This is a genomic window from Nannocystis pusilla (assembly GCF_020073745.1).
In the GTDB taxonomy this organism is placed as follows: domain Bacteria; phylum Myxococcota_A; class Polyangia; order Nannocystales; family Nannocystaceae; genus Nannocystis; species Nannocystis radixulma.
Map to the genome: position 1 here is coordinate 1 of NZ_JAIRAU010000056.1, position 115,343 is coordinate 115,343.

Annotated in this window: 88 protein-coding genes and 1 pseudogene (1 of these 89 running past the window's edge); 38 read left to right on the forward strand and 51 right to left on the reverse strand. The window is 72.0% G+C overall.

Annotated elements, in window-relative coordinates:
* Both K7C98_RS37800 and K7C98_RS37805 read right to left on the reverse strand, forming a co-directional pair.
* Positions 1 to 2,010, reverse strand: a 2,010-nt coding sequence (locus K7C98_RS37800; protein WP_224196757.1) for a DUF4215 domain-containing protein, incomplete at its 3' end; no start/stop codon positions are given.
* A gap of 40 nt (positions 2,011 to 2,050) precedes the next feature.
* Positions 2,051 to 4,399, reverse strand: a complete 2,349-nt coding sequence (locus K7C98_RS37805; protein WP_224196758.1) for a DUF4215 domain-containing protein — start codon at positions 4,397 to 4,399, stop codon at positions 2,051 to 2,053.
* Between the two features lie 1,137 nt (positions 4,400 to 5,536).
* On the opposite strand from K7C98_RS37805, the gene K7C98_RS37810 reads away from it, so the two are divergent.
* The 5 genes and pseudogenes from K7C98_RS37810 to K7C98_RS37830 all read left to right on the forward strand — a co-directional run.
* On the forward strand, positions 5,537 to 6,337 hold the full coding sequence (locus K7C98_RS37810) for a M57 family metalloprotease (RefSeq protein ID WP_224196759.1): 801 nt from the start codon (positions 5,537 to 5,539) through the stop codon (positions 6,335 to 6,337).
* A 252-nt stretch (positions 6,338 to 6,589) separates the two neighbouring features.
* On the forward strand, positions 6,590 to 7,978 hold the full coding sequence (locus K7C98_RS37815; protein WP_224196760.1) for a hypothetical protein: 1,389 nt from the start codon (positions 6,590 to 6,592) through the stop codon (positions 7,976 to 7,978).
* Positions 7,979 to 7,998: 20 nt separating this feature from the next.
* The gene (locus tag K7C98_RS37820) at positions 7,999 to 9,366 is read left to right on the forward strand and encodes a DUF2403 domain-containing lipoprotein (protein ID WP_431312849.1); all 1,368 of its coding nucleotides are present in this window, start codon (positions 7,999 to 8,001) and stop codon (positions 9,364 to 9,366) included.
* The gene (locus K7C98_RS37825) at positions 9,363 to 9,725 is read left to right on the forward strand and encodes a hypothetical protein (RefSeq protein ID WP_224196761.1); all 363 of its coding nucleotides are present in this window, start codon (positions 9,363 to 9,365) and stop codon (positions 9,723 to 9,725) included. Before K7C98_RS37820 ends, K7C98_RS37825 begins: the two co-directional genes overlap by 4 nt.
* A gap of 154 nt (positions 9,726 to 9,879) precedes the next feature.
* Positions 9,880 to 10,053 (forward strand): annotated as a pseudogene (locus K7C98_RS37830) (phage tail protein); the annotation flags it as partial.
* A 123-nt stretch (positions 10,054 to 10,176) separates the two neighbouring features.
* On the opposite strand, the gene K7C98_RS37835 reads toward K7C98_RS37830, so the two are convergent.
* The 10 genes from K7C98_RS37835 to K7C98_RS37880 form a co-directional block, all read right to left on the reverse strand.
* On the reverse strand, positions 10,177 to 11,271 hold the full coding sequence (locus K7C98_RS37835) for a methanobactin export MATE transporter MbnM (protein ID WP_224196763.1): 1,095 nt from the start codon (positions 11,269 to 11,271) through the stop codon (positions 10,177 to 10,179).
* Positions 11,272 to 11,299: 28 nt separating this feature from the next.
* Positions 11,300 to 11,800 carry a hypothetical protein gene (locus K7C98_RS37840; RefSeq protein WP_224196764.1) on the reverse strand — a complete coding sequence of 167 codons (501 nt, stop codon included), beginning with the start codon at positions 11,798 to 11,800 and terminating at the stop codon, positions 11,300 to 11,302.
* Between the two features lie 11 nt (positions 11,801 to 11,811).
* The gene (locus K7C98_RS37845; protein ID WP_224196765.1) at positions 11,812 to 12,645 is read right to left on the reverse strand and encodes an MbnP family copper-binding protein; all 834 of its coding nucleotides are present in this window, start codon (positions 12,643 to 12,645) and stop codon (positions 11,812 to 11,814) included.
* A gap of 402 nt (positions 12,646 to 13,047) precedes the next feature.
* Positions 13,048 to 17,445, reverse strand: a complete 4,398-nt coding sequence (locus K7C98_RS37850) for a DEAD/DEAH box helicase (protein WP_224196766.1) — start codon at positions 17,443 to 17,445, stop codon at positions 13,048 to 13,050.
* Between the two features lie 141 nt (positions 17,446 to 17,586).
* A complete protein-coding gene (locus K7C98_RS37855) occupies positions 17,587 to 19,098 on the reverse strand; it encodes a hypothetical protein (protein ID WP_224196767.1) in 1,512 nt (503 codons plus the stop codon).
* A gap of 327 nt (positions 19,099 to 19,425) precedes the next feature.
* Entirely contained in the window at positions 19,426 to 20,265 is an 840-nt protein-coding gene (locus K7C98_RS37860) for an SRPBCC domain-containing protein (RefSeq protein WP_224196768.1), read from the reverse strand.
* Between the two features lie 7 nt (positions 20,266 to 20,272).
* Positions 20,273 to 21,124: a hypothetical protein gene (locus K7C98_RS37865; protein ID WP_224196769.1), complete on the reverse strand. Its 852-nt coding sequence runs from the start codon at positions 21,122 to 21,124 to the stop codon at positions 20,273 to 20,275.
* A 136-nt stretch (positions 21,125 to 21,260) separates the two neighbouring features.
* Positions 21,261 to 21,815, reverse strand: a complete 555-nt coding sequence (locus K7C98_RS37870; protein ID WP_224196770.1) for a hypothetical protein — start codon at positions 21,813 to 21,815, stop codon at positions 21,261 to 21,263.
* 498 nt (positions 21,816 to 22,313) lie between these two features.
* Entirely contained in the window at positions 22,314 to 23,711 is a 1,398-nt protein-coding gene (locus tag K7C98_RS37875; RefSeq protein ID WP_224196771.1) for a hypothetical protein, read from the reverse strand.
* Positions 23,712 to 24,173: 462 nt separating this feature from the next.
* Positions 24,174 to 25,484, reverse strand: coding sequence for a UDP-glucose dehydrogenase family protein (locus K7C98_RS37880; RefSeq protein ID WP_224196772.1), 1,311 nt, complete (start codon positions 25,482 to 25,484; stop codon positions 24,174 to 24,176).
* 56 nt (positions 25,485 to 25,540) lie between these two features.
* Here K7C98_RS37880 and K7C98_RS37885 point away from each other — a divergent pair, with 56 nt between their 5' ends.
* Entirely contained in the window at positions 25,541 to 27,523 is a 1,983-nt protein-coding gene (locus tag K7C98_RS37885; protein WP_224196773.1) for a hypothetical protein, read from the forward strand.
* Between the two features lie 107 nt (positions 27,524 to 27,630).
* Here the strand turns inward: K7C98_RS37885 and K7C98_RS37890 are convergent, their stop codons facing one another.
* Positions 27,631 to 27,981 carry an Hpt domain-containing protein gene (locus K7C98_RS37890; protein ID WP_224196774.1) on the reverse strand — a complete coding sequence of 117 codons (351 nt, stop codon included), beginning with the start codon at positions 27,979 to 27,981 and terminating at the stop codon, positions 27,631 to 27,633.
* Between the two features lie 237 nt (positions 27,982 to 28,218).
* Between K7C98_RS37890 and K7C98_RS37895 the strand changes: the two genes are divergently transcribed.
* Both K7C98_RS37895 and K7C98_RS37900 read left to right on the forward strand, forming a co-directional pair.
* The gene (locus tag K7C98_RS37895) at positions 28,219 to 29,211 is read left to right on the forward strand and encodes a nucleotidyltransferase family protein (protein WP_224196775.1); all 993 of its coding nucleotides are present in this window, start codon (positions 28,219 to 28,221) and stop codon (positions 29,209 to 29,211) included.
* Between the two features lie 91 nt (positions 29,212 to 29,302).
* Positions 29,303 to 29,845, forward strand: a complete 543-nt coding sequence (locus K7C98_RS37900; RefSeq protein WP_224196776.1) for a hypothetical protein — start codon at positions 29,303 to 29,305, stop codon at positions 29,843 to 29,845.
* A 66-nt stretch (positions 29,846 to 29,911) separates the two neighbouring features.
* Here the strand turns inward: K7C98_RS37900 and K7C98_RS37905 are convergent, their stop codons facing one another.
* From K7C98_RS37905 to K7C98_RS37915, 3 genes are all read right to left on the reverse strand, one after another.
* Complete coding sequence (locus K7C98_RS37905) at positions 29,912 to 31,126, reverse strand: FHA domain-containing protein (RefSeq protein ID WP_224196777.1); 1,215 nt, start codon at positions 31,124 to 31,126, stop codon at positions 29,912 to 29,914.
* Between the two features lie 114 nt (positions 31,127 to 31,240).
* Positions 31,241 to 31,657, reverse strand: coding sequence for a tetratricopeptide repeat protein (locus K7C98_RS45560; protein WP_431312850.1), 417 nt, complete (start codon positions 31,655 to 31,657; stop codon positions 31,241 to 31,243).
* A gap of 66 nt (positions 31,658 to 31,723) precedes the next feature.
* Entirely contained in the window at positions 31,724 to 32,137 is a 414-nt protein-coding gene (locus K7C98_RS37915; protein WP_224196778.1) for a CBS domain-containing protein, read from the reverse strand.
* Positions 32,138 to 32,239: 102 nt separating this feature from the next.
* Between K7C98_RS37915 and K7C98_RS37920 the strand changes: the two genes are divergently transcribed.
* Together K7C98_RS37920 and K7C98_RS37925 are read left to right on the forward strand one after the other, a co-directional pair.
* The gene (locus tag K7C98_RS37920) at positions 32,240 to 33,232 is read left to right on the forward strand and encodes a hypothetical protein (RefSeq protein ID WP_224196779.1); all 993 of its coding nucleotides are present in this window, start codon (positions 32,240 to 32,242) and stop codon (positions 33,230 to 33,232) included.
* A 402-nt stretch (positions 33,233 to 33,634) separates the two neighbouring features.
* Positions 33,635 to 35,014: an IS1182 family transposase gene (locus K7C98_RS37925; protein WP_224190927.1), complete on the forward strand. Its 1,380-nt coding sequence runs from the start codon at positions 33,635 to 33,637 to the stop codon at positions 35,012 to 35,014.
* 294 nt (positions 35,015 to 35,308) lie between these two features.
* Here K7C98_RS37925 and K7C98_RS37930 read toward each other — a convergent pair whose 3' ends face one another.
* Positions 35,309 to 36,715: a cytochrome P450 gene (locus K7C98_RS37930; protein WP_224196780.1), complete on the reverse strand. Its 1,407-nt coding sequence runs from the start codon at positions 36,713 to 36,715 to the stop codon at positions 35,309 to 35,311.
* Positions 36,716 to 37,128: 413 nt separating this feature from the next.
* Between K7C98_RS37930 and K7C98_RS37935 the strand changes: the two genes are divergently transcribed.
* The 4 genes from K7C98_RS37935 (at position 37,129) to K7C98_RS37950 (ending at position 43,426) form a co-directional block, all read left to right on the forward strand.
* Positions 37,129 to 37,326 (forward strand): hypothetical protein, encoded by a 198-nt coding sequence (locus K7C98_RS37935; protein WP_224196781.1) that lies wholly within the window; start codon positions 37,129 to 37,131, stop codon positions 37,324 to 37,326.
* Positions 37,327 to 37,466: 140 nt separating this feature from the next.
* Complete coding sequence (locus K7C98_RS37940) at positions 37,467 to 38,828, forward strand: efflux RND transporter periplasmic adaptor subunit (protein WP_224196782.1); 1,362 nt, start codon at positions 37,467 to 37,469, stop codon at positions 38,826 to 38,828.
* Positions 38,825 to 41,941 (forward strand): efflux RND transporter permease subunit, encoded by a 3,117-nt coding sequence (locus tag K7C98_RS37945; protein ID WP_224196783.1) that lies wholly within the window; start codon positions 38,825 to 38,827, stop codon positions 41,939 to 41,941. Before K7C98_RS37940 ends, K7C98_RS37945 begins: the two co-directional genes overlap by 4 nt.
* Positions 41,942 to 42,178: 237 nt before the next feature.
* Positions 42,179 to 43,426, forward strand: a complete 1,248-nt coding sequence (locus K7C98_RS37950; RefSeq protein WP_224196784.1) for an FG-GAP repeat protein — start codon at positions 42,179 to 42,181, stop codon at positions 43,424 to 43,426.
* 220 nt (positions 43,427 to 43,646) lie between these two features.
* Here the strand turns inward: K7C98_RS37950 and K7C98_RS37955 are convergent, their stop codons facing one another.
* The 3 genes from K7C98_RS37955 to K7C98_RS45255 all read right to left on the reverse strand — a co-directional run bounded on the left by K7C98_RS37955 (position 43,647) and on the right by K7C98_RS45255 (position 47,512).
* Complete coding sequence (locus tag K7C98_RS37955; protein ID WP_224196785.1) at positions 43,647 to 43,901, reverse strand: hypothetical protein; 255 nt, start codon at positions 43,899 to 43,901, stop codon at positions 43,647 to 43,649.
* Between the two features lie 711 nt (positions 43,902 to 44,612).
* Positions 44,613 to 45,389, reverse strand: a complete 777-nt coding sequence (locus K7C98_RS37960) for a hypothetical protein (RefSeq protein WP_224196786.1) — start codon at positions 45,387 to 45,389, stop codon at positions 44,613 to 44,615.
* On the reverse strand, positions 45,386 to 47,512 hold the full coding sequence (locus tag K7C98_RS45255; RefSeq protein WP_224196787.1) for a M1 family metallopeptidase: 2,127 nt from the start codon (positions 47,510 to 47,512) through the stop codon (positions 45,386 to 45,388). The genes K7C98_RS37960 and K7C98_RS45255 overlap by 4 nt, the downstream gene beginning before the upstream one ends.
* 174 nt (positions 47,513 to 47,686) lie before the next feature.
* Here K7C98_RS45255 and K7C98_RS37970 point away from each other — a divergent pair, with 174 nt between their 5' ends.
* The gene (locus K7C98_RS37970; protein WP_263430209.1) at positions 47,687 to 48,208 is read left to right on the forward strand and encodes a tRNA (adenosine(37)-N6)-threonylcarbamoyltransferase complex ATPase subunit type 1 TsaE; all 522 of its coding nucleotides are present in this window, start codon (positions 47,687 to 47,689) and stop codon (positions 48,206 to 48,208) included.
* 475 nt (positions 48,209 to 48,683) lie between these two features.
* A complete protein-coding gene (locus tag K7C98_RS37975) occupies positions 48,684 to 48,881 on the forward strand; it encodes a hypothetical protein (protein WP_096326703.1) in 198 nt (65 codons plus the stop codon).
* 197 nt (positions 48,882 to 49,078) lie between these two features.
* On the opposite strand, the gene K7C98_RS37980 is transcribed toward K7C98_RS37975, so the two are convergent.
* Positions 49,079 to 51,094, reverse strand: a complete 2,016-nt coding sequence (locus K7C98_RS37980) for an ATP-dependent helicase (RefSeq protein WP_224196789.1) — start codon at positions 51,092 to 51,094, stop codon at positions 49,079 to 49,081.
* Positions 51,091 to 53,418 carry a S9 family peptidase gene (locus K7C98_RS37985; RefSeq protein ID WP_224196790.1) on the reverse strand — a complete coding sequence of 776 codons (2,328 nt, stop codon included), beginning with the start codon at positions 53,416 to 53,418 and terminating at the stop codon, positions 51,091 to 51,093. The genes K7C98_RS37980 and K7C98_RS37985 overlap by 4 nt, the downstream gene beginning before the upstream one ends.
* 277 nt (positions 53,419 to 53,695) lie before the next feature.
* Here K7C98_RS37985 and K7C98_RS37990 point away from each other — a divergent pair, with 277 nt between their 5' ends.
* The 7 genes from K7C98_RS37990 (at position 53,696) to K7C98_RS38020 (ending at position 61,904) form a co-directional block, all read left to right on the forward strand.
* Complete coding sequence (locus K7C98_RS37990) at positions 53,696 to 54,157, forward strand: DUF6918 family protein (protein WP_224196791.1); 462 nt, start codon at positions 53,696 to 53,698, stop codon at positions 54,155 to 54,157.
* A gap of 252 nt (positions 54,158 to 54,409) precedes the next feature.
* Positions 54,410 to 55,732 (forward strand): sensor histidine kinase, encoded by a 1,323-nt coding sequence (locus tag K7C98_RS45260; RefSeq protein ID WP_224196792.1) that lies wholly within the window; start codon positions 54,410 to 54,412, stop codon positions 55,730 to 55,732.
* A complete protein-coding gene (locus tag K7C98_RS38000; protein ID WP_224196793.1) occupies positions 55,729 to 56,100 on the forward strand; it encodes a response regulator in 372 nt (123 codons plus the stop codon). Before K7C98_RS45260 ends, K7C98_RS38000 begins: the two co-directional genes overlap by 4 nt.
* A gap of 154 nt (positions 56,101 to 56,254) precedes the next feature.
* Positions 56,255 to 58,333 carry a serine/threonine-protein kinase gene (locus K7C98_RS38005; RefSeq protein WP_224196794.1) on the forward strand — a complete coding sequence of 693 codons (2,079 nt, stop codon included), beginning with the start codon at positions 56,255 to 56,257 and terminating at the stop codon, positions 58,331 to 58,333.
* Between the two features lie 50 nt (positions 58,334 to 58,383).
* Complete coding sequence (locus tag K7C98_RS38010; protein ID WP_224196795.1) at positions 58,384 to 59,571, forward strand: LBF_2804 family protein; 1,188 nt, start codon at positions 58,384 to 58,386, stop codon at positions 59,569 to 59,571.
* A 143-nt stretch (positions 59,572 to 59,714) separates the two neighbouring features.
* A complete protein-coding gene (locus K7C98_RS38015; RefSeq protein ID WP_224196796.1) occupies positions 59,715 to 60,785 on the forward strand; it encodes a DNA ligase in 1,071 nt (356 codons plus the stop codon).
* 210 nt (positions 60,786 to 60,995) lie between these two features.
* Entirely contained in the window at positions 60,996 to 61,904 is a 909-nt protein-coding gene (locus K7C98_RS38020; protein WP_224196797.1) for a hypothetical protein, read from the forward strand.
* 140 nt (positions 61,905 to 62,044) lie between these two features.
* On the opposite strand, the gene K7C98_RS38025 is transcribed toward K7C98_RS38020, so the two are convergent.
* Positions 62,045 to 63,184, reverse strand: a complete 1,140-nt coding sequence (locus K7C98_RS38025; RefSeq protein ID WP_224196798.1) for a hypothetical protein — start codon at positions 63,182 to 63,184, stop codon at positions 62,045 to 62,047.
* Between the two features lie 276 nt (positions 63,185 to 63,460).
* Here K7C98_RS38025 and K7C98_RS38030 point away from each other — a divergent pair, with 276 nt between their 5' ends.
* Positions 63,461 to 64,837: an MFS transporter gene (locus K7C98_RS38030; protein ID WP_224196799.1), complete on the forward strand. Its 1,377-nt coding sequence runs from the start codon at positions 63,461 to 63,463 to the stop codon at positions 64,835 to 64,837.
* A gap of 58 nt (positions 64,838 to 64,895) precedes the next feature.
* Here K7C98_RS38030 and K7C98_RS38035 read toward each other — a convergent pair whose 3' ends face one another.
* On the reverse strand, positions 64,896 to 65,681 hold the full coding sequence (locus tag K7C98_RS38035; RefSeq protein ID WP_224196800.1) for an SDR family NAD(P)-dependent oxidoreductase: 786 nt from the start codon (positions 65,679 to 65,681) through the stop codon (positions 64,896 to 64,898).
* 349 nt (positions 65,682 to 66,030) lie between these two features.
* The gene (locus K7C98_RS38040; protein ID WP_224196801.1) at positions 66,031 to 66,747 is read right to left on the reverse strand and encodes a hypothetical protein; all 717 of its coding nucleotides are present in this window, start codon (positions 66,745 to 66,747) and stop codon (positions 66,031 to 66,033) included.
* Positions 66,748 to 67,085: 338 nt separating this feature from the next.
* Here K7C98_RS38040 and K7C98_RS38045 point away from each other — a divergent pair, with 338 nt between their 5' ends.
* A complete protein-coding gene (locus K7C98_RS38045) occupies positions 67,086 to 67,736 on the forward strand; it encodes a peptidoglycan-binding protein (RefSeq protein ID WP_224196802.1) in 651 nt (216 codons plus the stop codon).
* A complete protein-coding gene (locus K7C98_RS38050) occupies positions 67,727 to 70,516 on the forward strand; it encodes a hypothetical protein (RefSeq protein WP_224196803.1) in 2,790 nt (929 codons plus the stop codon). The genes K7C98_RS38045 and K7C98_RS38050 overlap by 10 nt, the downstream gene beginning before the upstream one ends.
* 353 nt (positions 70,517 to 70,869) lie before the next feature.
* Here K7C98_RS38050 and K7C98_RS38055 read toward each other — a convergent pair whose 3' ends face one another.
* On the reverse strand, positions 70,870 to 72,903 hold the full coding sequence (locus K7C98_RS38055; RefSeq protein ID WP_224196804.1) for a carotenoid oxygenase family protein: 2,034 nt from the start codon (positions 72,901 to 72,903) through the stop codon (positions 70,870 to 70,872).
* Positions 72,904 to 72,910: 7 nt separating this feature from the next.
* Entirely contained in the window at positions 72,911 to 74,620 is a 1,710-nt protein-coding gene (locus tag K7C98_RS38060; protein ID WP_224196805.1) for a serine/threonine-protein kinase, read from the reverse strand.
* Between the two features lie 244 nt (positions 74,621 to 74,864).
* Between K7C98_RS38060 and K7C98_RS38065 the strand changes: the two genes are divergently transcribed.
* Together K7C98_RS38065 and K7C98_RS38070 are read left to right on the forward strand one after the other, a co-directional pair.
* The gene (locus K7C98_RS38065) at positions 74,865 to 76,112 is read left to right on the forward strand and encodes an efflux RND transporter periplasmic adaptor subunit (RefSeq protein ID WP_224196806.1); all 1,248 of its coding nucleotides are present in this window, start codon (positions 74,865 to 74,867) and stop codon (positions 76,110 to 76,112) included.
* Between the two features lie 85 nt (positions 76,113 to 76,197).
* Positions 76,198 to 79,374, forward strand: coding sequence for an efflux RND transporter permease subunit (locus K7C98_RS38070; RefSeq protein WP_224196807.1), 3,177 nt, complete (start codon positions 76,198 to 76,200; stop codon positions 79,372 to 79,374).
* A gap of 30 nt (positions 79,375 to 79,404) precedes the next feature.
* Here K7C98_RS38070 and K7C98_RS38075 read toward each other — a convergent pair whose 3' ends face one another.
* Positions 79,405 to 80,070 carry a 2-hydroxychromene-2-carboxylate isomerase gene (locus tag K7C98_RS38075; protein WP_224196808.1) on the reverse strand — a complete coding sequence of 222 codons (666 nt, stop codon included), beginning with the start codon at positions 80,068 to 80,070 and terminating at the stop codon, positions 79,405 to 79,407.
* A 158-nt stretch (positions 80,071 to 80,228) separates the two neighbouring features.
* On the opposite strand from K7C98_RS38075, the gene K7C98_RS38080 reads away from it, so the two are divergent.
* Both K7C98_RS38080 and K7C98_RS38085 read left to right on the forward strand, forming a co-directional pair.
* Entirely contained in the window at positions 80,229 to 81,110 is an 882-nt protein-coding gene (locus tag K7C98_RS38080; protein WP_224196809.1) for a hypothetical protein, read from the forward strand.
* 136 nt (positions 81,111 to 81,246) lie between these two features.
* Positions 81,247 to 82,131: a hypothetical protein gene (locus K7C98_RS38085; protein ID WP_224196812.1), complete on the forward strand. Its 885-nt coding sequence runs from the start codon at positions 81,247 to 81,249 to the stop codon at positions 82,129 to 82,131.
* A gap of 57 nt (positions 82,132 to 82,188) precedes the next feature.
* Here the strand turns inward: K7C98_RS38085 and K7C98_RS38090 are convergent, their stop codons facing one another.
* From K7C98_RS38090 to K7C98_RS38115, 6 genes are all read right to left on the reverse strand, one after another.
* Positions 82,189 to 83,913: an N-acetylmuramoyl-L-alanine amidase gene (locus tag K7C98_RS38090; protein WP_224196816.1), complete on the reverse strand. Its 1,725-nt coding sequence runs from the start codon at positions 83,911 to 83,913 to the stop codon at positions 82,189 to 82,191.
* A 207-nt stretch (positions 83,914 to 84,120) separates the two neighbouring features.
* Complete coding sequence (locus K7C98_RS38095; protein WP_224196817.1) at positions 84,121 to 85,305, reverse strand: hypothetical protein; 1,185 nt, start codon at positions 85,303 to 85,305, stop codon at positions 84,121 to 84,123.
* Between the two features lie 32 nt (positions 85,306 to 85,337).
* Positions 85,338 to 86,660 carry a hypothetical protein gene (locus K7C98_RS38100; RefSeq protein WP_224196818.1) on the reverse strand — a complete coding sequence of 441 codons (1,323 nt, stop codon included), beginning with the start codon at positions 86,658 to 86,660 and terminating at the stop codon, positions 85,338 to 85,340.
* A gap of 65 nt (positions 86,661 to 86,725) precedes the next feature.
* Entirely contained in the window at positions 86,726 to 87,589 is an 864-nt protein-coding gene (locus K7C98_RS38105; RefSeq protein WP_224196819.1) for a hypothetical protein, read from the reverse strand.
* Positions 87,586 to 88,476 carry a hypothetical protein gene (locus K7C98_RS38110; RefSeq protein WP_224196820.1) on the reverse strand — a complete coding sequence of 297 codons (891 nt, stop codon included), beginning with the start codon at positions 88,474 to 88,476 and terminating at the stop codon, positions 87,586 to 87,588. Before K7C98_RS38110 ends, K7C98_RS38105 begins: the two co-directional genes overlap by 4 nt.
* A 347-nt stretch (positions 88,477 to 88,823) precedes the next feature.
* Positions 88,824 to 89,471 (reverse strand): RNA polymerase sigma factor, encoded by a 648-nt coding sequence (locus K7C98_RS38115; RefSeq protein WP_224196821.1) that lies wholly within the window; start codon positions 89,469 to 89,471, stop codon positions 88,824 to 88,826.
* A 304-nt stretch (positions 89,472 to 89,775) separates the two neighbouring features.
* On the opposite strand from K7C98_RS38115, the gene K7C98_RS38120 reads away from it, so the two are divergent.
* The gene (locus K7C98_RS38120) at positions 89,776 to 90,276 is read left to right on the forward strand and encodes a hypothetical protein (protein WP_224196822.1); all 501 of its coding nucleotides are present in this window, start codon (positions 89,776 to 89,778) and stop codon (positions 90,274 to 90,276) included.
* A gap of 17 nt (positions 90,277 to 90,293) precedes the next feature.
* On the opposite strand, the gene msrA is transcribed toward K7C98_RS38120, so the two are convergent.
* Positions 90,294 to 90,902: a peptide-methionine (S)-S-oxide reductase MsrA gene (gene msrA / locus K7C98_RS38125; protein WP_224196823.1), complete on the reverse strand. Its 609-nt coding sequence runs from the start codon at positions 90,900 to 90,902 to the stop codon at positions 90,294 to 90,296.
* Positions 90,903 to 91,073: 171 nt separating this feature from the next.
* Here msrA and K7C98_RS38130 point away from each other — a divergent pair, with 171 nt between their 5' ends.
* Positions 91,074 to 91,937 carry an ATP-grasp domain-containing protein gene (locus K7C98_RS38130; protein ID WP_224196824.1) on the forward strand — a complete coding sequence of 288 codons (864 nt, stop codon included), beginning with the start codon at positions 91,074 to 91,076 and terminating at the stop codon, positions 91,935 to 91,937.
* Between the two features lie 187 nt (positions 91,938 to 92,124).
* Here K7C98_RS38130 and K7C98_RS38135 read toward each other — a convergent pair whose 3' ends face one another.
* The 6 genes from K7C98_RS38135 to K7C98_RS38160 form a co-directional block, all read right to left on the reverse strand.
* The gene (locus tag K7C98_RS38135) at positions 92,125 to 93,348 is read right to left on the reverse strand and encodes a hypothetical protein (protein WP_224196825.1); all 1,224 of its coding nucleotides are present in this window, start codon (positions 93,346 to 93,348) and stop codon (positions 92,125 to 92,127) included.
* A gap of 84 nt (positions 93,349 to 93,432) precedes the next feature.
* On the reverse strand, positions 93,433 to 94,299 hold the full coding sequence (locus K7C98_RS38140; RefSeq protein WP_224196826.1) for a M48 family metallopeptidase: 867 nt from the start codon (positions 94,297 to 94,299) through the stop codon (positions 93,433 to 93,435).
* On the reverse strand, positions 94,296 to 95,120 hold the full coding sequence (locus K7C98_RS38145) for an alpha/beta hydrolase (RefSeq protein ID WP_224196827.1): 825 nt from the start codon (positions 95,118 to 95,120) through the stop codon (positions 94,296 to 94,298). The genes K7C98_RS38140 and K7C98_RS38145 overlap by 4 nt, the downstream gene beginning before the upstream one ends.
* 413 nt (positions 95,121 to 95,533) lie before the next feature.
* Complete coding sequence (locus tag K7C98_RS38150) at positions 95,534 to 96,484, reverse strand: HTTM domain-containing protein (RefSeq protein WP_224196828.1); 951 nt, start codon at positions 96,482 to 96,484, stop codon at positions 95,534 to 95,536.
* Positions 96,485 to 96,489: 5 nt separating this feature from the next.
* Positions 96,490 to 97,095, reverse strand: coding sequence for a hypothetical protein (locus K7C98_RS38155; RefSeq protein WP_224196829.1), 606 nt, complete (start codon positions 97,093 to 97,095; stop codon positions 96,490 to 96,492).
* Positions 97,088 to 99,433, reverse strand: coding sequence for a hypothetical protein (locus K7C98_RS38160; RefSeq protein WP_224196832.1), 2,346 nt, complete (start codon positions 99,431 to 99,433; stop codon positions 97,088 to 97,090). The genes K7C98_RS38155 and K7C98_RS38160 overlap by 8 nt, the downstream gene beginning before the upstream one ends.
* A 107-nt stretch (positions 99,434 to 99,540) precedes the next feature.
* Here K7C98_RS38160 and K7C98_RS38165 point away from each other — a divergent pair, with 107 nt between their 5' ends.
* From K7C98_RS38165 to K7C98_RS38175, 3 genes are all read left to right on the forward strand, one after another.
* Entirely contained in the window at positions 99,541 to 100,209 is a 669-nt protein-coding gene (locus K7C98_RS38165; protein WP_224196833.1) for a hypothetical protein, read from the forward strand.
* Positions 100,210 to 100,230: 21 nt separating this feature from the next.
* Positions 100,231 to 101,463: a DUF4215 domain-containing protein gene (locus K7C98_RS38170; RefSeq protein WP_224196834.1), complete on the forward strand. Its 1,233-nt coding sequence runs from the start codon at positions 100,231 to 100,233 to the stop codon at positions 101,461 to 101,463.
* Positions 101,464 to 101,560: 97 nt separating this feature from the next.
* Positions 101,561 to 102,217: a glycerophosphodiester phosphodiesterase gene (locus K7C98_RS38175; protein WP_224196836.1), complete on the forward strand. Its 657-nt coding sequence runs from the start codon at positions 101,561 to 101,563 to the stop codon at positions 102,215 to 102,217.
* Positions 102,218 to 102,247: 30 nt separating this feature from the next.
* Here K7C98_RS38175 and K7C98_RS38180 read toward each other — a convergent pair whose 3' ends face one another.
* Positions 102,248 to 102,991, reverse strand: coding sequence for a hypothetical protein (locus K7C98_RS38180; RefSeq protein ID WP_224196838.1), 744 nt, complete (start codon positions 102,989 to 102,991; stop codon positions 102,248 to 102,250).
* Between the two features lie 219 nt (positions 102,992 to 103,210).
* Between K7C98_RS38180 and K7C98_RS38185 the strand changes: the two genes are divergently transcribed.
* The gene (locus K7C98_RS38185; RefSeq protein ID WP_224196839.1) at positions 103,211 to 104,539 is read left to right on the forward strand and encodes a radical SAM/SPASM domain-containing protein; all 1,329 of its coding nucleotides are present in this window, start codon (positions 103,211 to 103,213) and stop codon (positions 104,537 to 104,539) included.
* A gap of 74 nt (positions 104,540 to 104,613) precedes the next feature.
* Here the strand turns inward: K7C98_RS38185 and K7C98_RS38190 are convergent, their stop codons facing one another.
* From K7C98_RS38190 to K7C98_RS38200, 3 genes are all read right to left on the reverse strand, one after another.
* Positions 104,614 to 105,603 (reverse strand): pyridoxal phosphate-dependent aminotransferase, encoded by a 990-nt coding sequence (locus K7C98_RS38190; protein ID WP_224196841.1) that lies wholly within the window; start codon positions 105,601 to 105,603, stop codon positions 104,614 to 104,616.
* Complete coding sequence (locus K7C98_RS38195) at positions 105,600 to 106,937, reverse strand: radical SAM protein (RefSeq protein WP_224196845.1); 1,338 nt, start codon at positions 106,935 to 106,937, stop codon at positions 105,600 to 105,602. Before K7C98_RS38195 ends, K7C98_RS38190 begins: the two co-directional genes overlap by 4 nt.
* A gap of 69 nt (positions 106,938 to 107,006) precedes the next feature.
* Positions 107,007 to 108,428: a TIGR00366 family protein gene (locus K7C98_RS38200; protein WP_224196846.1), complete on the reverse strand. Its 1,422-nt coding sequence runs from the start codon at positions 108,426 to 108,428 to the stop codon at positions 107,007 to 107,009.
* A gap of 8 nt (positions 108,429 to 108,436) precedes the next feature.
* On the opposite strand from K7C98_RS38200, the gene K7C98_RS38205 reads away from it, so the two are divergent.
* On the forward strand, positions 108,437 to 108,943 hold the full coding sequence (locus tag K7C98_RS38205; RefSeq protein ID WP_224196847.1) for a hypothetical protein: 507 nt from the start codon (positions 108,437 to 108,439) through the stop codon (positions 108,941 to 108,943).
* Positions 108,944 to 109,006: 63 nt separating this feature from the next.
* Here the strand turns inward: K7C98_RS38205 and K7C98_RS38210 are convergent, their stop codons facing one another.
* A complete protein-coding gene (locus tag K7C98_RS38210) occupies positions 109,007 to 109,447 on the reverse strand; it encodes an acyl-CoA thioesterase (protein ID WP_224196848.1) in 441 nt (146 codons plus the stop codon).
* A gap of 22 nt (positions 109,448 to 109,469) precedes the next feature.
* Here K7C98_RS38210 and K7C98_RS38215 point away from each other — a divergent pair, with 22 nt between their 5' ends.
* On the forward strand, positions 109,470 to 110,261 hold the full coding sequence (locus K7C98_RS38215; protein ID WP_224196849.1) for an enoyl-CoA hydratase/isomerase family protein: 792 nt from the start codon (positions 109,470 to 109,472) through the stop codon (positions 110,259 to 110,261).
* Positions 110,262 to 110,382: 121 nt separating this feature from the next.
* Here the strand turns inward: K7C98_RS38215 and K7C98_RS38220 are convergent, their stop codons facing one another.
* The 5 genes from K7C98_RS38220 to hscB form a co-directional block, all read right to left on the reverse strand.
* Complete coding sequence (locus tag K7C98_RS38220) at positions 110,383 to 110,583, reverse strand: helix-turn-helix domain-containing protein (protein WP_224196850.1); 201 nt, start codon at positions 110,581 to 110,583, stop codon at positions 110,383 to 110,385.
* An 85-nt stretch (positions 110,584 to 110,668) separates the two neighbouring features.
* Positions 110,669 to 111,928, reverse strand: a complete 1,260-nt coding sequence (locus K7C98_RS38225; protein ID WP_224196851.1) for a M24 family metallopeptidase — start codon at positions 111,926 to 111,928, stop codon at positions 110,669 to 110,671.
* A 608-nt stretch (positions 111,929 to 112,536) separates the two neighbouring features.
* Complete coding sequence (locus K7C98_RS38230) at positions 112,537 to 112,881, reverse strand: 2Fe-2S iron-sulfur cluster-binding protein (protein WP_224196852.1); 345 nt, start codon at positions 112,879 to 112,881, stop codon at positions 112,537 to 112,539.
* A gap of 6 nt (positions 112,882 to 112,887) precedes the next feature.
* Complete coding sequence (gene hscA, locus K7C98_RS38235; protein ID WP_224196853.1) at positions 112,888 to 114,867, reverse strand: Fe-S protein assembly chaperone HscA; 1,980 nt, start codon at positions 114,865 to 114,867, stop codon at positions 112,888 to 112,890.
* A protein-coding gene (hscB, locus tag K7C98_RS38240; RefSeq protein WP_224196854.1) for a Fe-S protein assembly co-chaperone HscB crosses the window boundary here: on the reverse strand, positions 114,864 to 115,343 show its 3' portion. It continues 33 nt past the right edge of the window; 480 of the gene's 513 nt are visible here — the last part of the coding sequence; its start codon lies off the right edge, out of view — the gene reads right to left on this strand; the stop codon is at positions 114,864 to 114,866. The genes hscA and hscB overlap by 4 nt, the downstream gene beginning before the upstream one ends.

Genomic DNA, 115,343 nt, shown 5'->3' on the forward strand with positions numbered 1-115,343 from the left:
GAGGGTGCCGTCGACCAGGTCGGCCCAGCTCTCGGCGACGATGACGTCGTCGAGGCGCGCGTAGCCGGTGGGGGATTGGATGAAGCGCGTCAGGGGGCTGCTCGAGGTGCTGATCCACGCGTCCCAGGTGCCGCCGAGCCCGGCCGCGTCGGCCCGGGCCTGGCACTTGGTCTTCGCGCCGGCAAACCCGCCGAGGTTGCCGTCGTAGGTGATGGCGGTGACGAACACGCGCTTGGGCCGGGTGCAGTTGGCGTTGCAGCCGTCGCCGGAGACCGTGTTGCCGTCGTCGCACTGCTCGTGGCCGGCCCACAGCACACCGTCGCCGCAGGCGGCCACCTGGCAGCTGTTCCTGCAGGCGTCGGTGTCGTCGTCGTCGCCGTCGTCGCAGGTCTCGCCGGCCTGGACGAAGCCGTCGCCGCAGCTGGCGACCAGGCACGTGAGGGTGCAGGCGCCGGCGTTGTCGTTGGCGGGGCCGTCGTCGCACTCCTCGCCGACCTGCACCTCGCCGTCGCCGCAGGTCATGACCTTGCACGCGCTGGTGCACTCGTCGTCGTCGTCGTCGTCGGCGTCGTCGCAGGCCTCGCCGGGGCCGACGACGCCGTCGCCGCAGACGGCGCCGGTGCAATCGAGCTTGCAGGGCTTGTCGTTGCCGTTGCCCGCGCCGGCGTCGCACTGCTCTTCCTCGAGCCACACGTGGCCGTCGCCGCACACCGCGTGCTTGCAGCTCAGGGTGCACGCGCCGGCGTCGCTGTTGCCCGCGCCGGCGTCGCACTGCTCGCCGAGGCTGGCCTGGACGAAGCCGTCGCCGCACGCCGGCACGGTGCATTCGTCGGTGCAGGCGTCGTTCTGATCGCCGTCCGCGCCGTCGTCGCACGGCTCGCCCGGATCGACGATCCCGTTGCCGCACTCCTCGAGCGCGCACAGCGGGCTGCAGCCGTCGCCGGGGGCGAGGTTGCCGTCGTCGCAGGCCTCGCCGGGGCCGAGGTCCGAGTCGCCGCAGACGTTGAGGGTGCAATCGGCGAGGCAGGCTTGACCGGGGCCGTTGGCGGGGCCCTCGTCGCACTGCTCGCCGGCTCCGCCCTGATCGTGGACCAGGCCGTCGCCGCACGTCGCGAGGGCGCACGCGAGGGTGCAGTCGCCGCCGTCGCTGTTGGCGAGGCCCTCGTCGCAGGCCTCGCCGGGTTGGACGTGGCCGTCGCCGCAGGCCGCGGCGGTGCAGGCGGTGGTGCACAGGTCGGTGTCGCTGGCGTTGCCGTCGTCGCACGCCTCGGTGGCCTGGACGACGCCGTCGCCGCAGGTGGCCGCGACGCAGGTGTTGCTGCATTCGTCGAGGTCGACCGCGTTACCGTCGTCGCAGCCCTCCATCGGGCCGACGAGGCCGTCGCCGCACACGCTCAGGGTGCAGTCGAGCTTGCAGGCGGCGTTGTCGCCGTTGCTCGGGCCGTTGTCGCATGATTCGCCCGGGCCGATGTCGCCGTCGCCGCAGACGTTGGTCATGCAATTGACGCGACAGGCCGCGCTTGCGGCGTTGGCGGGGCCGTCGTCGCATTGTTCGCCGGCGGCGGGTTGATGATGGCCGTCGCCGCAGGCGGCGGGGACACAGGCGGAGGTGCAGAGGTCGGTGTCGAGCGCGTTGCCGTCGTCGCAGGCCTCGCCGGGGCCGACGAAGCCGTCGCCGCAGGCGGCGGGCTGACATTGAGCGGTGCAGGGGGCGGCGGGGCCGTTGTCTTCGCCGTCGTCGCAGGCCTCGCCGGGGCCGACGTCGCCGTCGCCGCAGACGTTGAGCTGGCAGTCGGCGAGGCACGCCTGGCCGGGGCCGTTGGCCTCGCCGTCGTCGCATTGCTCGCCGGGGTCGAGGTGATCGTCGCCGCAGGCGCCGCCGCCGGCGGTGGAGACGTTGATGTCGACGCCGACGTCGAGGGCGCCGTCGCAGCCGGGGGCGGCGAGCTGCAGGCCGGCCGCGAGCAGGCCCGCGCGCAGGGGATGAATGGGTCGGATCTTCATGGTCATGGCGGTGAAATCTCCAAAAGGGTGATGCGAGCGCGCGCGGTCATTGCTCGAAGCAGTAGAGCCGCTGCGTCACGTGACACTGGGACGAGAACGCGAGCGAGCGCGCGGACCAGTTCATGTCGGTGGCGTCGTTGCGGCCCTCGTAGGCGTAGTACGAGGACGAATTGGTGGCCCAATTCAGGCAGGTGTCCCCGAGGGCGCTCCCGTTCGCGGCGGTGCCGGTCCACGCCTCGCCCTGCGCCACGACCGCGCCCAACTCGTTGACGTTGATCGGCGCGTCGAGGGTGCCGTCCGTCAGGTCCTCCCAGCTCTGCGCGATCTCCTTGCCGTCCAGGCGCGCGTAACGGGTCGTCGACCTGACGAAGCGCAGCGCCGGGCTGCTGCCGGCGGCGCTGATCCAGGCGTCCCAGGTGCCGCCCAGGCCGGCCGCGTTGGCGCGCTCCTGGCACCTCTGCTTGGCCTGCGCGACGCCGCCGATATTGCCCGCGTAGGCCGTGTTGGTGATGAACACCCGCTTGGGCCTGGTGCAGTCGGCGTTGCACAGGTCCTCGTCGAGGTTGTTGCCGTCGTCGCAGCCCTCGACGCCGGCGTGGACGAAGCCGTCACCGCACGCGGCCGGCACGCAGCCGGTGCGACAGGCGTCCGTGTTGCTGGCGTTGCCGTCGTCGCAGGGCTCGACGCCGGCGTGGACGAAGCCGTCGCCGCAGGTGGCGGCCTTGCACGCGAGGGTGCACTCGCCGGTGTTGCTGTTCAGCGGCCCGAGGTCGCACTCCTCGGCGCCCTGCTTGAAGCCGTCGCCGCAGGTCGGCAGCTTGCAGGCGTTGGTGCAGGTGTCCTCATTGATGGCGTCGGCGTCGTCGCACGCCTCGCCGGGGCCGACGTGGCCGTCGCCGCAGTAGTTGAGGGTGCAATCGAGCTTGCAGGCGTGGGTGTCGGCGTTGCCCGGGCCGTCGTCGCACTGCTCGACCGCGAGCCACACGTGACCGTCGCCGCAGGTCGCGACCTTGCAGTCGCTCGTGCAGGTCCCGCCGTCGCTGTTTCCGGCCCCCTCGTCGCACTCCTCGCCCTCGCTGGGCTGGACGAGGCCGTCGCCGCAGGCCGGCAGCATGCATTCGTCGGTGCAGCCGTCGTCCGGGTCGCCGTCCTGGCCGTCGTCGCACTGCTCGAGGGCGTCGACGATCGCGTTGCCGCACGACTCGTGGGTGCACATCGGGCCGCAGCCGTCGCCGCCGGTGAGGTTGCCGTCGTCGCAGGCCTCACCGGGGCCGAGGTCGCCGTCGCCGCAGACGTTGAGCGTGCAATCGGCGAGGCAGGCGTGACCGGGGCCGTTGGCGAGGCCCTCGTCGCACTGCTCGCCGCCGCCGCCCTGATCGTGGACGAGGCCGTCGCCGCAGGTCGCGACGGCGCAGGCGAGCGTGCAATCTCCGCCGTCGCTGTTGTCCGCGCCATCGTCGCAGGCCTCGCCGGCCTGGATGAAGCCGTCGCCGCAGGCGGCCGCGGTGCAGGCGGTGGTGCAGGCGTCGGTGTTGTCGGTGTTGCCGTCGTCGCAGGCCTCGGTGGCCTGGACGACGCCGTCGCCGCAGGGCGGGACGATGCACGCATTGGTGCACGCGTCGTCGTCGACGTCGTTGCCGTCGTCGCAGCCCTCCATCGGGCCGACGTGGCCGTCGCCGCACACGTTGACGGTACAATCGAGCTTGCAGGCGGCGTGGTCGGCGTTGCTCGGGCCGTTGTCGCACGCCTCGCCGGGGCCGATGTCGCCGTCGCCGCAGACGTTGAGCTTGCAATCGACGCGGCAGGCCGCGCCCGGGCCGTTGGCGGCCCCGTCGTCGCACTCCTCGCCGGCGGCGGGCTGGTGGTGATCGTCGCCGCAGCTGGCGGGGAGGCAAGCGGTGGTGCACAGGTCGGCGTCGTCGCCGTTGCCGTCGTCGCAGGCCTCGCCGGGCTGGACGACGCCGTCGCCGCAGGCTGGGAGGGCGCAGGCGTTGCTGCAGGCGTCGTCGTCGACGTCGTTGCCGTCGTCGCAGGCCTCGCCGGGCTGGACGACGCCGTCGCCGCAGGCCGGGGCCGCCACACAGGTGTTGCTGCAGGCGTCGTCGTCGACGCCGTTGCCGTCGTCGCAGGTCTCGCCCGGACCGACGTGACCGTCGCCGCAGACGTTGAGGGTGCAATCGAGCTTGCACGCGGCGTCGTTGCCGTTGGCCTCGCCGTCGTCGCATTCCTCGTCAGGACCGATCTCGCCGTCGCCGCACGGGGGCTCGGGAGAAGGGCTGGTGATGTTGATCGAGACTTCGACGCCACCGTCGCAGCCGGTGGCCAAAAGGTGCAGCGCCGTCGCAAGCGCACAGGTGTACGCGCGACGAGCCCCGAGGTTCTTCGTGTTCGCCATCTCTTTTTTACTCCGATCGATCGCTCGTCCAAGAAGCTACCCACGCCGCGACCGCGAGGTGCGGCGCGAGCGCGGGTTCGACGTGAACGCGTCAGACGTGAATTGGAGTCCCGACCGGTCGCAATTCGAGACACTGGCGCTGCCTCGCGCGAGGGACGGACACATGAAATTCGAGCCATGTATGTTCGAGCCGCATTGCCGCGGGCCGGCGGTCGCAGTCGCGCGGAGGCTGCAGAGCGGGCGGGCTCGAGCGCCGCGTCGATGACTGCGCCACCGCTCGCGGCCGGGGGCGGGCCGGCGACGCCGCGTCCTCATAAAGAGGATCGCGGCGCGGCCCTCGGACCAGGTGGGCGGAAGGGACCGATCCGCAAGACGAGCTGTTCGGGCGACGCTCGGCTGGAGGCCGGCGAGGCTGCGCGTATCATGGGCCCTGGCGTGCGTAATTCACACTGCCTGCAGGAATTCGCGCCCTGGCGGGGCGATGGGCTGCACCCATCCTCGGTGCCGACCCGAGTGCGGCAGGATTCCAGTTCGTACTCGAAAGCCGTGGCCCGGCGCCTTGGGCCCTGAACGTATCATCCAACCGCCGCGATGGCGCGCGACGAGCTTCCGGGAGGAATGGCCGGGATCGTCGTGTATACATAGACGAGTCTTCTCCATGTGTCTCTGGCAGCAGGTCCGATCGCTTCCGGTATTCGTCTCATTAGACCGTCGCGGTAGGACGGACGAGCGCGCATCGGCCCGCCGATGTCGGGGCGACGCCGCGCGCAGGGCGGCGCCCGAAGTCGCGAGCGTCCGGGCGCTCCGGCGCTTTCCAGCGCCCTGTAGGCCCTGGTGGTGAAGGCCGCGAGTGCGTGGCGGGCGCCCCGTGGTGAACCGGTCTGGGGTGCACGCGGCGACCCGGGAAGGTGACGCCGCGGTCGAGCTCACGACAAGATCGACGAATCGTGGGCTGCCGATCTTGGAATTCATCGCTCACGTTCAATGCGCAGTCTGGCGATGCGACGAGTCGCTCGCGACAGGTCCATGAATGCCGATACCTCTGTCGAGGGGAATCATCACTGCGCGCGAAGAAAGTCCCTTGAAGCCGAGGACGATCACCCGTAGGTTCAGCCTCGGAATACAGGAGTCACCATGATGTTGAGGAAAGCGTGTCTGGTTGCGGCGACGGTCCTCTTCGCCTGTGGCGAGTCGGAGGTCATCGACGGCGCGGAGCTCGAGACGGTGAATCAGGAGATCGTCGACAACCTCCTGGCCGCGGGCTACCCGGAGAGCGAGATCGAGGTCGGAGACGACGGCGTGGTCATCGTCGGCGGTGATGCCGTCGTGACCCTGCAGGCCTCGCGGGAGATGATCGGGCTCGACGGCCACGAGGAGCATGCGGGAGAGATCCAGTTCCGGCAGTACCGGACGACGAATCTGGTCGATCCGGGGATCGCCGTCATCTGCATCGACGGGTCGAGCTTCTCCGGGACGCTGAGCACCGCGCTCGACAAGGCGATCGCCAACTACACCAGCCTGAACCTGTCGTTCGACATGGTCCGCACTAACGGGTCCGACGCCGGTTGCGACGCCGAGATCACCATGACCGCCAAGGGGGCAGCCGGCGGATCGTCGGGCTTCCCGGAAGGCGGGCTGCCGTACAGCAAGGTCAACGTCGGCAAGTCCACGGCCAACTACGGGCTCGCGGTCGCGACGCACGTCATCACCCACGAGCTCGGGCACTGCATCGGGTTCCGTCACACGGATTACTACAACCGCGCCATCAGCTGCGGCGCGGGCGGCAACGAGGGCGACGCCGGCGTCGGCGCGATCCACATCGCCGGCACGCCGACCACCGCGGCCCTCGACGGCTCGGTCATGAACTCGTGCTTCAATCAAGGCAGCACGGGGCAGTGGACGGCCAGCGACCTCACTGCGCTCAACGCCCTCTATTAGTGCGTGGGTGCGCGGGGCTCGAAGGGCCCGCCGGCGGAGGGGAGGCGCTCTTCGGCGGACCGGGCCTCCCATGAATGATCGTACGCGTCGTGCCCTGAGCGGCGCGTCTCGGGCTCGGCGCTCCGTCGAGCCGCGGCGATGCCTTCCGGGTGGCGACGGAGGCCGAGGTCGGGGATGTCATGGGTGGACGGCGCCACGGAGCGCTCGTTTTTCCGCCTTCCTCTGCGCTTCGTCGTGAGATAGGATGCGAGAATGAACACGATCGAGGTCGCCGTTGTGTGTGTGGCGGCGTTGCTGACCGCGTGCTCGGACAGCGGAGCGGGCGCGAGTGGGAGTGACGGAGACGAAGGCTCGAGCGCGACCGGCAGCGACGGCGGCGAAGGCCCGACGACGAGCGGCAGCGACGGCGGCGAGGGCCCCGATGAGCGGCCGCCCGAGGACTGTGTCGTCGACGGCGTCGACAACACCACGCCGTTCTCCAACACCTATCGCGTGATTCATCTCGCCGACACGACGTTCCAGGGCCAGTCGTACCCGGTCGTCTCGGCGATGCCCTGGACCTACACGCTGTCCGCGGTGCAGTGTGGCAAGGACTTCCCGGTGGAGGAGACCGAGACCCACTACATCGTCGACAGCGACTTCGAGGTCCCCTACCTCAAGGGGGTCACGGACGACATCGCCTGGATCCCCGGGGAGAAGAACAAGGGCTGGGCGATCGGCTCGAACGACGATCCCGCGCAGCTCATCGAACAGAACGGCGGGATGCGGCCCTTCGTCTACCATGTCAACGCCGGCTACGAGTACGGCTACTCCACGTACAACCAGGATCCGTTGCCCGACGATCCGATCAACTTCACGGGCTTCAGGCCGACGTGGGTCGTGCACCCCGAGGGCGACGGCTACAAGATGTTCTTCTTGAACCCGGCGGCGCCCGACTCGCAGGGCTTCGAGTGGCCGCGGCATGGGGAGCACTGGGAGCTCAACTTCGGGCTGTACGTCGATCCCGAGGGCAAGGTCTACGTCCCGAAGCCGGAGCGGGCCACGGTCGCCAATCACGACGAGGGGTGGGACGACTATCACGGGTGCGTGACGATCAACCTGGCGAGCGCGCCCGTCCCGACGACTCGCACGCAGTTCCCGGGCAACGAATCCTACTACCCGTCGGAGACCTTCCTGCCCGGATACGCCTCGGCCGGAGCGCCGGGACACAAGTACTGGGGCCACAAGGGGCGCTCGATGGAGGAGGTCGCCGTGTGGGAGGACGATGGCGCGCCCGGCCTCAATTCGCCCGGCAACTTCCACAAGCCGTACTCGGGCGGGTGCGACCAGGCGGGCTTCAACTTCGCCCACGCGGAGGGCTTCACCTGGCCGGAGCTGCGCGCGGCGAGGACGGAGATGGGTGACATCCCGACCCGCGATCAATTGTACAAGATCACGCTCTACCGTTACCTGGGCCAGGAGCAGAAGACGGAGCTGCTCGGGACGCTGTCTTACGAGCAACAGGCCAACCAGGAGTGGATCCCCACCGGCGAGGGTCCCGAGGTGCACTCGCTCAACGACAAGAACGGCCGCTTCATCGTCAACGGCCCTGTCTTCCAGGATCGAGGCGACCACGTGTTCGCGATCATCGAGGACCTCTGAAGCGTCGACGGCGAGGCCGCATGAGACACTCGATCCACGCCGTGCCCCTCCTCGCAGTCGCGCTGGCGAGCGCGTGCAGCTCGAACGGCGCGAGCAGCTCGAACAGCGCGAGCTCGACCGGCACGAGCTCGACCGGCGCGAGCTCGAACGGCACGAACGACGACACTCCCACGGGAGATCCGGATACGGGCAACTGGCCCGATCTCGACGACAGCCACGCGCCGCCGCATCCTCCCCCGGACCCGACGAACACCGGCGACCCCACGCGCGGCGGGACGTTGACGTTTACCAGCATCGGCGCGCCCGGCTACTGGGGCCGCCGGATCGAGGCCGAGCCGGGGGACCCGCGCTGTGACGTCCAGTCGGAGACGATCGACTTCGGCTGGGGCAGCGAGTTCTGCTGTCGCACCAGGCACGAGGTGACGTCCGATCAGCTGACGCCGTTCAACGAGCAGCTCCACATGGTGCTCGACGGGCCGCTGCGGGTGAAGATGTTGGCGGTGTATCAGCCGCTCGCGGGCAACGATGGCCCCTGGGCGATCCGTTCGTTCTGGGACCGTCGGACGCCGGACCAGCCGTACAACCTCCGATTTTCGGGCCCCGACGGCGCGAAGGAGTTTCTCGGGGACCTCGGCAACAACTGCAGCTACTTCGCGATGCAGGAGCGAGAGTTCCCCTGCGGGCCGGGGAGCGATCCCTACTGTCCGGGGTCGGATCTCGACCACTACGGGTGGGCCGGCTCGAAGCTCGTCGTGCTGCTGGCGTCGATGCCGTACGCCGACGATCCCGACATGCAGCCGCTCAGCTGTATCGCCGACGGCGAGGTCGAGCGCGAGCAAGACGCGCCCTGGATCGGCATCTCTCCCTCCGAGCTGAATCGTGACGGATGGTCGGGCTACCATCCGTGCCACTGCTTCAACAACACCGACAACGGCCAGCTGGGAGACGGGTGCGGCCAGATCAACGTGTTCGAGGTGATCGCGGAGGCGTCCGGGGCTCAGTGGGGCAACCGCGACATCATCAGCACCGGCATTCGCTCCTACCAGGTCGGGTCACTCGGAGGGGTGACGTGCGGCATTCAATCGTGCGGCATCGAGCAATTCCCGGCCGACGCCGACCTCGTCGATGTGAACAGCCTGACGGCGATGGACCAGGGCGCCGTCATCGACGCGAACGACCCGGCGATGAGCGCGGGCCCGGCATGGCGCCGCGCTCTGGACGATCGCTTCTATCTGTTCCTGCTGGATGAACGATCGCGCACCGTACAGGTCGCCGTGATCCACCCCGGAAATGTCCCCGCCGAGGTGCAGCAGATCCTCCCGGCGGTTCCTAACGTGATTTCACGCGAGGCTGTCGAGGACTTCCTGAATCTTCGCCTGCCCCAGTGAGGGGCGCGCAGACGTGGGCGCTGCAGGTCGGCGATCTACAGCCGAACGGCGGCTCGGGGGTGGCGCAGGACCTTCAGGGGCGGATCTGGCACGCGACGAGCGGCGGGATCGGCTGGCTCGACTCGGAGACGATGATGGTCGGCGGGAAGGTGACGCTGCCGAATCAGGGCCTCGCGCGCGGGATCGGGGTCGACGTCGACGGCTACATCTGGGCGGTCATCCTCGGCGGGACGGTGGCGTACCGGATCCACCCGGACACGTTCGAGATCGCGGAGTACAACGGGCTCAATCAACCGTATACGTACTCGGACATGGCGGGCGGGGAGATCAACAACGTGACCTGCAATCCGCAGGGTTGACGGTCGTGCGTGCTCGAGAGAGGAATTGCGCAGTTCCGTGCCTGAACGGTGTGTGCGGCTGAGGCCGGCGCGCGAGCGCGTCGGCGATGCGCGCATTCGTCAGGCGTGGAACCTCGCGAAGCCTGTTATCGTCGCGGTCACAAGGAGAATCGCCATGGATCCGCTGCTCGCTGAAATTCGTCTGTTCGCCGGTAACTTCGCGCCCCGCGGCTGGGCCAAGTGCGACGGGCAGCTGTTGCCCATCGCGCAGAACACGGCCCTGTTCTCGCTCCTCGGCACCACGTACGGCGGCGACGGGCGGACCACCTTCGCGCTGCCCAAAATGGAGTCGGTGCCGGTGGAGGGGCTGCGCTACATCATCGCCGTCGAGGGCGTGTACCCGTCGCGCGAATAGCTCGACTCGCGCAAGCGCACGCCGGGCCCGCGTGGGCCCGGCGCTCGCGTTCGCGGGTCACGGCGGGCCGAACTTCGGGTCGGTGAGGAAGGCCTCGTCGGTGAGGCTCTCGAGGAAGGCGACGAGGTCGGCGCGGTCCTGCGCGGACAGCTCGATCTCGCGGACCAGCGGGCTCTTGTTGGGGTTCTGGCGGCCGTCGCCGGCGAACGGGCCCTCGGCGATCACGCGGCCGCCGGCGGCGTAGTGGTCGATGACCTCGGCGAGGGTGGCGATGCTGCCGTCGTGCATGTACGGCGCGGTGACGGCGACGTTGCGCAGGGTGGGGACGCGGAACTTGCCCTGGTCGCGCGGCTCGCCGGTGAACTCGTAGAGGCCGCCGTTGCCGGGCGGGTAGGCGCCGTCGGCGTCGAGGTTGTAGAGGCCGTTGTTCTGGAAGTCGGGCGGGCCGGCCTCGGTGCCGGCGCTGCGGAACGACGTCGAGAAGTTGACGCCAGCGTGGCAATGATAGCACTCGCCGGTCTCGCTGAAGAACAGGGCCATGCCGCGCTGGGCCGACTCGGACATCGCCGTGGTGTCGCCGTCGTAGATGAAGCGGTCGTAGGCGCTGTCGCCGGAGATCAGGGTGCGCTGGAACGAGGCGAGGGCCTGGACGATGTGGTCGACGGTGAACGGGTCGGCGTCGTCGGGGTAGGCGGCCGCGAACAGCTCCTGGTACTCGGGGTCGTCGGCGAAGCGGCGCACGATGGCGTCGGTGTCCTGCTGCACGCCGAGCTCGAGCGGGAAGTCGGCGAACATCGGCACCAGCACCTGCTGCTCGAGCGTGCCGAGCTTGGGGTTGGCCCAGGTGTAGACCGAGAGGAAGGCGACGTTGGTCAGGCTCATGCCGTTGCGCGGCAGCGCGTGGCCGGTGGAGCCGACGGGGGTCGCCTTGCCGTCGCTGAAGGCGCGCGCCTGCTCGTGGCAGGTGGCGCACGCCATGGTCTCGTTGTACGACAGCCGCTCGTCGTAGAAGATGTGGCGCCCGAGCTCGGCCTTGGCGGCGCTCATCGGGTTGTCCTCGGGCACGTGCGGCTCGGGGAAGCCGGGCGGCAGCTGCCACTCCCACGGCGCCTCGGCCAATGGCTGTTCTTCAGGACATGACCCGAGGAGCATGGCGAAACAGACAGCCGCGCGTCGCACCTCAGGCCTCCGGGAGCCGCACGCCGAAGCCGCCGGCGTGGCAGACGTTGCAGGCGCCCGAGCTGGTCGGGAACGGCATGTGGTTCTTGCGGGCACCGTCGCCACTGTACACCGTGGGGAACAGCGCGGTGTCGGGGAAGGCCAGCGGCTCGGTGGAGTAGAAGTTGCCGCGCGCGTCGACCTCGATGGCGAGCACGAGGTCGCCCGCGCCGTCGGGGGCGGTGCGCAGCTCGACGAGGCCGTCCGGTGCGGGCGCGCCGTCGGCGTCGTGGAGCGTGCCGGCGACGGTGAAGCGGCCGGGCCCGGGGCCGTTCTCCTGGTGACAGCGCATGCAGTTGTCGCCGACGGCGTGGCTGATGTCGTCGCCGCGGGCGCTGACGAGCTCGACGTCGAGCGCGGGGTCGCGGACGAACTCGTCGTCGCCGAGGAAGGGCTCGGGCTCGGGGTCGCCGCAGGCGAGCGGGGCGAGGGCGAGGGCGAAGGTGAGGAGCGAGCGGTGCATCGGCGTGGACCTCACTCGGCGACGGAGAAGACGGTCTGGGCGGCGCCGGCCTCGTCGCTCTCGAAGCGCAGGCCGAGCGCGGCCATCATCGCCGGGCACTCGGGGTCGCCGGGGAAGGCCATGCAGCCGGGCAGCGTGTCGGTCATCCCGTCGGGCACCTTGTCGACGTCGACGCCGGCGAGGATCGCCGCGCCGTCGATCTTGATGACGTTGGCGTCGGGGTCGAAGCCGTCGAGGCGGACCGTCGCGAGGTTGTCGTATTCGCAGGAGAAGCCCTCGGCGACGCTGCCGGCGCACGAGGTGGCGCCCAGGTGGTAGAAGAACTCGGGCTGGCTGGTCGGGCGGACGTCGAGGCGGATGTACTTGTAGCCGCCGGCCCAGCTCCACCACAGACCCTGGGCGTTGAGCGGGGCCGGGGCGGTGGCGCCGTCGAGGTGGTTCTGCGCGTCGGGGACGCCGACGATGAACTCGACGCCGGTGTAATCGTCGTGGTCGGGCGCGGTGCCGCGGATCTCGCTGTTCATCAGCGGGCTGCCGGTCATGCACGCGCCGCTGCCGTCCTCGAAGTCGAGCAGGACGAGGCCGTCGTGCTGCCAGGTCTCGTCGTCGACGATGTCGAGCGGCACTCGCTCGCCGCCGGCCCGCACGAGCGCGACGTCGTGGACGTAGACGCGGAAGTCGAGCGGGGTGACCGCGCCGCCCGAGGTGCCGATGCCGGCGAAGTCGCGGCCGCAGGCGAACGGCTCGTTGCCGAACCGCGCGTCGAAGCGCAGGGTGACGTCGCGGTCGCCGACGGCGCAGCCGGTGCCGGCGAGGAGGAGGAGAGACAGCGCGCGGAGGTTCACCAGAGCTCGAATAGCGGAGGTCGCGCCAGGCGGCGATGCGACCCCCCGTCGCAGCGCGCAGGGCGTGCGACCCGGTGTCGCAGGACACTTTCGCCGAGGGGCGATGGGTAAAACATGTCTTTTTGGACATGTCGGTGTGGAACGTGCGCGGCGGCCGATCCGACGAGAGGAGCGATTTCGCGCGAATCGGAGCGGCCGGGACGAAGTCGATCCACAGCGGCGAGCGAAGCTCGAGGCGATCGACGCCTACCTGCAGAGCACGGACTCGCGGCGGGGAGCGCCATCGACGGCGAGCTGGCGTGGTCCCGCGGCTACGGCCTGCGCGACCCGCTGTTCGGGAGCCGCCACGGACCTCGTGGCCGTTCGGACATGTTCGAACAGCCATGTCCTATAAAAAATGTCCTAATAGACATGTCCTGAGAGACCGGCGCCGGCGAGCGGGCGGGTGACGGCCACGGGGGCGCCGTCGCGGTAGCGCAGGACCTGGCCGCGGACGGCGGGGACGCGCGGGCCGGGGGTGATGATGCCGACGAGGTTGAGCGGGTCGACGGCGGCGACCTCGAGGTCCTCGGCGTCGGCGGGGACGCGGCGGAGGGCGGCGAGGGCCTCGACGGCCTCGGGCAGCGCGAATTGTTCGCCCTGCTGGCCGGCGACGAAGCGGCCGCCGCGGATCTCCCCGCGCGCCTCGAGCCGGCGGTAGACGTCGAGGAGGGCGCGCCACGGCGGCGCGCCGGTCTCGCGGGTGAGCAGCGGGCGGGTGACGACGCCGTAGCGGCGCAGGTAGAGGCGGGCCAGCTCGACCGGGCTGCCGTCGCCGAACGGATCTGGCTTGTCGGACAGGTCGCGGGCGAGCAGCGACCAGCGGCCGCGCAGCAGCCGGCGCGCGCCCTTGCGCGGATCGGTGGTCTCGCACAGGGCGCGCAGGCCGGCGAAGCCGTCGCTGGTGATCGCGCCGGCGCGCGCGAGCTCCCACAGCGCCTCCTCGAGGTCGTCGTGGCCGGCGCCGAGCGCCGCGCGCAGGTCGGCGGCGAAGGCGGCCCCGCGCTCGAGCACGCCGGCGACGTCGCGGGCGAGCTGGGACAGGTGCGGCCACTCGCGCGCGGGCACGCTGCTCGGGGCGACGAGGATCGAGGCGTGCTCGCGCAGGAACAGGGCGACCTTGCCGGCCCCGCGCGGGAGCTCGCCGGGCTCGAGGCCCTCGGCCGGCAGCGGCGACAGGCGGCCCCAGGCGACCTCGCCGGCGAGGCACAGCTCGTCGAGCCAGGCCGGGTCGTAGCCGCGGACGCGGCGCGGCAGGACGTCGCGCTCCCACGATTGCGCCGGCAGCTCGAGGCCCTCGAGTTGTTCGATGACGCGGAGGAGGCCCTCGGGGCCGTGCAATTGCGTGCCGGCCTGGACGTGCTGCCAGCGGGCGAGGAAGCGGACCAACTCGGCCGGGGCGACCGCCCGCACCTCCTCGCGCAGGCGCCCGAGCGTGAGCCGGTGGATCCGCTGCAGCAGGCGGCGCTCGCACCATTCGGGCTCGCTCGTGGTCCGCGCGGTGAAGCTGCCCTGGAGGACGATGCCGTCGAGCTCGAGGCGGGCCAGCGCGCCCTCGGTGTCGGCGCGCGTGAGGCCCAGCGCGGCCGCGAGGGCGCCGGCGGTCAGCGGCGGGGCCGTCTGCACGTAGGCGCGGACCAGCCGCAGCGCCGCCTCCTCGGGGTCGACGGCGCCGGCGAGCGCGGGCGGGAGGGCGATCGCCGGCTCGATCGCGGCGGTGGGCCACAGCGCGCGCGCCAATGGGATGACCTCGGCGGCTATGTACAATGTCTCATGGGACATGTCCCCGGAGGCACCCGCAGGCGGGCGCCGCAGCTGGGCGGCCCGGCCCGATCGCAGCAGCGCGGTGAAGTGCGGGGCCCACTCGGGGCGGGCGGGCAAGAGGCGCGGGGCGCACAGGAGGTCGTGCAGCTCGTCGGCGTCGCGCGGGCCGGCGGGGCCGTCGACGGCGACGGCGGCGACGACGGCCTCGATCGCGCGCGGGTCGAGGCCGAGGAGGTCGCCGCCGCGGAGGGCGAGCTCGCCGGGGCGGGCGGTCTTGACCTGCCGGGCCCAGCGCTCCTCGAGCGGGGCGTCGTCGAGGAAGGCGAAGGGGTTGGCGGCCAGGATCCCGTGCGAGAACGGCGAGGGGGCGACGGTGTCGCGCGAGACGGCGGTGATCTGTCCGCCGTGAAGGCGGCGCAACATGGCCTTGAGGCCATCCGCGTCCATGGCCTCGTGGAGGCAGTCGCGGGTGGTCTCGTGCACGAGCGGGTGGTCGGGCGGCTCGATCGTCTCGCCGCCGTGGTTGTCCTGGCAGCCGGCCTGGGCCGGGAACACGGCGGCGAGCAGGTCGGCCGAGCGCATGCGCAGGATCGGCGGAGGGGTCCGGCGGCCGCCCTGGTGGCGCAGCACCGCCAGCGAGCGGGTCACGTTCCACCGCCAGCGGGTCTCCCACATCGGCGACTGCAAGGCCGCCTGCGTCAGCGCCTCGTCGACCGCCTCCTCGTGGAGGAAGTGGAAGATCGCGTCGAGCGGGAACGAGTGCTGCGGGCCGAGCGACAGCAGCACGGCGTCGTCGGTGGCGGCCGCCTGCAGCTCGAAGTCGAAGGTGCGGCAGAACTTCTTGCGCAGGCCCATGCCGAACGCGCGGTTGATGCGGGCGCCGAACGGGGCGTGGATGATGAGCTGCATGCCGCCGGCCTCGTCGAAGAAGCGCTCGGCGACCAGGCACTCCTGGGTCGGCACGGCCCCCAGGGCGCGCGCGCCCTCGGCCACGTAGGCGATCGCCTGGTCGATGGCCGGCTGCGACAGGCCGCAGTCGTCGGCCAGCAGGGCGCGGGCGCGGTCGTCGTCTGACCCTTCGAGCATGCCCCAAAGTTCTTGTCGCAAGCCGGCGACCTCGAGCGACAGCGCCTCGCTGCGCGCCAGGCCCTCGCCGTTCCAGAACGGGATGCTCGGCGACTGGCCCCTGGCGTCCTCGACGCGGACCCGGCCGGCCTCGACGCGGCGGATCTTCCACGCGTGCGAGCCGAGGCGGAACACGTCGCCGACCATGCTGTCGATGGCGAAGTCCTCGTCGACGGTGCCGACCACGGCCTCGCTGGTGTCCTCGACGACGGTGTAGTCGGCCTTGTCGGGGATCGCCCCGCCGGAGGTGAGCGCGGCCAGGCGGGCGCCGCGGCGGCCGCGGGCGCGGCCGTGGATCCGGTCGAGGTGGAGCAGCGCGCCGGCGCGGCCGCGGCGGGTGGCGATGCCGTCGCCGAGCATGGCGACGACCTGGTCGAAGTCGCGGCGGGTCAGCGCGGCGTACGGCGCGGCCCGGCGCGCGAGGGCCCACAGCGCCTCGACGTCCCACTCCTCGGCGGCGCAGGTGGCGACGAGCTGCTGGGCGAGGATGTCGAGCGGGGCCTCGCGCTGGACCGGGCGATCGATGCGCCCGGCCTTCATCGCCCGCACCGCGGCGGCGCACTCGATCAGGTCGTCGCGGGTGGTGGCGAACACCCGGCCCTTGGGCGTGCCGCCGACGGCGTGGCAGGCCCGGCCGATCCGCTGGCGCAGCACGGAGATCGAGCGCGGCGAGCCGACCTGGACCACGAGCTCGACGTCGCCGACGTCGATGCCGAGCTCGAGCGAGGCGGTGGCGACGACGGCCTTGAGCGCGCCGGTCTGCAGCTTGTGCTCGACCATCTGCCGCGTGCGCTTGGCCAGCGCGCCGTGGTGCGCCGCGACCACGCCCTCGCCGAGCCGCTGCTCGAGGTCGTGGGCGATCCGCTCGGCCAGGCGCCGGCTGGGCACGAAGATCAGGGTGGTGCGGTGCTCGCCGAGGTAGGCCTCGATGCGGGCGTAGAGGTCGTCCCACGCGCTGCGCGAGGCGACGGCCGACAGCGTCTCCTGCGGCACCTCGACCGCGACGTCGAGCGGCTGGCGCCGGCCGGCGTCGACGAGGTGGCACGGGCGAGGGCGCGGGCTGTCCTCCTGGGCATGTTCGCGTAGATATGGTCCATAGGGCATGTTCTGAAGGACATGTCCTTGGAGATCGTGGCCGACGAGGAAGCGGGCGGCCTCGGCCGGCGGCTCGACGGTGGCGGACAGGCCGATGCGCTGGAGCTTGCGGCCGCACAGGGCGTCGAGGCGCTCGAGCGAGAGGGCCAGGTGGGCGCCGCGCTTGTTGCCGACGAGGGCGTGGATCTCGTCGACGATGACCTGCTCGCAGCCGGCCAGGATGGTGCGCCCGCGCTCCGAGGTGAGCAGGAGGTAGAGCGACTCGGGGGTGGTGATGAGGAGGTGCGGCGGCTGGCGGAAGATCCGCGCGCGCTCGGTGGCGGTCGAGTCGCCGGTGCGCAGGGCGGTGCGGATCGTCGGCAGCGGGGTGCCGAGCGCGGCGGCGGCGGCCTCGATGCCGCGCAGGGGCTGCTGCAGGTTGCGCTCGACGTCGGCGCCGAGGGCCTTGAGCGGCGAGATGTAGACGATCGCCACGCCCTCCCGCAGCTCGCCGGCGAGGCCGCGGCGGACCAGCGCGTCGACGCCGGCGAGGAAGGCCGCGAGGGTCTTGCCCGAGCCGGTCGGGGCCATGACGAGGGTGTCCTCGCCGCGGCCGATCGCGGCCCAGCCGCGCCGCTGGGCCTCGGTCGGGCCGGCGAACCGCTCGCCGAACCACCGCGCCACCGGCGGGGAGAAGGCTGGCCCGCAGGACAGGTGCGAAGGGACAGCCGAAGAGGCGCTCGCGTCGGCGTCGGCGAGGCGCGGGTCGACCCGGGGGAGCGCGGAATCGTCCGTCACCGCGGCACGATAGCGCGAGGCTGATTGGATGTACAGTGCGGCCACAGGCGCTGCAGCGGCGAGCTCGCGACTCGGCGCCCGGCCGCCCTTGCGAGCGGCGCGAGCGCCGAGCGGTTCACGGCTGCGTGAGCGCCGAGAGGTTCAGGGCGCCTCGAGCGAGACGAGCAGCTCGTAGTTCGGCGAGGAGAAGCCGAACGTCGAGTAGCTGACCTTCACGTAGATGTCGCCCTCGGCCGCGATCGGGTCGCTGATGTGGTCCTCGTGGTAGTCGTCGTCGGACGACTCGCCGCCGAGCGAGGTGAGGCAGTCGCCCTCGAACACCTCGACGACGGTGTCGGTGTCGGGGTCGCCTCCCTGGGTGACGACGTGCACGACCTGGCCGACGTCGCCGGCGCCGGCCGTGAACTTGAACCAGTCGACGTCCTGGACGTCGGGCAGCGACGCGAGGGTGGTCGACGGCAGCGTGATGTCGTTGGCCTGGGCACACTCGTTGTTCGGCTCGGTCTCCGGGGGCGGCGGGTCCTGGGAGGTGACGGTGATCGTGTAGTCGTAGTCGACGTAGCCGGTGTTGTCCCAGAACACCAGGTAGTACGGCTCGACCGCCTCGCTGTTGACGGTGATCTCGTTGGTGTACGCGATGAGATCGGCGAAGCTGCCGCTCGCGGGCAGGACGATCACGCCGGGGGCGGCGTCGGGATCGTCGCTGGTGATCGTGAAGGTGACCTTCTGGTTCTCGGCCGGCGGCGTGAACGTGTAGAGATGGGTCTCGAGCGGATCGACGACCGTGCCCATCGCCTCACCGACGTCCAGGACGACCGGATCGCGGGCGACGAGCTCGAGCGAGGCCGGCGCGATCGACGAGATCTCGGCGCCCGCGGGGCCGCTCAACACGCCGAGGTCGTAGGTGCCGGCGGCCACCGGCACGTCGACGAACATCAGGTAGCTGAGGTTGTAGATCTGCAGGGCCTCGAGCTGGCCGTAGATGCCGGGGTCGCTGCCGCCGAGGGCGATGTTCGGCCAGGCGAACGGCTCGAACAGGCCGTCGCCGGTCTGGGTGGTGTCGAACGGGGTCGACAGGTCGAGCTGGCTGGCGTCGCCGACGAGGATCGAGCCGGGCGCGAGCGTGCCGGTGATCGGCCCGAGCGCGAGCGGAGCCTCGACCTTGAACGCACCGGCGTACACCACGTCGCTGCCGCCCTCGCTCACGGTGACGTCGCGGGCGCCGATGGTGGCGCCGAGGTCGACGGTGATGTTGGCCTGGATGCCGGTGGGGCTGGCGACGGTGAGGCTGTTGACGGTGATGCCGTCGCCGAAGTCGACGGCGGCGGCGTCGGTCCACTGGGTGCCGAAGCCGCTGATGGTCACGTCGAGCGTGCGCTCGAGGAAGACCTTGCCGGGCGCGATGCTGCTGATGCTCGGGTCGCTGCCGGGGCCGGGCTCTCCGGGCGGTCCGGGCGGGCCTTCGGGGCCGGGCTCGCCGGGCTCGCCGGGCTCGCCGGGCTCACCGGGCTCTCCGGGCGGGCCGGGCACGCCGGTGGTCGGCAGCTCGTCGGTGTCGGAGTCGGTGCCGGCGGAGTCGGTGCCGTCGGAGTCGGTGCCGCTGTTCGCGGTCGAATCGCCGCATCCGATCGTCATCAGCGGCATCAACGTCATCGCCGTGACGAACCAACCCAGGTGTCTATCCCTATTTCGTGAAGTCATCATGTGGCCGGCGAGTGTAACGAAAACTCCACGCGCGCGCGACGGATTCTGCGAGCGGTCCGATCGACCCCGGTCGCGCACGGCCTGCTGGGGCCAGTCACATTCGCCCGCGCGGCCGCGCCCGCGGACAGGTGTCGGCGCGCGCCAGCGCCCCGATATGTCTATCCAGACATGTACAAACAAACAGGAAATCTCTCGGCCGGGCGTCCGGTCTCGCGCCATGGGCGCGGCCCGAGGAGGATCGCTGCGGCGGCCGTGAATGAATGTTCAGACATGTCCTTACGGACACGCACCGTCCCAGCCGGCGACCGAGCCCTCGGCGAATTCGGCGACCAACCGGCCGGCGAACGGGCCGGTGCACGGGGACCAGGTGCGACCGCCGTTGTGCGACTCCACCCAGGTCTCCGCGACGACGTGCGGCTCGCGGCCCTGGTGGGAGGCGCGGCGGATCCGGACCCCGGTGGCGGCGCCGTCCTGGAACACGGCGACGGCGAAGGCGGCCTCGGGGGTGCCACCGTCGGTCCCCTCCGCGCCCGCGACGAGGTGCTCCTGGACCACGAGGTCGCGCCCGTCGACGCGCGCGACCAACTCGAAGCCTCGCTCGCCGTGCGGGCGCAGGGCGAAGGTCGGCGGGTCGCGCGGGAGGGCCGCGGGCTCGCGGGTGAGCTGCTCGGCGCGGGTCTTGAGGGCGCAGGCGTGGCGGCTGAAGCCGTCCTCGATTTTGCCGAGCGGCAGGAAGCGGATCAGGCGGCCGGTGAAGCGTTCGCGGGTGAACCAGCGGGTCCGGCCGTCGGGCAGCGGCTCGACGCGCTGCACGCGGGTGGCGCGGACCAGGCCGAATGCGGGCAGCAGGCCGGTGAAGCGGTAGGCGAGGCAGCCCGCTCGGGCCTCGGCCGGGGCGACGAGCTCGGTGATCTGCTCGCCGGAGCTGGCGGTGGTGCCGTCATTCCAGCGCACGTGGAGGCGCATGCGGCCGTCGAGGGCGACGGGGCCCTGCTGCTCGATGCGGACGATGAACGGGTTCCATTCGTGGTAGCGCGAGAAGTCGAGCATGACCGCCCATACGTGCTCGGGCGGGGCGTCGATGATGATGGTGACCTCGGCGGAGATGGCTGTCATGGCGCGCTCACGGGACGACGTCGGCCCAGACCTGAAGGTTGGCGTAGGTGGTGCCGTACCACGGATAGAAGCGATCCTCGACCGGACCGGGCAGGCCGAGGCGGACCACCGGATCGCGGGTGGCGGCGACGTCGATCGCGGGGAGCTCGGCGGCGACCGCCGGCCCGACCTGCTGGCCGCCGCTGTACACGGTGATCCGCGTGAGGTTCGGCCGGGCCTCGAGGATGATGTGCCACACCTGTCCCGGAGACCAGGGACCGGGGGTGTCGGCGGTGTACGCGAAGTGGTTGCCGACCTCGAGCCGGCTGGTGCCGGCGGTGCACGCGTCGCGCGCGCGATCCATCGGGTGGTAGAAGGCGGTGGCGAACACCTTGCCGGCCGGCTGGGTGCCGAACACGGAGGCGATGCCGAGGAACTCGGGGCAGCCCTCGGGATCCATCGCCGCGATCTCGTCGAGGTTGGCGAGCGTCTGCAGGTCGAACTCGATGCGCACGCAGTTGAAGCCCTGGCCGGGCTGGAGGAACGCGGCCTCGTAGACGCTGCCGTCGGTGGTGGCCCACAGCAGCGGGCCGGGGCGGTCGAGCACGAGGGCGTCGTTCGGGCACGGACCGGCGTCGACCGGGCCGTCGGTGGCTTGCTCGGTCGCGGCGGTGGTCGGCCACGGGACGCTGGTGGCCGTCGGCGCGTCGGTGGTGGTGACGGGGACGTCGCCGGTGCCGGTGGTGGTGGTCCCCTCGCTGGCCGCGGCCGCGGTGGCGTCGTCGGTCGTGGTCGCCGCGGTGCCGTCGCCGCCCGGCCGCAGGCCGCCGCCGCAGGCCAGCAGTGTACTCAAGGACAGGTTGAAAAGAACATGGCGCATGGGACAGGATGCCGCCGCGCCGGGGCCGACGGGCCGCACCAGTGTATGCGGCCCGCGGCGGGCGCGGCGGCTCCTGCTGCGTGAGGATGGAGGGGATCGCGGACGGCGTCGCCGCGGCGCGGGCGACCCCGAGCACCTAGAAGCGGATCAGCACCCCGCCGGGCGAGACGCCGAGGCGAGCCATGCCGCTGTAGCGGTTGTGGCGGGCCAGGCGGGACGAGTAGATGATCGCGGGGATGATCGAGGCGACCGTGAGGGCGCCGAAGATCGGGGCCGCGATGGCGGCGGTCCGCCGCTCCTGGCTGCAATCCATGACGCGGGTGCGGTCGGCCTCGTCGCAGGCGCGCAGCATCGCCAGCGGGACGGCGGTGCCGGCGATGCCGATGCCGGTGAGCACCCACGAGACGGCGGTCTGGGCCTTCAGCTTCCGCCGCTCGCGCTCCCACTCGTCGGCGGCGATCCGCGGCGGACGGATGTTCTGCGGCGGCGGGGTGGCGAGCGGCGGGCTGGCCGACGAGGGCGTGGTCGGCTCGCTGTAGATCGGCTCGGTGACCGGGTCGACCGCGCGCGCGGCCAGCAAGGCGGGCGCGAGACCGCCCGAGTAGCCCGGACGCGCCGGCGCCGGCTCCCGGGCGACCGCGACCGTCGAGGTGGTGAAGATGAGCACAGTCAGGACTGTACGGACCAACATGGTTTCAGTCTCCTTGCCGTGACGGCGAGAGAATCGATCGCAATGGGCTGACCATGCCGTCGCAATCGAGGTCGAGCCCGGCAGGCGCACGCCGCAGCGCCGAGGTGCGGCGGCCGAGGCCGTCGCCGCCCGATCGAGCGGACACGTGTGTCTCCTGCGAGCATGGGTGAGGGTCGATTCGCTGTATGTGCCGATTCACCGCGGGGCACAAACTGACATGTATGCGCGCGGGCCGGAGATCGCGTGGCGACAATGAAGAATGCGAGCGAATGGCGGTTCACCGCGGGGGCCCGGCGTCCGCCCGCCGGGCCGCGGCGGATGGCGGCGCCCGGCGCGGCCGCTGCGTCGACCGCCGCTCCCTCGCCCGGCCGCGCGGCGAGGGGAGCGGACCGTGAATGATAGGACCACGCCCGGGGCCTCGCGTGAGGCTCCGGGCGGGGATGACGGCGGTGCGAGCGATGCAGGGGAGCGGCCGACCGGCGCGGCGCTCGCCTACGATCACTCGATGGCGACCATGAGCTCGTAGTTCGGGGTGGTGAAGGCGGCGCTCGAGTGCGTGACCTTCACGTACACGTCCCCGGCGGCGACGATCGGGGTGCTGTAGAAATCTTCGTGGTAGGCGAAGTCGGGCGACGGGCCGCCGAGCGAGGTGGTGCAGTCGGACGCGAACACGTCGACCAGAGTGTCGGTCGTCGGGTCGCCGGGCAGGGTGCGCACGTGCACGAGCTTGCCGACGTCCTCGGCGGTGGCGGGGAGCACGTACCAGTCGACGTCGCCGGCGTCGCGCAGCGAGGCGGCGGTGGTCGACGAGGCGGCGATCCGCATGGCGTGCGCACAGTCGTCGTTGGGCTCGGTCTCGGGCGGCGGGGGGCCGGAGGTGGTGACGTTGATGTTGATGCCCTGCTCACCCGCGCCCCAGGCGTCCCAGTAGATCACGTAGAGCGGCGAGGCGGCGGTGGTGTTGACGATGACCGTGGAGTCGACGCCGATGAGCTCGGCGAAGCTGCCGCTGGAGGGCAGGACGGCGATGATGGGCGCGGCGGCGGCGTTGTCGGTGCTCGCGACGAAGGTGGTCCGCGTCGGCTCGTCCGGCGGGGTGAACGAGTACAGCCGGGTGCCGAACGGGTCGACGATCGTGCCGGCGTTGTCGCCCTCCACCAGCGGGATGGGGGCGCGGGTGACGATGGGGAGCCCGCCCGGCAGCGACGACGTCACCTGCGAACCCTCGGGGCCGCTGACCACGGTGAGGTCGTAGCCGCCGGTGGTCACGGGCACGTCGACGAGCAGGGTGAAGTCGAGGTTGTACAGGTTCGCCGCCACGTAGTCGGTGCCGATCCCCGGGTTGTTGGTGGTGAGCACGTTGTTGAGCGGGTCGAACGGGGTCGTGAGGTCGCGCTGCCCGAGGGTGCCCATGACGATCGACCCGGAGGCCAGGGTGCCGCGCAGGCTGGTCCTCGCCAGCGGCGACTCGACCTTGAAGGCGCCGGTGTAGACCGCCTCGGTCTCGCCGTCGCGGACGACGACGTCGCGGACGCCGAGCCCGGCGCGGCGCTCGATCGTGAGGTTGGCGACGATGCTGGTGGGGCTGGCGAGGTGGACGCTGTTGACGGTGATGCCGTCGCCGAAGTCGACCTCGACGGCGTCGGTCCAGCGGGTGTCGTCGCCGCTGATGGCGACGTCGATCGTGCGCTCGAGGAAGACCCGGTTGGGGTTGATGCCGCTGACGCTCGGCTCGTCCAGCTCGCGCTCGGCGGGGGTCGCGAGCTCGTCGACGTCGCGGGGGGCGCCGACTCTCGCGTGCGGCGGCAGGAGGCTGGTGAATGGGCCGCGCGGAGGGGTCCCCGCGTCCGTCGCCGCGTCGGCGACCAGCAGGGTCAGGAGGGTGAATTCCAGCATGATTTCATTCTCCTCACAGCGACGGCGAGGCCCGGTCCGGCAATTCGAGACCGACTCCTCGCATTCGCGGTAGAGCCCGACAGAGTGCCCGTTGCACCATCGTCGGCCGACGCCGTGCCGCGAATCGAGCGGTCACGAGCGCCCTGCAGGCAGGTTGAGCGTCGCTCCCGGTATGGGTCGAGTGGCGACGGCGAACAATCTGACATGTACGGCGCGCCGCGACGGCCATTGTCGGGTGGCGATGAAACTGCGAGTCCGCCGGAGTTCGGGCGCTCGCGCGACGCTTGCTCGAGCGCCCCCAGCGAAGGGCCGGCGCCCGGACCGCTGGGCGACGGGGGGCGAGATCGAAGGTCGCGCGGCCGTCCGCTCGCGGACGTCGCGGGCCTGCCGGCGTCGCGTCAGGGACGGGCCCGGCGGGCCCGCGGCGGCGTCACGCGCGGACGCACGGCGGGCGAGCGGGGCTCAGCGGCCGATGCCGGCGTAGCGGAAGCCGAGAGCCTCGACGTGGTGGCGGTCCCACTGGTTGCGGCCGTCGAACAGGAAGGGTCCGGCCATGATCCGCTTGAGGCGCTCGAAGTCGGGGCTGCGGTACTCTCGCCATTCGGTGGCGAGGATCAGGGCGTGGGCGCCCTCGGCCGCGTCGTAGGGATCGGCGGCGAGGGTGCAGGCGGCGGCGACGTGCGGGCTGAGGCCGGCGAGGAAATTCTTGCCGGCCTCGGGGTCGTGCAGGCGCAGGCGCGCGCCGTCGCCGACGAGGGTGCGGACGATCTTCAGCGCCGGGGCCTCGCGCACGTCGTCGGTGTTGGGCTTGAACGACAGGCCCCACACGGCGAAGGTCTTGCCGGAGAGGTCGCCCCCGAGCTGCTGGCGCAGCTTGCGGACGATGACGAGCTTCTGCGCCTCGTTGATCCGCTCGGCGCTGGCGACGATCTCGAGCGAGTGGCCGAACTCGCGGGCGGTGGTGAGGAGGGCGCGGATGTCCTTGGGGAAGCACGAGCCGCCGTAGCCGACGCCCGGGTAGAGGAACTTGTTGCCGATCCGCGGGTCGGAGCCCATGCCCCGGCGCACCAGCTCGATGTCGGCCCCGAGCGCGTCGGCGAGGTTGGCCATGTCGTTCATGAAGCTGATGCGCGCGGCGAGGTAGGCGTTGCAGGCGTACTTGGTGAGCTCGGCCGAGCGCGCGTCCATGAACAGGATCCGATCGCTGGTGCGGCAGAACGGCTGGTAGAGCCGGTGCAGGACCTCGCGCGCGTGGGGGTCGTCGGTGCCGACGATGACGCGGTCGGGGTGCATGAAGTCGTCGACCGCGGCGCCCTCCTTGAGGAACTCGGGGTTCGAGACGACGGTGAACGGCACGCGCGTCTGCTCGCCGACGATGCGCGTGATCCGCTCGGCGGTGCCGACCGGCACGGTGCTCTTGTCGACGATGATGGTGGGCCGGGTGATGTGACGCCCGATCTCGCTCGCGGCCTGGTAGAGGTACGAGAGATCGGCGCTGCCGTCGGCGGCGGTCGGCGTGCCGACGGCGAGGAAGACGACGTCGCCGTGGACGGCGGCCTCGGCGTTGCTGGTGGTGAAGCGCAGGCGCCCGGCCTGGATGTTGTGCTCGACCAGCGGCTCGAGGCCGGGCTCGAAGATGGGCAGCTTGCCGGCCTTGATCGAGTCGATCTTGGCGGCGTCGACGTCCGCGCACAGAACGTCGTTGCCGTAGTCGGCGAACACCGCGGCGGCGACGAGCCCGACGTACCCTGTACCGATGACGCTGATCTTCATGAGGCGCGCGGGAGGATACTAAAACGCCGTCTCGCGTGCTATGGTGGCGGATGCCCGTGGCGACGCCGAGCGAGCCGAGCGAACCCGCCGAGATCCCTCGGGCCAGCGCGGCCTCACGCTTCGTCTACCTGCTGCCCGTGATCGGCGCGCCGCTCGGGATGGGCGCGGCCCTGTTCGCGTCGTTTGCGATCGCCAGCTGGCACGTGACGCACTCGGCGATCGTGCAGGTCGAGCCGCAGTGGGTCGCCGGCGAGCCGGTGGCGGCCCGCGTGCAAGTGCTCGACGGCGACGGGCAGGCGGTGCCGGACGCGCAGGTCGAGGTGACGCTGCGCCGCGGGGAGGAGCGCGCGCCGCTCGGGACGCTGCGCGACGCGGCCGCGGTGGGGACGGCGCAGGGCCGCCTGACGGCCCCCGCGTGGGCCCCGGGCCCGGCGCAGCTCGAGCTGGCGATCGCGGCGCACGAACAGTTCCGCGAGGTGGTCGACGTCGAGCTGGTCGCGTCGCGCGCGCTCCGGCGCGGGACGCCGACTGTCTCGGGTTCGACGAAAAATTACGCGGACGACACCGAATCGCAGCCCGAGAAGCTGCGCATCGTGCTGCGCCCGCTGGGCCGCCTGGCGGCGGGCTTCGAGAACGCGCTGGTCGCCCGCGTGACCGACCCCGAGGGGAAGCCCCACCGCGGACCGGTCGAGGTCCGCCTGCTCGACGGCGAGTTCGGCCCGCACAAGGCGAGCCGCGACGCGCCGGTGGTGGTGAGCCGCGGCGAGACCGACGCCGCCGGGCTGGTCCGCATCGACGGGCTGCTCGCCACCGACGTGGTCCGCTTCGAGGTGCGGGCCCTGGCTGGTGAGAAGGACATGTCGTCAGAGGCAGGTGCGAAGAGCCCTGGCGCTGAGGACATGGTGAAAGGGGCAGGTACGAAGGGTCAGGCTGCGACGGGCGCGGGGACGGGTGGCGCCGGGAAAGAGGGCGTGGGGAAGGGCGCGACTGGGCAAGAGAGCGCGGAGAAGGGCGCGGCCGGGCAAGAGGGCGCGGAGAAGGGCGCGGCCGGGCAAGAGGGCGCGGGGAAGCGCGGCGTGGAGAAGAGCGGCGCCGGGGAAGAGGGCGCGGAGAAGGGCGCGGCGACGGGGGTCGCGGACGAGGGCGCTGCAGAGACCGCGGCGGCGGGCGCGGGAAACGAGGGCGCGGAGGCGCCGGCGATCGCGGCGCGGAAGTTCCGCTTCGTCAGCTTCGCGGGGGCGGTGACGGTCGATGCGACGCCGCGGACGGCGGGGGTCGGCGACGCGCTGACGATCAAGGCGCGCGGGCTGCGGCCGAAGCGGGCGGTGTTCGTCGACGTGCGCGGGCCCGACGGGGCGTGGGTCGACACGCTCGAGCCGCCGGTGGTCGGGCCGGAGCCGCCGCGCACGTGGTCGTCGGCGGGGCTGTCGGCGGGGCTGGTGCAGGTCGAGGCGTATCACTTCACCAACGCGCCCGGCGAGTCGTCGGCGCTCGCGCGGGTGGTCCTCGGGCCCGCGCCGGGACAGGGGCCCGCCCTCTCGCGCCTGCTCGCGCTGCAGCGCGAGCGGCTGGCGATGGCGCGGGTCGAGAAGGAGTTCGACGCGGGGCTCGAGGGCAAGTACCTCGACGCGCTGGCGACCGCGAGCCTCGACGCGGAGGCGCAGCAGCTGGCAGAGGCGTGGTTGATCGGGACGCTGCCGGTCGAGATCTACGGGCCGCCGACGACGCTGTCGACCCGCAATCGCGAGGACGAGGACATGGCCGCGTCGCGCCGGCTGTGGGCCGGCCGGGTGCGCTGGCTGCTGCTCGGCGGCGGGGGGCTGTTCCTGGCCGTGACGACGCTGCTCATCGTCGTCAGCCACCGCGGCGCGGCCGAACGCCTGGCCCGCGAGATGGTCGGGCAGGGGCCGGGGGTCGCGGCCGAGGTCCGCAAGGCCCAGCGCGCCGTGCTGTGGCGCGCGCTCGGGCTGCTGCTGTCGATGGCGTTCGGGCTGGTGCTGACGGCGGTGGTGCTCGACAAGCTGTTCTGGCAGACATGACCTGAAGGACATGCCCCGTGGGTCGAGGCGGCGGCCGCGTCGACGCACTCACGCGCCTGGCGGAACAGACAGGGTCGAGCAGACAGGTTCTTCGGGGCAGCCCGGACTCACGCGAAGGCCTGGCGCAGGCGCTGCTCGAGCTCGTCGAGGGCGGCGCGGAAGGCGTCGATGCGCGGGCCGAGGAGCGGGAGGTTCTCGGGCACCGCGAGTTCCTCGAGGTCCCGGCCGTATTCGAGCAGCGGACCGCCCGAGAGGTTGGCGAGGGTGCCGACGACGCGGTGGGCGATCCGCCGCACGCCGGCGGCGTCGCCGGCAGCGAGCGCGGCGGCGAACTCTTCGTGGATCTGCGGCAGGTCGGCGGAGAAGAGGCCGACGAGCATCGCCAGCAGGTCACGACGACCGCCGAGGCGCGCGAGCAGTTCTGCCTCATCGACCTCTACAGGAGGCGGCGCATGCACCTCGCCATCCTCGCGGATCTCGGCGCGCTTCGCAAGTCGCCGAGCGCGGCGAAGTGCAGCGCATCTCACCACGGTGCAGGGCGCCGCAAATCGCGATCGCGTGAGGCGGCGAAGAACGATGTTGCTCGCGCGAGGCGATCGCGACGATTGCGTACGCGCGGGTCGCGGCGCCCGTCGGTACGCGGTTCTGGCCGATTCCTTGGGCGCCGGATCGGCCGTGCTATGGTGCACCCCGCCATGAACGCCCCGCGCGCGATGATCCTCGCGGCCGGCCTGGGCACGCGCCTCGGCGGGCTCAGTGCCCTGCGGCCGAAGCCGATGTTGCCGGTCTGCGGTACGCCGCTGGTGCGCTGGGTGGCGCTGTGGCTGCGCTCGCAAGGCGTGCGCGAGGTCGTGGTCAACCTGCATCACCTCGGCGACCAGATCGAGGCCGAACTCGGGGACGGGTCGCAGCTCGGGATGGCGATCGCCTACTCGCGCGAGGACGGGGAGATCCTCGGGACAGGTGGCGCGCTGCGTCACGCGCGGGCGTTGCTCGACGACGGCAGCGGGGCGCCGATCGTGGTCGTGAACGGCAAGATCTTGCTCGAGCTCGAGCTGGGGCGCGTGCTCGCGGCTCACCGCGCGGCGCAGGCCGAGGCGACGATGGTGCTGCGGCCCGACCCGGAGGCGGAGCGCTGGGGGAGCCTGAGGGTCGACGCCGAGGGCCGCGTCGTGGGTTTGCTCGGGGCGCTGCGACCCGGCGCCGAGGCGGCCGAGCCGCTGATGTTCACGGGGGTCCACGTCCTCGAGCCGCGGTTCTTGGACCGCATCCCCGCGGAGGGTCCGCAGTGCGTGATCCGCACGGCGTACACCGAGCTGTTTCACGGCGGTCGCGGGCTCGCGGGCGTGGTGACGCGCGATTACTGGTGGGAGCACTCGACGGTGCAGCGCTACCTGCAAGGGGTCGCCAACGTGCTCGAGGGCCGGGTGCGCCTGCCCTTCGCCGAGCGGCCGCTGCGAGGCGTCGCGCCGAGCGCGTCGATCGGTGCGGGTGCGCACGTCGACGAATCGGCGTGGATCGGCGAGGGCGCGGTGATCGGCGCGGGCGCGCACGTGGGACCGCGAGTGCAGATCGGCGACAGGGCCGTGATCGCGCCGGGAGTGCGCCTGCGCGACGCGATCGTGTGGGACGGGGTCGAGGTGACGAGCGATGTGGAGTGCGCCGTGCTGTCCGAAGGGACAGCTTGAGCGGCCCTCAGGCCCCTGCGCGGGCGGCAACGAGCGCGGCCGATCGTGCAAGAGCTTGACGATGTTCGCGGCGGTCCGCTATGTCGGGCCGATGCAGACATTCAAAATGATCCTGGGCGGGGCAGTGGTCGCGGGTTCGCTGACGGGTTGCGTGATCAACACCGGTGGCACCGACACGAACGTCACGAGCCTGAGCACCGACACGAACGCCAGCACCGAGACCGACGCGACCGCGGGCACGGACTCGACCGATGGCACCGCGACCGACGCCACGGCGACCGAGGGGACCGCGTCGGCCACCGAGGGCACCGACACCGAGGCGCCGACGACCACCGAGGCGGCGCCGACGACCACCGAGGAGGCGCCGACGAGCACGAGCACGACCGGCACCACGACCGGCGGCGCCATGTGCGGCTGGAGCGCGGACGACGTCTACTACAGCTGCGGCTTCGAGGGCGAGGACCCGGACGGCACGTACCCGATCACCTGCCCCGACGGCCTCGCCGAGGGCGAGCCGTGCAGCAACACCGGGCTCACCGGCGAGGGCTGCTGCGACGCCAACGGCGACAACTGGTACTGCGGCGTGGACGAGGAGACGATGACGCAGGTCGTCGTGCTCATCACCTGCGAGTGAGCGTCGCTCGCGTCGCTCGCACCGCTCCGCCCCCCGCGCGCCCGGCTCGCAGGGGGCGGCGCTGCGTCAGGCCTTCGCCGCGGTGCGGCCCATGAGCTCGTCGATCTTGGCGCTCAGGAATTGCGAGAGCTGCTGGGTGCTCGACACGCGGAACTGGGCCAGCTCGAACACCAGCTTGGTCTGCTTGTCGAACTTGAACAGGCTGGTCTTCTCGACCTCCATGCTCAGCTGGAGGTTGGCGCCGAGGTACTCGACGGCGAGGTTGATGTCGGTGATGCCGAACTCCTTGCGCGCCTGCACGGGCGGCTGGAACTTGCCGGTGAAGCGCTGGCCGAGCGGCTCGGGGTCGAGCTCGGCGAGGCGGTAGTCGAGGGCGCCGAGGGCGTCGCGGATCTTCTCGATGTCGAGGTTGCGGACGGTGATCTGGCTGGCGGCGGAGATGTCGTAGGCCCACTCGATGTCGACGTAGCCGCGGACCTCCCAGTGGACGTCGCGGCCCGAGGGCGAGGTGCCCGGCGGCACGCGCAGCTGGAAGGTCAGCGGGAGGATCTCGTTCTTGGCGGTCCGCCACGGGCCCTGGCGCACCAGCACGCGGTCCCACACGTGGCCGTTCTTCGGGCCGCGCTTGTGGTACTCGACCAGCTCGACGAAGATCGAGGCGACGGTCTCGTTGTCGAGGGCGGTGAACTCGAGGTAGCCGTCGATGATGGCGGCGTTGGTGAAGGTGTCGCCGCGCAGGGCGATCAGCAGCACGCCGTTGTTGTTCGAGCCCTGGCGCCGGTAGGCGTAGTCGGCCGCCTTGGGCGCGACGGTGCCGCCGATCCCGAGCATGGTCTTCATCGGGCCGCCCTGGCTCGGCGGGTCCTGGAAGGCCGCCGCAGCGGCGGCCACGGGGCTCGTGGGCGCCATCTTGGCCGCCTTGCGCGACTCGATCAGGGCCTTGAGCTCGGCCGGCATCTCACCCAGCACGGTGGCGCCGCCCTGGGCCCCGCCGAGCCACTCGACGAGCAGCGGGATGTGGCCGAGGAACACCTGCTGGCCGGGATGCAGCGGCTGCGGGTCGGCGCTGACCGGCTCGCCGTTGATCCACGTGCCGTTCGACGAGCCCATGTCGCGGATGACGAGCTGGTCGCCGACGAAGGCGACCTCGGCGTGGCGGCGCGAGACGCTGACCTCGTTGGTGGGGAGGCCGCAGGTCGGGTCGCGGCCGAGGAGGACGCGCGGGTTGCTGGCGTCGAGCTGAACGGAGGCGCTGCCGAGCTGGAGCTTGACCTTCTGCATGTCCCGCATGGCAGCCGCATTCGCCCGCCGAGTCAACAGGCGCGGGGCGAGACAGCGACAGCGCGGAGCTCCGCGCGATCGTGTGCGGGAGCGCGGAAGGCCGCGAAAACGCGGTCATGAGCCGCCGAGCAGGCGAACCTGGCGCGCGCGACAGGTGGGGTCTCGCGGCTCCAATTCGTCGGCCCGCCGCGCATGGACGAGGGCCTCTTCGCGGCGCCCGAGGCGGTGCAGACTGACGGCGAGATCCCAGCGGCAGCGGGCGTTCGTGGGATCCTGCTCGACCGCGCGGGCCTCGAGCGAGGTGGCGGCGTCGATGTCGTCGCGGGCGTACAGGACGGCCGCTCGCGCGTGCGCGTGCCCGGCCGTGGGGTCGAGGGCGAGGGCGCGGCGCAGGTCGTGCTCGGCACGGTCGAGGTCGCCGTCGCGAAGGGCGATCGTGCCGCGGGTGGCATGCGCTCGCGCGCGCTGGCGGGCGTCGAAATCGAGGGTGCGGGGATCGACGAGGTGGATCGTCGTCGCCGTCGTCGGCAGGCGTCGCGCTTGTGTCGGGCTCGAGCGCGCAGGGGCTCAAATGAGATGTCCGATAGGACAGGTGGATCAGGCGGCCGCCGGCTCTTCGTTGAGGAGGACGAGGAGGACCTCGAGGGCGTCGACGACGGTGAAGATGCCCTCGAGCTGGCCGTCGCGCATGACCAGGGCGGCGCCGATCTTCCGCTGCGACATGTCCCAAACGACCTGTGACAGCGGGCTGTCGGGATCGCACACGTAGGGGTCGGGGGTGCAGACCGACTCGATCTTGGTGTGGACGGGGTCGAGGCCCTGGACGGCCAGGATGTGGCCGATGTCGCGGTCGCTGACGATGCCCACGAGGTGGCCGGCGCTGTAGACCGGGAGGTGCCGGACCTGGAGCTGGAACATCCGCGTGTAGGTGTCGACGAGGTTGAGGCCGCCGTCGATGATGAACGGGTCGCGGGTCATGAACTGGGCGACGGTGAGGCGAGACGGTCGCATGCGAGCTCCTCCTGGCGAGAGGTATGGACCGGATCGTGCGATCGCGCCAAAATGGGCGATAGAGGGCGGCTGCGCCCGATCTGGCGTGCTAACTTCGGCGCCATGAAGCGACTTGCCATGCTTATCGCGTCGTTCGCGGCGACCGCGTGCCAGAGCCCGAGCCAGGAGACCGGCGCCACCGAGACGACGGAGCCCCAGACCTCGACGACCACGGCCGAGACGAGCGACGACTCGACGACGACCACCGGCACGACGGGGCCGACCTCGGGGCCGACCACGAGCACGGCGACCAGCGCGGACACGACGAGCACGAGCGAGGACACGACGAGCACGAGCGAGGACACGACGAGCACGGCGACCAGCACGACGAGCACGGCGACCGGCGACGACACGACGGGCACCACGGCCGACACGACCACCGACGGCACGTGCGGGCTGCCGCCGCTGTCCGAGGAGGTGATCCAGACGCTCGGCTTCAACGTGTTCGGCTCGAATTTCGAGACGCAGCCGGGCACCGTCGTGCCGACGGACGTCGGGGCGATCGAGTGCTGCTACTTCAAGCAGCCGGTCGAGGCGTGCGTGGTCTACTCCGTCGAGCCGGGGGAAGGGGCGACCATCTCGCCCGAGGGCATGCTGACGATCGCCGCCGACGCGGTGCCGGGGACCAAATACACGGTGACGGCCGACGTCGAGGACGGGCGCAAGGTGCTGACGACCGAGGTGTACGTGTACACGCCGGCGTCGAACCCGCTGGTGGGGTTGTGGCACGAGGTGGCGCAGATCCCGTGCGACGACGGGCCCGAGGTGGCGCCGGAGCAGCCGATCGGCGAGCTGTGGTTCCGCGCCTGGGGCGAGGTCAACGTCACCTGGATCCCGTTCGAGATCTACGTCGACTACTGGTCCGACTACACCTACGACCTCGACACCGGCGACCTCGAGATCGTGCCGAATGCCGGCAACTACGTGCCCGCCGACGTCGAGGGGGTCGGCACGTTCACGGTCGAGGGCGAGCAACTTGTCCTTCAGGACATGTGGCTCGGCTCGCCGCAGGACGCCATGAAGCCGGCGAACTGCGGCCACCGCTTCGAGCGCTAGGAGCCTGTCCAGGAAATCGCGTGGCCGAAGGCGCGGGGCCGTGGAGATCTGGGTGACGGCGGGCACGGAGCGGCGGAGCGGGTCCCTCGCTACGGCGGGGCCCTCCCAGGCAACGTGCTCGGCGCCCTTGGGCTTCGATGATGAGCTGTCGTTGAGGACAGGTTCGTTCGTGCTTCGCGGACGATGGCGCCTGCGCGCGGTTGCCTGCGGCCCCTCCCGCCTGCGTCCCACTCCGCCGCTCCGTGCCCGCCTGCGGAGAGCGTCGCCGGCCCCGCTTGTCGCCGTGCGGGTTCATTCGCCCAGGCCATGCGCCCGGATGTCTCGAAGGACATGAGAATCCTCGCGACGAATCAACGATGTTCACAGCTCGATTTCGCGCGAAGGTATTTCATGAAGGACGGCATGAGCAAGACATTCCGCCCGTGGGAGATCGACCAACTCCAGCTCCTGCCGCCGTCCGTGCACGAGCTCGTGCCGGAGGGCCACGTCGCCCACTTCGTGCGGGATCTGGTGCGGGAGTCGCTCGACCTGTCGGAGATCTTCGGCGCGTACACGGAGGAGCGCGGGCAGCCTCCGTTTCACCCTGCGATGATGACTGCGCTGCTCCTGTACGCCTATTCGCAGGGCGTGTTCTCGTCGCGGAAGATCGCGCAGGCGTGTGAGCAGCGAGTTGACTTCATGGCCGTAACTGCGTGTCAGCGGCCGGATCATCGCACGGTTAATGACTTCCGCCGGCGGCATCTCCCGGCGCTCGGCGGTCTCTTCGGCCAGGTTCTCCGGCTGTGCCAGAAAGCCGGACTGGTGAAGCTCGGACACGTCGCGCTCGACGGGACGAAGATCAAGGCGAACGCCTCGAAGCACAAGGCGATGAGCTACGCGCGGATGAAAGAGGTCGAGCCGCAGCTCGCGGCCGAGGTCGCGCGGTGGTTCGCTGAGGCCGACGACCTCGATCGTAGCGAGGACGATCGGCACGCGGATGGTCGCGGCGACGAGATGCCGGCATGGGTGCAGAGCAAGCAGGAGCGCCTGGCAAAGATCCGTGCGGCGATGGCGGCGCTCGAGACCGAGGCTGCCGCCGAGGCCGCTGCTCGTGACGGGGACCGACGCGCAGCCCAGGAGGCCAGGGCGCGCGACGAGGAACGGCCGGAACCGACTGTGCCGCGACCTCACCACATGGCTGATGGGACACCTTCGGACAAGGCCCAGCGCAATTTCACCGATCCCGAGAGCAAGTTGATGATGACCAAGGACGGCTTCGTGCAGGGCTACAACGCCCAGGCCGCCGTCGACAGTGCCTCCCAGGTGATCGTCGCCGAGATGGTGATCGCCGAGCAGAACGACGTCCGTGCGCTCGCACCGATGCTCGCACAGATCAAGGCGAACACGGGCAGGCAGGCGCGTGAACTGTCGGCCGACGCGGGCTATTGCTCGGAGGCGAATCTCCGCGAGCTCGGTCGCCGACACGTCCGTGGCTACATCGCCACCGGACGGATCAAGCACAGCGAGGGGAGCGCGAAGGGTCGCATCGGCCAGCTCCCCGGCACACGTGCCCATGACATGCGCATGCGACTCGCCCGCGCCGGATATCGGAGTCGCTATCACCTGCGCAAGCAGGTCGTCGAGCCCGTCTTCGGCCAAATCAAGGCCGCGCTCGGCTTCGGCCGCTTCCTCATGCGCGGTATGAAGAAGGTGCAGCTCGAATGGCGGCTCGTCTGCACCGCTCACAACTTGCGCAAACTGCTGACCGCAGTCGGTCGCGCCGCACTCGCCGCCGCTCGGTGAGCCTCCCGCACGACGACAAGCGGGGCCGGCGACGCTCTCCGCAGGCGGGCACGGAGCGGCGGAGTGGGACGCAGGCGGGAGGGGCCGCAGGCAACCGCGCGCAGGCGTCATCGTCCGCGAAGCACGAATGAACCTGTTCTCAACGACAGCTCACCATCGAAGCCCACGGGCGCCGAGCACGTTGCCTGGGAGGGCCCCCCCGTCGCGAGGGACCCGCTCCGCCGCTCCGTGCCCGCCGTCACCCAGATCTCCACGGCCCCGCGCCTTCTGGCGCGCGTTTTCTCAGGCAGGCTCCTAGGAGATCGGGGCGACGCGCACGGGCAAGCCGCCGCTCGGACCGGCGGTGATGCCCTTCTGCGTGGCGTGGACCTTGAAGTCGGGATCGGGGCTGACGCTGAAGCGGGTGAACAGGCGGGCGAGCACGATCCGCATCTCGTGCTCGGCGAAGGCGGCGCCGAGGCAGCGCCACACGCCGCCGCCGAACGGGAAGTGCACGGTAGCCGAGGGCCGGCGCTCGAGCATGCGCTCCGGCTTGAAGGCGTCGGGCTCGCTCCACAGCGAGGGGTGGCGCTGCATGAGGTAGACGCTGAGCATGACGATCGTGCCGGCCGCGAGGTCGCGGCCGAGCAGGCGCATCGGCCTGCGCAGCCGGCGAGACACGCCGATGCCGATCGGGTAGAGGCGCATCGCCTCGGCGATCGCGGCGCCGAGGTAGTTGAGGTCGCGGACGCGCGCGGGGTCGAAGCCGCCCTGCATGACCTGCTCGACCTCGGCGCGCACGCGGGCCAGCGCCTCGGGGTGGTTCACGAGGCAGTGCACGGCCCAGCACAAGGACAGCGAGGTGGTCTCGTAGCCGCCGATGACGAGCATGAGCAGCTGGGCGTGCAGCTCTTCGCGCGACATCGGCTGGCCGTCGGCGAAGCGGGCGCGCAGCATCAGCGCGAGCACGTCGTTGCGGGTCTCCGGGCCGTCGGCGAGGCAGCGATCGATCTCCGCCTCGAGGAGGGCGTGGATCCGGCCGAGGCGGTCGGCGATCCGCTGCACGGGCAGGCGCGAGGGGGTGAACGGGACGTCGACCGCGACGGCGCGGGCTCGCCGGCTGAGCTTCATCAGGGCGACGTGGGCCCGGGTCGGCGTGAGCGCTGCGCCGAGCGCGAGCATGTCGGGGCCGAACACGCCCTGCAGGTACTCGACGACGAGGGTGCGCAGCTCCTCGAAGCGCGGGCCCTCGGCGACGCCGAACAGGCAGCGCAGGATGACGCGCATGGTGATGTCCTGCATCGGCCCGACCATCGGGAAGGTGGTGCCCTGCGGCAGCTGGTCGAGCACGCCGTCGGCGATCTCCAGCATGGTCGGCCCGAAGGCGCGCACGCTCTCGGCGTTGAAGGCGGGGTTCAGCAGCTTGCGCCGCTGGCGGTGGTGCTCGTCGTCGGTGAGGATGAGCGCGAGCGGGTCGACGAACAGCTCGACGCCGCCGGCGAACCGCTCCAATTGATCGTAGGAGCCGGTGAGCAGCTGGCGCACGGCGTCGGGCTCGCTGCACACCAGCACCGTGGGCATGCCGGCCATCCGCAGCTCGGCCAGCTCGCCGCTCTTGCGCCGGAGATCGTCGAGGAATCGATAGGGGTCCCTGGCGATCTTGACGAGGTTGTCGATCGGCTCGATCGCCCCCTGCCACCGGTCTCGAAGCGTGTGAAACATCGGCGCACCGTCTAGCACGGGGGATCGCCGGCGGCCACGGCGAACGCCGAAAGCTCGGGCGCGCCGGCGCTCGTCGCCGTGTATGTTGGCACCGATCCAGCAGACGGCAGGCGCTCGCCGAGCTGGTGCGGTCGCCCGCGATCGCGGGCGGGACGAGCCTCGGGCGCCGCGTGGGCGCGGACGCCCCGGCGGCGGCGAAGCTCACGCAGCACGCGGTCGATGTCGAGGACGCCGGCTCGTACAGGGCGCTGCTCGCCGGCCACCACGCGGCGATCTGCACCCTCGGCGTCGGACTGCGACGAAGGGGTCGCGTGAGGAGCTGTGGAAGATCGATGTCGCGAGCAGGGCGTGTCGTCATTCGCGTCGCTCGGGGCGGTCGCGCCGACGCCGGCTCGCGCTCCTGCTACCTGAAGATGAAAGGCGAGCTCGAGGCGCGGCTGATCGTGCTGGCTTTCACCGCACGAGCCTGTGCCGGGCCGCTGCGGAAGTTCCGCGGGATCTCGGTGGTCGACCTCGAGCGGGCGATGGCGCGCGACGCGGGGCGCGACGACCCGGGCGTGCACGTGTACCACTGGGCCGAGTTCTCCGCGCTGGTCCGAGCGGAGAGGTAGGGGAATCTACCTGGCGCGCGGTCGGTGCATGTCGATACATGCTTCTCGGGACATGTTGTAACGGGATCGTAATCTCGGCGGCGGCGGCGGCGCCTGCTGGATCGCGGATCGGGGTCGCGGTGTAGAGTCGGCTCGACGCGATGTCGACACCCACTCACGACAAGCCCCTCATCCGTAGCGTCGCAACCTTCCTCGCCTTCGTCCTGGTCGGGGCCGGCGTGTACGCCTGGCAGCAAGCGTCGCGCGCGGCCCCACGCAAGCGCGCGGCGGTCGAGCAAGGCCGGCCGGTGCGCGTGCTCGAGCTGGCGCCGCTCGAGGTGATCCCGCGGACTTTCGGCTACGGCGCGGTCGAGGCCCAGCGCGAGTGGCAAGCGCTGGCGGAGGTGTCGGGCACGGTGGTCGAGGTGGCGGACCGGCTCGAGGTCGGCCGCGTGGTCCAGGAGGGGACGGTGCTGCTGAAGATCGACCCCGGCACCTACGCGATCGAGCAGGGCCGCTCGGAGGCGGTGGTGAAGGCGGTGAAGGCCCAGATCGCCGAGATCAAGGCGCGCGAGGCCAGCGCGGCGTCGAACCTGAAGATCGACGAGCGCGCGCTCGAGCTGGCCCGCGGCGAGCTGGCCCGCGTGCGCTCGTTGTACGAGCAAGGAGCGGCGCCGCTGACCGACGTCGAGGTCGCCGAGAAGGCGGTGATCACGGCCGAGAAGACGGTGCAGACGTTCCGCAACACGCTCGGGGAGCTGCCGGCGACCCGCCGCGTGCTCGAGGCCCAGCTCGAGCAGCAACAGGCGGGGGTGGCGACGACCAGGCTCTCGCTGGCGAAGACGGAGATCGTGGCGCCGTTCACGATGCGCCTGCGCGAGGTCAACGCGGCGCTGCAGCAGGTGGTCACCGGCGGGCAGGCGCTGATCGTCGGCGACGGCATCGACGTGTTCGAGATCCCGGCGCAGGTGCCGGTCGGCAGCCTCGGCTCGCTGCTGCCGCCGCGCAAGCCGGACGAGGCCAGGCCGGAGGCGGGGGCGCCGTCGCGGCTCGAGGCGATCGAGGCGATCGTGCGCCTGGAGGGCCAGGGCGTGCAGCGCAGCTGGAAGGGCAAGTTCCGCCGCTTCGGCGGCATCGACCCGAACACGCGGATGATGATCGCGGTGGTCCAGGTCGACGACGCGCGCGAGGCCGGCTCGCAGGGGCCGCGGCTCAACCGCGGGCTGTACGTCGAGGTCGAGCTGCGCGGGCCGCCGCGCGCCGACTGCCTGGCGGTGCCGCGCGAAGCCTACCACGACGGGACGCTGCACGTGGTCGGCGCGGAGGACAAGCTCGAGCTGCGCAAGGTCGAGGCGACGCTGGTGCAGGAGGAGTTCGTGTGCGTGACCGGCGAGGTGCAGGCCGGCGACAAGATCGTGCTGACCGACCTGGTCCCGGCGCTGGCGGGGATGCTGCTGGCGCCGCGCGTCGATGACGAGGGCACCGCCGCGCTGGCGCGGGCGGCCCGCGGGGAGGCGCCGTGATCGTCTATTTCGCGCGGCACCCGACGGCCGCAAACTTGTTGATGCTGGTGCTCGTGATCCTCGGCCTGGTGGCGCTGCCCGGGCTCAGGCGCGAGTCGTACCCGGAGTTCGAGCCGTCGCAGATCCGGATCTCGGCCTCGTACCCGGGCGCCGACGCGGAGATCGTCGACGAGACGCTGGTCCAGAGCATCGAGGAGGCGCTCGCGGGGCTCGACGGGGTGGCGCAGATGACGTCGCAGGCGCGCGAGGGCTCGGCGTCGATCACGATCGATGTCGACGACGCGGTGCCGCTGGCCGACGTGCTCGCCGACGTGAAGTCGGCCGTCGACGGGGTGCGCGACCTGCCGCCCGACCTCGACCCACCGACGGTGGCGGCGGCGACCCGCCGGGCGCCGGTGGCCTCGATCGCGATCACGGGGCCGATGTCGGCCCAGGACCTCAAGCTCTACTGCGAGCAGCTGCGCCGCGAATTGCTGCGCGACGAGCACGTCGCCCAGGTCTCGATCGCGGGCTTCTCGACCCACCAGATCCTGATCCAGCTCAAGCAGTCGGCGCTGGCCCGCCACGGGCTGTCGGTGGCCGACGTCGCGGCGGCGGTGCAGGCCCAGAGCGTCGACAGCCCGATCGGGACGATCGAGCGCGCAGGCGGCGACATCCTGGTCCGCTACTCCGACAAGCGCACGGACGTGGGGGCGCTGGCCGAGCTGGTGGTCAAGGGGGCGGCCGGGGGCGCGGAGATCCGCCTCGCCGAGGTGGCGAAGATCGAGGACACGTTCGCCATCGAGGAGGAGCAGACGCAGTTCAACGGCGAGCGCGCGTGCACCCTCGGGATCACCAAGACGGCCTGGCAGGACAGCCTCGACGTGCTGGGCGCGATCGAGGCGTTCCTCGCCGATCAGGAGCTGCGCAAGCCGACCGGCGTGAAGCTGACGCTGACGCAGAACGTGGCCTCGGCGGTGGCCGACCAGATCGGGCTGCTGTTCACCAACGCGTGGCAGGGGCTCCTGCTGGTGTTCGTCACGCTGTGGCTGTTCTTCCACGTGCGCCTGGCGTTCTGGGTCGCGGTCGGCCTGCCGGTGTCGGTGCTCGGCTCGCTCTGGCTTTTGGGACAGCTGGGCCAGACCATCAACATGATGACGATGATGGGCATGCTGGTCGCGCTCGGCCTGGTGATGGACGACGCGATCGTGCTGGCCGAGAACTTCGCGGCCCACCGCGAGCGCGGGGCGACGTCGGTCCGCGCGGCGATCGACTCGGTCAAGGAGGTCGCGTCGGGGGTGGTGTCGTCGTTCCTGACGACGGCCGCGGTGTTCGTGCCACTGATGGGCATCGAGGGCCGGATCGGCCGCGTCCTGCAGGTGATCCCGGTGGTGCTGCTGGCGGTGCTGGCGGTCAGCCTGGTCGAGGCGTTCTTCATCCTGCCGAACCACCTGTCGCACACGTTCCGCGACATCGACCCGCGCCAGAAGAGCCGGGCGCGCGCGTGGTTCGACGCCGGGTTCGCCCGCTTCCGCGAGCGCCGGCTCGGCGGGGCGGTCGACTTCGCGGTGCGCAACCGCTGGGCGGTGCTCGGCGCGACGGTGGCGGCGCTGATCGTGTCGGTCGGGATGCTGTCGAGCGGGCGGCTGCGCTACGTGGCGTTCCCGGCCGCGGAGGGCGATGTCGCCGAGTTCCGCCTGGCGCTGCCGCCGGGGGCGCCGCTCGAGCGCACGCAGCAGGAGGTCGACCGCGTGGTCGCTGCCGCCTGGCGCGTGAGCGAGAAGCTGACGCCGGAGCAGCCGGAGCAGAAGCCGCTGGTCCGCAACGTGTCGGCGCGCTTCAACTACAACGCCGACGTGACCGACGAGACAGGGCCGCACCTGGCGACGGTGTCGGTCGACCTGCTGGGGATCGAGAGCCGCGCGACCACGCTCGACGCGTTCTCGAAGGCGTGGCGCGCGGAGACCGGGCCGCTGCCGAGCGCGGCGGTGACGAAGTTCGCCGAGGGCACGCGGGGCGGGCCGGCCGGCAACGCGATCGAGGTCGAGATCCAGTCGGAGGACCTGGGGCGCGCGACGGAGGTGTCGCAGCGGATCCAGGCGTGGTTCATGCAGAACCCGGGGGTGTTCGACGTCGGCGACAACCTCGACCCGGGCAGCGAACAGGTGCGCGTGCGCCTGCGGCCGGGCGCCGGCTCGACCGGCCTGACCGGCAGCGCGGTGGCCCAGCAGGTCCGCTCGGCGCTGTCGGGGGTGTCGGTGCAGACGTTCCACACCCAGGGCGAAGACTACGAGCTCTACGTCGAGCTCGAGCACCGCGGCCGCGACACGATGGCCGACCTCGAGCTGCTGCCGATCGCGGTCGCGCCGGGCGTGAACATGCCGCTCGGGTCGATCGCCACCATCGAGCTGACGAGCAGCTTCGCCCGCCTGAACCGCCGCGACAGCGTGCGCACGGTGACGGTGACGGGCAGCGTGTCGGCCGAGGAGGCCAACGCGTCGGAGCTGATGGGCCGCTTCATGGCCGAGGCGGCGCCGGAGATCGAGCGCGAGTTCCCCGAGGTCCGGCTGGCGGCCGGGGGGGCGGCCAAGCAGTCGGCCGAGGCGCTGAACTCGATGCTGACGCGCATGATGATGGGGCTGTTCGCGGTGTTCGCCCTGCTGAGCCTGCAGTTCCGCAGCTTCGCGGCGCCGCTCATCGTCATGCTGGCGATCCCGTTCGCGTTCGTCGGGGTGGTGTGGGGCCACCTGCTGCTGGGCATGCCGCTCAGCTCGCAGAGCATCTTCGGCCTCATCGCCATCGCGGGGGTGGTGGTCAACGACTCGATCCTGCTGATGGAGTTCATCAACTTGGCGCGCTTGCGCGGCGACTCGCCGGTGGCCGCGGCCGGGCAGGCCAGCCGCGACCGCTTCCGCGCGGTGCTGCTGACGTCGGCGACGACCATCGCCGGGCTGTTCCCGATCATGTTCGAGACCAGCCGCCACGCGCAGTCGCTGGTCCCGGTGGCGGCGTCGATCGTGTTCGGCCTGGCCGCGTCGACCGTGCTGGTGCTGATCGTCATCCCCGCCGCCTACGCGGTGCTGGCCGACCTCGGCCTGGCCCCGCGGCCGTACGCGGGCGACGAGGAGGATTGAGAGGTGGCCTTCGGGACATGCCCATTGCAGCATGTCCCGAAGGGAATGTCCGAATGTACATGTTTTTGTGGGAATGTCGTAAGGAGCATGTTTTGTAAGCCGCCCCATGCGTGAAGGCCCGGGCGAGCCGCGGCGGACACCCGGCGCGGTCGTGCGCGTGGCCGCGGGACCGGGGGAGCCCAGGACGGGCGGGCGGGGCTCGCGGTCGCGGGCGAGTTCTGCGATGCTCGTCGCGTCGTGCGTCCGTCCGCCGCCGTCCTCGTCGCCGCCTGGGTGCTCGCGCCTGCTCGCGCGAGCGCGGGGGAGGCCGACGACCCGGGCTCCCGTCATGCCAACGACCTGTTCGGCGCGGCGCTGGCGCTCGACGGCGACCGGCTGGCGGTCGCGGTCCCCGGGTCCAACGCCGGGGGCTTCGACGCCGGGCTGGTCCACGTCTACGAGCACGACGACGGCGAATGGCGGCTCGCGGCGCAGCTGCACAGCCCGGGCGACGAGCCGGCGCGCGCGCACTTCGGCCGGTCCGTCGCGCTCGCGGGCGACACGCTGGTGGTCGGCGCGACGATCGAGGACGGCTACATCGGCAACACGGACGTGCGCCGCGGCGCGGTGTACGTCTACACGCACGAGCGCGGCGACTGGCAGCTGGCGGCCAGCCTCGGCGACGAGGGCACCGACAGCGACAGCTTCGGGCAGGCGGTCGCGCTGGTCGGGGATACGCTCGCGGTCGCCAGCGACTGGCGGGTGCGCGAGCGTTCGCGGCTGGCGACCCAGGTGCACGTGTTCCGCCGCCACGGCGCCGCCTGGGACGCGGAGGCCCGCATCGATCTGCCCGAGCCCGACTTCGCGGCGCTCGCCCTCGGCGACGGCACGCTCCTCGTGTCCACCGGCTGGGAGTTCGCGGCGCATCGGCGCGACGGCGCGAGCTGGCGCGCCGATCCGTCGCCGGTCGTCGAGCCCGGCGCGATCGACGAGGTGGTCGTCGACGGCGATGTCGCGCTGGTGCTCGACCGCCAGGAGTCGCGCGTGTCGGTCCATCGCGACCGCGACGGCGCGTGGTCGCTGGAGGGCGAGCTCGTCGTCCCCGAGGTCTCGGACCTGGTCGGCAGGCCGGCGCTCGCGGGTGACCTGATCGCCGCCGCGGTCGACGACGAGCTGGGGCGACACGTCGTGCTGTGGCAGCGGCAAGACGAGGGATGGCAGGAGTTCGGAGCTGTCGGCGCCCCCTCCGAGCTCCACGAGTACGCGGTGTTCGGCGAGGGGCTGGCGGTCGACTCGCGCTGGCTCGCCATCGGCGTGCCCGAGGCCGGTGCCGGGTTCGAGCGATCCGGCCTCGTCCACGTCCACGCGATCGACGACGGGCTCCCCGAGGTCGCGCGCCTGTCTCCCGAGGATTCGCTCACCGGCTGCGGCTGCCGCACCGGCGGCGGCCCCGGCGGGCTGTTGGGCGGTGTGTGGTTGCTCGCTCGTCGGAGGCGTCGGCGGTGAATCTTCGTATCTTGCGTCGCGCCGGTCTGCTGGCGCTGTTCACCGGCGTGGCGCTGACCTCGGCCCGGCCCGCGCGGGCCTGCTCGAGCAGCGACCTCGACCGCGGTCTGACGATCAAGACGGTCGGCGAGGCGCGACAGATCGCCGGCGACGGCGTGCTCGCGTTCGACGCCTTCATCCGCGGCGAGGCGCCGGAGGTCGCGCTCGCCCGGTTCTCGCTCTACCTGTCCTCCGAGACAGATGGCGAGATGATCGCCGGGGAGCTGAGCCACCGGTTGCTCGGCGACGCCGCGTACAGCATCTTCGACGACCATGGCGAGATCGTCCTGGTGTGGCGGCCGATGACGCCCCTGGCCCCGGGCGAGTACACGGCGCACGCGACGCTGATGGCGAGCTTCCCGATCGAGTGGAGCTTCCCGGTGGTGGTCGTCGACGCGCCGGCCGCTCCGCTGTCGCCGCCGCGGGTGCAGGACATCGTCGCGATGGAACTGGACCACGAGGCGCACGAGCGGGTCTGCTGCGAGCAGGCGCCGACCAGCTGTGGGCCGCGGAGCCTGTGCCTGCCGACGCGCGTGCAGGTGGTGCCGGGCTTCCGCGTCCGCGCGACCCTCGAGCCCGCCGACGTCGAGCGTGCGTGGCTATGGGTCGCGCCGTGGGACGGCGCGGCGGTCGGGGCGCCGTTCGAGCGGATGAACCACTGGCAGGCCTACCCCGACGCATGGCCGTGGTGGTCCGAGTGGACGGTCGAGCACGACATCCACCTGCCGGAGGCCGTGGGCGAGCGCTGCATCGTCGTCGGCGCGACCAGCCTGATCGACGGGAGCGTCGCCCTGGCGCCGCCGTTCTGCGGCGAGCTGGCTGCCGCCCACGAGGAGTCGCGCACCCCCGACTTCGCGGGCTTCGACGACGTGGGGGAAGGGTGCCTCGGTCCGCCCGTCTACGAGCACGACGGCAGCCCGTACCCGCCGGAGCCCGCGGGGGGCTGCCGTGTCGCGTCGACCGGCGGCGGGCCACTCGTCGTCCTCGTCATCCTCGTCGGTCGCCGGCGTCGCCGCGTCGGCCGAGCAGCGGCGGCGGGTATGATGAATGCTCGTTGGAGCATGCGTCGAGGGACATGCTTCAACGAGCAGGTCCGAACGGGCATGCTTTTTAACACATGTCCCTCGGGGCAGTGCCCGCGCGGCGCTCAGGCGCGGGGCTGGCTGGCCTCGACGGCCACGGCGACGCGCCACAGCGCCAGGAACATGGCGACGCAGGCGAGGCCGCGGGCGGCCCACGACGACCAGGCCTCGCCGACGCCGTGCACGGCGACCAGGATGATCGCGCCGGCGACCGCCCAGCGGGTCAGGCTGAGCGCGCCGGAGGCCAGCCACAGGCGCGGGCTGCGGGCCACGTCGACGCACGCGCGCAGGTACTCGCGCGGGTGGACCCCGCGCTCGCCGTGGAGCACGCGGCGGGCCGCTGCGAGATCTCCGGCGCAGGTCGCAAAGGTCAGGAGGACGATCAGCACCACCAGCTCGACGACGGCGTGCGAGCCGGACAGGGCGTTGGCGACGAAGGTGAGGATCAGGCGCAGGACCACGCCGTAGAGGCCGATCAGGGCCAGGACCGGCAGGTTGCCGAGGCTGGCGCGGCCGAACTCGGCCCAGGCGCTGGTGCCGAGCGCGCCGGCGTCGTGCAGGCGCAGGAGCACGCCGCCGCGGACGAGCAGCGCGAGCGCGGCGCCGAGGAGCCCGCTGGCGACGGTGGCGGCCACGAACACGGCGACGATCGCGGGGCTCTGGCCGAGCAGCTCGGCGAGGGCGGCGATCAGGCGGTCCGGGTGGGTCCACACGCGGCCGTTCATGGCGGTGCGCACGGCGGCGCCGACCGGCTGGGCGAGGCACCACGCGAGGCCGAGCTGGAGCGCGCACAGGCCGAGCCACAGGCCGGGGACGCGGGTGACGCGGCGCAGCGAGTTCACAGGCCGAGGCCTCCGAGCAGCGCGAGGTCGGCGGCCTCGGCGAAGCGCGCCGCCGGGTCGCTGATGCCGTCGGGCTTGGAGTGGCCGGTCGCGCGCATGTGGTTGTCGAGGCGCTCGCCCTCGAGCAGCAGCTTGTCGTCGGGGTCGACGGCGACGGCGACGAGGCGCCGGCCGGGGAAGGTGAACACGCGGTAGCGGGCCTGGCCGTCCCACACCAGGCGCTCGCGCGCGCCGTCCTTGAACTCGAACTCGAGCTCGACCGGCACGCGGAACTCGCCCTCGCGGACGATCAGGGCGAAGCCCTCGCCGGCGCCCTCGTCGGGCTCGTCGCCCTCGTCCTCGGGCGCGGGGGCCTCGGCCAGCGCGAGCGCGCCGTCCGGGCCGCGGTGCCAGCCGCCGGTGCCGACGGCCCTCTTGTTGGCGATCCGCGCCACCTTGAAGTCGACCGCGGCGGTGGTCTTGAGGCCCTGCTCGAGGTAGTCGCGCAGGTCGAGGTCGATCGGCTGTCCGTCGGCACCTGTCTCGGAGATCCTGACCTTTGCGCCCAATTCGCGCAGGAGCACGGCGACGAGGTCGTCGCCGGTCGGGTGGCGGAAGCGCCAGGTGTCGCAGTAGATGCGGAAGGCGCGGTCGAACTTCTCGGGGCCGACGAGCGCGCGCAGGGTGTGGAACACGGCGGCGGTCTTGCGGTAGACGGTGCCGCCGAAGGTGCCGGTGAAGTCGCGGTACACCTCGGCGGGGCGGTCGACGGGGTCGAGCCCGGAGCCGGCGCCGAGGGCGACGCGGATCATGTCGACGGTCGAGACGCGCTGGTTGCCGATCCGGGCGATGCTGGCGTCGGCGCCGAGCCAGTCGTCGAGCGCGAGGGTGTTGGAGAACGAGTTGATGCCCTCGTCGAGCCACGGCTGGGTCGCCTCGTCGGAGGCGAGCAGGCCCTGGAAGTACTGGTGGCCGAATTCGTGGATGGTGGTGAACTCGCCGGTGAGCAGCTCGTGCACGCCGAGCAGGCGCAGCGGCAGGGGCAGGCGCAGGATGTCGGAGGTGGTGAAGAGGGTCGGGTACTCCATGCCCTGGGCGCCGCCGGCCGACTCGGGCGGGTGGACGATCGTGATCGTCGACCACGGGTAGGGGCCGAAGCGCGCGTCCATGCTCTCGAGCGCGGCGACCTGGGCGTCGAGGTGGCGCTGGACGTCGCCCGCGAGCGCGCGCGGGACGAGCTGGCGGATCCTGACGTCACGCCACATGTCGGAGTACTCGAGGAAGTCGGGCGAGGCCGCCCACGCGAAGTCGTGCACGGCCTCGGCGCGGTAGCTGAGCCGCTTGCGCCCGTTCTCGGGCGGGCGCGCCTCGACCTGCACGCCGGTTGCCCCGACGACCATGTCCTCGGGGACATCCAGGTGGACCTCGTAGTCGCCGAAGTCGGCGTAGAACTCGCTGTGCAGGGTGAAGACGTGGGCCTGCCAGCGGTCCTCGTGGCGCACGGCGAGCTTGGGGTACCACTGGCCGACCATGTGGAAGTCGCCGTCGTAGCCGGTGCGGGCGAACACCCGCGGCAGCTGGGTGAAGAAGTCGAGCTCGACGGTGACGGCCTCGCCGGGGCCGACCGCCTGCGGCAGGGCCAGCTGGCCGAGGCTGGGGTCGCTGCCCTCGACGAGGGTGAGCGCGGTCGCGGCGGCGTCGCGCTGCTCGGGCGCCTTGAAGTCGGCGGTCGGCCCGTGGGCGAGCAGGCGAGCGGCGCGGACGTCGATGTAGCCCCACTTGCCGTCGCCCTTGTTCTGGCGCGCGCCCCGGTGGGCGCCGCGGGCCTCGGCCATCCACGCGGTGTCCTCGGCGCGGAAGCCGTTCATATAGAGGTGGAGGACCAGCGCGTCGACGGGCGAGCGGGTGCTGTTGCGCCAGGTGATCCGGGCGGTGCCGCTGACGGTGTGCTTCTCGGCGTCGAGGCTGGCGTCGAGGACGTAGTCGGCGAGCTTGATGCCGTCGGGGATCGGGCCGCGGACGTCGGGCGGTCGCAGCGGCTCGCTCGGCTCCGGCGCCTGCCGCTCCGGCGGCGCGGCAGGTTCGCACGCGACGACGCCGACGAGGGCGCAGACGGCGGCGCGGCGAAGGAGACGAGTGCCCACTGCGAGCATCGGACCAGGGCTGTACCACCGGAGTTTCGCGGCGCACAAGGCCGCTCCGCGGGGCTTTTCGGCGTGTACACTCGCGGCGTGAGCGCAGGGGCCATCGATTCGGGCGCAGGCGCCGGTGAGCCCGCCGGGTCGACGCTGAAATTCACCGACCTCGACGAGGAAGCGCTGGCGCTGCGCGGGCGCGCGCTCGGGGCGTGTCTGCGAGCGGGCGACGTGGTGCTGCTCCACGGCCCCATGGGCGCGGGCAAGACGACGCTCACGCGTGCGATCGCCGTCGGGCTCGGCGTCTCGCATCCGTCGCGGGTCCAGAGCCCGACCTTCACGCTCTGCATGGTCCACCGCGGCCGAGGCCCCAGCCTGTGCCACGTCGATCTGTTCCGCCTCGGCGGCGACGGCGACGAGGGCTTCGGCGGCGGCGCGGGCTTCGATTCCCTCGACCTCGAGGACATGCTCGTGGAGGCCGGCGCTTTCGGTGAAGCGGCCGAACAGCCGTATGCCGATCGGGGCGCGGCGATGATCGTCGAGTGGGGATCTCGATGGCGATCACCGCCTGCAGATCACCTGGCGATCACGCTGACGCGTCCGTCCGTGGACCGCAGATCCCTGTTCGCCGCGGCCACTGGCCCCCGTGCGGCCGCGCTGCTGTGCGCGTGGTCGGCCGCCTGCGAGGCGCTCTCCTCCTCTTAAAGGAAGGAACGGCAAGGTCGCAAGAGACCTGGCCGGCGAGCCTCACGGGCTTTCGGGGCAGATGCGATCTCTGGTGCTCGCGGGCTGTGACGCGGGCTTCAGGGAGATCGGCAACTGCTCGCAGCATCGAAATTCGCCGCGGCGACGTCGACGAAACGCCAGCGAATCGGCGGCCGCGGCGGCGCGTAGACGGCCAGATTCATGGAATTTCGCCGATTTAGCGGCGACGCATGCATGGCGCCGAAGGTGCGATCGACGTCCCCGGCTGGTCGGCGCGACCTAAGGTACACGGGCCGCTACCCCCTCCCCGCAGCCCCTCCCCGAAAAAAGTTGGCTCCTACGCTGCAAATTTGCCTTTGCAGAGCAGATGTTCCGGATTATGGTCCTTGCCGAGCAACGAGGTCGGGCTTCTCCGATCTACCGCGACCTCCTCCCCATTCTCGTCCGCACGGACGTACGAGCGAAAGAACCAACAATGGCAACCAAGAACAAGGCACCCAAGGAAATCCTCGTCGTCGGCAGCAAGGTCAAGGACGTCATCCGTGACGCGGGTCTCCGCAGCGATGGCGAGCTGATCCAGGCCGTGTCCGACAAGGTCCACGAGCTGCTCGGCGCCGCGATCGAGCGCTGCAAGAGCAACAACCGCAGCACCGTCCGCCCCTACGACCTGTAGGCCGTTCGGCCCCCCGGGGTCGCACGAGAGAAGGCCGTCCCCTCCAGGGCGGCCTTTTTTCGTATGCTCGTTCGTCGCCGCGAGCGCCGGGGACCGGTGATTCTCACCGAGTTCGGCCGCGAGCGGGCCGGGGAATCCTCGGTGTGTCTGCTCGGACATGTGCGCCAGGTCATGTCCCTGGAGACATGGCCGTCCGGTCACTCGCCGGCGGGCGCCTCTTCGATCTGCCAGCGCTCGAACACCGCCGGGTTGTGGTCGATCTCGACCAGGAAGCGGCTCGGCCGCATGATGTGCGACGGCCCGTCGCGGGTCTCCTCGATCACCGGATAGCAGCAGTACAGCTCGTCGGCGGCGCGGGTGGCCGCGACGTAGAACAGGCGCCGCTCCTCCTCGAGGTCGGCGGGGTCGCGCACGGCGGTGGCCATGGGGAAGCGGCCCTCGGCCAGCCACAGCACGAAGCAGATCGGCCACTCGAGGCCCTTGGCCTGGTGGACGGTCGAGAGCACCAGCATGTCGTCGGGCTCCTCGGCGCCGAGCACGTTCTCGGCGCTCATGCCCTGGACCAGCGCGAGCTCGCTGAGGAACTCGTTGGCGCCGTCGTAGCGCTCGGCGTAGCCGGCGAGGTGCTCGAGGTCGTCCTTGCGCGCGGCCGCGTTGGGGAAGTTGCGCTCGGTGTATTCGCCGTAGTGGCGGGCGACGACCTCGCGGATCATCGCCCCCGGGCTGCGCAGGTTCGGGTCCTCGAGGATCGCCCACAGCTCGGCGAGCCGCTGCAGCGCCGGCCGGGCCCGCCCGCGCGCGAGGCCGGCCTGCTCGGCCAGGACCGCGCCGCTCGAGGCGTTGCCCGCAGATGTCTCTTTGGCCAGGAGCACGGCGAGCTGCTCGGCCGTCTGCGCGCCGATCCCCGGCCACAGGCGCAGCAGGCGGATCCACGACAGGCTGTCCTGCGGGTTCTGGCGCGCGCGCAGATAGGCGACGACGTCCTTGATGTGGGCCTGCTCGAAGAAGCGGAGGCCGCTGCGCACGCTGTACGGGATCTGCCGCCGCGTCAATTCGACCTGGAGCTCCAGGCTGTGGCTGTGGTTGCGGTAGAGCACCGCCATGCGCGCCAGGGGGAGGTCGTACTCGTGGTGCAGCTCGAGCACGCGCTGGGCGATGAACTCGGCCTGCTGGAACACGTCGCGCAGCGGGATGACGGCCGGCTTGACGCCCGGCTTCTTCACCGCCACCAGCTCCTTGGGGTATTGCTTGACGTTGCGGGCGATGCTGCGATTGGCGAGCGCCAGCACCTCGGGGGTCGAGCGATAATTGATGGTCAGCGGATACAGCCGCGCGTTCGGGTGGCGGGCGCGGAACTCGGCGATCTGGGCGAAGTCGGCGCCGCGGAAGCCGTAGATGCTCTGGGCGTCGTCGCCGACGCACACCAGGCTGCCGTGGCCCTTCGCCATCGCGTCGACCAGCGCGCCCTGGATCGCGCTCACGTCCTGGTACTCGTCGACGAGCACGTGGTCGTAGGCGCCGCGCACCAGGGCGGCGACGTCGGCCAGCTTGGGCTCCTCGAGCAGGCGCAGCCAGTGGATCAGCAGGTCGTCGAAGTCGCACACGTTCATGTGCCGCTTGCGCTCGGCGAAGCGGACCGCGACCTCCTCGACCATGACGGCCTGGTCGAGCAGGCGCAGGCCGTGCTCCTCGACGACCTGCAGCAGCGGCTTGCGGGTGTTGGCGGCCAGGCTGATCAGGTTGGCCAGCACCTTGGGCTGGGGGAAGCGGCGCGCGGTGAGGGTCTGCAGGCCGAACTCGGCGACCACGGCGCTGAGCAGGGTGCGCGCGTCCTCGGGGTCGAGGATGCCGAAGTCGGGCGAGAGGCCGATCGCGGCGCCGTAGCGGCGGAGGATCCGGTTGCCGACGTGGTGGAAGGTGCCGGCCGAGCAGCGCCGCATCTCGACGCCGAGCAGCGACTCGACGCGCGCGACCATCTCGCGCGCGGCGCGATTGGTGAATGTGCACAGGAGGATCCGCTCGGGGTGGCAGCCGCCGGCGACCAGCCGCGCGACGCGGTAGGTCAGCGTGCGGGTCTTGCCGGTGCCGGCGCCCGCGAGCACGAGGATCTCGCCGGGGTCGGCCTCGACGACGGCGAGCTGCTGCGGGTTGAGCTCGCGCGAGAGGTCGAACGGCTGGCGCGTCGGGGCGCTCGACTTGAGGACGTACTTCATCCGAGGTGCTTCTGCATGAACGCGAGGATCTGCTCCTCCATGTGCACGCGGTCCTCGAGGCCGCGCGGCATGTGCCGCTCGTCGGGGAACAGCAGCAGCTCGTAGGCCTTGCGCGCGCGGATGAGGGCGCCGATGAGCCGCGAGGTGTGGCGGAAGTGGACGTTCTCGTCGATGAGGCCGTGGACCAACATCAGGGCGCCGCGCAGCTGGCCGGCGTGGGCCATGACGCTGCTCTCGCGGTAGCCGTCGGGGTTGTCGGCCGGGGTGCCCATGTAGCGCTCGGTGTAGTGGGTGTCGTAGCCGTCCCAGTGGGTGACCGGCGCGCCGGCGACGGCGAGGCGGAACACGTCGGGGTGGCGCACCATCGCCATCGCCGACAGGTAGCCGCCGTAGCTCCAGCCGTAGATGCCGACGCGCTCGGGGTCGACGAGGCCGAGCGCGGCGAAGTGACGCACGCCGTCGACCTGATCCTCGAGCTCGACGCGGCCGAGGTCGCGGTAGATCGCGCCCTCGAAGGCGAGGCCGCGGCGGGCGCTGCCGCGGTTGTCGATCTTGATCACGAGGTAGCCGCGGCTGCGCAGCGCCTGGGCCCGCATGTCGACGGTGCTGCCCCAGGTGTCGACGACCCGCTGGGCGTGCGGGCCGCCGTAGACCTGCACCAGCGTGGGGTAGGGCGGGCCGGCCGGGACCGGGGCGCCGCGGGCGTCGGGGCGGCTGGCCGAAGGGTCAGGTCGGTAGATCGCCGCCCACAGCTCGTCGCCGTGGCGGTTGCGGAAGCTGACCAGCTCGGGCGGCGGCAGGTCGAGGCCGGCCAGCCGCGGGTCGTCGTCGCCGGGCAGCTCCGCGAGCACCTCGCCGTCGTCGAGGCCGCGCAGCGACAGGCGGGTCGGGTGCTGCACGCTGCTGTGGGCGTCGACGAAGCGCCGCTTGGCCCGGTCGACGACGACGTCGTGGACGCCGGGCTCGCGCGTCAGCTGGACGACGTCGCCGCCGGCCAGCGGGACCATGAACAGGTGCTTCTCGGTCGGGCGGTCGCGCCAGCCGGTGAAGTAGACGCGGCCGCGCTCCTCGTCGACGGTCACGACATGGTCGATGGGCCATGTCCCCTGGGTCAGCTCGCGGATCGGCGCGCCGTCAGCGGCGCGCAGCTCGAGGTGGCGGAAGCCGCTGCGCTCGGACGACCACACGAAGGCGCCGGCGAGCTCGCCCTTCTCGAGCGGGCGCAGGTCGTCGTGGAGGTTGTACCAGGGCTCACCTGTCTCTTCGAGCAGGAGGGTGCGGGCGCCGGTGCGCGGGTCGAGGCGGACGAGGCGGTGGTGCTTCTGCGCGCGGTCCTGCAGCTGAGCGGTGAGGCTGCCGTCGGGGAACCACTTCACGCGCGCGAGGTACTCGAACTCGCCGAGGTCCATCCACGTGACGCGGCCGCCGACGACCGGGACGACGCCGAGGCGCACGCGCGCGTTGGGGCTGCCGGCGAACGGGTAGCGGTGGTCCTCCTGCGCGCCCTCGCCGACGGCGTCCTTGCCCTGGTGGACGATGCGGTAGATCGGGATGTGCGTCTCGTCGACCTCGACGAACGCGAGCTGCTTGCCGTCGTCGGACCACCAGAAGCCGTGCGGGCGGTGCATCTCCTCCTGGGCGATGTACTCGGCGAGGCCGTGGGTCTTGCCGGTCCCGCGCGCGCCGCTGGTGAGCTGCTTCGGCGCGCCGCCGGCGACGTCGACGACGTACAGCTCGTCGTCGTGGACGTAGGCGGCGCGGCGGCCGTCGGGCGAGAGGCGGGCGTCGAGGGCCGGCTTGCCCGGGCCGGGATCGACGAGCAGGCGCAGCTCGGCGTCGGCGGGGGTCTTGACGTAGATCTTGCCGGTGAGCGGGACGAGCAGGGTGTCGCCCTCCTCGGCCCACGCGTAGGCGGTGATGCCGAGCTCGCGCTGGCGCAGCCGCTCGCGCCGCAGCTTCTCCTCGAGCGAGAGGTTGTCCTCGGTGGCGCCTCCGCCGGGCGGGGCGACCAGCAGGCTCTCCTCGCCGGTCTCGAGGTCGCGGCGGTAGAGCTGGCGCACCAGCGTGCGCTCGGGGCTGCGGAGGTACACGAGCGCGCGACCGTCGGGGGTGAAGGTGATCGCCTGCGGGCCGACGACGCCGGGCAGCGGATAGGCGGCGGCCTCCTCGAGCGGGAGCGGGGGCTTGAGCGTGGGGAGCGTGGTCATGACGGGCTGTTTCGGCGCGGGCGCGTCGTCGCTGCGGCCGCACGCGCCGGCGAGCGCGAGACATGCGAGCGCGAGCACGCGGACGAACGATGCGTCGGAGTTGCGGGGGGACGGCACGCGCGTGCATCTTGGCACACTCGCGCCCGGTCGCGGCGAGCGCCGTGGCCTGCGGCCGGCCCGGCGTGAACCAGGCGACGACCCGAGGTCGCAAGTCGCGACGGCGACCGCGTCGCCGCGCCCGTCGCTGCGTGCGAGTTTCATGGCGGGCGTGTGCGGAAGCACCGGCCGCGGACAGCCGCGGCGATCGGCGGGCGGCGAATGGGCGTGGAACGCGGTGCGGGAGGGCCCGGCGTCGGCTTGCGCCGGCGCGGGAAATCGGCCATAAAGCGGGCCCATGGCCACCCTGGTCGAGATCTTCACCGCACCGGAGGTTCGTCCGCAGGTGGTCCGCGCGTGCGCCTCGCTGATCGACGCCGAGGTCAAGAGTAAAACTGGCCTTTCGGCCCTGGCCATCAAGGCAGGTTACAAGTTGGTCGCGGCGATCCGTCCGTCGATGGTCAGCGACGTCGTCGACCGCCTGTTGCCCGAGTTCGCGGCGGCGCTCGAGCCGTGGCACGTCGAGAGCCGCGACGAGGTCGCCCGCGCGGGCGCGCCGCTGCCCGACGTGTTCGTCGCCCGCGTCGACGGCGACGCGGCGCGGGTGGCCCAGGCGCTGCTCACGGTCACCGACCGCCGCGCCGCCAAGGCCAGCGGCCCGCTGCGCAAGACCTACGACCGCCTGCGCGATTCGGCCGAGACGCACGTGCGCGGGGCGGTCCCGGGCCTGGTGCGCACGCTGGCGCCGTTCCTCGCCTGAGAGCGCGCGCCGGCGACACCGAGGGGCGCGGGCGACGAGCCGGGCGCCAGCCTCGGCCGTCCGCCCGCCGCGAATACGCTCGCGCGCGCGCTGTAGGCCCGGGTGGGCTCGCTCGAGGCGAGGGCGCATCGCTTGCGGGGCAAGGCGGTCGTGATACCGTGAGCCTCAGGGAAGGAATGTGTGCCCACTCCGGCTTCCGCTGAGGCTGCTGCGTCCGGCGACACGGAAGAGGTCCGTGAGCTCCGTGCGCGCGTGGCCGCGCTCGAGGCCGCTCTGGCCGCGACCCGCGAGTCGTCGTCGACGCCGAGCGAGGGCCCGGCGGACTTCCGCAGCTCGCTCTACGAGGCCTACGTCTACGGCCTCGGCCGCACGCTGTCGCTCTACGACCCGGGCTCGGTGCGGGTGCTGGTGCGCGAGATGGGGCGACGGATCCGCGAGTACCTCGAGGAGGTCGGCTACGACCTCGGCGGGGCGGGGACGCTCGACGAGGTGCTCGAGAAGACGATCGGCTTCTTCGTCGCCCACGGCTTCGTCGACCTCGAGGTCGTGAAGTGGGAGGACGACCTGATCCACGCCCGCTGGCACCGCCTGCTCGGGCTGCGGGCCTACGAGCGCATCGTCGCCGCCGGCGGCGAGACGTTCATCTCGTGCCCGCTCAGCGCGGTGATCCACGACGGGCTGGCGGCGTTCGGCAAGGAGCTCGCGCTGCGCGAGAACAAGTTCGACCTCGAGCGCAGCTTCGTCGAGAGCTGGGAGGCGGTGGTCGACATGCCGACCGAGGCGCAGCCGCAGTCGCTGTCGCTCGACGCCGAGCGGATGTTCGCGCTGGAGCGCGAGCAGAGCCGCCAGCTGCGGGTGCGCGACGAGTTCATCCGCATCGCGTCGCACGAGCTGTCGACGCCGCTGACGGCGACCAAGCTGGCGCTGCGGCGGCTCGACGGGGCGGAGCTGCCGGACGCGGCGAGGCACGCGGTCGGGGTGCTGAGCCGGCAGGTGCGCCGGCTCGAGCTGCTGGTGTCGGAGATGCTCGAGACGACGCGCCTGCAGATCGGCCGGGTCCGACTCGAGCGCACGGAGGTCGACCTGGTGGCGGCGACCCGCGCGGTGATCGAGCTGTTGGTGACCGCGGAGTCGGCCGAGCCCGGGCAGATCCGCCTGCACGGCGACGGCGCGGCGGTCGGGCTGTGGGACGCGGCCCGGCTCGACCAGATCGTCACCAACCTGCTGACGAACGCGATCAAGTACGGCGAGGGGCGGCCGGTCGACGTGACGATCACACGGCACGACGTCCACGCGCGCCTGCAGGTGCGCGACCACGGGATCGGCATCGCCCCCGAGGCGCTCGGCCGGATCTTCGAGCCGTTCGAGCGCGCGGCCCCGGTCGAGACCCACGGCGGGCTCGGGCTCGGGCTCTACATCGCCCGCAGGTTCGTCGAGATGCACGGCGGGCGCATCGCCGTCGACAGCGAGCCGGGTGCCGGCGCGACCTTCATCGTCGATCTCCCGCTGGCGACCCCGCTCACGCCCGGGGTCATCCTCGAGGCCCGCCGCGCCCGTCAGGAGCGCACGCCGTGAGCCCGGTGCTGGTGGTCGAAGACGACAAGGACATCCGCGAGACGATGGGCCTGGTGCTCGAGGGCGAGGGCTACGAGGTCGTCACGGCGCCGAACGGCAAGGAGGCGCTGCAGCTGCTGCAGACCGGCCTGCGACCGTGCATCGTCCTGCTCGACTTGATGATGCCGGTGATGAGCGGCTGGGAGCTGCGCGAGCAAATGTTGCGCGACCCGGCGATGGCCGACATCCCCACGATCGTGATCACCGGCGACACGCGGGCGTCGCAGCGGATGGCGCAGCTGCAGGCGACGGCGTGCATCGCCAAGCCGTTCGAGATCAGCGACCTGCTGGCGGTGGTGGCCGAGGCGGCGCCGCGAGCGAACGCGTGACCGGGCGCGGATCCGCGGCGCGCGCGGTGCCAGGCCCGGGCCGGCGAAGCGAGCGCGCCGGGCGGATGACCGCGAGCCCCGGACGAACGTGCGGCCCGCAAAACGATGGAGCGCGATCGCGCCCGCGCGTCCTTTGTTATGCTGCGGTCCGCGCATGAGCGGGACGAAGCGATGGCCGTGGGACAAGCCGGGCGAGGAGGAGCCGCTGGTCATGGCGGAGCTCCGTCCCTCGGTGACGGGCTCCGAGCCGCAGATCGTCCGCTACCTGCGCGACATCGAGGTCGAGCCGCAGGTGAGCCCGGGCCTCGACGAGCTGGGTCCCCCGATCGACGGTCACGGCGACGGCCGCTACGCCGTCGGTGATCAGCTGGGACGCGGCGGCGGCGGCGTGGTCTATCTCGGGGCCGACCGCAGCATGCGCCGCACCGTCGCGGTCAAGGTGCTGGCGCCCGACCACGCGAACGACCCGGTGCGCGTGCAGGCGTTCGTCGAGGAGGCGATCATCACCGGGGGCCTCGAGCACCCGAACATCGTGCCGGCCTACGACCTCGGCTGCAGCCCGACGCTCGGCCTCTATTACACGATGAAGCGGCTCACCGGCCGGCCGCTGTCGGAGATCATCGAGGCGCTGTACGAGGGCGACCCGGCGACGAGCCACAGCTTCGGCATGTACCGCCTGCTCGGCTGCTTCATCGAGCTGTGCCGCGCGGTCGCGTACGCCCACGCGCGCGGGGTGCTGCACTGCGACCTCAAGCCGGAGAACGTGCTCATCGGCGAGTACGGCGAGGTCGTGCTGGTCGACTGGGGCCTGGCCCAGGTGCTCGGGCCGCAGGGGCGCCTGCAGGCCCGCGCGCACATGCACGCCGGCACGCCCGAGTACATGGCGCCGGAGCAGATCACCAAGGCCGGCCACGACCTCGACGTCCGCAGCGACATCTGGTCGCTCGGGGTGATCCTCTACGAGATCCTCACGCTCACGCAGCCCTTCCAGGGCGCCAACGCCAAGGAGGTGCTGATGCGCGTGATGGTCGAGCAGGTCGAGCCGCCGTCGCGGCGCGCGCCGAACCGGCCGATCCCGCCGGGCGTCGAGGACATCTGCCGCCGCGCGCTGAGCAAGAACCGCGAGCACCGCTACGGCTCGGTGGTCGAGCTGCTGGCCGACCTCGACGCGTACCTCGAGGGCTCGCGCGAGCGGATGCGCCGCTCGGAGCTGGCCCGACGCTCGCTCGACGCGGCCCACCTGCTGCTCGACCGCCTGCGCCCGCTCGAGGAGGAGTGCGACTACTGGCTGGCCGGCCGCCCGAACGACGAGGGCGAGGAGGTGCGCACGGCCTTCATGGACGAGCCGCGCCTGGCCGACCTGCGCCGCGAGTTGATGGCGGTGTACCGCGAGGCGGCGCAGTTGATCCTGCGCGGGCTCGAGAGCGACAGCGAGGTCGACAGCCTCGGCGACGTCGGCGGCGACGTGTACTGGCGGGTGTTCATGCGCATCTACCCCTCGTCGACGCCGACGTCGGGGCCGACCCGCGAGATGGCGATGGACCTGCTGCTGACGCTGAGCCAGAAGTGCTTCAGCGGGATCGTGCGCGCCGGGCGGCGGCTGACCCGCTCGCGCGAGCTGTCGCCGATCACGACGTCGGAGCTGCAGCGGCCCGGGCCGACCACGATCGACGACCCGTGGCTCAACGTCGTCAGCACGCTGTGCGGCGACCAGGAGGAGGAGATCGACGAGACCCGCGCGCCGCACAGCCTGCGCACGCTGATCGGCCGCATCATGTTCCTGCGCCGGATCAGCCTGTTCAACGCGGTGCCCACGGCGGCCCTGCTGCCGATCGCCGAGGCGTGCCACGAGGTCGCGTTCGCGCCGCTCCAGCCGGTGTTCGAGCAGGGGGCGCCCGGCGACGCGCTGTGCATCCTGCTCGAGGGCACGGTCGAGGTGGTGCGTGACGGCGCCGTCATCAACCGCCTCAAGCCCGGCGACGTGTGCGGCGAGGTCGCGGTGCTCAGCCAGTCGGCGCGCACGGCCGGGGTGTTCGCCACCGAGGAGCCGGTGCGGGCGCTGATGCTGGGCGCCGACCGCTTCCGCAAGATCGTGCGCGAGAGCGGCGACATCGGCCTGGCGGTGATCGAGGTCCTGTCCGAGCGCCTGCGCGTGGCGACCGAGCGCGAGGCGGCCCTGCGCTCGCTGGCGAAGACGATCCTGGCCAAGAAGGTCGATCTGGCGCTGCCGTGAGCGCCAGCGCGCCGCCGGGGCCGCCGCGGATGCGCTAGCATCGGGGGCCTGTGACGCAGAAGCGGCGCGTGGTCGAGGCGCTCGCCGTGCGGTACTTCAAGCGCCGCGCGGGCAAGGCCGCGTGCCCCGAAGCGCGCGACCCGATCCACTTCCTGAACCCGCACGAGCGCCGGGCGCTGCGCCGCATCGAGTACGTCGCGGTCGGCCGCGCGGCGCTGATCGGGGCGGTGTGCGCGGGCCTCGGCGCGCTCGCCAACATCGCCGCGCAGCCGCTGCTCGGCGAGGACCCCGGCGCGGCGAGCTGGAGCGCGTGGGCGGAGTTCCTGGTGATCACGCTGCTGGCCGTGCTGCCGCTGGTGGCGATCGAGCTGTCGCTGATCTACTGGAACGCGATCGACTCGGTGCACCAGCTGGCGGCCGCGGCCGGGCTGCCGCTGTTCCGCGCCAAGGAGGTCGGGCAGGACGTGCTCGGCGACGAGGGCGACGAGGACGACGAGGGGGACGAGATCTTCGCCGCGGTGCTGGCCCGCGCCGCGCTCGAGATCCCGAACCCGCCGCGGCCGATGTTCGGCATCGACCCGCGACGCGAGGCGTCGCGCCTGCGGATCCTGCTGGCGACGCTGGTGTACAAGGCCAAGGTCAGCCTGACGAAGTTCGTCGCCCGCACGCTGCTGGCGCGGATCTTCGGCCGCGCGGCGCTGCGGGCCTGGATCCCGTTCGTGGCCGTGCCGATCACGGCGCTGTGGGACGCGCTGGTGTGCCGCCGGGCGCTGCGCGAGGCGCGGCTGCGGGCGATCGGGCCGTCGGCGGCGACCGAGCTGCTGGGCTTCGTGCTGGCGCCGCACCCCCAGCCCTCGGCGGCGCTGCGCGAGGCGCTGATGCGGGCCGTCGGCGCCGCGGTGGTCCGCTCGCGCGACTTTCACCCGAACCTGATCGAATTGCTGGATGACCTGAAGGACAGGATCGGAGAGACAGACGCGGAGGCGCTCGACGACGTGCCGCGCTTCATCGAGTGCCTGCGCCGGCTGCTGCCGGCCGAGCAGAAGTCGGCCCTGCACACGCTGGTGATCGCGTGCGTCCTCGACGGGCGGGTCCGCCAGGGCGAGCGCGCGATCATGGTCAGGGCGTTCCGGGTGTGCGGCCGCCCGCCGCCGCGGATCCAGGTGCTGGTGCTGCAGCGGGCGCTGCTCAGCGGCGATCAGCTGGCGCCGAAGATGCTCGACCTGCTGACGCCGTAGCGCCGGGGCGTCGGTGCTCGATATCGATCGCTGCGGCGCGACGCGGGCGATCTGCCGCGGATCGCCGCGAGCGGGTAGTCTGAGCGCGCCGCGAAGGCGAAGGATGGGACATGCCCGATCTGGCAGATGGGGACTCGGTCGAAATGAAGGGGTCCGGCGCCAAGCCGTACGTGCTCAAGAACGTGGGCGGGGTGTACTCGTGCTCGTGCCCGGCGTGGCGCAACGCGGGCGGGGCGATCGATCGGCGCACCTGCAAGCACTTGAAGGCGCTGCGCGGCGAGGCGGTCGAGCTGGCGCGGGTCGGCGCGCCGGCGTCGGCGGCGTCCAGTGCGGCTGTCCCGAAGGCCAGCAAGGCTGGCGCGAAGGCCAGCTCCGGCGATCACGACGAGGGCGGCGAGGAGCAGGCGCCGCCGCTGCTGCTGGCCCACGTGTACGAGCCCGACGTCGATCCCACCGGGTGGTGGATGAGCGAGAAGCTCGACGGCGTGCGCGCGTACTGGGACGGGCGGCGGTTCGTGTCGCGGCTCGGCAACGTCTATCACGCGCCCGAGTGGTTCACGGCCGGGCTGCCCGAATTCACGCTGGACGGCGAGCTGTGGCTCGACCGCAAGGCGTTCCAGCGCACCGTGAGCGTGGTGCGGCGGCAGGACGGCGGTGACGCGTGGCGGCAGATCAAATTCCTCGTGTTCGATGCGCCGGGGCACGACGGCGAATTCGAGGCGCGGATGCGCCACTACCACGCCGAGCTCGAGCGACGACGACCGGCGTTCGCAAGCGCGCTCGCGCACGAGATCTGCACGGGCGCGGAACACCTGCAGCGTGAGCTTGTGCGGGTCGAGGGGCTCGGCGGCGAGGGGCTGATGCTGCGCCGGCCCGGCTCGCGCTACGAGGTCGGGCGCTCGCACTCGCTGCTCAAGGTCAAGCGATTCCACGACGACGAGGCGCGGGTGGTCGGGCATCAGGCGGGCACCGGCAAGCACAAGGGTCGGCTCGGCGCGCTGCTGGTCGAGCTGCGCGACGGGACGCGGTTCGCTCTCGGCACCGGATTGTCGGACGCCGATCGCAACACCCCGCCGCCGGTCGGCACGATCGTCACGTTCCGCTACCAGGAGCTGTCCGACGGCGGCGTGCCGCGCTTCCCATCGTTCGTCGGGGTCCGTCACGACGTGGCCTGGAAGCCAGGCGAGCCGGCGACCAGGAAAACCACTCGCTGACGCCGTTCGTGGGGGTCTGCCGGGGAGTGAGCAGGCTCGGGGGCGGGGGCCGGAGTTTACTCGGGAGCGGAATTATGGTACTTGCGCAGCGCGAATTCGCCCTGAGAAGGCCGTCCGCCGAATTGATCCCACCCCCCCGGGTCTGACTTTCGCCGCCGAGCACGCGAGTTCGCAGACCAACCACGACACGAAAGACCCACGGACCACCCCATGAACACGTTCAATCGCATGTTTTTCGCCACGGGCCTCGTGGCCTTCGGTCTCGGCATGTCCTCCACCTCCGGGTGCGGCGGCGGCGACTACTGCTCGACGGTCTTCAACAAGGCCGTGGAGTGTGCGTCCCCCGAGGAGAAGGCGCTCGTCGAGGGCCTGAAGGACCTCGTGATGAAGGACTGCCGCGAGAAGAAGGACCGCGATCCCGAGGAGGAGAAGGCGGACCTCGAGTGCGCCAAGAAGAGCGCCTGCGACGAGTACAAGAAGTGCCAGCAGGAGCTCAGCGACAAGAAGCAGGCCATCCGGATCAAGAAAGAGGTCGAGGGCGCGCTCAAGACCGGCGAGAAGATGGAGGACGCCCTGTCGTCCTGCAAGTACAGCGACATCAAGGACGAAGAGGTCAAGAAGCTGTGCGCCGACCTGTTCAAGAAGTCGATCGACGCGGCGACGAAGGAGCTCGAGGGCATCCGTGACAGCGGCGGCGACGGCCTGAGCAAGTGCTTCGACCTGCAGGCGACCGCCGAGAAGGTCTCCCCCGAGGAGAAGACCAAGGCCGACGCCCTGTGCAAGGAGGTCGAGGCCGGCAAGCGCGCGAAGGAGGCCCTCGACGAGGCCAAGAAGAACCTCGACGGCGGCACCAACGAGGTCCCCTTCCAGTGCAGCATGGCGGTCGAGGACCTCGAGAAGCTGACCTCGGACTGGGCCAAGAACAAGCTGCAAGAGGTGGCCAAGGGCTGCTACGTCGACCTCGGCAAGAAGATCCTGCCGGCGCAGGTCGACAAGATGGTCATCTGCGAGTACCAGGTGGAGCAGGTCTACAAGGCCGTGAACAAGTACAACCTGAAGGACGCCGAGCTCGACGGCTGGATCACCAAGGCCGACGCCAAGTGCGCCGGCTCCAAGTGAGCGGTTTCCGATCCCCCAACCACGCCTGACGGCGGCCTGACGGCCCGACAGCGCCCGTCGTACTCCCCGGAGTGCGGCGGGCGTCGTCGCGAGCGGGCCCGAAGGACATGTTTCATGGGATATGCCCGAACGAGCAGGTGTCAGAGTCCGAACTGCAGCATCAGCGAGCCGAGGCGCTCGGGCGGGGCGCCGCGGACGGCCGGGTAGACGTCGAACGTGCCGACGACGGCGGCCCACAGCCAGCCGAGGCGGACGAACACGCGGACGCCGGGGCGCGCCACCGGGGCCAGCTGCACCGGCACGCCGACGCCGACGCCGGCCTCGGGGATCCACCGGCTCGGCGTGTATGGATAGGTCAGCTCCCACGCCGGGATGATGGCGACGCGGCGGCGGGCGTCGGTCTCGATCACGAGGCTGTGCACCCAGATCTTCGGCCAGGCGACCTCCCAGCCGAGGCGCAGGCGCGGGCGCAGGCCCTCCGGGCCGAAGCTGAGGCCGAGGCCGGCGACAGGTCCGCCGGGGTCGAGGCGGTACAGGGTCTTGAAGGCGAACACGGCCGGCTCGTCGCGCTCCTTGACGACGTCGCGGGTGATCCGGCGCCCCTTGCCGCCGGGGAACAGCCGCGGGCGCCGCTCCTGCCACGGCCGGCGGAGATCGAGGGTGAGGCGCATCGTCCCGGGCGCGTCGTCGGGGCGGTAGTGGAGCGCGTAGGTCGTGGCGTCGGCGCGCGTGACGAGCGGGTGGCGCCGGCGGTTGGTCGTGCGGGCGCTGTCGCAGCCGCACTGGCTGGGGCTCAGGCGCAGGTCGGCGCGGATCTCGACGACCAGCCGATCTGTCTGTCCTGCGGGCCATGTCGCGAACAGCTCGCGCTGGTCGACGCCGAAGCGAGGGTCGAGCGCGTCGACCGAGCCGGCCACCGCGGCGCCGTCGAACGAGACGGTGATGTCGGCCCCGGTCGGGTAGGCGAAGCTCAGCGGGATCGCCGTGGACTGGGTGCGGGTCAGCACGTAGCGGGCCGTCCAGGTGCACGCGAGCCGGCCCTGGCGGGCCGGGCGGCAGGTCAGGGCCGCGACCTCCTCGCGGGTGAAGACCGCGGGGGCGAACGCCTCGGGCACGTGCGGCGGGTAAAAGGTCGGGCCGGGGAGGACGCAGTCGCAGGCGGCGCGGGCCGGCCGGGCGACGACGGCGGCGAGCGCGGCGGCGGCCAGCCAGGGCAGGGCGGCGCGCAGGCGGGAGAGGTTCTCTAAACCTGTCCGAAGGACCATGCGAATGGAGGTCATGGGCCGATCGGCCGGGGCGGCGTCGTGAGGTGTCCGAATGAACATGTCCCCGAGCGCATGTGATGAGGTGCCGCGCGGCGGACGCCGCAGCGAGACGTCGCGGGGCCGCGGCGCGGGCGGCGAGGCCGCGACGGAGAGCGTCGCACATCGCCGCGGCCCGGACCACGAGGCGCGGCCCGTCGGGCGGGCGCCGATGCGCGCGGAGAAAATGTCCGAAAGTTCATGTGAGAAGGCCCGGCGGCGCGGGCCCGGGCGACGCGCTATGCTCGCGCCGTGGTGCAGCACCTGCATGTCGACCCGAGCGCGTCGCAGGTCGGCATGGACCGCGACGACGTCTCGCGCCTGCCGTGGCGCGGGGTGATGCGTCACGTCGGGTTCCGCCGGGTCTGGCTGGGCGCGATGGGCTCGTCGATCGGCACCTGGATGGAGGGCGTGGGCGTCCAGTGGCTCATGGCCGAACAGACATCCTCGACGTTGATGCTCGGGGCGCTCGCGGTCGCGCAGCTGGGACCGATGCTGATCCTCGGGCTGCCGGCGGGGCTGCTCGTCGACTGGGTCGACCGCCGCAAGATGTTGATGATCACGCAGGTGGCGATGATGGCGATCGCCGCGCTGCTGGCGGTGGCGCACGCGTTCGGCTGGGCCACGCCGCCGGTGCTGCTCGGGCTCGGGCTCGTCAACGGCGTCGCCATGGCCTTCAACACGCCGGCCTGGCAGACCCTGAGCCCGCGCCTGGTGCCGCGCGAGGAGCTGCCGCAGGCGATCGCGCTGATGGGCATGCAGTTCAACCTGGCGCGCGTGGCCGGGCCGGCGCTCGCGGGTGTTTTGATGGCCAGGTGGGGGGCGACGCTGCTGTTCAGCCTCAACGCGCTGAGCTTCGTCGGGGTCCTGTGGGCCGTGGGCTCGACCGCACCGGCGCCGCCGGCCCGGGCCGGGGTCGCGCACGCGCCGTGGCGCGAGGTCGGTGAGGCGCTGCGGTTCGTGCGCGACCACGTGGGCGTGCGCCGGGTGATGCTGGGCCTCTTGCTCCTCAGCATGCTGGCGGCGCCGCTGCAGCGGATGCTGCCGCTGTTCGTGTCGGAGGTGTACCACGCCGAGGAGGCGACCTACGGCGTGATGCTGTCGGCGATCGGCGGCGGCGCGGTGCTCGGCGGGCTGACGCTGGGGCGCCTGCCGTCGTGGTACCCGCGGCATCACATCATCCCGCTGGCGCTGGCGATGTCGGGCACGGCGATGACGCTGTACTGCGCGGCGACCGACCCGGGGTGGGCGGCCGCGTGCCTGCTGGTGTCGGGCTTCTTCTGGATCTGGGCCTTCTCGAGCCTCATGACCTCGGTGCAGCTGCTCACCCCCGACGCGATGCGCGGGCGCGTGCTGGCGCTGTTCAACATGGCGATGTTCGGGGCGATGCCGGTCGGCAGCGTGCTGTCGGCCGTGCTCGGCGACCGGCTCGCGGCCGCGCTCGGCGGCGGCCCGGGCCTGGCGGTGCAGCTCGGGGTCGGCGTGTTCACGCTGATCCTGATGCTCGTCGGCGCGGTGCTGCTGGTCTGGCGGACCCCGGAGATCGACGACCTCAAGCCCGGCGATCGCGGCTATGCGCGCCGGCCGGGGTTGTGGGCCGGGATCACGGCGGCGGGTCACCGGCCGGTCTGAGTGTCCTGAAGGACATGTCGTCTTCGACATGTCCTTTCGGATATCATGATCGCGGCGCTCACCAGTTGGCGGGGGCGCCGTCGCGGAAGAACCGGTGCGGCTCGCTCGGGGGCACGTCGAGGCCGGCGAGGATGCTGGCGGCGCCGGAGGCGACGTCGCGCTCGCCGTTGGGGCCGCCCATGTCGGTGCGGACCCAGCCCGGGCACACGGCGACGACGCTGATCTTGCGCGGGTCGCCGGCGAGCTCGCGGGTGAGGACGTGGGCGAGGGCGGTGGTGCCGATCTTGGAGGTGCCGTAGGCGGTGCTCGGCCAGCCGGCGTCGCGGTGGTGGCCGGAGCGCACGTCGGCGACGAACTGGCGCATGAGCGCGGACAGCTCGGCGATCTTGAGCCGCTCGAGGTCGAAGCGCGGGCGCAGCTGCGGGCCCAGGAGGTCGCGCTGGCCGACGCCGCTCGAGACGACCACGAGGTGGGCGCCGGGGTTCAGCAGCGGCAGCACGGCCTCGACGATCCGCAGGACGCCGAAGTAGTTGGTGTCGACGGTGGTGGCCGCGACCTCGGCGTTGAAGCCGTCGAGGGCGACGCCGGCGTTGGCGACGACGACGTCGAGACCCTCGGGGTGGACGCGCCGCAGGTCGGCGACGAGGCGCTCGACGCTGGCGTCGTCGCTGACGTCGAGCTGGTGGAACTCGACCCCGAGCTCGCGGGCGGCCGCCTGGCCGCGTTCGACGTCGCGGGCGGTGAGGATCACGCGGTGGCCGCGATCGCGGAGCTGAAGGCAGACTTCGCGGCCGAGGCCACGGTTGGCGCCGGTGACGAGGGCGAGGGGCGGACGGGCTGTCATGCGCCGGAAGGTACACGCGCCGGGCCGGCATCTGACGCAGGCGCGGCAGTCGAGGCGTCAGGGGGCGTGCGGCCGCGGCACGTAGGGCCGCCAGGGCTCGCGCGCCCGGGCCGCCTCCGGTCGGCAAGGATGAGGTCGCTGTCGGGCCGGGCCCGAACCGGGACTCATGCGACGCGGCGTGGTTCGTGATTGGGCATGGCTCGATGAGCATGAACTATCGAGCATGTCAAATGGGACATGTCTTGAAGGCGTTGCGACGCGGGCATGTCTTGTCGAGCATGCCGGATCGGGCAGGTCGGGGCAGGCGTGGCGTCGAGGCCCTCACGAGCGCCTGGCGCGGCGGCGGAGCTCAGGCGGGGAACGCCTCGGCCACGCTCGCCGCGACGCGGGCGTGGGCCTCGTCGCGCAGCGGCTCGCCGTGCGCGCTGATCAGGTGGCGGAACGGCAGCGCGAGCAAACGGTGAAAGTCGGCCACGTCGGGGGCGCAGGCGCCGCGCCACGTCGACGGGATGTTGGCCGGGCGGATCAGGCCCTGGGCCTCGAACATCGCGCCGCACTCGGCCGAGAAGAAGCGGTCGACGTGGGTCCAGTGCTGGATCGCGTCGCACGTGATCAGGATCCCGCCGTCGCGCGCGAGCAGCACGGCGGCCTCGGGGAACCGCGCCGAATTGAAGACGAAGACCTCGCCGCCGCGGACCGGGGAGGGTCCGCCCTCGGCGAGGGCACGATCGGCGGCTCGTCCGTCGGCGTGGGTCGCCTCCGGCAACGCCCACAGCGTCGCGCCGTAGCGGTCGCAGTAGAACGGATCGTCGCGGCCGTGGAACGCCCCGAGGCGGACGACGTGCCGCACCTGGCCGAGGGCCTCGAGCGCGCGCAGGCCCTCGTCGTCGAGGCGCACGGTGTTGAGCAGCGTCAGCGCCCCGTCCTCGCGCACGACGGTCATGGTCCGGCTGGTCTGGATGTCGACGCCGGCGTGGTGGGTCCGATTGGTGCCGACGACGAAGAATACGTCGGTGAACGCGGCCTGCAGGGTTCCGTGGGGCCAGGCTGGGCTGTACTCGAACATGGCGAGCGCAGGGTGCCGGCGCGAGCGCAGGCCGTCAACGCGAGGAACGACGCATTCGCGGTGCCGCTGCGACAGGCGGCGCCGGTGGTGCGAGCTCGGGCCAGGTCGGCATCTCGATCGTCGCCGACCTCGTCGGTCGGGCGCTCCCGCTCGCCGCGGCACTCGGCGCCGGACGGGGGTCGAACGCGCGACGCAGGAGCCGTTCGCTCATGCGTCACGTGCACACCAGCCGCCGCGCATGAACCACCATCGCCGGCGCTCGCGTGAACCTCTCACGAGCGCGCCTGCGAGCGCGCGCGACGGAGCGAGCGCCGACGCCATCGGCTATAGTCGCGTCGATGGGCGTCCGTCGAATCATCGCGCAGGGCGATAGCTTGCCGAAGATCGCCGCCGAGTACGGGCTATCGCCGGACACGATCTGGTCGGCCCCGGAGAACCGGGAGCTGGCCCGGCTGCGGCGCAACTACAACGTGCTCGCGCCCGGCGACGTCGTCGTCATCCCGGCTCGTCGCGATAAGTCGGTCGCGGTGGCCACCGATCTCCGCCACGTGTTCCGCCGCCGGGGCGTCCCGGCGCAGCTCCGCCTGCAGCTCTACCACGGCGACGAGCCCCGCGCCGGCCTCGCCTACGAGCTCGAGTGCGGCGGCGACGTCTTTCACGGCAGCACCGACGCCGACGGGGTGCTGACGCACTGGGTCGACCCCAAGCTGAGCCGCGCCGTCCTCCATTTGCCCGGGGCCGCGCCGATCGTCATCGAGATCGGGCACCTCGATCCGCTCGACACCATCACCGGGGCGCAGAAGCGGTTGATGAACCTCGGCTACCCCTGCGCGCCGACCGGCCGGCACGACGACGCGACGGCGACGGCGCTGCGCCGCTTCCAGCAGCGCCACGGCCTCGCGGTCAGCGGGGCGCTCGACGCCGCCACGCTCGCCGAGCTCGAGCGCCTCCACGACACCACCGCGCACCCGAAGCCGCCATGCACCTGACCGAAGCGACGATCCTGAGCACCCGCGCGAACACGCTGGCGCTGCACAACGCCGGGCCGACGGTCAGCACCACGGTGGTCCACGGCGCGCTCGTCAGCGGCCAGTCCGTCACCACCACGGTGCCGATCGTCACGCCCAAGCCGCCCAAGGCGATCTTCTCGATCGTGTCGTGGAACATCCAGGACTACAAGGGCAGCAAGATCGATAAGGGCCGGCCGTTCGTGCACGCCTTCATCAAGCGGCTGGTCGAGGCGCTGAAGATCGACCTCCTGCTGCTCATCGAGACCGACATCGACCTCGACAAGGCGGTCGCGCGCATCGAGCTGCAAGATCACGGGAATTTCGGCAGCGAGCACCCGACCTCGCCGTGCGACTTCCACCTGGTGGGCAGCGGGCGCGCGTTCAAGAAGATGGAGCTGCCGCAGTCCTTCACGCTCGACGACCTGCAGCAGAGCAAGATGAAGATCACGGAGGACCTCGACTGGACCGAGGAGATCGAGGCGTTCTTCCCGACCTATGCGGTCACCTACGACAAGAAGCGGGTCAGCTATCCCAAGCTGAAGCAACTCATCGACGGCACCGACTTCAGGCCCGAGGCCGCCGAGTTCGTCCGCACCACCGCCTGTCCGACCTGCGCGGGGGCCGGCTGCGAGTGCGGGGGACGGAAGACGTGCCTCTACTGCACGTGCACGTTCTGCAAGGGGACGCGCCAGCGCACCGTCTTCTGCCGCGACTGCACCTGCCGCACCTGTCACGAGGAACGCATCCTGCGCTGGCCGTGCAGCCGCTGCGGCAGCGAGGACGGCAATTGCATGGAGTGCGGCGGCCGGCCCGTCGAGCAGTGGTGCCCCACGTGTCACTGCGTGACGTGCGTGGGCGAGGGCGAGCGACAGGTCACGCAGCAGCAGCAGTGCCCGACCTGCAACGGCGCCCGTTCGGAGCGCGTCACCTGTCCCCTGTGCCAGGGGCGGCGCGGCGCCGTCCAGCCCTGTCCCGAGTGCGCCGGGCCCTCGTCGATGGACGTCGATCAGTGCGAGCGCTGCGGCGGCACCCGCCAGATCACCGTCGCCTGTGCCGGCTGCGCCGGTCAAGGTCAGGCCGTTCGCATGTGCCAGCAGTGCGCCGGCGGCGGCACGGTCCCCGTCACCGTCACCGTCGACTGCTCCGACTGCGACGGGCTCGGCTACAAGGCCAGGCTGTCGCGCGGGACCACGTGCGAGCGCTGCAGCGGCACCGGCCGGCGCCAGGTCGTCTGCGGCAAGTGCAGGCCGGCGCGCTGTCCGACCTGCGACGGCGCCGGTGAGCCGAGCGCGAACGCGTGGAACTACGCCGTCGAGACCGCGAGCCTGTTGTTGCAGACGAAGGTGTTCGCCGCCTACGACGTCGAGACCTATGCGGCGATGTGGCGCACGCCGCCGACGCGGCTCGCCAGCAAGTTCGGGGTCGGGCACGAGGCCTGCGATCGCAAGCTCGCGTGGCTGTGCACCGGCGCCAGCCTGTGCTCGACCGATCCCGCGGGCAAGCAGCTCGGCTTCCAGGACGTCCAGGACGACATCAACGGCCGCTCGCCGTTCGTGATGTCGCTGTGGCTCAGCCTCGGCGGCAAGCACGTGCAATTGCCGATCGCGGCCTTGCACGCGCTGTGGGAGGTGACGAAGCCCAAGCCCCAGGGGCAGAAGAAGAAGAAGGCGACGCCGTCGAGCGAGCTCGCCAGGCTGCGCGGGCTCAGCGTCGAGCGCATGCTCGATCTGGCCGTCGAGTACCCGGGCGCGGCCGCGGCGACCCTCGGCAGCTTCGACAACCCGCTCCTGGTCGGCGACCTCAACCTCGACTACAGCCCGGGCAAGCGCACCGGCGAGACGCGGGCGCTGCAGAAGTTCCTCGACCTGGGCTACGCCACGAGCACGCGCGGGACCAAGACCTCGCTCGCCACGCTGGAGGCCGGGCTCGCCAAGCTCGAGAAGGCCGCCGGGACGGCCCAGCTCTACAGCGCGGCCTACGACCATTTCCTCATGAAGGTCGGCTCGGACCTCGAGCAGCACGTCGTCCAGAGCGGGGTGATCGACATCCTCGATCTCGCGAAGCGGATCATCCTCGCCGACCCCCAGCTCGCGGGCGACATCGACGCCGACGCCAGCAAGCACCCGCGGCCCGCGCCGCGGACGCGGAAGAGCAAGAGCACCAAGTCCCCGCCCAAGAAGAAGAAGAAAGCCCCGGCCCCGCTGCCGCCCTACGATCTGGCGCAGACGAAGGATCCCGACCTGGCGCGCGCGTTCTACCTCTACCGCAAGTACGTCAGCGATCACGTGCCCGTGCTGGTCGACATCCTCGTCGACACCCAGTCGGCCGAGCAGGCGGCGCTGCACGATCGCATGATCCTGCACGGGTCTCAGCTCGGTCAGATCATCGACAAGAAGCGCGAGCAGGCGCGCGTGCCGGGCGTCGCCGGTCACTGGACCGAGTTGAAGTTCGAGTTCACCGGCGACCAGGTGATGCAGGTGGCCGAGGGCGGCAGGGAGGTCCTCGTGAGCGGCATGATCACGCGCTGGGCGATGCGCTCGCTGACCGTCCGCCTGATCGAGACGGACAAGACCGGTCAGCCGACCGGCGCGCACCTCGACTTCCACGGCACGCACACGATCGATCCCGAGATCCTCCGCGACTTCAAGCAGGTCGGGATCACCTGGCTGACGGGCACCTTCACGCCGACCCCGAACTCCGAGCAGGAGGTGAACAAGTCGAGCGGCACGGCCGAGCCGCCGCTGTTCTGGCGCCCGTAGCGACCGGCGGCTCGTCTGCACGCGGTCTGTCGCGTCGCACTCACCGTCGCTCGCTGAGCTTCCCGCACGGCGACAAGCGGGGCCGGCGACGCTCTCCGCAGGCGGGCACGGAGCGGCGGAGTGGGACGCCGGCGGGAGGGGCCGCAGGCAACCGCGCGCAGGCGCCATCGTCCGCGAGGCACGAACGAACCTGTCCTCAACGTCAGGTCATCATCGAAGCCCGAGGGCGCCGAGCACGTTGCCTGGGAGGGCCCCGCCGAAGCGAGGGACCCGATCCGCCGCTCCGTGCCCGCCGTCACCCAGATCTCCCACGGCCCCGCGCCTTCGGTCGCGGGCTTGTCTCAGGCCCGCTCCTAACGGGTCTGCTGCCACAGGCGGCGCAGCACGCCGGCGCCGATGGTGCCGAGCTCGAGCAGCTTGAGGTAGGTCGGCATCTCGATGGTCGGGACCTCGTAGGGCGGGCGCTCCCACTCGTCGACGCCGTCGCGGTCGACCCACGCGCTGTGGAGCGGGAAGCCGGGGCGGATGCCCTGCTCGTGCGGGCCGGGGCCGAGGGTGCAGACCGGGCCGCGGTCGAGCGGGTGGGCGGCGTCCCAGATCCAGATCTCCATGTCGGGGTGGTCGGGGCCCCACACGAGCGTGACGATGTAGCCGTCGCGGGTGCTCTGGCTGCCGGGGCGCGGGACGAAGATCGGCGCCGCCATGAACCACCCGGGCGGGAAGGTGTAGCAGCTGTCGAGCCGCATCTCGTGGTCGAGGCGGTAGAAGCGGACAGTGTTGTCCGGATCGGAGATCCGCTCGATGAACTCGGACACCGGCATCAGCCGGCGCGGCGGCCAGGCGCCGTCGGGCCGGCCGCGGCGGAAGTTGGCGAACACCCGCGCGCTCATGGTCTGCGGCAGCCAGCCGCCGGCGACCCAGTAGGTGGCGTCGAGGCGGCGGCAGATCCGGAGCAGGTTCGGCGCGGCCGAGGTGTCGTGCTCCGAGAGGTACGGCGAGATCTGCAGCGGCGGGAGGATGTTGAGGCCGAGCGGGAAGTGCTCGCGGTCGTCGGGGTGGGGGAAGGCGCGGGTCTCGACGGTGCCGCGGCGGAGGTCGACGACGTGGCGGCGGACCTGGTTGAGGTCGGTCGCCGACGAGAACATGCCGAGCAGGCTGTCGGGGACGATGCCGCCGCCGATCAGGCGGTCGCCCGCCTCCATCTGGTCGGCCGGGTCGGCGCCGACGTTGTGCTGGGCGAAGATCGTGACGACGTCGCCGTCGTCGTCGTAGTCGGTCAGCGCATGCGTCAGCTCCCACATGAGGTCGACGCGCCTGGCCGGCAGCTCGCGCGCGCCGGAGGCGAGGGCGCGGCGGATGTCGTCCTTGTGGATGAAGTAGACCGGGCAGACGTGGTCCGGGGTGGCCTCGCGCAGGCGGATCCGCAGCCAGCGGTACAGCACCCGCAGGTTGCGTGGGACCTCGATCGTGCGGCTCTCGACCAGCCACTTCCACAGCAGCGGCGTGAGCGGCTCGACCAGCGAGGAGGTGTTGAGCACGAGGTTGGCGTTGAAGACGACCAGGTAATTGCGGGTGAGGCAGATCTGGTGGACGCTGGCGTGGCCGAGGATCACGCCCTCGCCGTCGACGGTGACCCGCATCGGTGGGGTCGGGCTCGACGGGCCGCCGTCCCAGGTGGTGACGTAGAGGTCGGCGCGGATCGGCTTGTTGACGTGGAGGAAGTCGGCGACCCGCGGGACGATGTTGGTGTAGAGGAGGCGCGGCTTGCCCGGCTCGAAGTCGGGGTCGTAGACCGGGTGCCCCGAGGTCATGATCATCGGGCTGAACGAGCTGCCGACGGCGGTGTGGTAGTCGTTCGGGCGCCCGACCGGGGTGATGTGCTCGAGGGTCTTCGGCGAGACCTCGACCGGCCGGCCGGCGTCGTACGAGAGGAGTAGGCGCCGCCCGGGCCGGCCGTCGTGCGCGCCGACCGGGAACACGGGGATCGGCGAGGTGTTGGTGAGGTTCGAGGTGCCGAACCACGAGAACTCGGCGAAGTCGGTGCGCACGAACGCCTCGGGCGCGAGCTTGCGCAGGTGCCAGCTCTGGTTCTCGATGAAGCGCGTGGCGGCGCGGATGAACACGTTGCCGCCGTCGCGGTGCGGCTCGAGGTCGAGGGTCAGCAGCCGCCCGCTGGCGGTGAGCATGTGCGGGTTGACGTTGAGCTCGTGGTGCTCGTGGATCGCCTGGTACGGGAAGACTGTCGTGAATGTCCTTCCGGACAGGTCCGAAGGGTAATGTCCCGTGCGCACGGCGTAGCGGGCGCTGTGGTCGACGACGTCACCGTGGTAGGCGTGCAGCAGGCCGCGCTCGACCCGTTCGGTGAAAGATTGGGCGCTGTCGGACATGACGCGGTCAGCGGCTCCAGAAGCGGAAGGCGAGCAGGAACACCCCGATCAGCGAGGCGACGAGGATCAGCGAGGAGACCGCCGGGAAGGCGGCGCACAGCAGGGCGCCCGAGAGCATGACTCCGGCGGAGTACCAGATCCAGCGCTCGATGGCGATCCCCGCCATGGTGGCGATGGCTCCGAGCATCAGCAGGTCGTTGACCATGGTGGTGGCGACCGGGGTGTCGAGCACGACCGCGGTGGTCCGGTGGACCAGCATCGCCAGCGAGGAGACGACCAGCCAGGCCATGACGCGGCGGTTGATCGTGTTCTTGAAGAAGGAGCCGCGGAACGCGAAGATGAGGCCGAACAGGACCACGTTGATGACGGCCCCGGCGATCGCGTTGCTGGCGGCGCTGGGCAGCAGGCTGCCCTCGGGGCTGTACATGATGAGGACGACGGTGATCGCCAGGATGCTGGCCGGGATGATCATCGACAGCATGACCCGCTGCGGCCGCGCGACCGAGAGGTCGAACTCGGGGTCGCGGGCGCGGCCGCTGCCGCGGTTCAGCGCGTCGAGCAGGTCGTCCATGCTGTCGAAGCGGTACATCGGGTCGCGGTCGAGGGCGCGGACGATGGCGGCGTGGACCCCCGGGGGCACCGGCGAGTCGGCCGGGGGCGGGCGGATCTTGCCGTCGCTGACGTTGATGACGAGCTCGAGCAGGCTGCCGCCGGCGAACGGGTGGTGGCCGTAGAGCGCGGTGTAGAGGGTCACGGCGAACGCGAATTGGTCGGTGCGGGCGTCGGGCTGACGCCCGGCGTGCTGCTCGGCGGCCATGTACGCCGGCGTGCCGGCGACCCGCCCGCCGTGGCTGCGGCCCGGCTCGGGCAGCGGGACGCCGGCGTCGGGCGCCGAGGTGTGCTGGTGCTCGGGGTCGGGCTCGACGGCGCCGCTCGCCAGGCTGCCGCGGTTCATCGACCCGGGATCTGCCGCCGCGTCTCGTCGCAGGCTCTGCGAGCTGTGATACGACTCCGTCCGCGGGGCCGCGCGCGCCAGCCCGAAGTCGACGACCCGCGCGTGGTCCTGCTCGTCGATGAGGATGTTGTCGGGCTTGAAGTCGCCGTGGACGATGTCGGCCTGGTGTGCGGCCGACAGACCACGGCCTGCCTGCACCATGACGTCGAGGACGCTCTGCCACGGTCGCGCCTGCGCTTTGAGCCAGCTGCCGAGCGTGCGGCCCTGCACGAACTCCATGGCCAGGTAGACCTGCTGCTCCCAGCGGCCGACCTCGTAGACCTGGACGACGTTGGCATGCGAAAGCCGGGCCATCGCCCGCGCCTCGCGTTGCATTCGCAGCTGGTTGGCCGGGCTGTTGTCGCGGCCGGGGCGGATGAGCTTGAGGGCGACGCGGCGGTCGAGCTCCTCGTCGTAGGCGGAGTAGACGACGCCCATGCCGCCCTCGCCGAGCTGGCGCAGGACGGCGTACTTGCCGATCCGCGCCGACTCGCCGAGGTAGCCGGGGCGCCGCGTCGGCTCCGACAGCTCGTCCTCGGCGTCGGTGTCGGGGCCGTGCGACGAGTCGGGGACCACCGACATGTTGGCCAGCGTGTCGACGGTGACCTCGTCGGCCGAGCTGCCCGGAAAGGCGGCGGCGAAGCTGTCGCGCCAGGCGTCGGGGTCGGACTCCGCCCCGGCGGCGAGGCTGCCGCGCTTGTTGTCGCCGTGGTGTCGCTTCATGTCCGTCGCCCGAGCCCGACCCCCGGCGTACTCGCCGAGACTACCGCAGCGCGACGCCGGGCGGCGCGAGATCGTCCCGCGGCTGCAAGAGAAAACCCCGGTGTCCACGCGAAGGCGTCCCCCGGACACGGCGCCGGTTTCGCCGCCGGGACCGGAGGTTTCCGACGTCACCCGCTCCGTGGAAACGATGTACTTCCGGAGGCGCCCGCGCTATGCCCGGCGGGCAAAGGGAGCCCCCCCGACGATGAAGCGAGCGCTGGCTCAAGGTGTCCTGATCGTCATCGTCATCGTCGCCGCGCTCGTGATGATGCGCGTCATCCGAGGCATGAAGCCGCAGGTCACGGCGGCGCCGAGCGAGCGACGGCAGGTCCCGGTGGTCGTGCAACGGGCGCAGCCCGGCGCGCATCCGGTGACCGTGCGCGGCCTCGGCGAGGTCAAGCCGGTGCATCAGTTGCGCGTCACGTCCGAGGTCAACGGCCGCGTCGTCGAACGCAGCGACGGCCTCGCCCCCGGCGGCCTGCTCCGCCGCGGCGACCCGCTGATCCGCATCGACGCCCGCGACGTCTCGGCCCAGGTGGCGTCGCAGCGGGCGGCGCTCGAGCAGGCCTCGGTCGCCCTCGCCGACGAACGCGGCCGCAAGTCGGTCGCCGAATACGAGTGGCAGGGCCGCTCCGAGAGCCTCGCCGACCACGCGCGCGAGTTCGCGCTGCGCGACGTCCACGTGCGCAGCGCCCAGGCCAACGTCGAAGCCGCCCGCGAGCAGTTCGGTCGGGCCAAGCGCGACCTGGGCCGGACGACGGTCCGCGCGCCGTTCGACGCCATGGTCACCGACGCGACCGTCGAGCTCGGACAGGTGGTCACGACGCAGACCCAGCTGGCCACGCTGGTGGCGATCGACCGCTACTGGGTCGAGATCGCGGTGCCGGTGTCCCAGCTCGTGCACCTGGAGATCCCCGGGGTCAACAGCGCCGGCCCGCGCGGCTCGCTCGCCAAGGTCATCCACGACGCCGGCGCCGGCGTGGTCATCGAGCGCGACGGCTACGTCGAGCGCCTGCTCGGCCAGGTCGACGCCCGCGGTCGCATGGCCCGGCTGCTGGTCGCGGTGCCCGACCCCCTCGGGACAGGTCTCTACGGACAGGTCCCAAAGGTCAGCGACGCGCCGGCCAGCGCCGCCCCGGCGCCGCGCCTGCCGCTGCTGCTCGGCAGCTCGGTGCGGGTCGAGCTCGACGGCCAGCCGCTGGCCGACACGACGGAGATCCCGCGGGTCGCGCTGATCGACGACGACAAGGTGTGGCTGGTGGTCGACGGCAAGCTGACGCAGCGCGCGATCGAGGTCGTGTGGCGCTCGGCCACCACGGTGCTCGCGCGCGGGCTGGCGGCCGGCGACGCGGTGGTGACCACGCCGCTGGCGACCCCGACCGAGGGCATGCAAGTGACGATCGAGGGCGACTCGCCGTCGCTGATCGCGGCGAGCAAACCCCGCGCCGGGTGACCCGAGGCGCAGCACGAGGAGCACCATGGATTCGTCGGCTTCTGGTTCGTCCGGGACGGTGGCAGGCAGCGGTCCGATCGCGTGGATGGCGAAGAACCCGGTCGCCGCGAACCTGCTGATGATCCTGCTGCTCGTCGGCGGCCTGCTGATGGCCGGCCGCGTCAAGCAGGAGGTGTTCCCCGAGACCGAGCTCGACATGGTCTCGATCTCCGTGCCGTACCCCGGCGCGAGCCCGGCCGAGGTCGAGCAGGGCATCGTGCTCGCGGTCGAGGAGGCGGTCCGCGGCATCGACGGGGTCAAGCGCGTGGTCGCGACCGCGTCGGAGGGCTCGGCCCGCGTCAACGCCGAGCTGACGATCGACGCCGACGACGAGAAGGTGCTCGCCGACGTCAAGAGCGCGGTCGACCGCATCACGTCGCTGCCGAAGGACGCCGAGCGCCCGGTGGTCAGCCTGGTCACGAACCGCTCCGAGGTGATCTCGATGGTGGTCTACGGCGAGCAGGACCTGCGGGTGCTGCGCCGGATCGCCGAGGAGGCCCGCGACCTGTACCTCTCCGACTCGCGGATCACCCAGGCCGACCTCGCCGGCGCGCCGAAGAAGGAGATCTCGATCGAGGTGCCGCGCGAGCAGCTGCGCGTGCACAACCTGACGCTCGAGCAGATCGCGGCGAAGGTCAGCCAGACGTCGCTGCAGCTGCCCGGCGGCGGCGTCAAGACGGCCACCGGCGAGGTGCTGGTCCGCACCGACGAGCGCCGCGAGGACGAGCGCGGGTTCTCCGAGATCCCGGTGGTCACCGGCCCCGCCGGCACCGAGGTCCGCCTCGGCGACATCGCCCGCGTGCGCGAGACGTTCGCCGAGACCGACGAGTCGGCCAGCTTCGCCGGCCTGTCGGCGGTGATGATCCGCGTGTACCGGATCGGCTCGCAGAAGCCGCTCGAGGTCTCGGACGCGGTGCGCGAGCTGACGGCCAAGTTCGAGCCGCGGCTGCCCGAGGGCGTGAAGATCGCCCAGTGGCAGGACATGTCCGAGACCTACGCCCAGCGCGTCGACCTGCTGATGCGCAACGCGAAGAGCGGCCTCATCCTCGTCGTCCTGTGCCTCAGCCTGTTCCTCGAGATCCGCGTGGCGCTGTGGGTCGCGTGGGGCATCCCGACGACGTTCCTCGGCGCGCTGTTCCTGATGCCGATGTTCGGGGTGTCGGTGAACATGATCTCGCTGTTCGCCTTCATCGTCGTGCTCGGCATGGTCGTCGACGACGCGATCGTGGTCGGCGAGAACATCTTCGAGCGGGCCCAGCGCGGCGAGTCGTACATCGACGCGGCGATCGGCGGCTCGCGCGAGGTCGGCATCCCGGTGGTCTTCTCGGTGCTCACCACCGTCGCCGCGTTCACACCGCTGTTCTTCTTGCCCGGGTTCATGGGCAAGTTCATGAGCGTGATCCCGGTGATCGTGATCTCGGTCCTGGTGTTCTCGCTGGTCGAGTCGCTGTTCATCCTGCCGGCCCACCTCGGCCACCTCCGCAAGCCCGAGGGCGGCGTCTACGGCGCGGTCTTCAAGTTCCAGCAGCGCTTCGTGGTCGGGCTCGACCGCTTCGTCGCGAGCGTCTACGCGCCGTTCGCCCGCGCGGCCCTGCGGTTCCGCTACCTCACGCTGACGCTCGGCTTCGCCACGCTGGTGCTGACGCTGACGTACGTCGCGTCGGGGCTGATCGGGTTCCGCTTCATGCCCGGCATCGAGGGCGACGTGGTGACCGCGGCGATCGAGCTGCCGTACGGCTCGTCGGTCGAGCAGACCCAGCGCGTGCGGGAGCGGCTGGTCCGCGCGGCGCAGGAGCTGGTGCAGGAGTACGGCGGCGACCAGGTGCTGCGCGGGGTGTTCGCCCAGGTCGGCTCGCGCGGGCCGGTGATGGGCCCCGTGGGCGGCACCAACGGGTCCGGCGGGCACGTCGCCAACGTGCGCGTGTTCTTCGTCCCCAGCGACCGGCGCGACTTCAAGACCGGCGACTTCGCGGCCGAGTGGCGCAAGCGCGTCGGCGCGGTGCCCGAGGCGAAGACGCTCAACTTCTCCGCCAACATGGGCCCGAGCGCCGGCAAGCCGGTCGACGTCGAGCTGAGCCACGCCGACGAGGACGTGCTCGAGCGGGCCGCCGACGAGGTCGCGGCGACGCTGCGCAGCTACGGCGGCGTGTTCGACGTCGAGAACGGGGTCGCGCTCGGCAAGCCGCAGCTCGATCTGACGCTGACGCCGGAGGCGCGCACGCTCGGCCTCACGTCGACCGACATCGCCCGCCAGGTCCGCGGGGCGTTCTTCGGCGCCGAGGCGCTGCGCCAGCAGGACGGCCGCGACGAGGTGCGGGTGCTCGCCCGCCTGCCGGTCGAGGAGCGCCGCAGCGAGCACGACATCGAGGAGCTGCTGATCCGCACGCCGCAGGGCGGCGAGGTGCCGCTGCACGAGGCGGCGGTGATCGAGCGCGGCCGCAGCTGGCCGTCGATCGAGCGCGCCGACGGCAAGCGCATCGTGCACGTGACGGCCGAGCTGCGCGAGGGCGAGGCGACGCCGGGCATGGTCAACGGCAAGCTGCGCGCCGAGCTGCTCGACGGGCTGCCCGAGAAGTACCCCGGCCTGTCGTGGCAGATGGGCGGCGAGAACCGCGAGCAGGCCGAGTCGTTCGGCAGCCTGAAGACCGGCGCGTTGATGGCCCTGCTGGCGATCTACGCCCTGCTGGCGATCCCGTTCCGCAGCTATGTGCAGCCGCTCATCGTCATGGCGGCGATCCCGTTCGGCCTGGTCGGGGCGATCGGCGGCCACGTCCTGCTCGGCTACGAGCTGAGCATGATGAGCATGATGGGCATGGTGGCGCTCTCAGGCGTGGTCGTGAACGACTCGCTGGTGCTCATCGACGCGACCAACGAGTTCCGCCGCACCCGCGCGCTCGGGCACTTCGAGGCGGTCGTCGCCGCCGGCGTGCGCCGCTTCCGACCGATCTTGCTGACGTCGGTGACGACCTTCTTCGGCCTCATGCCGATGATCCTCGAGCCCTCGGTCCAGGCCCGCTTCCTCATCCCGATGGCGATCAGCCTCGGCTTCGGCGTGATGTTCGCGACCGCGATCACGCTGATCCTCGTGCCCGCGCTCTACCTCGCGGTCGAGGACCTGCGCCGGGCCCTGGGCGCGTGGTGGGACCTGGTCAAGGGCAAGCAGCCGCCGCCGCCGCCGCCCTCGCCGAGCGAGTCGCTCGAGCGCTATCCGATCGACGTGTGAGCGCCGGCCCGTCGGAGCGCGGTCGCGGCGCTAACCGCCCGCGCCGCGGCGCTGGGCCGAGGCGGGACGGGTGAGCAGCGGATCGATCGCCTCGGGTCGCACGGGGTCGCGGCCCGCGAGGACGGCCTCGACGTCGCGCAGGCGGTCTTGACCCCAAATCAGTTCGCCGCGGACCAGCCAGCTCGGCACGCCGAACACGCCGAGGCGGATGGCGTGCTCGCACTCGGCGGCGAGGGCGGCCTTGATGGTCGGGTCGCCGGCGCGAGCCACCAGCGCGGCGCCGGGCAGGCCGGCGCGGTCGAGGGCGGCGGCGATGACGGCCGGGTCGCCGAGCTCGCCGCCCTCGGCCCAGCCGGCGCGGAGGATCGCGGTGGTGGCCGCGGCGCGTTGCTCGGGCGCGGCGGCGAGGATCGCCCGCTGAGCGGTGAGCGGATTGAACGGGTGCGAGGCCGGACCGCGGAGCGGCAGGCCGTGCTCGGCCGCGCGGCGCAGGATGTCCTTGAACGTGAACACCCGCTTGGCCGGGATCTCGGCCGGACCGAGCTGCCCCCAGTGCTTCAGCACCCCGGCGAACAGGATCGGTCGATACACGATCGTGACGCCGGGATGCCGCTCGCGCAGCCCGGCGAGCAGCGCGTCGGCGATGTACACGTAGGGCGAGATGACGTCGAAGAAGAAGTCGATCGTGTCGGCCATGCGCCGAGGTTAGCAATGATGGATGCGGTGTGGAGCCCCCGCGGGCAGCGAATGTGGACGTCGTGTGAAGGCCGCGCACGCACTCGTGGCCGGCCGCGGCGCGTACGGGCCGACGAAGAGGCTTTCAGGGCGCGCTCGGGGTGTGGTAGTGGGCAACAATGCGGATTGCTTCATTCGTCCTCGTCAGTACCTTTGGTCTTTTGGCCTGCGGGACCGTCCCCGACATCCAGAGCACCGATTCCGACACCGGCACCGGCACCGAGACCGGGACCGACACCAGCACCGGGAACGAGCCGGCGACGTCGAACAGCGGCGGCGCCGGCTGCGTGCCGGGGCAGAGCATCGCGTGCACGTGCACGAACGGCGACGCGGGCGCGCAGGTGTGCAATCAGACCGGCAACGGCTACGGCGAGTGCGTGTGCGAGGGCGGGGGGTCGAACTCCGACAGCGACGCGCCGACGACGACGATGCCGCCCGATCCGACGACCGACCCGGGCACGAGCACCGATCCGGGCTCGAGCACCGATCCGGGCACGAGCACCGATCCGGGCACGTCGAGCACCACCGAGGCCGACACGACCACCGGCGTGACCTGCGACGACCCGGGGGCGGAGCCGAACGAGGACGAGGGCAGCGCGGTCGACCTGATGAACCAGGGCTGCAACGACGAGGCGCAGACGATCACGGGCGTGCTGAGCGGCGATGCCGACGTCGACTGGTACCAGTACCACGGCGAGTTCGGCGGCTTCTGCGGCTTCGGCGACCCCGATGCGGCGCATCAGTTGACGGCGAGCGACTCGGTGCGCCTGTGCGTGTTCGCCGATTGCGACATGGGCACGCCGGACTTCGATTGCCAGGACGGCACCGCCGCCGAAGATTCGCCTGAGGGCCGCCCCGGCTGCTGCGGCGACGGCGACGTGACATTCACGCTCAACTGCATGGGCGGCGAGGAGAACGCGCAGATCTTCGTGCGCCTCGATCAGGCGCCCGCCGATGCGTGCGTCGACTACGAAGTGCAGTACAGCTATTCGGGCGGTTGATGCCCGCGCCTCGCCGGCCCGCGGTCCGCGGTGCTCCGCGGTCCGGGGGCCGACGGGTGTGTTCGTCGTCTCATCCGCCTCGGAGCGACGGACGAATGAGCTCGTGACCTGTGCTCTCGTGTGATAATCGGAGGGCATGCGGATCCCTCCTCTCGTCATTCTCACCTCGCTCGTCGTCGCGGCGTGCGGCGAAGCCCCGATCCAGGGCAGCGCGAGCGAAACCGACACCGGGACCAGCAGCGGGACCGAGACTTCGACGTCGGGGACGCCGCTGACCACCGGCGGCGACGACGACCTGTGCGTGCCCGGGTCGACGGTGGCGTGTACCTGCCCGAACGCGAACATGGGCTCGCAGACGTGCAACGCCGACGGCAAGAGCTACGGGGCCTGCGAGTGCGAGGGCGGCGGGTCGAACTCCAACAGCGACGGGACGCTGGAGCCGACGTCGACGACGACGACGACGACGGGCGTGACCGCGACCACCGGCGAGACGACGACGACGACGGAGGGCACGACGACGACGGAGGGCACCACGGACACGACCACCGGCGGCGACGACACGACCACCGGCAGCGGGATCTGCGAGGACCCGGGGCCCGAGCCGAACGACGCCGAGGGCAACGCGGTCGACCTCGGCGAGCAGGGCTGCGGGGCGATGGCGGGGACGTTCGAGGGCGTGCTCGACAGCGACGGCGACGCGGACTGGTTCTCGTACCACGGGACCTGGAACGCGCTCTGCATCATCGGCCCCAACGTGGCTCACTCGGTGACCGCGAGCGACGACGTGCGCCTGTGCGTGTTCGTCGACTGCGACCAGGGCAACGGCAACTTCAACTGCGGCGCCGGCATCAGCGAGGCCGACTCGCCCGACGGGCTGCCGGGGTGCTGCGGCGACGGCGACGTCGAATTCAACCTCGACTGCGGGCTGCTCAACGACAACGCGCGGCTGTACGTCCGCGTCGACCAGGCGCCGGCCGGCGAGTGCGTGGAGTACTCGGTGCAGTACGACTTCGACGAATGAGCGACGCCCGCCTGCGACGGACGCAGGCGGGCGCTGTTGCGGCGCGGCGCGGCCGGATCAGTTGCTGATCCGGATGGCGTCGGCGATGACGACGTAGTTACCGGTGGTCCAGCGCGACACCGCGATCTTGTTCCAGCCGGCGGTGAAGTTGAAGGTGCCGACGGCGACCCACTGCTTGCCGTTCGCCTGCTGGTTGACCTTCACGGTGCCGAGGTTCTTGCCGGCGGAGTCGAAGGCGACGATCGGGGCGTCGGGGGCGCGGTTGGTCCCGGCGGTGTACCAGATCTCGACCTTCTTGCTGCCGGCCTTGTTGAGGAAGAACGAGAACTCGGCGGCGTCGCTGATCGGCGAGACCGAGGCGAACAGGTAGTTGCTGCCGTAGAAGCCCGGCGTCGCGGCGGTGGCGGCCCAGTTGGCCGAGGCGTTGAACTTGGCGATGGCGGCGTTGTTGTTGCCGTTGCTGCTGTCGATGATGATCTCGGCCGGGTCGACGCCCGCCGGCGGCGGGTCCTCGGGCTGCGGCGGCGGATCCTCGGGCTGCGGCGGCGGATCCTCGGGGTCGGGCGGCGGGTCGTTCGGATCCGGCTCCTCCGGCGGCGGGTCTTCCGGCTGGCCGCCGCATGCGGCGTTGATCTTGTTGAAGTAGGTCGCCCACGGCCAGTTCGGGCCGGGGTCGATGCGGTTGTTGGGCTGCAGCTGGCCGTGCGAGACGATGTGGTACTTGTCGATCGGGATGCCCTGGCGCTTGGTGATGTTGCAGACCAGGTTGGCCGACTGCTGGATCAGGTTGTTGTTCCACGTGGCCTGCTTGGCGAAGCCGGCGTGCTCGATGCCGACGGTGAAGTTGTTGCAACCGACGCCGTCGAGCGCCGCCTCCTGCCCGCCGTTGAGGCTCTTCTTGTAGGTCGCGGCGATGTGGAAGGCCCGCTTGTCCTCCTTGACGAGCTGCGAGATCTCCGAGCCGTCCTCCTTGACCACGTAGTGGGCGCTGACGCCCGACTGCTTGTTGACCAGCCAGCCCCAGCAGCCCGAGTAGGCGCCCTCGCACGAGTGGATGATGACGAGGCGGACCTTGCCGTTGGTGCCGGCCGGCCGGTTGCCGATGTTGGGCGAGCTGCGGAAGATCGCGCCCGGGTAGTCGGGGTTGCTGTTGAGCACCGGGCCGCCGGTGCCGTCGTAGTTGGGCTCGACGGTGGGCTCGGGGTCGATCTTGGAGATGACGTTGCCGTCGCTGTCGACGACCTCGAGGCCGTTCTTGATGATGCCGTAGACGTCGTAGTGGATGTACGCGATCGCGGCGGCCTGGTCGCCGATGTCGGCGAGGGCGGCGATCGACGGGGCCCACGCGCCGAGGTCGGCGCGGTCGATGCCCTCGGCGTCGGCCATGTCGCTGAGGACAGCCGCGGCGGCGCGGATGTTGGTCTCGCGGTCGGCCTTGATCTCGTCGGTCGAGACCTCGAGCAGCTGGGCGGCGCGCTCGAGGTTCTTGCCGCGCAGCGCCATGGTGCCGTAAGCGGCGTCGCGGCCGTCGAACTCGACCTGGCCCTCGACCATCTCCCAGCGTGACTCGACGAAGCCGATGGCCTTGAGGATCGAGACCGGGACGTCGAACTCCTCCGAGGCGCGGAGGAACTCGCCGTCGATGCCCTCGAGGAACTCGCCAGGGTCGGCCTCGGGCGGGTCGACCGGGTCGGGGACGTCGATCGGCTGGTTGCCGGTTTCGTCCCCGTAGCGCCCGCCGTCGTCGTTCTCGCAGGCGAGGGCGAGCAGGGGGAGTATCATGAGGGTGCGTGTACAGACGAGCCGCAGCATCATCGCCCCTATAGGCCGGAGTACGAACAAGAATCAAGGGGGGGACGAAGGAAGACTCCTTCCGGAACGCACGGGGGCCGTAGTCCACGTCACACGTTCACGACTCACTCACGACTTGCATGGACTCGGGTCATCACGGAGCGCGATGCAGAGGCCCGCACAGCGATAGAACCTGCTTCAGTCCGGTCGCTGTTTCGGCTGTTTCGCCCACGGATGCACGCGCAGCTCGATTCCGAGGCTCGCTTCGAGGCCGCCCAGGGTGAAGAGGCGAGACTCGCCGAGGCGGACGCGCACGGCGTTACCGGTCGGGGTCGCGCTGGCGGCCACCTCGGCGAATGCACCGAGATGCAACCGGCTCGTGACGGCGAAGGTCGGGGCGATACGGATGTGTCCGCCGAGGAGGGGCGCCGGGGCGACCGATTCACCGGGGCGGACGCGCCGGTTCGCGTGCGTCACCAGCCACGGCTCGACCGCGAGGTTCGCGGTCGCGCGCAGCTCGAAGCGACCGCGGCGGAGCCACGCGCCCGCGCCGACGCTGACGCGGACGCGCGCCAGGCCGAACTGCTCTTCACGATTTGCCGGGCCCATGCGTTTGACGAGGTGGCCCGCCGCGCGCACGCCCGCGGTGACGAGCCAGGCTCGCGGGCCGCGGAGATCGACGCGGACGTCGCCGCCGCCGCCGCGCACGTCGGCGTCCGGCGCCCCGAGGCCGAACAGCGGGCCGCCGGACAGCGCGAGCTCGACGGTCGGACGCATGGCCTTCGGGGCAGGTGAGGGCGAGGCCCGCTCCGGCGCGGGCTCGACGACGTCGAGCGGGTCGGGTCGCGGGGACATGTCCTGAGGGACAGGCTCCGGTTCAGGCCCGGGTGCGGGCGGCACCGGGACGGCCAGCGGGAGATCGGCGGCTGGCCCTTCGGGCATGTCCTCGGAGACCTGTTCCGAAGGCCCGGCGGCGAGGGCGGGGCTGGTGGCGCGCTCGGGCAGGGGCGCGAGCGCGTCGTCGGCGATCGCGGCGAGCATCGAGGCGCACAGGCGGGCGGCGTCGCGGGGGCCGCCGCCGGGGCCGCGGCGCACGAACACGCGGCCGTCGCGGACGATGATCGTGACGGTCAATCCGGCCGCCTGCAGCTCGACGTCGACGAAGGTGTGGTCGGGGTCGACGCTGGTGACGTCGCGCAGCAGGACCACGCCGGCGCCGCCCGAGCGCGGGCGCAGGGCGCCGGCCAGGGCCCGCTCGTCGAGGCCGCGCGCGCGCACGACGAGGGTCGAGGCGCGCGCGGCCGCGGCCGGCGACGGCGGAGGCTCCGGCGCCGGGGTGGGAGCGGCGAGGAGCGCCGCGAGGAGGAGCGCCGCCTGCGTCATGCGGGGCGGCGGATGTTAGCAGCGCGGGGGGGTCACTGGCACACGCCCATGAGGCACGCCTGCGCGGGCGGGCAGTCGGCGTCGACGTTGCACTGCTGGGGCCCGCAGTCGGGGTCCTGAGGGTCGTTGGGATCGCACATGCCGTCGGGGCAGAAGATCCCGTTGCACACGCACTCGCCGTTGACGCACACGCTGCCGGGGCCGCAGTCGCTGTCGGCGGCGCAGACGAACGGGCAGTCGGGGTCGAACGGCAGCATCGGGTCGCACACGCCGTCGAAGCACATCGGGTCGTTGGGGTCGCACTGCCAGCAATCCGGGTCGCCCGGGACGTTGGGGTCGCAGATGCCGTCGAGGCACATGGGGTCGTCGGGATCGCACTGCCAGCAATCCGGGTCGGCCGGGTTGTTGGGGTCGCACACGTTGTCGGGGCAGTCGGGGTCGCCCGGCTGGCAGGTGCACAGGCCGTCCACGCACGCCTGTCCCATGGGGCAGTCGGCGTCGCTGACGCACATGAACCAGCAGTCCGGATCCATCGGATTCATCGGATCGCACTGACCGTCGGGGCAGAACGGATCTCCCGGCGGGCAATTGTTGCAGTCCGGATCGGCGGGGTTCATCGGATCGCACACGCCGTCGGGGCAGTCGGGATCGTTCGGGTCCTGGCACTGATTCTGGCAGTCCGGATCGGCGGGGTTCATCAGGTTGCACACGCCGTCGCCGCAGTCCGGGTCGCCCATCACGTCGATGTCGCACCAGCCGTCGCCGCCGCCGTTGCAGGCGCCGTTGACGCAGAGCTGGCCGGCGGGGCAGTCGAAGTCGGCGTTGCACTGCAGACAGTCGGGGTCGGTCGGGTCCATCGGATTGCACACGCCGTCGCCGCCGCCGCAACCGGGGGCGTTCGGGTCGCAATTGGCGCAATCGGGGTCCTCGGGGTTCATCGGGTTGCACAGGCCGTCGCCGCAGTCGGGGTCGCCCATGATGTCGATGTCGCACCAGCCGTCGCCGCCGCTGCCACAGTCGGGATCGGCGGGGTTCATCGGGTCGCACACGTTGTCAGGGCAATCGGGGCTGTCGTCCGGGCACGGCGGCTGGCAGTCGGGATCGCCGGGGTCCATCTCGCAGACGCCGTCGCTCGGCGGGGCCCAGCAGTCGGGGTCGTTGTCGGCGTTGTTCTGGTCGCAGACGCCGTCCCAGCAGTCGGGATCCATCGCCTGGTTCGGGTCGCACACCGGCTGCTCGTCGCCGGTGTCGTCGTCGATGCCGGCATCGTCGCCGTTCTTCGGGCCGAGCTGGCAGGCGAGGCCGGTGAGGAGGGTGAGCGAGACGATCGATGCAAGGCGTGAAAGCGTACGCATGGGGCTCCTTGATGGATGGGGCCGGACGGCGGTCAAAGTCCGGCGAAGAACAATTTTTAAAACTCTCAACAGTCGGGATCGTCGGCGTTCATCGGGTCGCAGACGCCGTCAGTACAGTCGGGATCGAGCGGCTGCATGGGATCGCACAGGCCGTCCCCGCAGTCGGGGTCGCCCATGACGTCGGGGTCGCACATGCCGTCGCTGCCGCAGGGCAAGTTCGGGTCCTGACACGCACACAGGCCGTTGACGCAGACTTGTCCCACGAGGCAGTCGGCGTCGCTGGCGCACATGATGCAGTCGGGGTCGGCCGGGTTCATCGGGTCGCACATGCCGTCGCTGCAATTGGGGTCGCCGGGCTGGCAGGTCTGACAGTCAGGGTCCGTGGGATCGCCGTCGCACACGCCGTCGGTGCAGTCGGGATCCGCGGGGTCGAGCATGATGTCGCACAGGCCGTCGTCGCAATCGAGGTCGTCGACGTCCATGGGGTCACACCAGCCGTCGTCGCAGTCGGCGTCGCCGGGGTTCATCGGGTTGCAGTCGCCGTCGTTGCAGTCCGGATCCATCAGGTTGTCGTCGGGACACCAGCCGTCGTCACAGTCGAGGTCGAGCGGGTCGGCGAAGTTGCACACGTCGTCGTCGCAGTCGGGATCGAACTTGTCGGCGGGATCGCAGACGCCGTCGGGCGTGACGCCGCAGTCGGGCAGGCCGCAGGTGGTGCTCCCGGGGTCGCCGGTGCTGGTGTCGTCGGTGGTGGTGGCGGCGTCGGTGGTGGTGGTCGGCGCGGTAATGGTGGCAGTCGCGGGGTCGAGCGAGGTCGGGGCGGTGGTGGTGGTGCCGTCGCCCGCGCTGTCGAGCTCGAGCACGTAGGTGTCGATGCCGCAGCCGAGGAGCAGCAGGAAGCACGCGAGGCGAGGACAGGGCGCCTTCATGGGCCGATCGCCTCCTCGGCCTCGCGCCGGTAGGCTCCCCGGGGGAAGCGGTCGTTGTAGTCGCGCCAGCAGCCGGGGCGCGCGTCGACGCCGGCGAGCCGACACAGGCCGGCGCTGGCCTCGTCGGCGAAGCGCCCGCGCGGAAATTTTTTGAGGTAGGTGCGCAGGAGCTCGCGGTGGCCGTCGTCGTCGCCGCGCCGGCGGGCGAGGAGCCAGCGGTCGGCGTAGGCGTGCTCGACGGCGGGGCGCCGGCCGCCGATGGCGATCATCTGGCGATAGCGAGCGTCGGCGTCGTCGAGGGCGCCGGCGAGCAGCAGGGCCTCGGCCTCGTCGTCGAGCCGGGCCAGCTCGGCGGCCAGCGGGTCGGGGCGCGGGCTGGTCGAAGGGACAGGTGATGCGGGGCGCGCGGGCGAGCCGGGGGCGGGTTCGGGGCGGGCAGCTTCGGCGGGCGAGTCCGCCGGGGCGAGGGCCGCGGGAGCGCCGAGCTCCGGGGCGAGGGGTCCGGCGGGGGAGGGAGAGATGGTCTCCGGGACATGCCCTTCGGGATATGTCGCAGGAGGCATGTCCCTGGAGACATGATGTGAGGGGGCCCGCAGCTCGGGGCGGTGCTCCTGCGGGCCGTGGCGGACGGTGTCGTCGGCCTGGGCGCCGGTGAGGCTGCCGCCCGTGCGATCGGCGAGGCGGCGCAGGGCGCCCGGGACGGCGAGGAGCAGCAGCACGGCGGCGGCGGCGAGCAGCAGCGGGGCGACGCGCGAGCGGGGGCGCGGCAGCGGCGGGGGCGGACGGCGCAGGCGGACGGCGATGTCGGCGTCGGCGAGGCCGCGCGCGGCCGTCAGGAAGGGGGCGAGGGCGGCGGCGTGCGGGTCGGCGGATGTTTCCACGGACATGGCGCCAGGGGCATGTCCGGCGGGGCGAGGGGCGCTGGATGTGCCGGAGGACATGTCTCGCGGGGCATGTCCCGGAGCGGGGGCCGCGGACCCGGCAGGTCGGGCGGGCAGGACGCCCCGGCCGGCGTCGGTTCGGCCTGGGGATGGCTCGGAGGACATGGCGATCGGGGCATGTCCTGAGGGCAAGGCGGTGAGCGGGGGGGCGGCGGCCGGCGGGGGCACGGCGCCGGGCGCGAGGCTGTGGGCGCGGGCGAGGACGGCGGCGAAGCTGGGCGACGGGCGCGTGGCGGCGCGCTCGGCCTCGGCGACGGCGGCGTCGAGGAAGGGGTCGAGGGGGCGCTCGTCGGTCACGGCGCACCTCCGGGGAGCCAGCCGAGGCGGCGCAGCTCGGCGTGGATCTGGGCGCGGGCGCGGCAGACCCTGACGTTGAGGTTGCCCGGGCTGATCCCGAGCAGCGCGGCGGCCTCGTCGGTCGCCAGGCCCTGCAGCTCGCGCACGAGGAAGGCCTCGCGCAGCCGCTCGGGCAGCTCGGCGAGGACGGCGTAGAGGACGCGGCTGCGCTCGCGCTGGAGGTGGGCGTCGTCAGGGCCGGCGCCGGTCGGCGGGCAAGTGCGGCCCATCGCCTCGAGGCGCGCGTGCGCGGCGGAGGTGTTGCGCTGCCTTCGCCAGTACTTGCGCACGACGTTGAGGGCGACGCCGTGCAGCCAGCCCTGGAAGCTGCGCGCGGGGTCGAAGCGCTCGCGGCCGGCCATGGCCTGGGCGAAGGCCTCCTGCGCCAGCTCCTCGGCGACGCCGGTGTCACCGGTGTAGTAGCGGAGCTGGCGGAAGACGGCCGGGAAACACAGCTGATAGAGGTGCGCCCAGGCGGCGACGTCCCCGGCGCAGGCGCGCGCGATGAGCGCTGGCGTGGGAGCCCCGCAATCGTCCGCGGCCCGCTCGACGGCGCGGAGATGACTGGCCGCCAAACGGGCAGCGCGGGGGCTCGGGACGCTCATGCGGGGGGCTCATGGCGTCTTACCGCGAGGCCGGCAGGGATTACACGCGAGGTGGCGAGACGGAGAGAGGGGCGAATTCGCGCCGGCGGTCGCGGCGCAGTGGCGGTTCGCGGGACCGCTGGGTATCTTCCGGTCGTGTCCGCGCGCGAAATCCCGGCGTCCCGGCTGAAAGGCGGCAAGGTCGCCGATTCCGGCTCGTTCCCCGACACGCACGAGGCGTACCGCGACATGACGCCGTCGCAGCGGGTCGAGGCGATGCGCCGGCTCAGTGCGCGACTCTATGCAATCGCCCAGCAAGGCGCCGATGTCCGAGAGCGACGTCCAGGAGTTCCTGATCGCCTTATCGGTGGCCGGCGTTAGGCACGTCGTCGTGGGCGCGTATGCCCTGGCTGCGCACGGGTATGTGCGCTCGACCGGTGACATCGACGTGCTCGTCGAGGCGACGCCGACGAACGCCCGCCGTCTTGCAGATGCAGTGCGAGCATTTGCGGCGGTCTCGCTCGAGTATTTTCAACTCACCGTGGACGACCTCTCGCGGCCCGGGGAGGGCTTCTACATGGGCGTCGAACCGGACCGGATCGATGTGCTCACCCGGATCGTCGGCGTCGGTTTTGCTCGGGCCTGGAAAGATCGCGTCTTGCTGAACATCGCCGGGGTGCCGGATGTGCCGACGATGGGCCTGGAGTCGCTCATCGCGGCCAAGCGGGCCTCCGCGACGCGCCGCGAGCCGGGTTCGACGAAGGCGTTGCAGGATCGATCCGACCTGGCATGGCTCCTGGCGGAGCGCGAACGACGTCGGCGTTGAGTCGCGCGCGCCGGTGATCACGAGCGGGCGGGCTGGTCGAATCGTGGCACCGGCATGTGGCAATACGGGGTCTTGCGGGTGCGGACGTAGTAGTTTTGATGGTACTCCTCGGCGGGCCAGAAGCGGCCGGCGTCCTCGACGGTGGTGGCGACGGCGTAGCCGTTGGCCTTGAGCCTGGCGATCAGATCGTCGACGGCGGCGCGCTGCTCGGGGCCGGTGACGAACACGGCGGAGCGGTACTGGGTGCCGACGTCGGGGCCCTGGCGATCGATCTCGGTCGGGTCGTGGATCTCGAAGAAGCGCCTGGCCACCGCCTCGTAGCCGATCTTCTGCGGGTCGAAGGTGACGCGCACGGTCTCGGCGTGGCCGCTGTCGCCGCTCGAGACCTGCTCGTAGGTGGGGGCGTCGAGGCCGCCGCCCATGTAGCCCGACTCGACGTCGAGGACGCCGGGGAGCTGCTCGAGGAAGTGCTCGACGCCCCAGAAGCAGCCGCCGGCGAAGTAGCCGACCTCGGCGCCGACGGCGGGGGCGGACGCGGGCGCGGGCTTCTTGTGGTTGGACTCGGTGGAGCCGCAGGCGGCGAGGACGAGCAGGCCGAGGAACAGTCTTCGCGTGGTGGTGAACATGGCGGGCGCTTTCGGCTACGTGCGTGGGGACGGCGATGTTACACGCGGGGCGAGCGGAGGCCGCCGCTCTGCTGCGCCGGTCAGAACCGCGAGCGCCTCGCGGAGGACGAAGACGGCCGGGCTCCGCCGGGGTTGTGCGACGCGGCGCGGCGGCCTACTGTCCTTCGGGTCATGCCGCCGCCGTTCTATTGCGTCACCGACGCGACCGTGCCGGCGACCACGACGGAGCTGCTGGCGGCGGCCTGCGCGGCGCGAGGCGTGACGTACGTGCCGGTCGACGCCGGGCGCTTCGACCCGTGCGAGGAGGTCGAGCTGCCGGCGGGGGCGATGCTGTTCCGCCCGGCGGTGTCGTCGGCGGCGGTCCGCGTCGAGCAGGCGCTGTACGCCGACGGGCTGGCGACCTTCTACGCCGACGGCGAGGCGCTGTTCTTCGACGGCGCGGCGGCGCCGCTGCTGTTCGCGCGCCGCGGCCTGCCGATCCCGCGCACGATCACGCTGCTGCACAACGACCGCGCGCAGCTGCGCCGCGCGGTCGAGCGCGTGGGTGGGCTGCCGGTGGTGGTCAAGGTGCCGGGCGGCGAGGGCGGGGTGGGGGTGATGCTGCTCGAGAGCTTCGCGTCACTGGCGTCGGTGCTCGACCACCTGTTCGCGGCCGGCCGCGCGCCGCAGCTGATGGCGTACGTGGCCGGCGCGGCGCACTGGCGCGTGGTGGTAGTCGGGTCGCGGGCGGTCGCGGCCTATCGCAATCACCCGTACCCCGACGACTTCCGCAGCGGGCCGTCCGGCGATCCGGCCGACTACGTGGTGTCGACGCCGTCGCCGCTGACGGAGCTGGCGGTGGCGGCGACGCGGGCGATCCGCCGCGAGTTCGCCGGGGTCGACATCCTGGCCCACGCGAGCGGGCGGCTCTACCTGCTCGAGGCCAACTTCCCGTGCTACTTCCCGCAGGCGCAGCTGGTCGGCGGGATCGACGTGGCGGGGGCGATGCTCGAGCACCTGCTGGCGAAGTCGCGGCGGCTGACGATGGGCGCTTGATATCGCTGAAAGTACATGTCGGTAGCGACATGCGCGTTGGAACATGTTCAAATGCGCGTGTTCTTCGGCGCGCCGGCAGCCGCGGTGACGGGCCCTTCATGCACATGTCCTTCGGCGTCGCCCGCGGCCGCGGTGGCGTGGACATGTCCCTGGGGTCATGTCGATGGAGGTCGGCGACGGGGCCGGCTCAGCCGGGCTTGGCGCGCGACTTGGCGGCGTGCTCGCGGGCCTTGAGGTCGAGCAGCACGGCGTCGCGCTTCTGGGCCTCCTCGCCGGCGCGCGCCTTGTGGCCCTGCTCGGCTTCCTTGCTGGTCTTCGCCCGGGCGGCCAGGGTCGACTCGATCCACTCCGACTCGGCGCGGCGGCGGCGGAACAATTCGAGCTGCTCGTCGCGGTGCTTCTCACGCTGCTCGGCGGCTCGCTCGACCTGCTGCCCGTGGCCCTTGTGCTGCTGCTCGCGGGCGCGTTCGTGGGCCTTGTCGTGCTGCTCGGCGCGCCGGCCGTCGGCGACGTCGGCCTGCCAGCGGGCCTCCTGGGCCTGCTGCAGCTGTTTGGCGCTCTGCTCGTCGGCCTTCTGGCGCTGAGACGTGCGCGCAGCGAGGAGCACCTTGTGGGTCTGCTCGTGGTCGGGGCCGAAGTCGCCGGCGAGCTTGGTGTGCTGCTCGCGGGCGCTGAGGGCGGCGACCTCACCGGTGAGGCCGCGCGTGCGCGGGTCGACGAGGGCCTTGGCCGACTCCTCCTCGGCGACCAGCGTGGCCACGGATCGCTTGCGCTCGGACTCGCGGGCGCCGGCGAGCGCGGGCGGCATGTCGACGCGCTGCTTCGCGGCCGACTCGGCGGGCGAGTCGGCGCGCTTGGCCGCGGACTCGTAAGCGCCGAGCAGGTCGGCCCCGGCTCTGGCGCTCTCCTCGGCGGTGACCGCGAGGACGAACGGCTGCGCGGCCTCGGAGATCGATCCGCCGGCGAGCTTGCGCTGCTGCTCGGACTTGCTGGCGCTCTCCTTGTGGAGGTGCTCGTGCGGCGGGGCGAGGGCGGTGGCGGTTTCGGAGGCGAGGGCGGGGGTCTTGTCGGGCGCGGCGAGGGCGAGGTTCGGCGCGACGGCGGCGGCCGCGGCTCCGGCGAGGACGCCCAGCACCTCGCGCCGACCGAGACCACGGGCGGCCGTGGGCGGGGCGACGCGGGCGCGCAAGAGGCCGTGGTCGGCGAGTTCGTCGAGCGCGGCGAAGATGTCCTCGGGGACAGCTTCGAGCAGGGCCGCGAGCTCGGCGACAGTGCGCCGGCCGTCGGCGAGGTCGTGGAGGCGGGCGGCGCGGCCGAGCAGGACGACCTCGCCGCGCTGCGGGTGCGTCAGCACGAGCGCCCCGGCCTCACGGGTGCAGGACCAGCCGGCGTGATCGATCTCGGGGGCCATGCTCGCGTACGGTATCGTCCGCCTGGTCGCCGGGCAACGCGCGCGGCTGCGCGGCCGGGCGAGGCCGACGACCTCCTCGCGCGTTCACTCGGCGGCGCTGCGGGCGAGGCGGTCGTAGTCGCCGCTCGTGATCCACTCGTCGAGGTGCTTGGCGCGCATGATCGGGAACGGGTGGGTGCGCATGGCGGTGATGAGGAACTTGTAGACCTTGTTGAGGGTCGACTCGTCGGCCTCCTCGTAGGCCCTGATCTGGCGCAGAAACTCGTCCTGGTCCATCTCGGCGTAGAGCTTCTGGGCGCCGCCCGCCAGCTTCATGAAGGTGCGCAGGGCGACGTCCTTGTCCTGCACGCACATCAGCGCGGCGCGGTCGGCCGACAGCTCGCTCTTGCGCATCCAGTCGTAGAGCGGCAGCTCGATGCCCTTGCCGAGCAGCGAGCCGAGGCCGAGCGTGGCCTGGCTGAAGATCTCGATCACGGCGGCGATGTTGCGGGCGACGGTGGTGTAGAGCGAGTGCTCGCACTTGACGTGGCCGACCTCGTGGGCCACGGCGAAGAACTGCTCCTGCTCGCCGAGGACGTCGACGAGGCCGGAGGTGAGGACGATGAAGGGCCGCGTGTGGCCGTAGGTGTAGGCGTTGGGGACGGGGTCGAGGCTGACGTACAGCTCGGGCTCCTCGACGCCGAGGATCGCGCAGCTCCACTTGAGGTAGCGGTACAGCCGCGGGAACATCTTCTCGGTCACGCGCACGTTGTCGGCGATGTTCTCGAGGTAGAGGATCCGCTCGAGGCCGTACTCCATGACCTTGGCGATCAGGCGGTCGAAGCCGGGGACGCGGTGGAGCGCGGCGGTGGCCTTGATGTCCCACGGGTGCATGAAGTCGCGGGCGCCGAGGCCGGGGTAGGTCCGCAGCTTGCGCTGTTTCTTGTTGTTGTCGGGGGCGCTGGCGTTCATGGCGATCGCAGGGCGGTCTCGATGCGCTGGTGGAGCTCGCGGCGCATGGTGGGGGGAATGGCGTGGCCGACGTCGGGCCAGGCCTTGAGGCGGGCGTTCCAGCCGAGGCCCTGGAGGTGCGCGACGGCCTGCTCGGTGGGCGCGAGCTTGACGGCGTTGTCGGCGGCGCCGTGGAGGGCGAAGATCGGCGGGGCGCCCTCGGGCTTGCTGCGCGGCCACAGCGGCGGCGGGAGCCAGCCGCCGACCGGGAAGGCGGCGGCGAACAGATCGGGGGCGCGGGTGGCGAGGTAGAACGAGAGCATGCCGCCCTGCGAGAAGCCGGTGACGACCGGCTTGCCGAGGGTGGGACGCGCCGCGACGAGCTCGCGCACGAACGGGACGAGGGCGTCGCCGGCGCGGGCGATGCCGCCGGCCAGGCCGGCGACGTCGGGGCTGCGGGCGCGGATCGGGAACCACGAGAAGCCGCCCTCGTCGAGGACGTCGAGGCCGCGCGGGAGGATGATGCGGGCGGCCCCCGGGAAGCCGTCGAGGAGGGCGGCGAAGCGATCGGGGCGATCGCCGAGGCCGTGGATGGCGACGATCAGCGGCAACCTGGCCTCGGGGTCAGCCTCGCCGGTGACGACCTCGACGTACTCGAGGCCGGCGAGCTGGCGGTACGGCGTGGAGACCGGGGCGACCGCGGGGGCCGGTGCGGCGGGCGGGGCCGGGGCGGGAGCCGGCGGGGCGGCCGGAGGCGCGACCGGAGGGGCGCTCGCGGCCGCGGGCTGCACGGCCGGCTCGCAGGCCGCCAGCGCGGCGAGGAGGAGGAGACGGACGCGCACGGACATCGGCGCGCGTAGCGTGGCACACCGGGCGAGTCCGGTCCAGGGGCGCGCCGCGGGCGGGCCGCCGCCCAGGGCGGGCGCGGCGGCCGGGCTGGCTGAAAGGTCAGGTGGTGACGGCGCGGGCGATCGGGAGGCCGCGGGGCGGGGCGGAGCGGCTGACTGAAGGGGCAGGTCGCGGAGGCCGGCGGAGTTAGCCCAGCTGGCTGAAAGGCCAGGTCGAGGTGAGCCGGCAGGGCGGGGCGCTCGGGGAGGTCAGCCCTGTTCAGGGATGACTTTACGCCCCACGCGCCCGGCAACCACTGCGTCCGCGAGGCCTCGGCGATCTCAAGGGCCCGTGAGCGGAGAAATCCGTTTCACGGATGCCGAGAACTGATCTCGCGCCTTCGGGCGCGCGGCTCTCGGTCTGGCTTTCAGCGTCGCGGGCGGGCGAGGCGGCGGAACAGCGGCAGGCGCTCGACGGCGAACAGCGGGGCGAAGGCGAGGCCGAGCAGCGGGTAGGGGAAGAAGATGGCCATGATGGCCCACACGCCGAGGTGGAAGGCCCAGGCCAGCAGCGCCCAGATCCGGGCCAGCTTGGGGCCGACGAGGGCGACGGGGGCGAGCAGCTCGAGCAGCAGGCTCGCGGTCGCCAGCGGCGGGAACAGCCAGGCGTAACCGACCAGCCACCCGCCGAGCGGCGAGTACCAGTCGCCGAGCAGGTGCTTGCGCAGGTTGTCGTAGGCGATGTAGTTGCGCAGCAGGTCGGAGGTGGCCCAGCCGAAGCCGGACAGGCGCAGCTTGGCGACGCCGGCGACGAAATAGGAGCCGACGGTGAGCAGGGCGAGCAGGCGCAGGGGCCAGCCGTAGCTGGTCGAAGGGACAGGTGGTGCGGCGCCGCGGCGGCGGGCCCGGCGGGCGTCGAGCGACCAGACGTCGCCGGCGCGCGAGCAGCCGAGCGCGAGCGTGTGCATGACCAGCAGGTTCTCGGTGTGGAAGATCATGCCCCAGGCGTTGCGGTAGGTGAGGACCCACAGCAGGGCGAGGGCGAACGCGGGGCCGCTGACGCGGAAGGCGAGGCCGAGGGTGAAGGCGAGGCCGAGGAGCAGGGCGAGGACGGCCTGGGCGACCACGGCGGCCGGCGGCAGCGGAGCGGGCAGGATCGAGGCGACGCCGACCGGGTGGAAGCCGCCGAGGCCGTGGAGTCCGAGCAGGTTGGGCATCCGCAGCGCGAGGTAGGCGACGGCGAAGCCGCCGACGAGCAGGCGCAGGGCGGCCAGGCGCTCGGGGGCGGCGACGGGGCGGTACCAGCGGTCGACGGCACGAGCTGCCCGTTGGAGCATGTCGAAGAGGCCATGGCGCTCGGGACCTGTCGCTCGGGACATGTCCTTCACTTCGGGAGCTTGCAGCGGGCCCGCCGCCTGGGCGGGCTCAGGGGGGTGCGCTCGCCGGCGAACCAGGCGATGGCGTCGTGGCGCTCGGTGACGAGCTCGACGGCGACGGCGGTCGCCAGGGCGGGGTCGCCGGCGACGCGGCGGGCGACGGCGCGGCACAGCCTGGCGCTGGCCTTCTTGCCGCCGCGGATGGCGTGGCGCAGGGTGGCGTCGGCCTGCAGCACCTCGTCGCTGCCGAGCGCGCGCGGCGGCAGGGCCACGGGCGTGCCGTCGGGGAGGACGGCGAGGGCGCGGTGGACGCTGGTGACGGCGTCCTTGCGGCCGTGGGCGAACATCGGGAAGCTCGAGAACGGGAACGAGTCGTAGCCGAGCGGGCGCAGCATCGGCGACAGCGACAGGCCGAGCAGCACGAGCCCGACGAGCCACGGCCAGACGCTCGATTCGCGGCGGGCCGGCGGGGCGTCGGAGGGCGCGGCGTCGCGGGCGTCTGCCGGCGAGGCGTCGCGGTCGCGGTGCGAAGCGAGGTCGGCGTCGCGGTCGGGGCGCGCGGCGACCGGGTGCTCCGCGGGGGGCGGCGCCGCGCCGGCGTTCGTGTCAGTCACCGCCGCTCCCGGGCATCAGGCCCAGCTGGCGGCCGCCGTGGCCGAGGGCGGCCCAGGCGTGCTGGGTGTAGTCGATGCGGACGTCGAGCGAGCCGACCGACTCCGACCAGCCGCCGACGACCCGCTGGTCGCGGGCGCAGGCGAAGCAATTGGCGTCGGACCACTGCTGCTCGATCAGGAACGTGAGGACATGTTCCATGAGACCGGTGTCCTCGGGGCGGCGCTCGCCGTCGGCGGCGCGCACGGCCATGGCCGCGGCGAGGGCCTCGCCGAAGCCGGCGCTGGGGGTGTTGTGGGGGACGAGGACGTTGCCGAAGCCGTAGGAGCCGACCAGCTCGGGGGCGACGCCGCTCGACTCGTCCATGATCAGGCGCCGCTTGAAATCGACGTAGTCGAGGCAGAATTTCTCGTAGCCGCGGTGGCGGTGGACGCCGAGGGCGGCGCGGGCGGCCAGGCAGTGCCAGTTCTCCTCGAGGAAGAAGAAGCCGTACAGGCCGTGCGACCAGTAGTTTTCGGCGAAGTAGGTCATGGCCCGCTCGACGGCGGCGCGCACCTCGGCGTGCGGCGGCAGCAGGTCGCTCGGCTGGCGCGCGCTCAGCTGCTCGAGCAGGACGAGGGCGAACACGGCCTGGCCGGCGGCGTAGAGGAGGTCGGGGCCGAGGTGGGCCTCGCCGGTGGCGAGGGCGACGCGGGCATGGAAGCCGCCGTCGGGCCGCTGCATGGCCAGGAGGTAGCGGCCGAGCGCGCCGATCACCTCGTCGTGCTCGGGGCCGGTGCGATCGCGGCAGGACAGGAAGGCGATCAGCGGCAGGGCGGTGCTGCCGAGGTCGCCGAGCGGCGGCGGCCGACCTTCCTGATAGGACAGGACCGAATAGCCATGTTCGGGGAAGTCCTTGCGCAGGCCGGCGAGCATGGCGAGCGAGTTGCGCGCGGCGGGCACGGCGGCGTCGCTGCCGAGCTCGCACAGGGCGAGGGTGGTGCCGGCCTGGCGCGGGACGGCGAAGCCGCGCCAGGTGACCTTGCCGGTGAAGGGGTGAAGGAGGTAGCGGAAGCGGCCGTCCTCGGCCTGGGCGGCGAGGATGTGGGCCTCGGCGCCGGCGAGGGCGCCCGCGAGCAGGTCGGCGTCGAGGCGGTCGATCGCGTCGCGCAGGCGCGGCAGCGGGCGCACCCGGCCGTCGCGATCGACGAGCAGGCTGACGGTGTCGAGGCGCACGAGGCCGTCGACGCCGACGTCGGGCTCGGGCGCCGGGTCGCCCTTGCGCGCGAGCGCCTTGCGCAGGGCGGCCGGGGCGGCGCCGAACCGCAGGTCCTCGATGAAGGGCAGCGGGGTGTAGGTGAGGAACTGATTGAGGCCGAGCAGCTGCCACGGCAGCAGGCAGCGCGCGCCGAGGCAGGCGCCGTCGAGACCTGGCCGAAAGAGCAGGGGCAACGGGCCGGGCAGCGAGTCGGCCAGCGGCTGGGCGCCGCGCACGACGTCGATCTTCATCGGCCCGGGCGCGCCGGCGTCGGCGACCACGGCCGCGAGCGCGGGCAGCAACGCCTCGGCGCTGTCGGCCTGGACGCAGCGCGCGGCCGGCCGCAGCTTCGCGGCCTGCTTGATCTTCTTCTTGTCCTTGTCGTCGGGGCGGTCGGCGACCGGGTAGACGACGAAGGCGGTCGGGCGATCGATCGGGTAGTCGCAGGTGATCGGCGCACGTGTCCACAAGGACAGGTCGGCGTCCTTTCGCGGGCGCACGCGCGGGAGGACGTCCTGGATCGCGGCGGCGAGCGCCGCGGGGTCGTCGGTCGGCGCGGCGATCGGCGTGGCGGCGGCGGCGGCGGCGGCTCGCCACAAGGAGAAGGTGACGAAGGCGAGCAGCACCGCGAGGCCGCCGGTGAGACGGCGCCGCAGGCCGGGGCCCTCGCCGAAGCCGCCGGTGGCGGCCAGACCCCAGGCAGCGAACGGGAGGGTGAGCAGGACGAGGACGGCCCACAACGCGGCCAGGGCCGCGAACACGCCCTTGCCGAGGCCTCCGTAGAGGGCGGCGACGTAGGTGCCGGCGCGCGCGGCGATCAGGGTCTGGACGGCGAGGTAGAGCAGCGACAGCGCGGCGCCGATCCGCCAGGCGAGCGCGCGCCGGCGGCTGCCGGCGAGCGCCAGCGCGGCGGTGACGGTGTGGGCGAGTGCGAGGGCGGCGGTCATCGCCGCGAAGGCGGTCCAGCGCTGCCACGGGAGCACGCTCGCGGCCCAGGCGAAGATGCACGCGTGAGCGAGCGAGAGCGCGGCGAGCGACCAGCGCGGGACAGGACGGGACGACGAGGACGGACCCGACGCGGCCGGCTCCTGGGGCGAGACCATAGGAGGCGTGTACCACATGCAGGCGTCGTTCTGCGCCGGGCGCAGGCGCACCGGGGCACGACCCGGGGGGTGCAAGCCGCGAGGAAGGGTGCTATGGCCGATGGTGGATGGTCGCCGGTTCGGTCGTCGCGTTGGCGCTGTCGCTCCTGGTCGCCGCGGGTCCGGAGGCGCCCGCGCACGCGGGCCGTCGCGCGTCGCGCCGCGGCGAGGACAGCAAGGAATTGCGGCTGTCGCCGGACGCGCGGCTGGGGCTGGGGCTGGGTCTGGGGCTCGCGGGCGGTCTGTCGTTCGGGACAGGGATCGGCCTCGCCTTGCGCCACCGTCACGTGTATCCGGTGTTCGTGCCGGCCCCGAACAACGCCGATTACGTGGCCGCCGTGAGCGGGACGAACACGGGGGCGGCGATGATCGGCGCGGGCCTCGGGCTCGGGGCGGGTGCGCTCACCGCGGGCCTCGGAGCGCGCGACCGGGCGCTGTGGGGCGAGTTCGCGGCCGGCGGACTGCTCGCCATCGCCGGAGTGGCGTGGTACGTCACGGAGTGGCAGCGCGTGCAGAAGATGCTCCACGACGGCGGTAAACAAGGCGCGGTGATCGACCTGGCGCCGCTGCGGCGCGAGACCGCGGCCGCGTCGTTCATCGGCGCCGGAGTCGGCCTGGCTCTCGGGACAGGTGTCGCGCTGCTGACCCGCTACCTGGTGGCGCGTCGGCTGGTCCGCCCGGGCCGCCTGACGCTCGCGGGCGGGCGCTCCGGCGCCGGCCTGGTGGCGCGCTTCTGACGTGTTGACGGATCGATCGCCATGGCCGCTGTCCTCCGCGAATTCATCCCCGCGCTCGCCGTCGCCGCGCTGACGGCCGGGCTGGCCGCGTGTCACTCGTCCGGTTGCCGTGAGGGCGACTACGCCTGCAACGCGCTGGCCGACGCCATCACCACCGGCGATCAGGAGGCGACGACGACGACGACGACGACGCCGCCGCCGACCGAGGGGACGGCGACCGAGGTCACGCCGACGAGCACCACCGAGGTCGCGCCGGCGGTGTGCGGCGATGGGGTGGTCGCCGGCGACGAGGCCTGCGACGACGGCAACGACGACGAACTCGACGGGTGCAAGTCCGACTGCACGGCCACGTTCTGCGGCGACGGGGTGGTCCAGGCCGGCGAGTCGTGCGACGACGGCAACGACGACGACTCCGACGACTGCGCGCGCTGCAAGCCGGCGAAGTGCGGCGACGGGTTCGTGCAGGCCGGGGTCGAGGCCTGCGACGACGGGCCGGCCAACGACGACGGGGCCTACGAGGGCTGCACGAAGACGTGCACGCCCGGCCCGCGCTGCGGCGACGGGCTCGTCAACGGCGGCGAGGACTGCGACGACAACAACACCGACGAGACCGACGGCTGCATGTCGGGCTGCGTCGAGGCCCGCAGCTGCCTGCAGGTCAAGCGGGCGGTGCCCGACGCGGTCAGCGGCGAGTACCGGCTGTGGCCGGAGGCGCTCGGCGGCGAGGCCAGCCTCGACGTGTGGTGCGACATGGACAGCGACGGCGGCGGCTACACGTTCCTCAAGGTCGACACCGAGTTCGGGGCCGAGAGCGACAAGGGCGCCAAGAAGGCCGAGGAGGTCTGTCAGAAGTTCGGCATGCACCTGCTGGTCACCCGCTCGCCGGACCACGTGAAGTCGGCCTACCAGGTGGCGACGACCAACAACGTGGACCCGGTCGGCGGCGGGATCGTCGGCGCCGGGGTCGACTACCTGGCGATCCTCGCCATCTACCCGGCGACGCCGATGGCGACCTGCGACGGCGGGGCGCTCAACTCGGCCGAATGCCCGGGCTGGCGGGCGGGCGACGACCAGGTGTTCTGGGTCAGCGACATGGCCTACGGCGATCAGCCCGACAGCGATCACTGCGCCGGCTGCTCGATGATCTACAAGTGGAACCCGGACGGCACCGCCAAGAGCTACATGACCGTGAGCTTCGGCGAGGGCGCGAGCAGTTACCGCTTCCTGTGCGACCTCGGCGACAAGCTGCCGTGATCGGCCGGCGGGGAGCGGCCGAGCGTCGTGAGTCGGCGCGCACATGGGGGCCCGCGAGGGCTACAGCGCGCGCGCGAGCCGTGCGATAACCGGGCCCATGTTGATCCTCGCGCACCGCGGCGCCAGCGATGCTCGGCTCGAGAACACGCTGCCCGCGTTCCTCCACGCGCTCGAGCGCGGCGCCGACGGCGTCGAGCTCGACGTGCAGCTGTCCCGCGACGGCGAGGTGGTCGTGTTCCACGACCCCGACCTCGCGCGCCTGGCCGGCCGTCAGGACCGCATCGAGCACCTGACCTGGGACGAGCTGTCGCGGGTCCAGCTCCACCGCAACCAGCGGATCATCCGGCTCGGCGATCTCCTCGAGGTGTGGCCGACCGATCGCTGGCTCAACGTCGAGCTCAAGGCCGGCGGCGCCGCGGTGGCGCAGAGGACGGTGGCCCTGCTGGCCGGGCGGCCGCGGGTGATCCTTTCGAGCTTCGACCCGCGGATGCTGCTGGCCGCCCGTGCGGCCGGCAGCGCCTACGAGCACGCGCTGCTGCTGGCCGCCCAGAGCCCGCCGTTCCTGCACGTCGGCGGGGCCCAGGCGTTCGGCTGCGCGGCCGTCCACCTCGACCACCGCCTCACCACCGCCGCCGTGGTCGCCCGCTACCACGCCCAGGGCCTGGTCGTCGGCGTGTGGACCGTCAACAGCCTGCTGCGCAAGCAGGAGGTCGCGGCCTGGGGCGTCGAGCGCATCATCACCGACTGTCCCTGAGGACATGTCGGAAGGTCCATGTCGTGACGGTCAGGTGTCGGCCTGCGTCGGCGCGGCGGTGTAGGCCGCCTCGGCCAGGTGCAGCGGGAACTCGCGGACCGACAGCAGGTGGCGGGCCGCCCCGAGCGGGCTGGTGGGCAGCTTGCTGAAGTAGCGCATGGCCCGGGGCAGCTCGCCGAAGGTGCGCTCGAGGATGCGGAAGCGGTCGTCGCTGAGGATGTTCTCGCGCAGCAGCGAGGCGGTCCTCGGCTGGCGGCGCCGGAACTCGCGCACGTAGTCGAGCAGGCGGGCGTGGTACTCGGGGTCCTCGACGGTGGCGAGGATCGACGCGGCGCGCGGGTGGGTGCCGCCGAGGAGCGCCACGATCTGCTCCTCCATCGCGTGCAGGCCGTCGGGGAAGGAGTCGAGCAGCTGCAGGTCGTAGTCGGGGTTGGCGTGCACGACCTGGAGGACGTGGCCGATGATGGTGTCGCGCGCGCTGTTGAAGCCGGTCGGGTCGATGAGCGAGGCCGGGTCGTCGAGGAAGCGCAGCAGCGTGTGAAAATAGAAGTTGATGCCCTTCGAGCGGTAATAGTCGGCCGCGCACGGGATGATGAAGAAGCGCAGCATGTCGATCGCGCCGACCATTCGCTGGATCCGCGTCGGGATCTGGTCGAGCCATCCGAGCTCCTTCAGGCGCTGCAGCCGCGGCAGGACCTGGCGCTCGTCGCCATAACTGCGGAGCGCGAGGGCCAGGTTGAGCAGCTTGCGGCGCCGGGTCGGTCCGTCGCCCATCGCCTTGCGGATGAGACGGATCGGTGGCTCTCGAAGACGTGAAGTTGTCGTCGGTGGTTGCGAAGGAATCTCGGCGGTGTCACGCATGGGCATGGCCTCCCTGGAACGTGAGGGCGAGAGGCCTGGTGTGCAAGAACGTTCGCAGCGTCCGAGCCTCGACTTGGATCACAGCCTCGATCGGCCGCGGAGGCCGGCCGGGGACGTGCTAGCCTGCCTTCGGTGAAGCTCCGTGAGGCGCGCCGGCGCTTGCCGGTGGTGGAGTCGCTGCCGCCGAGCCGCGGACGCCGCGTGTTGCCGCCGCCGCGGGGCGCGGTGCAGCGGCCGGCGCTGGCGGTGTGGGAGTTCACGCGCGCTTGCGACCAGCGCTGTCAGGCGTGCGGGCCTCGCGCGGGGATCGCGCGGCCGGACGAGCTGACGACCGACGAGGCGCTGCGGCTGGTCGACGAGCTGGCCGAGCTGGGCGTCGGCGAGGTGGTGCTGATCGGCGGCGAGGCGTATCTGCGCGCAGATGTTCTTTGGGTCATCCGGCGGATCCGCGAGCGCGGCATGACCTGCTCGCTGACCACCGGCGGCCTCGGGCTGACGCGCACGCGCGCCGAGGCGCTGGTCGAGGCGGGCATCGAGCTGGTGTCGGTGTCGATCGACGGGCTCGAGGCCAGCCACGACGCGCTGCGCGGGACGCCGGGCGGCTGGCGGCGCTGCTTCGAGGCGCTGCAGCACTGCCGCGAGGCGGGGGCGCGGATCGCCGCGAACACGCAGATCAACCGCCTGACGTGGCGCGAGCTGCTGCCGCTGTGCGACCGGCTCGGCGAGGCCGGGATCGGGGCATGGCAGATGTTCTTGACGATGCCGCACGGCAACGCGGCCGACCGCCCCGAGCTGCTGCTGCAGCCATTCGAGCTGCTCGAGCTGTTCCCCGAGATCGACCGCGTCATCGCCCGCTGCGCGGGCCACAAGATCCACTTCTGGCCCGGCAACAACCTCGGCTACTTCGGGCCGCTGGAGCGCAAGATCCGGCGCCTGCAGCAGGACGACGGCCACTACAAGGGCTGCTCGGCCGGGCGCACCGGGCTCGGGATCGAGGCCGACGGGACGATCAAGTCGTGCCCGAGCGTCGGCGGGGCCGTCAACGCCGGCGGCAATTGGCGCGACCACGGGCTGCGCGCGTTGTGGGAGCGGGCGCCGGAGCTCCGCTACGTCGAGCAGCGCGGGGTCGATTCGCTGTGGGGTTATTGCCGCGAGTGCTACTACGCCGACACGTGCATGGGCGGGTGCACGGCGATGAGCGAGCCGCTGCTCGGGCGGCCGGGCAACAACCCCTACTGTCATCACCGCGCGCTCGAGATGGACCGCATGGGCCTGCGCGAGCGCGTCGAGCAGGTCGCGGGCGCGAGCGACGAGGCGTTCGCGCACGGGCTGTTCCAGGTCGTGCGCGAGCCGAAGGTCGCGGGCGCGGTGCCGGTGGTGATCGAGGGGCCGCGCACGGGCCGGGAGGTGGCGTTCTTCGGGCCGGGGACGCCGCGCGAGGTGGAAGAGCGCGGGGAGTGACAGCGACGAATGACGGCGGGCGATTAGGATGTGTCCCTGAGGACATGTCCTTCGGGGGGGGCGCGCGGAGAGCGTCACACGGCCGGCGGCAAGGCGCTGGCGATGGCGACCTGGCGCTGCGGCTCGCCGAACACGCTGCCGGGGAGCAGGAGGACGCGGTGCGTGTGCAGCAGCTCGCGGGCGTCGCCGGCGACGCCGACGAGGTAGCCGCGGTCGACCGGGACCGGCGCGAGGCCGCGGGCGCGCAGGCGGTCGATGCATTCGCTGCGGCGGACGTCGATCGCGGCGACGAGCGCGGCGGGGAGCCCGGCGTGGTCGGTCATGAGGCGCGCGGCGAGGTGCAGCTGGGCCTGGCCCGGCGCGGCGGCGCGGAACAGCGGGCCGAGGTGGTCGAAGTCGCGGGCGGGCAGGTGGGCGACGCCGAACACGCCGGCGTGCAGCCAGCCCTTCGACAGTGAATCGAGGTAGAGCACCTGGCCGGTGTCGAGCAGCTCGAGGGTGGCGCGATCGAGGCGAGCACCGAACGCGTAGACGCCGTCGACGACGAGCCGGCGGTGCGAATCGCGGCCCAGCCAGGCGACGAGCGCGGCCCGCTCGGCGGCGTCGAGGCGGCGGCCGTGGAGCTTGAGCGGGTCGGGGAGGACGAGGGCGGCGACCTCGGCCCTGGTGGCGTGATCGAGGACGGCGTCGATCGCCAGCTCGGGGAATGTGGGCACCCCGATGGTGGTCACGCCGGCGGCGCGGGCGAGCTCCCAGTAGACGGGATAGACGTCGGTGGGCAGCGCGAGGCGGCGGCCGGCGGCGGCCATGTGGGCGAACAGCAGCGAGAGGGCGTGGCGGACGCCGCTGCAGATCATGGCCGTGCGCGCGGCGGTAGCCGGGAGGCCGCGGAGCTCGCACCAGGCGCGCGCGAGGTCGCAGCGGTGGAGCTTGCGCGGCGGCTCGACGAGGTCGAGCTGCGGGCGCAGGTCGCCGAAGGCGCGGGAGATCCGCGTCTCGCACAGGCGCTCCACGTCGGGCTCGCGGACGGCGGCGCTCCAGGCGATGAACTCGGGAAAATTCACGCGGCCCCCCGATCGACCTGGGCGAGGGTGACGGCGCTGGCGCGATCTTCGAGCGAGGCGAGGCAGGTGTGGTCCGACATGACGTTCCAGCTGCGGGCGAGGCCGTGGGTGCGCTCCCAGAACAGGCTGGGCTCGGTGTACGCGGCCACGCGGATGTCGCTGCCGGCGATCGTGCCGGCGTAGACGGGGGCGCCCCACGGCAGCCGCTCGCGCTCCGCGAATTCGCGCCCGCGCGCCCACTCGTGCACGCGCGCGAGCGGGACCTGGTGAGCGGCGCTGTACTGATTGGCGCTCAGCGAGTGATAGACGGACTCGTGGCTGGTGGAGACGTAGAGCTCCTTGAAGCAGACCTCGCGCACGCCGCGGGCGGCGGCCCATTGCACGTAGGCGTCGATGTCGGCGACCGACTCGACGCCGCCGCGCTGGAGCACGCAGATCAGGCGGGTGCGCAGGGATGAATCGGCGGCGACCTCGAGGACGCGCTCGGTGTGGGTGGCGAGGTTCATGCGCGCGGCGTTGACGGCCTCGTCCCAGTGATGGCGCGAGACGGCCAGGACGCCGAGGCCCGCGGCCGCGAGGTCGGCGATCCAGGTCCGACGCTCGGCGAGCGACTCGCCGGCCAGGCGCACGCCGTTGGTGATCAGCACGACCTTGGCGAATTGCTCGCGGCAGGCGGTGACGAGCGCGAGGAGGCGGTCGCGCGCGAGCAGGGTCGGCTCGCCGCCGCCGGTGATCACGGCCCGACCTGCGCCGCGCCGGCGGGCGGCGCGGAGCCACCGGGTGGCGAGCTCGAGGTCGACGCGACCGCTGGTCTGCTCGGCCGAGACGGAGGCGTCGGAGAAGCAGAAGGCGCAGGCGGCCTGACAACCCTTCGCCACGGGGAGGAAGGAGATCGATCGCGGGACGAGCTCCTCGTAGGCGGTGAATCGGGCGGCGTGCAGGGCGAGCGCGCGGGCGGTGGCGTCCTCGACGGTGATCGCGGCGCCGAGCTGGCCGTCGCCGTCGATGGCGAAGATCCGCCGCACCGGCAGGTCGCCGGACGGCCACACGCGGCCGAGGCCGTTGCGCTCGTTGACGCGGAGCTGGGCGGCAGGCAGCCGCGCCTCGAGGGCGACGAGCGCGTCGCCGGGCAGGGCGAGCCGCGCGAGCAGTCCCCTGGCCTTGCGGACGCCGATCGCCAGCTCGTCGGCCGCGAGCACGTGCACGACGTCGGGGTAGGTGCTCTCGGGGATCAGCGACTTGCGGTAGCGACGCTGGTACTTGTCGAAGCCGCGCGCGAAATTGCTGAGCGTGACGACGTGATAGACCGTCGCGCCGGAGATGACGCTGTCCATGACCGGCGGCACTCTACCACGCGGGACGACGCCGGCCAGTCGCGCACGACGGCACGAAACCGCCCGCGATCACAGCGAGGCGAGGAACAGACAGCCGGCGATCCACAGGCCGCCGGCGAGCATCCACAGCGTGCAATAGCCGATGATGTCGCGCGCGCGCACGCCGGTGATCGCCAGCAGCGGGACGGCCCAGAACGGCTGGAGCATGTTGGTCCACTGATCGCCGTAGGCGATGGCGAGCAGGGCGTGGGTCGGATCGACGCCCCGCTCGAGCGCGGCGCTCATGACGATCGGGCCCTGCACGGCCCACTGCCCGCCGCCGGAGGGGACGAAGAGGTTGAGGACGCCGGCGGAGACGAAGGTCAAGGTCGTGAACGCGCGCGGGTCGGCGGCCGCGAACACGCCGGCGAGCGCGGCGGCGAGGCCGGTGCCCTTCATGACGCCCATGATCCCGCCGTACAGCGGGAACAGCAGGAGGATGCCGGCGCAGGCGCGGGCGCCCGCGTCGCAGGCGCGCACGAGCGCGTCGGGGCGGCCGTGGAGGACCAGCGCGAGGACCCACAGGGCGAGGTTGATGGCGTTGAGGTCGACGCCGCCGCTGCCCTCGAGGGCGAACACGAGGGCGGCGGCGGCCGGCGCGGCCAGGGCCCACACGACCAGCGGCGAGCGCTCGATGCGGTCGAGGGCGCCCTCGGGGGGCAAGGCGGAAGGGACATGTTCCTCGGGACCTGTCTCGGAGGACGTGTCCGAAGGGGACGGTGACCCGCCGCCCGGCGCCGGCTGGGGATCGGGGTCGGCGCCCTCGGCCGGGGTGAGGGCCATGAACACGAGCGGGGCCAGCAGCCACAGGCCGACGGTGACGACCAGGTTGAGGCCGCCGAACAGGCTGTGGCCGAGGGCGATCGGGCCGACGCGGGCGGCGAGGTCGGGGCCGAGGACCTCGGTGAGGTCGGCGAGGGTGGTGGCCTTGAGCGGGGCGGTGCCGGACAGGCCGCCGTGCCACACCATCATGCCGGCGTAGCCGGCGGCGCACAGCAGCGGGTAGTGCAGGGCGAACTTGCGGCGCCGGGCCTCGTCTCCGGCTGTCCTTGCGAACATGGCCCCGCAGACAAGTCCCAAGGACCAGTTGAGAAGGCAGAGGGTGCATGAGACGAACGCGACCAGGCCGACCAGCGCGCGCGGGCCGGAGGCGAGGCGGGCCAGCGCGTGCAGGCCGCGGCGCACCGGCGGGGCGGCGGCGAGGGCTGTCCCGAGGGTCAGCATGAGGCTCATCTGCCCGGCGAAGGCCAGCAGCGACCACAGGCCGCCCGGGGCGCTCCACATGCGCACGACGTTCACGAGGTCGGAGGGCCCGCCCCCGAGAGCGAGCGCGCCGGCCACGAGGGTGACGACGGTCATGGCGACCGCGACGACGAACGGGTCCGGCGTGAAGCGACCGAAGCCACGACGCACGGCCAGCCCGAGGCGGACGAGAGGCGGGAGGCGAGGCACCGCCGACGATGTTAACCCTGCACGGCGAATTGTGGGACGGGCATCTGCCCGGTGACCGTGGTTTCGCGGACGGGTATTCTCGGCCGCGCATGGACGGGCTGCCGTTACCACCTCTGCTGCAGACGCTGCTCGACAGCGGCCGATGGCCCCGCACGGCGAGCGAGGCGCTGCGCCAGAACTCGGCGCCCCGGGCGAGCCAGGAACGCGTCCGTGCGCTCGCACCGGAGGAGGACGGGCTCTATCTGGCGCCGCCTCCGTTCGCCACGGTCCGCTCGCTCATGGCCAGGCAACCGTTCTGGAGCGACCCTGAGGCCGATCCACGCGGCATCGATCCGGACCTCGCGCTGGTGCTCGGTGACTTCGGTCTCGGCTCCGACGCGCCGATCCTGCTCGATTATCGTCTGGACGCGAGGCAACCGCGGGTGCTGCGACTGCGATGGTCGTGGAGCGAGGGGAATCGCTGGATCGTCGCCGCTCCGGACTTCGCCGGCTTCGCGGCCGCGCTCGGCCTGTAGCGGCGCGCGCGAGATGTCTCGAGGGACAGGTCGTGGCGGCGATCAGAAATGGCGTGACGCGCATCATCCCGGCGGGACGACGAGCGGCTCGATGCGGGCCCGCAGGTCCGCCGGCAGCTCGACGGGGCGGCGGAAGGTCGGGCGCTGCGGGTCGAGGTCCATGACGACCGAGACGGTGGCGCCGGTGAGGCGGACCGGCGCGTCGGAGTCGCCGAAGGTGCGCACGCGGTAGGCGAAGCGGATCGACGTGCGGCCGAGGCCGACGACCCGTTGCTCGACCGCGATCTCGTCGCCGAAGGCGCAGGGGATGGCGAAGTCGGCCTCGGTGTGGACGGCGGGAAACCCGAGCCCGCGGCCGCGGATCATCTCGGCGTAGGGGAGCTCGAGCACCTCGTCGAACCACGTCTCCATCGCCTCGTGGAAGAAGTGGAAGAAGCGCGGGAAGTAGACGATGCCGGCGGGGTCGCAGTCGCCGAAGCCGACGTGGACGCGGTGGACGTGCACAGGATCGGGTATAAGCCCGGGCATGCCTCACGTCGAATACCACGCCGAGGGCGGCGTCGCCCAGCTCACGATCAACGTCCCGCCCGCCAACTGCTACTCGTACGCGATGATGCAGGACCTCGACGCGGCGATCCTGCGCGCCCGCTTCGACGCCGAGGTGCACGTGATCGTGGTCGTCGGCGCGGGCGAGAAGTTCTTCTGCGCCGGCGCCGACATCCGCATGCTCAAGGGCGCCGACCCGACGTTCAAGTACAACTTCTGCCTGCACGCCAACGAGACGATCGCGCGGCTCGAGCAGACGCCCAAGCTGGTGATCGCGGCGCTCAACGGCCACTGCGTCGGCGGCGGCCTCGAGGTCGCGCTGGCCGCCGACCTGCGGATCGCCCGCCGCGGCGCCGGTCAGTGCGGGCTGCCCGAGGTGGCGCTCGGGGTGCTCCCAGGGACAGGTGGCACGCAGCGACTCACGCGCCTGATCGGCAAGTCGGCGGCGATCGAGCTGATGGCCGAGGGCCGGACGATGGACTTCGACGAGGCGCAGCGGCTCGGGATCGTCAACAAGGTGTTCGACGCGCCGAGCGCCGCCGACTTCGTCGGCCAGGTCCGCGAGTACGCCAAGCGCTTCGTGCCGCCGGGCAAGGCGTCGCTGGCGGTCGGGCTGCTCAAGCGCGCCTGCCAGACGGGCGGCGAGCTGAGCCTGCTCGACGGGCTGACGCTCGAGCGCGAGCTGCAGCAGCGGCTGTTCCAGAGCAGCGACGCGGCCGAGGGGCTGGCGGCGTACGTGGAGAAGCGGCCGCCGCAATTCACCGGGCGCTGAGACCCTCCGCGCGCGCGGGCGCCCTCGTCCGCGCGCGCTCGTCGATCGCGGAGCGTCGGCGCCTGCACTCACCTGGCCGAAGAGCCATGTGGCACGGGCCGGCGGCCGCGACCGCGCGATCCTAGGTCTGGGGCTCGTTGCGAGCGCCGCGCGCCGGCGGCCACTCGATGCCGAGCTTGATGATCCGCCGCTTCAAGGCGTGGCGGGTGATGCCCAGCAGGTCCGCAGCGCCGACGATGTTGCCGGCGGTGTTGAGCGCCTCGGAGCACAGGCGCCGCTCCGCGGTCTCGAGGTTCAGGTCTTCAAGGATGAGCTGCGGCAATTTCCTCTCTCCGGTGTGTCAGGGCCTATACCACCCCGGCCTTCGCTCTTGGAGATCAAGGTCGCGCACGAGGAGGCGAGGCTCATCACCCGAACGGGGCCTCGATCGAACCGGCCCGCGGGCCGAATACCTCCGGCTCTCCCTCGGTGATGGCGACGATGTCCTCGAGTCGCACGCCGAGTTCACCAACCAAGTAGACACCTGGCTCGTCGGACATGGTCATGCCGGGCGCGAGCAGGTCCCGGTTGCCGCGCACGAGGTACGGGTCTTCGTGGGTCTGCAGCCCGATGCCGTGGCCGAGTCGATGCGTGAAGCGGCCGTAGTCGTTGCCGTAACCGGCAGCGGCGATCGCGGCGCGCGCCGCGGCGTCGGCGGCCTCGCACGACCGCCCCGGCCGCAGCTCGGCCAGAGCGGCCGTCTGTGCGCGATGGACCGCCTGCCACGCGCGCGCCTGCGCCGAAGAGACAGGTCCGAAGGGCCATGTCCTCGTGACGTCGGACTGGTAGTCGTGGAGCGCCCCGCCGGCGTCGACGAGCACCAGCTCGCCGCGAGCGAGCCGCTTCTCGCCGCGGGTGCCGTGGGGGAACGAGGCGTTGGCGCCGAACAGCACCAGCGCCCACGTGTCCGTGAGGCCAGCCGCGATCTGGGCCGCGTGCACGAGTCCGGCGAGCTCTCCTTCGGACATGCCCTCGGAGACATGCGCGGAAACGGCCCTCAGCGCGGCCTTGGTCGCCTCGTTGGCGCGCCGCAGGAGCGCGAGTTCGCTCGCGCTCTTGATCGTCCGACAGCCGCGCAGCACCGGCGTGGCCGGAGCGATCTCGACCTCGCAGGCCGCGCGCGCGCCGTCGACGATGAAGTGGCGGGTCCAGGGATCGACGCCGAGCTTGCCGCCGCCGACGCCAGTTGCCCGCAGCGCCTCGGCCAGCCGCTCGTACGGCGATTCGTGCTCCTGCCACAGGTGCTGGGCGAGGTCCTCGCCGGCCCGCTCGCGCAGGGTCCTCGACTCGAAGGCCGGCGCGATCACGGCCCCCGGTCCGCGCGCGGGCAGCAGGTAGAGCATCGGCCGCTCGCTCCGCCCCCAGCGGATGCCGGTGAAGTAGACGAGCGAATCACCTGGCTCGAAGAATATGGCGGAAAAGCCATGCTCCTGCATGAGCGCCTGGGCCCGCTCGCGCCGGCGCGCCCGCTCGTCGGGGCCGATCGGGGCGAGGCCGTCGCACATGCCGGCGAGGGCGGCGAAGCGGTCGTCGCCGGGGGTCACGGGCGGAGCGGCCGGAGCGGAGGAACAACATGACCCAAGAGACAGGGCAGCGAGCGTGCCGGTGACGAACGCGCGACGGTGCACGCGAGGAGTGTAGCCCCCGGACTGCAGGCGCGCGCGCCGTCGCGGCGGTCTGGAGAGGTTGTCCTCTTCAGATCACGCACGGGCCGTACGTTCGCCGTCCCCCTCGCGGACGCTGTGGGCGGCAACACCGCTCTTGTCCCCAAAGGTCGGGGCACAGGTGGCCCCCAGCGCGAAGCGACAGATGGCGGCACGCCCCCCGCGGCGCCCGCGAGGGGGCCTGAACAGGGGCGCATCGGTCGCTCCGTGCAGGCGTGACGGTGTCAGATTCGCGGGGCGCAGGTGACCCGGCGCGATGCGAAGAGCTGGCGGGACGGGCCTGCGGCGCAGCGAATTCGGTCCGTGCATCTTGTAACAGTGTCACATTCGCGGGTCGCCCATAGAGCCGCGGTCACGAGGCGCGTGTCGTGGCTCGCGTTCGACAATCCGATAGCGCCGGCGCGCCGATGCGACTGTGACGAGAGGGGCTATCCATTTGCTCAGCAGCGCGCGCTCGCCGGCTGGCGAGATCTCGCATGAGCTCGAGCCGGAGTTCGCCGCGCCGGCGCCACCGGAACGGCGTGGCCCTCAGGGCATGTCCCCGAGGACATGCGCATTCGGCCAGCTCGGTGTCAAGGTTTGCGGGCCTGCGGGTGCTCGTCGTACCAGGTGCGGATCGACTCCTGGGTGAGCTCGACGACGAGGTCGGCGGTGCCGACCTTGACCTGGCAGCCGAGGCGGCTGTAGGGGCGGACGTCGAAGCCCATGTCGAGGCGGTCGCTCTCGGCGTCGGACATCTCGGGCAGGGCGGCGAGGCCCTGGCGGACGTAGCAGTGGCACGAGGAGCAGGCGCACACGCCTCCGCAGGCGGAGCCCATCATGATGTCGTGGCGTTCGGCCAGGTCGAGGAGGGTCTCGCCGGGCTCGGCCTCGACGACCTTGGTGCCATGGGGGCCGATGAAGGTGACGGTCGGCATGCTTGTTCAGGGCTCTTCGGGTTCGAGCAGCTCGGGGGTGTGGCCGGCCCGCTTCTCGTGCAGGGCTTCGTCGTCGGCGAGCGCGCGCTCGATGTCGTGGAGGCTCTTGCCGGCCATGCCGGCGTTGAGGGCCCGCTCCATGCGGCGGCGGGCGAACGGCTCGCTGACCTTCTCGAGCGCCGTGCGGGCGCGGTTGAGCGGGTCGGCGAGGGCGTCGGGGTCGGCCATCGCGGCGTCGGCGGCGGCGAGGGCGGCCTCGAGGCGGGCGCGCTCGTCGTCGGGCAGGAGCTCGCGCAGGTGGCCGACCTCGGCCAGAGCTGTCCGCAAGGCCAGGACGACGCGGCCGAGCTCGACCCGCGCCTCGGCGGCGTTGCGGCGGGCGTAGTCGTCGCCGGCGTGGTCGAGGCTGTCCATGACGAGGCGGTCGACCTCCTCCTCGGACAGGCCGTAGGTCGGCTTGACCTCGACCGACTGGCGCACGCCGGTCATCAGCTCGCGCGCGGAGACGGTGAGGAGCGCGTCGGCGTCGAGTTGGAAGGTGACCTCGACGCGGGCCATCGACGGCGGCAGGCGCGGGATGCCCTTGAGGTCGAAGCGGGCCAGGCTGCGGCAGTCGCGGGCCAGCTCGCGCTCGCCCTGGACGACGTGGATGACCATGCCGGTCTGGTGCTCGGCGTAGTTGGTGAACACCTGGCGCGCGGCGATCGGGATGGTGGCGTTGCGCGGGATGATCTTCTCGACGATCCCGCCCATGGTCTCGAGGCCGAGCGAGAGCGGGACGACGTCGAGCAGGGTCACGCCCTCGCGCGCGGAGCCGCTGAGGATGTCGGCCTGGATCGCCGCGCCCCAGGCGACGACCTCGTCGGGGTCGATGTCGGCCAGCGGCGGGCGCTTGAACGCCTCGGCCACGAGCTCGCGGACCTTCGGCACCCGCGTCGAGCCGCCGACCAGGACCACGCCGTCGAGCTCGGGCGCGCGCAGGCCGGCGTCCTTGAGCGCCTGGCGGCAGGCGCGGAGGGTCCGCTGGGCCAGCGGCTCGATCAGCGCCTCGAACTCGCCGCGCGTCAGCTCGAGCTCGGGCAGGCCGGCCAGGGTCACGCGCGTGACTGTCTCTTCGGTCAGGCGCTCCTTGGCCGCGCGCGCGGCCAGGCGCGCGCCGTCGAGCTGGTGGCGCGAGGGCTCGGCAACACCTGACTTTTTAAGCAGGTGAGCCGCGAGCGCGCGATCGAAGTCGTCGCCGCCGAGCGCGCTGTCGCCCCCGGTCGCCAGCACCTGGAACACGCCCTTGTGCAGGCGGAGGATCGAGACGTCGAAGGTGCCGCCGCCGAGGTCGTAGACGGCGAACAGGCCCTCGCCGCCGCGGTCGAGGCCGTAGGCGAGGGCGGCCGCGGTCGGCTCGGCGAGCAGGCGGTAGACCTGGAGGCCGGCGATCCGCCCGGCGTCGCGGGTGGCCTGGCGCTGGGCGTCGTCGAAGTAGGCCGGGACGGTGATGACGGCGCCGTCGCACGGCTCGCCCAGCTCGGCCTCGGCCCGCAGCTTGAGCTCGCGCAGGATCGCCGCCGAGACCTCGGTCGGGGTGACGCGGCGCGGGGCGTCCGCGCTGCCGATGTCGAGGCGGAGGAGGCCGGGTGTCTCTTCGGACAGGTGGTACGGGTGGGCGAAGGTGATGTCGGCGAGGCCGCGGCCCATCAGCCGCTTGACGCTGCTGACCACCTGCGCCGGGTGCTCGGCCTGCAGCGCCTGGGCGGCGCGGCCGACCAGCGGCGGATCGGCGGTGTAGGCGACCACCGAGGGCACCAGGCCGCTGCCCGAGCTGTCCCGAAGGACACGTGGAGCGGCGCCGTGGGGGGCGAGGGCGACGAGGCTGTTGGTGGTGCCGAGGTCGATGCCGATCCCGCGGCCGGGGCGGCGCTGGGCGCGGCGCTGGTCGGTCGGCTCGGCGATCTGGAACAGCGCGCCGGTGTCGTGGATGGAGACGCTGGTCATGGGGCGCTGGCTTCGGTCTCGTCGAGGAAGCGCTGGAAGTAGCGGCGGGCGACCAGGTGCTCGGCGGCGCGGCGGAACTCGCCGGCGTCGAGGGCCGCGATCGCGGCGTCGAGGGCGGCCTCGCTGCGGGCGTCGACGTCGTCGCGCAGCGCGTCGAGCCCCGCGGGCCCGCCGTCCTCGAGGCGCTCGCGCAGCTCGATCATCTCGAGCAGGAACTCCTGGGTCGGGTGGGGCGCGCCGCGCTCGGGGTCGGTGCTGTCGAGGTCGAGGCCGCCGAGCTTGACGAGCGCCTCAGCACGCAGCACGGGGTCGCGCAGGACGCGATAGGCGGCGTTGACGGCGCTGGCGCGCTCGACCGCGGCCCGGCGGGCCGCCGTGCCCTCGCCGACGACGTTGTCGGGGTGAGCCGCGCGCGAGAGCTCGAGGTAACGCGCCTCGATCGCGTCGCGGCCGACGGTGTGGCGGCGCGGCAGGTC

What these genes read in the sequence shown, in the direction of transcription:
- K7C98_RS37805 (WP_224196758.1), bottom strand. Translation starts at nt 4,399, where the DNA reads ATGGCGAACACGAAGAACCTCGGGGCTCGTCGCGCGTACACCTGTGCG.
- K7C98_RS37810 (WP_224196759.1), top strand. Translation starts at nt 5,537, where the DNA reads ATGTTGAGGAAAGCGTGTCTGGTTGCGGCGACGGTCCTCTTCGCCTGT.
- K7C98_RS37815 (WP_224196760.1), top strand. Translation starts at nt 6,590, where the DNA reads ATGAACACGATCGAGGTCGCCGTTGTGTGTGTGGCGGCGTTGCTGACC.
- K7C98_RS37820 (WP_431312849.1), top strand. Translation starts at nt 7,999, where the DNA reads ATGAGACACTCGATCCACGCCGTGCCCCTCCTCGCAGTCGCGCTGGCG.
- K7C98_RS37835 (WP_224196763.1), bottom strand. Translation starts at nt 11,271, where the DNA reads ATGCTCCTCGGGTCATGTCCTGAAGAACAGCCATTGGCCGAGGCGCCG.
- K7C98_RS37840 (WP_224196764.1), bottom strand. Translation starts at nt 11,800, where the DNA reads ATGCACCGCTCGCTCCTCACCTTCGCCCTCGCCCTCGCCCCGCTCGCC.
- K7C98_RS37855 (WP_224196767.1), bottom strand. Translation starts at nt 19,098, where the DNA reads ATGACGTTGATGCCGCTGATGACGATCGGATGCGGCGATTCGACCGCG.
- K7C98_RS37860 (WP_224196768.1), bottom strand. Translation starts at nt 20,265, where the DNA reads ATGACAGCCATCTCCGCCGAGGTCACCATCATCATCGACGCCCCGCCC.
- K7C98_RS37865 (WP_224196769.1), bottom strand. Translation starts at nt 21,124, where the DNA reads ATGCGCCATGTTCTTTTCAACCTGTCCTTGAGTACACTGCTGGCCTGC.
- K7C98_RS37870 (WP_224196770.1), bottom strand. Translation starts at nt 21,815, where the DNA reads ATGTTGGTCCGTACAGTCCTGACTGTGCTCATCTTCACCACCTCGACG.
- K7C98_RS37875 (WP_224196771.1), bottom strand. Translation starts at nt 23,711, where the DNA reads ATGCTGGAATTCACCCTCCTGACCCTGCTGGTCGCCGACGCGGCGACG.
- K7C98_RS37880 (WP_224196772.1), bottom strand. Translation starts at nt 25,484, where the DNA reads ATGAAGATCAGCGTCATCGGTACAGGGTACGTCGGGCTCGTCGCCGCC.
- K7C98_RS37895 (WP_224196775.1), top strand. Translation starts at nt 28,219, where the DNA reads ATGAACGCCCCGCGCGCGATGATCCTCGCGGCCGGCCTGGGCACGCGC.
- K7C98_RS37900 (WP_224196776.1), top strand. Translation starts at nt 29,303, where the DNA reads ATGCAGACATTCAAAATGATCCTGGGCGGGGCAGTGGTCGCGGGTTCG.
- K7C98_RS37905 (WP_224196777.1), bottom strand. Translation starts at nt 31,126, where the DNA reads ATGCAGAAGGTCAAGCTCCAGCTCGGCAGCGCCTCCGTTCAGCTCGAC.
- K7C98_RS37915 (WP_224196778.1), bottom strand. Translation starts at nt 32,137, where the DNA reads ATGCGACCGTCTCGCCTCACCGTCGCCCAGTTCATGACCCGCGACCCG.
- K7C98_RS37920 (WP_224196779.1), top strand. Translation starts at nt 32,240, where the DNA reads ATGAAGCGACTTGCCATGCTTATCGCGTCGTTCGCGGCGACCGCGTGC.
- K7C98_RS37925 (WP_224190927.1), top strand. Translation starts at nt 33,635, where the DNA reads ATGAGCAAGACATTCCGCCCGTGGGAGATCGACCAACTCCAGCTCCTG.
- K7C98_RS37930 (WP_224196780.1), bottom strand. Translation starts at nt 36,715, where the DNA reads ATGTTTCACACGCTTCGAGACCGGTGGCAGGGGGCGATCGAGCCGATC.
- K7C98_RS37935 (WP_224196781.1), top strand. Translation starts at nt 37,129, where the DNA reads ATGAAAGGCGAGCTCGAGGCGCGGCTGATCGTGCTGGCTTTCACCGCA.
- K7C98_RS37940 (WP_224196782.1), top strand. Translation starts at nt 37,467, where the DNA reads ATGTCGACACCCACTCACGACAAGCCCCTCATCCGTAGCGTCGCAACC.
- K7C98_RS37955 (WP_224196785.1), bottom strand. Translation starts at nt 43,901, where the DNA reads ATGTCCTGCACCCGCGGCGGCGACAGCGGAGCGGCCGGCGCGTCGACG.
- K7C98_RS37975 (WP_096326703.1), top strand. Translation starts at nt 48,684, where the DNA reads ATGGCAACCAAGAACAAGGCACCCAAGGAAATCCTCGTCGTCGGCAGC.
- K7C98_RS37980 (WP_224196789.1), bottom strand. Translation starts at nt 51,094, where the DNA reads ATGAAGTACGTCCTCAAGTCGAGCGCCCCGACGCGCCAGCCGTTCGAC.
- K7C98_RS37990 (WP_224196791.1), top strand. Translation starts at nt 53,696, where the DNA reads ATGGCCACCCTGGTCGAGATCTTCACCGCACCGGAGGTTCGTCCGCAG.
- K7C98_RS38005 (WP_224196794.1), top strand. Translation starts at nt 56,255, where the DNA reads ATGAGCGGGACGAAGCGATGGCCGTGGGACAAGCCGGGCGAGGAGGAG.
- K7C98_RS38015 (WP_224196796.1), top strand. Translation starts at nt 59,715, where the DNA reads ATGAAGGGGTCCGGCGCCAAGCCGTACGTGCTCAAGAACGTGGGCGGG.
- K7C98_RS38020 (WP_224196797.1), top strand. Translation starts at nt 60,996, where the DNA reads ATGAACACGTTCAATCGCATGTTTTTCGCCACGGGCCTCGTGGCCTTC.
- K7C98_RS38025 (WP_224196798.1), bottom strand. Translation starts at nt 63,184, where the DNA reads ATGACCTCCATTCGCATGGTCCTTCGGACAGGTTTAGAGAACCTCTCC.
- K7C98_RS38035 (WP_224196800.1), bottom strand. Translation starts at nt 65,681, where the DNA reads ATGACAGCCCGTCCGCCCCTCGCCCTCGTCACCGGCGCCAACCGTGGC.
- K7C98_RS38040 (WP_224196801.1), bottom strand. Translation starts at nt 66,747, where the DNA reads ATGTTCGAGTACAGCCCAGCCTGGCCCCACGGAACCCTGCAGGCCGCG.
- K7C98_RS38045 (WP_224196802.1), top strand. Translation starts at nt 67,086, where the DNA reads ATGGGCGTCCGTCGAATCATCGCGCAGGGCGATAGCTTGCCGAAGATC.
- K7C98_RS38050 (WP_224196803.1), top strand. Translation starts at nt 67,727, where the DNA reads ATGCACCTGACCGAAGCGACGATCCTGAGCACCCGCGCGAACACGCTG.
- K7C98_RS38055 (WP_224196804.1), bottom strand. Translation starts at nt 72,903, where the DNA reads ATGTCCGACAGCGCCCAATCTTTCACCGAACGGGTCGAGCGCGGCCTG.
- K7C98_RS38060 (WP_224196805.1), bottom strand. Translation starts at nt 74,620, where the DNA reads ATGAAGCGACACCACGGCGACAACAAGCGCGGCAGCCTCGCCGCCGGG.
- K7C98_RS38065 (WP_224196806.1), top strand. Translation starts at nt 74,865, where the DNA reads ATGAAGCGAGCGCTGGCTCAAGGTGTCCTGATCGTCATCGTCATCGTC.
- K7C98_RS38070 (WP_224196807.1), top strand. Translation starts at nt 76,198, where the DNA reads ATGGCGAAGAACCCGGTCGCCGCGAACCTGCTGATGATCCTGCTGCTC.
- K7C98_RS38075 (WP_224196808.1), bottom strand. Translation starts at nt 80,070, where the DNA reads ATGGCCGACACGATCGACTTCTTCTTCGACGTCATCTCGCCCTACGTG.
- K7C98_RS38080 (WP_224196809.1), top strand. Translation starts at nt 80,229, where the DNA reads ATGCGGATTGCTTCATTCGTCCTCGTCAGTACCTTTGGTCTTTTGGCC.
- K7C98_RS38085 (WP_224196812.1), top strand. Translation starts at nt 81,247, where the DNA reads ATGCGGATCCCTCCTCTCGTCATTCTCACCTCGCTCGTCGTCGCGGCG.
- K7C98_RS38090 (WP_224196816.1), bottom strand. Translation starts at nt 83,913, where the DNA reads ATGATACTCCCCCTGCTCGCCCTCGCCTGCGAGAACGACGACGGCGGG.
- K7C98_RS38095 (WP_224196817.1), bottom strand. Translation starts at nt 85,305, where the DNA reads ATGACGCAGGCGGCGCTCCTCCTCGCGGCGCTCCTCGCCGCTCCCACC.
- K7C98_RS38100 (WP_224196818.1), bottom strand. Translation starts at nt 86,660, where the DNA reads ATGCGTACGCTTTCACGCCTTGCATCGATCGTCTCGCTCACCCTCCTC.
- K7C98_RS38105 (WP_224196819.1), bottom strand. Translation starts at nt 87,589, where the DNA reads ATGAAGGCGCCCTGTCCTCGCCTCGCGTGCTTCCTGCTGCTCCTCGGC.
- K7C98_RS38110 (WP_224196820.1), bottom strand. Translation starts at nt 88,476, where the DNA reads ATGTCCGTGGAAACATCCGCCGACCCGCACGCCGCCGCCCTCGCCCCC.
- K7C98_RS38115 (WP_224196821.1), bottom strand. Translation starts at nt 89,471, where the DNA reads ATGAGCGTCCCGAGCCCCCGCGCTGCCCGTTTGGCGGCCAGTCATCTC.
- K7C98_RS38120 (WP_224196822.1), top strand. Translation starts at nt 89,776, where the DNA reads ATGTCCGAGAGCGACGTCCAGGAGTTCCTGATCGCCTTATCGGTGGCC.
- msrA (WP_224196823.1), bottom strand. Translation starts at nt 90,902, where the DNA reads ATGTTCACCACCACGCGAAGACTGTTCCTCGGCCTGCTCGTCCTCGCC.
- K7C98_RS38130 (WP_224196824.1), top strand. Translation starts at nt 91,074, where the DNA reads ATGCCGCCGCCGTTCTATTGCGTCACCGACGCGACCGTGCCGGCGACC.
- K7C98_RS38135 (WP_224196825.1), bottom strand. Translation starts at nt 93,348, where the DNA reads ATGGCCCCCGAGATCGATCACGCCGGCTGGTCCTGCACCCGTGAGGCC.
- K7C98_RS38140 (WP_224196826.1), bottom strand. Translation starts at nt 94,299, where the DNA reads ATGAACGCCAGCGCCCCCGACAACAACAAGAAACAGCGCAAGCTGCGG.
- K7C98_RS38150 (WP_224196828.1), bottom strand. Translation starts at nt 96,484, where the DNA reads ATGTCCCGAGCGACAGGTCCCGAGCGCCATGGCCTCTTCGACATGCTC.
- K7C98_RS38160 (WP_224196832.1), bottom strand. Translation starts at nt 99,433, where the DNA reads ATGGTCTCGCCCCAGGAGCCGGCCGCGTCGGGTCCGTCCTCGTCGTCC.
- K7C98_RS38165 (WP_224196833.1), top strand. Translation starts at nt 99,541, where the DNA reads ATGGTCGCCGGTTCGGTCGTCGCGTTGGCGCTGTCGCTCCTGGTCGCC.
- K7C98_RS38170 (WP_224196834.1), top strand. Translation starts at nt 100,231, where the DNA reads ATGGCCGCTGTCCTCCGCGAATTCATCCCCGCGCTCGCCGTCGCCGCG.
- K7C98_RS38175 (WP_224196836.1), top strand. Translation starts at nt 101,561, where the DNA reads ATGTTGATCCTCGCGCACCGCGGCGCCAGCGATGCTCGGCTCGAGAAC.
- K7C98_RS38180 (WP_224196838.1), bottom strand. Translation starts at nt 102,991, where the DNA reads ATGGGCGACGGACCGACCCGGCGCCGCAAGCTGCTCAACCTGGCCCTC.
- K7C98_RS38195 (WP_224196845.1), bottom strand. Translation starts at nt 106,937, where the DNA reads ATGGACAGCGTCATCTCCGGCGCGACGGTCTATCACGTCGTCACGCTC.
- K7C98_RS38205 (WP_224196847.1), top strand. Translation starts at nt 108,437, where the DNA reads ATGTTAACCCTGCACGGCGAATTGTGGGACGGGCATCTGCCCGGTGAC.
- K7C98_RS38215 (WP_224196849.1), top strand. Translation starts at nt 109,470, where the DNA reads ATGCCTCACGTCGAATACCACGCCGAGGGCGGCGTCGCCCAGCTCACG.
- K7C98_RS38230 (WP_224196852.1), bottom strand. Translation starts at nt 112,881, where the DNA reads ATGCCGACCGTCACCTTCATCGGCCCCCATGGCACCAAGGTCGTCGAG.
- hscA (WP_224196853.1), bottom strand. Translation starts at nt 114,867, where the DNA reads ATGACCAGCGTCTCCATCCACGACACCGGCGCGCTGTTCCAGATCGCC.